100 protein-coding genes, 2 tRNA genes and 2 pseudogenes (2 of these 104 cut by a window edge) are annotated in these 113633 nt (G+C 67.0%); 61 read left to right on the forward strand and 43 right to left on the reverse strand.

Annotation, left to right across the window (positions count from 1 at the left end):
• The 7 genes from ACSJJU_RS08120 to ACSJJU_RS08150 form a co-directional block, all read left to right on the forward strand.
• Window positions 1-519, forward strand: the final stretch of a protein-coding gene (locus tag ACSJJU_RS08120) for an amidohydrolase (RefSeq protein ID WP_435914846.1). It extends 816 nt beyond the left edge of the window; 519 of the gene's 1335 nt are visible here — the last part of the coding sequence; its start codon lies beyond the left edge, outside the window; it ends in the stop codon at window positions 517-519.
• Window positions 520-630: 111 nt separating this feature from the next.
• On the forward strand, window positions 631-1452 hold the full coding sequence (locus ACSJJU_RS08125; RefSeq protein WP_435914847.1) for an arylamine N-acetyltransferase family protein: 822 nt from the start codon (window positions 631-633) through the stop codon (window positions 1450-1452).
• 61 nt (window positions 1453-1513) lie between these two features.
• Window positions 1514-2005, forward strand: coding sequence for a DUF3617 domain-containing protein (locus tag ACSJJU_RS08130; RefSeq protein ID WP_435914848.1), 492 nt, complete (start codon window positions 1514-1516; stop codon window positions 2003-2005).
• Window positions 2006-2500: 495 nt separating this feature from the next.
• Window positions 2501-4369 (forward strand): ribonucleoside-diphosphate reductase subunit alpha, encoded by a 1869-nt coding sequence (locus tag ACSJJU_RS08135; RefSeq protein ID WP_435914849.1) that lies wholly within the window; start codon window positions 2501-2503, stop codon window positions 4367-4369.
• 147 nt (window positions 4370-4516) lie between these two features.
• Window positions 4517-5521 carry a ribonucleotide-diphosphate reductase subunit beta gene (locus tag ACSJJU_RS08140; RefSeq protein WP_435914850.1) on the forward strand — a complete coding sequence of 335 codons (1005 nt, stop codon included), beginning with the start codon at window positions 4517-4519 and terminating at the stop codon, window positions 5519-5521.
• 429 nt (window positions 5522-5950) lie between these two features.
• Window positions 5951-6910 (forward strand): SGNH/GDSL hydrolase family protein, encoded by a 960-nt coding sequence (locus ACSJJU_RS08145; RefSeq protein ID WP_435914851.1) that lies wholly within the window; start codon window positions 5951-5953, stop codon window positions 6908-6910.
• A gap of 217 nt (window positions 6911-7127) precedes the next feature.
• Window positions 7128-8069, forward strand: a complete 942-nt coding sequence (locus ACSJJU_RS08150) for a peptidylprolyl isomerase (protein ID WP_435914852.1) — start codon at window positions 7128-7130, stop codon at window positions 8067-8069.
• Between the two features lie 184 nt (window positions 8070-8253).
• Here ACSJJU_RS08150 and ACSJJU_RS08155 read toward each other — a convergent pair.
• Window positions 8254-8327 (reverse strand) — tRNA-Gln (locus ACSJJU_RS08155).
• Window positions 8328-8515: 188 nt separating this feature from the next.
• Between ACSJJU_RS08155 and ACSJJU_RS08160 the strand changes: the two genes are divergently transcribed.
• The 5 genes from ACSJJU_RS08160 (at window position 8516) to ACSJJU_RS08180 (ending at window position 13895) form a co-directional block, all read left to right on the forward strand.
• A complete protein-coding gene (locus tag ACSJJU_RS08160) occupies window positions 8516-9613 on the forward strand; it encodes a Ppx/GppA phosphatase family protein (RefSeq protein WP_435914853.1) in 1098 nt (365 codons plus the stop codon).
• A gap of 10 nt (window positions 9614-9623) precedes the next feature.
• Window positions 9624-10319: an RlmE family RNA methyltransferase gene (locus tag ACSJJU_RS08165; protein ID WP_435914854.1), complete on the forward strand. Its 696-nt coding sequence runs from the start codon at window positions 9624-9626 to the stop codon at window positions 10317-10319.
• 64 nt (window positions 10320-10383) lie between these two features.
• Window positions 10384-11856, forward strand: a complete 1473-nt coding sequence (gene guaB / locus ACSJJU_RS08170; RefSeq protein ID WP_435914855.1) for an IMP dehydrogenase — start codon at window positions 10384-10386, stop codon at window positions 11854-11856.
• A gap of 221 nt (window positions 11857-12077) precedes the next feature.
• Window positions 12078-13313, forward strand: a complete 1236-nt coding sequence (locus tag ACSJJU_RS08175) for an RsmB/NOP family class I SAM-dependent RNA methyltransferase (protein ID WP_435914857.1) — start codon at window positions 12078-12080, stop codon at window positions 13311-13313.
• A 54-nt stretch (window positions 13314-13367) separates the two neighbouring features.
• Window positions 13368-13895, forward strand: a complete 528-nt coding sequence (locus ACSJJU_RS08180; RefSeq protein WP_435914858.1) for a tetratricopeptide repeat protein — start codon at window positions 13368-13370, stop codon at window positions 13893-13895.
• 153 nt (window positions 13896-14048) lie between these two features.
• On the opposite strand, the gene rsmA is transcribed toward ACSJJU_RS08180, so the two are convergent.
• From rsmA to ACSJJU_RS08200, 4 genes are all read right to left on the reverse strand, one after another.
• Window positions 14049-14927, reverse strand: a complete 879-nt coding sequence (gene rsmA, locus ACSJJU_RS08185) for a 16S rRNA (adenine(1518)-N(6)/adenine(1519)-N(6))-dimethyltransferase RsmA (protein ID WP_435914859.1) — start codon at window positions 14925-14927, stop codon at window positions 14049-14051.
• Window positions 14924-15916 carry a 4-hydroxythreonine-4-phosphate dehydrogenase PdxA gene (pdxA, locus tag ACSJJU_RS08190; protein ID WP_435914860.1) on the reverse strand — a complete coding sequence of 331 codons (993 nt, stop codon included), beginning with the start codon at window positions 15914-15916 and terminating at the stop codon, window positions 14924-14926. Before pdxA ends, rsmA begins: the two co-directional genes overlap by 4 nt.
• A 10-nt stretch (window positions 15917-15926) precedes the next feature.
• Window positions 15927-17240: a foldase protein PrsA gene (locus tag ACSJJU_RS08195; protein ID WP_435914861.1), complete on the reverse strand. Its 1314-nt coding sequence runs from the start codon at window positions 17238-17240 to the stop codon at window positions 15927-15929.
• A 107-nt stretch (window positions 17241-17347) separates the two neighbouring features.
• Window positions 17348-19711, reverse strand: a complete 2364-nt coding sequence (locus tag ACSJJU_RS08200; protein ID WP_435914862.1) for an LPS-assembly protein LptD — start codon at window positions 19709-19711, stop codon at window positions 17348-17350.
• A 164-nt stretch (window positions 19712-19875) separates the two neighbouring features.
• Here ACSJJU_RS08200 and ACSJJU_RS08205 point away from each other — a divergent pair, with 164 nt between their 5' ends.
• The 4 genes and pseudogenes from ACSJJU_RS08205 to ACSJJU_RS08220 form a co-directional block, all read left to right on the forward strand.
• Window positions 19876-21381, forward strand: coding sequence for a leucyl aminopeptidase (locus tag ACSJJU_RS08205; protein ID WP_435914863.1), 1506 nt, complete (start codon window positions 19876-19878; stop codon window positions 21379-21381).
• A 21-nt stretch (window positions 21382-21402) separates the two neighbouring features.
• Window positions 21403-21852, forward strand: coding sequence for a DNA polymerase III subunit chi (locus ACSJJU_RS08210; protein ID WP_435914864.1), 450 nt, complete (start codon window positions 21403-21405; stop codon window positions 21850-21852).
• A gap of 144 nt (window positions 21853-21996) precedes the next feature.
• The gene (gene ndk, locus ACSJJU_RS08215) at window positions 21997-22419 is read left to right on the forward strand and encodes a nucleoside-diphosphate kinase (RefSeq protein WP_435914866.1); all 423 of its coding nucleotides are present in this window, start codon (window positions 21997-21999) and stop codon (window positions 22417-22419) included.
• A 143-nt stretch (window positions 22420-22562) separates the two neighbouring features.
• Window positions 22563-22904, forward strand: a pseudogene (locus ACSJJU_RS08220) (YciI family protein); the annotation flags it as partial.
• Between the two features lie 299 nt (window positions 22905-23203).
• On the opposite strand, the gene purN reads toward ACSJJU_RS08220, so the two are convergent.
• Together purN and purM are read right to left on the reverse strand one after the other, a co-directional pair.
• Window positions 23204-23863 carry a phosphoribosylglycinamide formyltransferase gene (gene purN, locus ACSJJU_RS08225; protein ID WP_435914867.1) on the reverse strand — a complete coding sequence of 220 codons (660 nt, stop codon included), beginning with the start codon at window positions 23861-23863 and terminating at the stop codon, window positions 23204-23206.
• Window positions 23853-24956 (reverse strand): phosphoribosylformylglycinamidine cyclo-ligase, encoded by a 1104-nt coding sequence (gene purM / locus ACSJJU_RS08230; protein WP_435914868.1) that lies wholly within the window; start codon window positions 24954-24956, stop codon window positions 23853-23855. The genes purN and purM overlap by 11 nt, the downstream gene beginning before the upstream one ends.
• Before the next feature lie 128 nt (window positions 24957-25084).
• Between purM and ACSJJU_RS08235 the strand changes: the two genes are divergently transcribed.
• The 6 genes from ACSJJU_RS08235 (at window position 25085) to ACSJJU_RS08260 (ending at window position 34059) form a co-directional block, all read left to right on the forward strand.
• On the forward strand, window positions 25085-26479 hold the full coding sequence (locus tag ACSJJU_RS08235; RefSeq protein WP_435914870.1) for a hypothetical protein: 1395 nt from the start codon (window positions 25085-25087) through the stop codon (window positions 26477-26479).
• A 6-nt stretch (window positions 26480-26485) separates the two neighbouring features.
• Window positions 26486-27556, forward strand: coding sequence for an AI-2E family transporter (locus ACSJJU_RS08240; protein ID WP_435914871.1), 1071 nt, complete (start codon window positions 26486-26488; stop codon window positions 27554-27556).
• Window positions 27553-28218: an HdaA/DnaA family protein gene (locus ACSJJU_RS08245; protein WP_435914872.1), complete on the forward strand. Its 666-nt coding sequence runs from the start codon at window positions 27553-27555 to the stop codon at window positions 28216-28218. Before ACSJJU_RS08240 ends, ACSJJU_RS08245 begins: the two co-directional genes overlap by 4 nt.
• Window positions 28219-28249: 31 nt before the next feature.
• Window positions 28250-30442: an RNA degradosome polyphosphate kinase gene (locus ACSJJU_RS08250; RefSeq protein WP_435914874.1), complete on the forward strand. Its 2193-nt coding sequence runs from the start codon at window positions 28250-28252 to the stop codon at window positions 30440-30442.
• 64 nt (window positions 30443-30506) lie between these two features.
• The gene (locus tag ACSJJU_RS08255) at window positions 30507-32048 is read left to right on the forward strand and encodes a Ppx/GppA phosphatase family protein (RefSeq protein WP_435914875.1); all 1542 of its coding nucleotides are present in this window, start codon (window positions 30507-30509) and stop codon (window positions 32046-32048) included.
• Window positions 32049-32274: 226 nt separating this feature from the next.
• Window positions 32275-34059: a methyl-accepting chemotaxis protein gene (locus ACSJJU_RS08260; protein ID WP_435914876.1), complete on the forward strand. Its 1785-nt coding sequence runs from the start codon at window positions 32275-32277 to the stop codon at window positions 34057-34059.
• Window positions 34060-34244: 185 nt separating this feature from the next.
• Here ACSJJU_RS08260 and rnd read toward each other — a convergent pair whose 3' ends face one another.
• Window positions 34245-35411 (reverse strand): ribonuclease D, encoded by a 1167-nt coding sequence (gene rnd / locus ACSJJU_RS08265; RefSeq protein ID WP_435914877.1) that lies wholly within the window; start codon window positions 35409-35411, stop codon window positions 34245-34247.
• Between the two features lie 100 nt (window positions 35412-35511).
• Between rnd and aspS the strand changes: the two genes are divergently transcribed.
• From aspS to ACSJJU_RS08290, 5 genes are all read left to right on the forward strand, one after another.
• Complete coding sequence (gene aspS / locus ACSJJU_RS08270; protein ID WP_435914878.1) at window positions 35512-37284, forward strand: aspartate--tRNA ligase; 1773 nt, start codon at window positions 35512-35514, stop codon at window positions 37282-37284.
• Window positions 37285-37552: 268 nt separating this feature from the next.
• Window positions 37553-39052, forward strand: coding sequence for a glycerol kinase GlpK (gene glpK / locus ACSJJU_RS08275; protein WP_435914879.1), 1500 nt, complete (start codon window positions 37553-37555; stop codon window positions 39050-39052).
• Between the two features lie 60 nt (window positions 39053-39112).
• The gene (locus ACSJJU_RS08280; protein WP_435914880.1) at window positions 39113-39388 is read left to right on the forward strand and encodes a hypothetical protein; all 276 of its coding nucleotides are present in this window, start codon (window positions 39113-39115) and stop codon (window positions 39386-39388) included.
• Entirely contained in the window at window positions 39385-39522 is a 138-nt protein-coding gene (locus ACSJJU_RS08285; RefSeq protein ID WP_435914881.1) for a hypothetical protein, read from the forward strand. The genes ACSJJU_RS08280 and ACSJJU_RS08285 overlap by 4 nt, the downstream gene beginning before the upstream one ends.
• 252 nt (window positions 39523-39774) lie before the next feature.
• Complete coding sequence (locus ACSJJU_RS08290; RefSeq protein ID WP_435915080.1) at window positions 39775-41340, forward strand: peptide chain release factor 3; 1566 nt, start codon at window positions 39775-39777, stop codon at window positions 41338-41340.
• 84 nt (window positions 41341-41424) lie between these two features.
• Here the strand turns inward: ACSJJU_RS08290 and ACSJJU_RS08295 are convergent, their stop codons facing one another.
• A complete protein-coding gene (locus tag ACSJJU_RS08295) occupies window positions 41425-42027 on the reverse strand; it encodes a GNAT family N-acetyltransferase (RefSeq protein WP_435914882.1) in 603 nt (200 codons plus the stop codon).
• 227 nt (window positions 42028-42254) lie between these two features.
• Between ACSJJU_RS08295 and ACSJJU_RS08300 the strand changes: the two genes are divergently transcribed.
• Together ACSJJU_RS08300 and ACSJJU_RS08305 are read left to right on the forward strand one after the other, a co-directional pair.
• Window positions 42255-43712, forward strand: coding sequence for a DcaP family trimeric outer membrane transporter (locus tag ACSJJU_RS08300; RefSeq protein ID WP_435914883.1), 1458 nt, complete (start codon window positions 42255-42257; stop codon window positions 43710-43712).
• A gap of 124 nt (window positions 43713-43836) precedes the next feature.
• Window positions 43837-44691: a universal stress protein gene (locus ACSJJU_RS08305; protein WP_435914884.1), complete on the forward strand. Its 855-nt coding sequence runs from the start codon at window positions 43837-43839 to the stop codon at window positions 44689-44691.
• Between the two features lie 7 nt (window positions 44692-44698).
• On the opposite strand, the gene ACSJJU_RS08310 is transcribed toward ACSJJU_RS08305, so the two are convergent.
• A complete protein-coding gene (locus tag ACSJJU_RS08310; protein ID WP_435914885.1) occupies window positions 44699-45340 on the reverse strand; it encodes a DUF2076 domain-containing protein in 642 nt (213 codons plus the stop codon).
• 185 nt (window positions 45341-45525) lie between these two features.
• The gene (hmpA, locus tag ACSJJU_RS08315) at window positions 45526-46731 is read right to left on the reverse strand and encodes an NO-inducible flavohemoprotein (RefSeq protein WP_435914886.1); all 1206 of its coding nucleotides are present in this window, start codon (window positions 46729-46731) and stop codon (window positions 45526-45528) included.
• 241 nt (window positions 46732-46972) lie between these two features.
• Between hmpA and ACSJJU_RS08320 the strand changes: the two genes are divergently transcribed.
• Entirely contained in the window at window positions 46973-47428 is a 456-nt protein-coding gene (locus ACSJJU_RS08320) for an Rrf2 family transcriptional regulator (RefSeq protein WP_435914887.1), read from the forward strand.
• An 87-nt stretch (window positions 47429-47515) separates the two neighbouring features.
• Here the strand turns inward: ACSJJU_RS08320 and ACSJJU_RS08325 are convergent, their stop codons facing one another.
• Window positions 47516-47752 carry a hypothetical protein gene (locus tag ACSJJU_RS08325; protein ID WP_435914888.1) on the reverse strand — a complete coding sequence of 79 codons (237 nt, stop codon included), beginning with the start codon at window positions 47750-47752 and terminating at the stop codon, window positions 47516-47518.
• Window positions 47753-47874: 122 nt separating this feature from the next.
• A complete protein-coding gene (locus tag ACSJJU_RS08330; protein ID WP_435914889.1) occupies window positions 47875-48084 on the reverse strand; it encodes a cold-shock protein in 210 nt (69 codons plus the stop codon).
• A gap of 360 nt (window positions 48085-48444) precedes the next feature.
• Between ACSJJU_RS08330 and ACSJJU_RS08335 the strand changes: the two genes are divergently transcribed.
• A complete protein-coding gene (locus ACSJJU_RS08335; protein WP_435914890.1) occupies window positions 48445-49509 on the forward strand; it encodes an acyltransferase family protein in 1065 nt (354 codons plus the stop codon).
• A 104-nt stretch (window positions 49510-49613) separates the two neighbouring features.
• Here the strand turns inward: ACSJJU_RS08335 and ACSJJU_RS08340 are convergent, their stop codons facing one another.
• Window positions 49614-50228, reverse strand: a complete 615-nt coding sequence (locus ACSJJU_RS08340) for a TetR/AcrR family transcriptional regulator (protein ID WP_435914891.1) — start codon at window positions 50226-50228, stop codon at window positions 49614-49616.
• 183 nt (window positions 50229-50411) lie between these two features.
• Here ACSJJU_RS08340 and ACSJJU_RS08345 point away from each other — a divergent pair, with 183 nt between their 5' ends.
• The 5 genes from ACSJJU_RS08345 (at window position 50412) to floR (ending at window position 58788) form a co-directional block, all read left to right on the forward strand.
• Window positions 50412-52520, forward strand: a complete 2109-nt coding sequence (locus ACSJJU_RS08345; protein WP_435914892.1) for a TonB-dependent receptor — start codon at window positions 50412-50414, stop codon at window positions 52518-52520.
• A gap of 16 nt (window positions 52521-52536) precedes the next feature.
• Entirely contained in the window at window positions 52537-54903 is a 2367-nt protein-coding gene (locus ACSJJU_RS08350) for a DPP IV N-terminal domain-containing protein (protein WP_435914893.1), read from the forward strand.
• Window positions 54900-57167, forward strand: a complete 2268-nt coding sequence (locus tag ACSJJU_RS08355; RefSeq protein WP_435914894.1) for a DUF885 family protein — start codon at window positions 54900-54902, stop codon at window positions 57165-57167. The genes ACSJJU_RS08350 and ACSJJU_RS08355 overlap by 4 nt, the downstream gene beginning before the upstream one ends.
• A complete protein-coding gene (locus ACSJJU_RS08360) occupies window positions 57164-57361 on the forward strand; it encodes a hypothetical protein (protein ID WP_435914895.1) in 198 nt (65 codons plus the stop codon). Before ACSJJU_RS08355 ends, ACSJJU_RS08360 begins: the two co-directional genes overlap by 4 nt.
• Window positions 57362-57573: 212 nt before the next feature.
• Window positions 57574-58788, forward strand: coding sequence for a chloramphenicol/florfenicol efflux MFS transporter FloR (floR, locus tag ACSJJU_RS08365; RefSeq protein ID WP_435914896.1), 1215 nt, complete (start codon window positions 57574-57576; stop codon window positions 58786-58788).
• 159 nt (window positions 58789-58947) lie between these two features.
• Here the strand turns inward: floR and ACSJJU_RS08370 are convergent, their stop codons facing one another.
• Together ACSJJU_RS08370 and ACSJJU_RS08375 are read right to left on the reverse strand one after the other, a co-directional pair.
• The gene (locus ACSJJU_RS08370; RefSeq protein WP_435914897.1) at window positions 58948-59511 is read right to left on the reverse strand and encodes an autotransporter outer membrane beta-barrel domain-containing protein; all 564 of its coding nucleotides are present in this window, start codon (window positions 59509-59511) and stop codon (window positions 58948-58950) included.
• A gap of 49 nt (window positions 59512-59560) precedes the next feature.
• Window positions 59561-59650 (reverse strand) — tRNA-Ser (locus ACSJJU_RS08375).
• A 274-nt stretch (window positions 59651-59924) separates the two neighbouring features.
• Between ACSJJU_RS08375 and ACSJJU_RS08380 the strand changes: the two genes are divergently transcribed.
• The 8 genes from ACSJJU_RS08380 (at window position 59925) to ACSJJU_RS08415 (ending at window position 68346) form a co-directional block, all read left to right on the forward strand.
• Entirely contained in the window at window positions 59925-61049 is a 1125-nt protein-coding gene (locus ACSJJU_RS08380) for a lytic murein transglycosylase (RefSeq protein WP_435914898.1), read from the forward strand.
• Window positions 61042-62031, forward strand: a complete 990-nt coding sequence (locus ACSJJU_RS08385; RefSeq protein WP_435914899.1) for a septal ring lytic transglycosylase RlpA family protein — start codon at window positions 61042-61044, stop codon at window positions 62029-62031. Before ACSJJU_RS08380 ends, ACSJJU_RS08385 begins: the two co-directional genes overlap by 8 nt.
• Before the next feature lie 28 nt (window positions 62032-62059).
• Window positions 62060-63253 carry a D-alanyl-D-alanine carboxypeptidase family protein gene (locus tag ACSJJU_RS08390; protein ID WP_435914900.1) on the forward strand — a complete coding sequence of 398 codons (1194 nt, stop codon included), beginning with the start codon at window positions 62060-62062 and terminating at the stop codon, window positions 63251-63253.
• Window positions 63254-63256: 3 nt separating this feature from the next.
• Window positions 63257-63883, forward strand: coding sequence for a dTMP kinase (gene tmk, locus ACSJJU_RS08395; RefSeq protein WP_435914901.1), 627 nt, complete (start codon window positions 63257-63259; stop codon window positions 63881-63883).
• The gene (locus ACSJJU_RS08400) at window positions 63880-64929 is read left to right on the forward strand and encodes a DNA polymerase III subunit delta' (protein WP_435914902.1); all 1050 of its coding nucleotides are present in this window, start codon (window positions 63880-63882) and stop codon (window positions 64927-64929) included. The genes tmk and ACSJJU_RS08400 overlap by 4 nt, the downstream gene beginning before the upstream one ends.
• Window positions 64930-64932: 3 nt before the next feature.
• A complete protein-coding gene (gene metG / locus ACSJJU_RS08405; RefSeq protein WP_435914903.1) occupies window positions 64933-66522 on the forward strand; it encodes a methionine--tRNA ligase in 1590 nt (529 codons plus the stop codon).
• Window positions 66523-66736: 214 nt separating this feature from the next.
• A complete protein-coding gene (locus ACSJJU_RS08410; protein ID WP_435914904.1) occupies window positions 66737-67510 on the forward strand; it encodes a TatD family hydrolase in 774 nt (257 codons plus the stop codon).
• 77 nt (window positions 67511-67587) lie between these two features.
• Window positions 67588-68346: an MBL fold metallo-hydrolase gene (locus ACSJJU_RS08415; protein ID WP_435914905.1), complete on the forward strand. Its 759-nt coding sequence runs from the start codon at window positions 67588-67590 to the stop codon at window positions 68344-68346.
• A gap of 78 nt (window positions 68347-68424) precedes the next feature.
• On the opposite strand, the gene ACSJJU_RS08420 is transcribed toward ACSJJU_RS08415, so the two are convergent.
• Window positions 68425-68913 carry a hemerythrin domain-containing protein gene (locus tag ACSJJU_RS08420; RefSeq protein WP_435914906.1) on the reverse strand — a complete coding sequence of 163 codons (489 nt, stop codon included), beginning with the start codon at window positions 68911-68913 and terminating at the stop codon, window positions 68425-68427.
• 221 nt (window positions 68914-69134) lie between these two features.
• Here ACSJJU_RS08420 and ACSJJU_RS08425 point away from each other — a divergent pair, with 221 nt between their 5' ends.
• Both ACSJJU_RS08425 and ACSJJU_RS08430 read left to right on the forward strand, forming a co-directional pair.
• Complete coding sequence (locus ACSJJU_RS08425; RefSeq protein ID WP_435914907.1) at window positions 69135-69887, forward strand: MipA/OmpV family protein; 753 nt, start codon at window positions 69135-69137, stop codon at window positions 69885-69887.
• 73 nt (window positions 69888-69960) lie between these two features.
• The gene (locus ACSJJU_RS08430; RefSeq protein WP_435914909.1) at window positions 69961-70512 is read left to right on the forward strand and encodes a TIGR00645 family protein; all 552 of its coding nucleotides are present in this window, start codon (window positions 69961-69963) and stop codon (window positions 70510-70512) included.
• 183 nt (window positions 70513-70695) lie between these two features.
• Here the strand turns inward: ACSJJU_RS08430 and ACSJJU_RS08435 are convergent, their stop codons facing one another.
• On the reverse strand, window positions 70696-70953 hold the full coding sequence (locus ACSJJU_RS08435) for a hypothetical protein (RefSeq protein WP_435914910.1): 258 nt from the start codon (window positions 70951-70953) through the stop codon (window positions 70696-70698).
• A 78-nt stretch (window positions 70954-71031) separates the two neighbouring features.
• Here ACSJJU_RS08435 and mazG point away from each other — a divergent pair, with 78 nt between their 5' ends.
• Complete coding sequence (gene mazG / locus ACSJJU_RS08440) at window positions 71032-71877, forward strand: nucleoside triphosphate pyrophosphohydrolase (RefSeq protein ID WP_435914911.1); 846 nt, start codon at window positions 71032-71034, stop codon at window positions 71875-71877.
• A 159-nt stretch (window positions 71878-72036) separates the two neighbouring features.
• Here the strand turns inward: mazG and hflX are convergent, their stop codons facing one another.
• The 7 genes and pseudogenes from hflX to dusB all read right to left on the reverse strand — a co-directional run bounded on the left by hflX (window position 72037) and on the right by dusB (window position 81465).
• The gene (hflX, locus tag ACSJJU_RS08445; RefSeq protein WP_435914912.1) at window positions 72037-73293 is read right to left on the reverse strand and encodes a GTPase HflX; all 1257 of its coding nucleotides are present in this window, start codon (window positions 73291-73293) and stop codon (window positions 72037-72039) included.
• A 92-nt stretch (window positions 73294-73385) separates the two neighbouring features.
• Window positions 73386-73631 (reverse strand): annotated as a pseudogene (gene hfq / locus ACSJJU_RS08450) (RNA chaperone Hfq); the annotation flags it as partial.
• Window positions 73632-73866: 235 nt separating this feature from the next.
• Entirely contained in the window at window positions 73867-75267 is a 1401-nt protein-coding gene (ntrX, locus tag ACSJJU_RS08455; protein ID WP_435914913.1) for a nitrogen assimilation response regulator NtrX, read from the reverse strand.
• Window positions 75257-77575: an ATP-binding protein gene (locus ACSJJU_RS08460; protein WP_435914914.1), complete on the reverse strand. Its 2319-nt coding sequence runs from the start codon at window positions 77573-77575 to the stop codon at window positions 75257-75259. Before ACSJJU_RS08460 ends, ntrX begins: the two co-directional genes overlap by 11 nt.
• A gap of 301 nt (window positions 77576-77876) precedes the next feature.
• A complete protein-coding gene (ntrC, locus tag ACSJJU_RS08465) occupies window positions 77877-79343 on the reverse strand; it encodes a nitrogen regulation protein NR(I) (RefSeq protein WP_435914915.1) in 1467 nt (488 codons plus the stop codon).
• Window positions 79340-80443, reverse strand: a complete 1104-nt coding sequence (locus ACSJJU_RS08470) for a two-component system sensor histidine kinase NtrB (RefSeq protein WP_435914916.1) — start codon at window positions 80441-80443, stop codon at window positions 79340-79342. The genes ntrC and ACSJJU_RS08470 overlap by 4 nt, the downstream gene beginning before the upstream one ends.
• 17 nt (window positions 80444-80460) lie before the next feature.
• Entirely contained in the window at window positions 80461-81465 is a 1005-nt protein-coding gene (gene dusB / locus ACSJJU_RS08475) for a tRNA dihydrouridine synthase DusB (protein ID WP_435914917.1), read from the reverse strand.
• Between the two features lie 147 nt (window positions 81466-81612).
• On the opposite strand from dusB, the gene ACSJJU_RS08480 reads away from it, so the two are divergent.
• Window positions 81613-82812, forward strand: coding sequence for a bifunctional 2-C-methyl-D-erythritol 4-phosphate cytidylyltransferase/2-C-methyl-D-erythritol 2,4-cyclodiphosphate synthase (locus tag ACSJJU_RS08480; RefSeq protein ID WP_435914919.1), 1200 nt, complete (start codon window positions 81613-81615; stop codon window positions 82810-82812).
• Window positions 82813-82965: 153 nt separating this feature from the next.
• Window positions 82966-83484: a CinA family protein gene (locus ACSJJU_RS08485; RefSeq protein WP_435914920.1), complete on the forward strand. Its 519-nt coding sequence runs from the start codon at window positions 82966-82968 to the stop codon at window positions 83482-83484.
• On the opposite strand, the gene ACSJJU_RS08490 is transcribed toward ACSJJU_RS08485, so the two are convergent.
• The gene (locus ACSJJU_RS08490; RefSeq protein WP_435914921.1) at window positions 83424-83906 is read right to left on the reverse strand and encodes a type II toxin-antitoxin system RatA family toxin; all 483 of its coding nucleotides are present in this window, start codon (window positions 83904-83906) and stop codon (window positions 83424-83426) included. The two genes, ACSJJU_RS08485 and ACSJJU_RS08490, sit on opposite strands and share 61 nt — an antisense overlap.
• Window positions 83906-84847 (reverse strand): lipoyl synthase, encoded by a 942-nt coding sequence (gene lipA, locus ACSJJU_RS08495; RefSeq protein ID WP_435914922.1) that lies wholly within the window; start codon window positions 84845-84847, stop codon window positions 83906-83908. The genes ACSJJU_RS08490 and lipA overlap by 1 nt, the downstream gene beginning before the upstream one ends.
• Before the next feature lie 148 nt (window positions 84848-84995).
• On the opposite strand from lipA, the gene ACSJJU_RS08500 reads away from it, so the two are divergent.
• The gene (locus ACSJJU_RS08500) at window positions 84996-85697 is read left to right on the forward strand and encodes a carbonic anhydrase (protein ID WP_435914923.1); all 702 of its coding nucleotides are present in this window, start codon (window positions 84996-84998) and stop codon (window positions 85695-85697) included.
• A gap of 158 nt (window positions 85698-85855) precedes the next feature.
• The gene (locus ACSJJU_RS08505) at window positions 85856-86206 is read left to right on the forward strand and encodes a hypothetical protein (protein ID WP_435914924.1); all 351 of its coding nucleotides are present in this window, start codon (window positions 85856-85858) and stop codon (window positions 86204-86206) included.
• 206 nt (window positions 86207-86412) lie between these two features.
• Here ACSJJU_RS08505 and ACSJJU_RS08510 read toward each other — a convergent pair whose 3' ends face one another.
• Window positions 86413-87936, reverse strand: a complete 1524-nt coding sequence (locus ACSJJU_RS08510; RefSeq protein WP_435914925.1) for an acetyl-CoA hydrolase/transferase family protein — start codon at window positions 87934-87936, stop codon at window positions 86413-86415.
• 296 nt (window positions 87937-88232) lie between these two features.
• Between ACSJJU_RS08510 and ACSJJU_RS08515 the strand changes: the two genes are divergently transcribed.
• The gene (locus tag ACSJJU_RS08515; protein WP_435914926.1) at window positions 88233-88544 is read left to right on the forward strand and encodes a hypothetical protein; all 312 of its coding nucleotides are present in this window, start codon (window positions 88233-88235) and stop codon (window positions 88542-88544) included.
• Between the two features lie 153 nt (window positions 88545-88697).
• On the opposite strand, the gene lpdA is transcribed toward ACSJJU_RS08515, so the two are convergent.
• The 6 genes from lpdA to ACSJJU_RS08545 all read right to left on the reverse strand — a co-directional run bounded on the left by lpdA (window position 88698) and on the right by ACSJJU_RS08545 (window position 95465).
• The gene (gene lpdA, locus ACSJJU_RS08520) at window positions 88698-90110 is read right to left on the reverse strand and encodes a dihydrolipoyl dehydrogenase (RefSeq protein WP_435914927.1); all 1413 of its coding nucleotides are present in this window, start codon (window positions 90108-90110) and stop codon (window positions 88698-88700) included.
• A gap of 74 nt (window positions 90111-90184) precedes the next feature.
• On the reverse strand, window positions 90185-90550 hold the full coding sequence (locus tag ACSJJU_RS08525; RefSeq protein ID WP_435914928.1) for a cupin domain-containing protein: 366 nt from the start codon (window positions 90548-90550) through the stop codon (window positions 90185-90187).
• Between the two features lie 68 nt (window positions 90551-90618).
• Window positions 90619-91917: a pyruvate dehydrogenase complex dihydrolipoamide acetyltransferase gene (locus tag ACSJJU_RS08530; protein ID WP_435914929.1), complete on the reverse strand. Its 1299-nt coding sequence runs from the start codon at window positions 91915-91917 to the stop codon at window positions 90619-90621.
• 16 nt (window positions 91918-91933) lie between these two features.
• A complete protein-coding gene (locus ACSJJU_RS08535) occupies window positions 91934-93328 on the reverse strand; it encodes a pyruvate dehydrogenase complex E1 component subunit beta (protein ID WP_435914930.1) in 1395 nt (464 codons plus the stop codon).
• A complete protein-coding gene (gene pdhA / locus ACSJJU_RS08540; protein WP_435914931.1) occupies window positions 93328-94428 on the reverse strand; it encodes a pyruvate dehydrogenase (acetyl-transferring) E1 component subunit alpha in 1101 nt (366 codons plus the stop codon). The genes ACSJJU_RS08535 and pdhA overlap by 1 nt, the downstream gene beginning before the upstream one ends.
• A gap of 311 nt (window positions 94429-94739) precedes the next feature.
• On the reverse strand, window positions 94740-95465 hold the full coding sequence (locus ACSJJU_RS08545) for an alpha/beta fold hydrolase (RefSeq protein ID WP_435914932.1): 726 nt from the start codon (window positions 95463-95465) through the stop codon (window positions 94740-94742).
• Between the two features lie 113 nt (window positions 95466-95578).
• Here ACSJJU_RS08545 and ACSJJU_RS08550 point away from each other — a divergent pair, with 113 nt between their 5' ends.
• Window positions 95579-96505 (forward strand): LysR family transcriptional regulator, encoded by a 927-nt coding sequence (locus ACSJJU_RS08550; RefSeq protein WP_435914933.1) that lies wholly within the window; start codon window positions 95579-95581, stop codon window positions 96503-96505.
• A gap of 56 nt (window positions 96506-96561) precedes the next feature.
• Here the strand turns inward: ACSJJU_RS08550 and ACSJJU_RS08555 are convergent, their stop codons facing one another.
• The 5 genes from ACSJJU_RS08555 to ACSJJU_RS08575 form a co-directional block, all read right to left on the reverse strand.
• Complete coding sequence (locus ACSJJU_RS08555) at window positions 96562-96819, reverse strand: FtsB family cell division protein (protein ID WP_435914934.1); 258 nt, start codon at window positions 96817-96819, stop codon at window positions 96562-96564.
• 220 nt (window positions 96820-97039) lie between these two features.
• Window positions 97040-98317, reverse strand: coding sequence for a phosphopyruvate hydratase (eno, locus tag ACSJJU_RS08560; RefSeq protein ID WP_435914936.1), 1278 nt, complete (start codon window positions 98315-98317; stop codon window positions 97040-97042).
• 276 nt (window positions 98318-98593) lie between these two features.
• Window positions 98594-99151: a hypothetical protein gene (locus ACSJJU_RS08565; protein ID WP_435914937.1), complete on the reverse strand. Its 558-nt coding sequence runs from the start codon at window positions 99149-99151 to the stop codon at window positions 98594-98596.
• Between the two features lie 242 nt (window positions 99152-99393).
• Window positions 99394-99990: a DUF192 domain-containing protein gene (locus tag ACSJJU_RS08570; RefSeq protein ID WP_435914938.1), complete on the reverse strand. Its 597-nt coding sequence runs from the start codon at window positions 99988-99990 to the stop codon at window positions 99394-99396.
• Window positions 99991-100056: 66 nt separating this feature from the next.
• Complete coding sequence (locus ACSJJU_RS08575; protein WP_435914939.1) at window positions 100057-100626, reverse strand: cold-shock protein; 570 nt, start codon at window positions 100624-100626, stop codon at window positions 100057-100059.
• A gap of 670 nt (window positions 100627-101296) precedes the next feature.
• Between ACSJJU_RS08575 and ACSJJU_RS08580 the strand changes: the two genes are divergently transcribed.
• Both ACSJJU_RS08580 and ACSJJU_RS08585 read left to right on the forward strand, forming a co-directional pair.
• Window positions 101297-102247 (forward strand): XdhC family protein, encoded by a 951-nt coding sequence (locus ACSJJU_RS08580; RefSeq protein ID WP_435914940.1) that lies wholly within the window; start codon window positions 101297-101299, stop codon window positions 102245-102247.
• Window positions 102247-103866, forward strand: coding sequence for an NTP transferase domain-containing protein (locus ACSJJU_RS08585; RefSeq protein ID WP_435914942.1), 1620 nt, complete (start codon window positions 102247-102249; stop codon window positions 103864-103866). The genes ACSJJU_RS08580 and ACSJJU_RS08585 overlap by 1 nt, the downstream gene beginning before the upstream one ends.
• A 24-nt stretch (window positions 103867-103890) precedes the next feature.
• On the opposite strand, the gene ACSJJU_RS08590 is transcribed toward ACSJJU_RS08585, so the two are convergent.
• Window positions 103891-104433, reverse strand: a complete 543-nt coding sequence (locus tag ACSJJU_RS08590; RefSeq protein ID WP_435914944.1) for a regulatory protein RecX — start codon at window positions 104431-104433, stop codon at window positions 103891-103893.
• A 251-nt stretch (window positions 104434-104684) separates the two neighbouring features.
• Here ACSJJU_RS08590 and ACSJJU_RS08595 point away from each other — a divergent pair, with 251 nt between their 5' ends.
• From ACSJJU_RS08595 to spt, 4 genes are all read left to right on the forward strand, one after another.
• Window positions 104685-106466: a fatty acyl-AMP ligase gene (locus ACSJJU_RS08595; protein WP_435915081.1), complete on the forward strand. Its 1782-nt coding sequence runs from the start codon at window positions 104685-104687 to the stop codon at window positions 106464-106466.
• Between the two features lie 23 nt (window positions 106467-106489).
• Window positions 106490-107422, forward strand: coding sequence for an NAD-dependent epimerase/dehydratase family protein (locus tag ACSJJU_RS08600; protein WP_435914945.1), 933 nt, complete (start codon window positions 106490-106492; stop codon window positions 107420-107422).
• 171 nt (window positions 107423-107593) lie between these two features.
• Complete coding sequence (locus ACSJJU_RS08605) at window positions 107594-107851, forward strand: acyl carrier protein (RefSeq protein ID WP_435914946.1); 258 nt, start codon at window positions 107594-107596, stop codon at window positions 107849-107851.
• Window positions 107844-109082: a serine palmitoyltransferase gene (spt, locus tag ACSJJU_RS08610; RefSeq protein WP_435914947.1), complete on the forward strand. Its 1239-nt coding sequence runs from the start codon at window positions 107844-107846 to the stop codon at window positions 109080-109082. The genes ACSJJU_RS08605 and spt overlap by 8 nt, the downstream gene beginning before the upstream one ends.
• Before the next feature lie 274 nt (window positions 109083-109356).
• Here spt and ACSJJU_RS08615 read toward each other — a convergent pair whose 3' ends face one another.
• The 3 genes from ACSJJU_RS08615 to ACSJJU_RS08625 form a co-directional block, all read right to left on the reverse strand.
• The gene (locus tag ACSJJU_RS08615) at window positions 109357-110232 is read right to left on the reverse strand and encodes a hypothetical protein (RefSeq protein ID WP_435914948.1); all 876 of its coding nucleotides are present in this window, start codon (window positions 110230-110232) and stop codon (window positions 109357-109359) included.
• A 261-nt stretch (window positions 110233-110493) separates the two neighbouring features.
• Window positions 110494-111465: a diacylglycerol/lipid kinase family protein gene (locus ACSJJU_RS08620; RefSeq protein ID WP_435914949.1), complete on the reverse strand. Its 972-nt coding sequence runs from the start codon at window positions 111463-111465 to the stop codon at window positions 110494-110496.
• A gap of 3 nt (window positions 111466-111468) precedes the next feature.
• Window positions 111469-112017 (reverse strand): DUF2141 domain-containing protein, encoded by a 549-nt coding sequence (locus ACSJJU_RS08625; RefSeq protein WP_435914951.1) that lies wholly within the window; start codon window positions 112015-112017, stop codon window positions 111469-111471.
• A 97-nt stretch (window positions 112018-112114) separates the two neighbouring features.
• On the opposite strand from ACSJJU_RS08625, the gene ACSJJU_RS08630 reads away from it, so the two are divergent.
• Together ACSJJU_RS08630 and lptG are read left to right on the forward strand one after the other, a co-directional pair.
• Window positions 112115-113320 (forward strand): LptF/LptG family permease, encoded by a 1206-nt coding sequence (locus tag ACSJJU_RS08630; protein ID WP_435914953.1) that lies wholly within the window; start codon window positions 112115-112117, stop codon window positions 113318-113320.
• Between the two features lie 13 nt (window positions 113321-113333).
• On the forward strand, window positions 113334-113633 hold the 5' end (the start) of the coding sequence (gene lptG / locus ACSJJU_RS08635; protein WP_435914954.1) for an LPS export ABC transporter permease LptG. The gene runs 795 nt beyond the window's last position; the window shows 300 of its 1095 coding nt (coding positions 1-300); its start codon is at window positions 113334-113336; its stop codon lies off the right edge, out of view.

Consider the following 113633-nt stretch of genomic DNA (forward strand, 5'->3'; position numbering starts at 1 on the left):
GCGTTCCACTCCGGCCTCAAGCACAACATCATCTCCGACCGGGCCGAGCTTCAGCTGACCGTGCGCTCCGACGACCAGGAGGTGCGCGAGCAGCTGCTGGCGGGCATCAAGCGCATCGCCGAGAACGTGGGCCGCATGGCGGGTCTGCCCGAGGACAAGCTGCCGGAGGTGCGCTACAGCACCCAGTCCACCCCGCCGACCGTCAACGACCCCGAGGCGACGGCGCTGGTGCGCGCCGCCATCCTCGACCAGCTGGGCGCGGAGAACCTGACCACCCGGCCGCGCACCGGCATGGGCGCGGAGGACTTCGCCTACTACAGCCAGCGCGACCCGAAGGTGGCGGGCGTCTACTTCGCGGTGGGCGGCACCCCGCAGGACGTGCTGGACGCGGCGGAGGCGGGCGGCCCGCCGGTTCCGGCTCACCACTCGCCGCTGTTCAAGATCACGCCCGAGCCGGCCGTCAAGGCGGGCGTCGAGGCAACGACGGCGGCCGCTCTGGCGTTGCTCGGCAAGTCGTAAGCGGGTGACGCCGGGCCCGTCTCCTGTGGCCTGCGGGACAGCGGGTTGCGGTGGCGCGCCGGCAGTCTGGTTGCGTGGCATGGAACCCGACACGTGACAGGAAAGGATCCCATGTTCGCAACCGGAGACAGGCTGGACGCCTATCTGAACCGCATTGGCCTCACCCACACGGTGGCATGCAGCGAAGCCGGACTGGCCGAGCTGCATGCCGCCCATGGCTGCGCCATTGCCTTCGAGAATCTCGATATCCTCCTCGGCCGGGGTGTGTCCCTGCATCCGGAGGATGTCTTCGCCAAGCTGGTGACCCGGCGGCGCGGCGGCTATTGCTTCGAGCAGAACGCCCTGTTCGGGGCGGCGCTGGCCGCGCTCGGCTTCGAGGTGCGGCCGCTGCTGGCGCGGGTGTGGTTCGGCGGCGTGACCGAGCCGCGGGAGAAGACCCACCAGCTGCTGCTGGTCACCCTGAACGGCCGCCCGTGGCTGGCGGACGTGGGCTTCGGCACCGCCGGGGCCCTGCTGCCCATGCCGATGGAGGCGGGGTTCATCAGCCGCCAGCCGGGGCGGGACTACCGCCTCAGCCGCGACGCGGTGTTCGGCTTCATGCTGGAGCGCTCGATCGGGCAGGGGCCGTGGGAGAAGCTCTACAGCTTCGATCTGGAGCTGTGCTGGCCGGCGGACTTCGAGATGGGAAGCTTCTACATGGCCCATGCGCCCCAGTCTCCCTTCACCAGCCGCGTGGTCTGCTCCCTCCAGACGCCCGGCGGCTGGCGCGTGCTGGTGGATCATGACCTGATGGAGGTGGAGGACGGCGAGACCCGGACCCAGGTGATCGAGCCAGGCCCCGCCTACATGGAGATGCTGCGGCAGAGATTCGATCTGGACCCGGGCGAGCCCTACGAGGCCTTGCGCGTTCTCTCCGCTGCCGATGCGGCATGAGCCGTCTTCAAACCCTTACGTTTCAATCCCTGGTGTCAGGTTCTCAGAAGGAGTTTCGAGCATGTCGAGGTGGGGTGTAGCCGCGATCGCGGCGGGTCTGGCTGTCGTGGCCATTGGCAGCAAGGCGGCCGCGCCGGCCTTTACGGTGAAGCCGGGGCTGTGGGAGATGCGGGTCACGTCGAAGATGGCGGGGGCAGGGCTCCCGGCCGGACTCGGCGCCAACACCATGAACTTCAAGGTCTGCATCACGCCCGACGACGCCAAGGCGAGCTGGGAGGACATGGTCAAGCACCTGAACGCCATGAAGGACGAGTGCACCGTCTCCGACCTCCAGGAATCGGGCGGCACCTATTCGTTCAGGACGAAGTGCAAGTCGGGCATGGCCGGCACCATGAAGGGCACGATCAAGTACACCACCATGGAACAGAGCGGCGAGATGTCCACCGGCGCGGGCGGCCAGGCCATGGCCTTCACCTACAACAACGCGGCCCGGTGGGTGGCGGACGTGTGCCCGGCAGACTCCCTCGGCGCACCGGGCAGCCGGACGCGCTGAAGCACCGGCGGATTGGCGGCGCACTGGCGGCGCATTGATTCTCTCGCATCGTGTCCCGGGCCGGGGCGGGGGTCCCCGGCCGGGATTTCATACTGAGTTATGATGCTTAGGCTTTGATCCTGCCGGTTGCAGGCCGGTCGTTGCACCCCGGGTGCGCCGGGCGGCCGGGGGCCGTGCCGGGCACCCCCGCCGCCGGCCCTCCGGCACCCCGATGGCGGGGCCTCCCCGCAAGGCCGCAGAATTCCATGGTCAAGCCCAAATTTGTTTCGCGGCTCGTCTAAACCCTCTTGCCTTTCCCAGATCTTGGGGTTCATTCTTGGAACACGCCCCAGTTATGGGGTGTTTAATCAAAACCGACCGAAGGTTTCAGGGTGGCGTAATCTGCGGATTTCTGCGCAATCGAGCGCGTGTGCAGAAGATGTCAGCCCATCCGTTCATGCGGTCAGTTCAGGCGGTCTCAAGGGGCTGCGCGTTGAACGTCAGGAGAAGGGGCAAATGGATTTTGCAAACAGCGATGGCGGGCAGGCCGGCACGCAGGACACTCAGGCGATCTCCAGCACCGCGATCATTCCATGGCGGTTCTCGGTGCAGGTGGACCACAGCCGCGACGCCCTGCTGACCGACTTCGGCAAGGAGACGCTGAAGGACCGCTATCTGCTGCCGGGCGAGAGCTTCCAGGACCTGTTCGCCCGCGTGGCGGCGGCCTATGCGGACAACGCGGACCATGCCCAGCGCCTCTATGACTACATCTCGCGGCTGTGGTTCATGCCGGCAACGCCGGTGCTGTCCAACGGCGGCACGGGCCGGGGACTGCCCATCTCCTGCTACCTGAACTCGGTGGATGACAGCCTGGACGGCATCGTCGCCACCTGGAACGAGAACGTGTGGCTGGCCTCGCGCGGCGGCGGCATCGGCACCTACTGGGGCAATGTGCGCGGAATCGGCGAGCCGGTGGGCCTCAACGGCAAGACCTCCGGCATCATTCCGTTCATCCGCGTGATGGACAGCCTGACGCTGGCGATCTCGCAGGGCTCGCTGCGGCGCGGCTCGGCGGCGGTCTACCTCGACATCTCCCACCCGGAGATCGAGGAGTTCCTCGAGATCCGCAAGGCCTCGGGCGACTTCAACCGCAAGGCGCTGAACCTGCACCACGGCGTGCTGATCACCGACAAGTTCATGGAAGCGGTGCGCGACGGCACCACCTTCGACCTGGTCAGCCCCAAGGACGGCTCCAAGCGCGGCGAGGTGGACGCCCGCGCCCTGTTCCAGAAGCTGGTGGAGGTGCGTCTGGCCACCGGCGAGCCGTACATCGTCTACATCGACACGGTGAACCGGGCGCTTGCCCCGCACCAGCGGGAGCTGGGCCTGAAGGTCTCCACCTCCAACCTGTGCTCCGAGATCACCCTGCCGACGGGCCGCGACCACCTGGGCAACGAGCGCACGGCCGTGTGCTGCCTGTCGTCGCTGAACCTGGAGACCTGGGACCAGTGGTCGAAGGACGAGCGCTTCATCGAGGACGTGATGCGCTTCCTCGACAACGTGCTCCAGGACTTCATCGACCGCGCCCCGGACACCATGGCGCGGGCCAAGTATGCCGCCATGCGCGAGCGCTCGGTGGGCCTCGGCGTCATGGGTCTGCACAGCTTCTTCCAGGCGCGCGGCATCCCGTTCGAGAGCGCCATGGCCAAGTCGTGGAACCTCAAGATGTTCCGCCATATCAAGGAGCGGGTGGACGCTGCCTCCATGGTGCTGGCCATGGAACGCGGGCCGTGCCCGGACGCGGCGGAAGTGGGGGCGATGGAGCGGTTCAGCCACAAGCTGGCGATCGCGCCGACGGCGTCCATCTCCATCATCGCGGGCGGCACCAGCGCCTGCATCGAGCCGGTGCCGGCCAACATCTACACCCACAAGACCCTCTCGGGCTCGTTCGTGGTGAAGAACCCGCACCTCGAGAAGCTGCTGATCGAGAAGGCCAAGAACTCGGAAGCCGTGTGGAACTCGATCCTGGAGCACGGCGGCTCGGTCCAGCACCTCGACTTCCTGACGCCGGACGAGAAGGCCACCTTCCGCACCGCGTTCGAGATCGACCAGCGCTGGCTGCTGGAACTGGCGGCGGACCGCACGCCCTACATCTGCCAGGCGGCGAGCCTCAACCTGTTCCTGCCCGCCGACATCGAGAAGTGGGACCTGCTCATGCTCCACTACCGGGCGTGGGAAATGGGCATCAAGTCCCTCTACTACTGCCGCTCCAAGTCGATCCAGCGCGCGGCCTTCGCCGGCGGCGTCGAGGCGGACAACACGCCCAATCTGCGCCAGATCGAGGTGGAGATGAAGGATTACGACGAGTGCCTCGCCTGCCAGTAGGCCAGGCCTGCCCGTGATCCGCGCCCGGGGGAAGGGGCGGCCGGCGCCGCCCCTGTTCGCCGGGGCAAGGAAGTGATACAAAGAGAGAACAGATCCGGCGGGAGCCTGCGGGGGCCGCCGGAGGAGCCAAGGCTCAGGAGACCAGTCATGCCGTTGCTGCAAGCCTCAAAGACCTACAAGCCGTTCGAATACCCCTGGGCGTTCGAGTTCTGGAAGCGCCAGCAGCAGCTCCACTGGTTGCCGGAGGAGGTGCCCCTCGGCGAGGATTGCCGCGACTGGGCGCAGAAGCTCACCGACCACGAGCGCAACCTGCTCACCCAGATCTTCCGCTTCTTCACCCAGGCGGACGTGGAGGTGCAGGACTGCTACCACGAGAAGTACGGCCGGGTGTTCAAGCCGACCGAGGTGAAGATGATGCTGGCGGCCTTCTCCAACATGGAGACGGTGCACATCGCCGCCTACAGCCACCTGCTCGACACCATCGGCATGCCCGAGACCGAATACGCCGCCTTCCTCCACTATGAGGAGCTGCGGGCCAAGCACGACTACATGGGCCAGTTCGGCGTGGAGACCGACGCGGACATCCTGCGCACGCTCGCCATGTTCGGCGGCTTCACCGAAGGCCTCCAGCTGTTCGCCTCCTTCGCCATGCTGATGAACTTCCCGCGCTTCAACAAGATGAAGGGCATGGGGCAGATCGTCTCCTGGTCGGTGCGCGACGAGAGCCTGCACTGCGACGGCATCGTCCGCCTGTTCCATGCCTTCGCGCAGGAAAGCGGCGCGCTGAACCAGGCGGTGAAGGACGATATCGCCGACTGCTGCCACACCGTGGTGCGGCTGGAGGACGCCTTCATCGACCTCGCCTTCGAGATGGGCCCGGTGCCGGGCATGACCCCGAAGGACATCAAGAAGTACATCCGCTACATCGCCGACTGGCGTCTGAAGCAGCTGGGCATGAAGCCGATCTACATGATCGACGAGCACCCGCTGCCCTGGCTCCAGCCGCTGCTGAACGGCGTGGAGCACGCCAACTTCTTCGAAACCCGCGCCACCGAGTATTCCAAGGCCGCAACCCGCGGCAACTGGAAGGAAGTGTGGGAAGCCTTCGACAAGCGCAAGTCGGCGCAGGCGCAGACCCTGGCCGCCGAATAGGGCCGGGACACGGCGCACACGCGCGACAGGCCTATGCCACAGGCAGAGGGGGAAGGGGCGGCCGGCCGGGCTGCCCCTTTCGCGTTTCCGGGAAGGCGCGTCCCCTGCCCAAGGGGGGGGCGGACCATTACTTGGCCCCAACGGCGGCATGGGGGGCTGAAAGTGTCGAGAAATCTTACAATTAGCTGCGGCCGTTGGGTCCAAGAAATGACAAAAGCCCAATACCTACCGTAGCTTGTATTTATTCAAATTTATTGGAATGGAAGTTGCATGGGCTGCGGTGTTCCAGGCAGTTCAGCGACGCCACTGTCTTTGCGTCCCGTTGTCTCTGTTTCCCGTAGCGTTCTTTCCTCCGGTCCGGGCGCGGTCCGGCCGTGTTGACCGTGGAAGGCGCGCACTGAGCTGCAATTGTTCAGACGGGAGGCTCATGTGAGGAAGACCCTGTTTTCACTCCTGCGGGCCGGCGCCATGGCGCTTGGCCTGATGCTGCCGGCCTTCTCCGCCGGCGCCGCACCCTATTCGGAGATCTATGTCTTTGGCGACAGCCTGGTGGATGCGGGCAACATCAGCATCGCCGTGCCGGGCACGCCGTCGCCGGGCTCCGGCTATTACGAGGGCCGCTTCACCGATGGCCCGGTCTTCACCGACCTGCTGTATCAGGCCCGCTTCGGCCAGTACATGAAGCCCTCGCTGGCGGGCGGCACCAACTACGCCTTCGGCGGCGCGCGGGCGGTGGACAACAGCGGCTTCGCCATCGGCGGCGACACGATCCCGGATCTGGCCGCCCAGGTGGACAGCTACGCCGCGAAATCGGGCGGCACGGCCGACCCGAATGCCCTCTACATCGTCAACATCACGGGCAACGACATGTTTGCCCTCGTCGGCGGCAACATCAACGGGATGGACCCGGCCGACTATTCGGCCCTCGTCGCCCTGACCCTCGCCGGGCAGATCCAGCGCCTCAACGACATGGGCGCGCGCCACATTCTGGTGATGGGCGTGCCCAACGCCAACATCCCCGGCGCCGACGGGTTGCAGATGCTGGTGGATGCGGCGCTGGCCGGTCTGTCGCTGGAGGCCGAGCTGCTGACCTACAGCTATTTCGACCTGTTCGCCCGTATTCTGATGGACCCCACCAGCGTGGGGCTGCCCGCCGATATCGACATGGCAACGCCGTGCCTCGATGGCGAGACGCCGTCGCCCACCATTGACTGCACCGGCTACTTCTTCTTCGATTCCACTCACCCCACGGCCGCGCTGCACGAGATCATCGCCCGCGAGCTGCTGGCCACACTGACGGGCCTCGTGCCGGTGAGCGAACCGGCGGCGATTGCCCTGGTGGGCTTCGGCCTGTTCGGGCTGGTGATGGTCCGCAGGCGCCGCATCTGAGATCCGAGATCCGCGCCCGGCATGCAAGGGGCGCGGTCACTCTGCCGCGGGGGCACGTGCCGCCGCGGCGTTTTTTTTGAGGCGAAGGCGCACGCGGGCCGGGCCCGGGCCTTCTCCGACCCTGGCGCGTTTGACACCCGGAACGGATCGCGGCGATAGTTCGCCAGGCGGGCGACCTCAAGCGGGGGGCAAGAGAAAGGACATGGGGGGCGGGCACATGGCAAGGACAGGTACGAACCACACCCTCCTCAACACCGGCAGCAGGGGCGGCGCGCTGCGCGCCACGCTCGCCGGGCTGCTCCTCCTCGGCGGCCTTGGCGGCTCCGGCGGCGCGGCGGCGCTGGCGGAACCGGCCCGGACGCCGACGACCGCCGAGATCCTCGACGCCTCCCCGGCGGCGGACTGGCGGCCGCTCGACCCCGCCAGCACCCTTTATCTCGATCTGGACGGCGGCCGCGTGATCGTCGAGCTGGCCCCGGCCTTCGCGCCGCGCCACGTGGAGGCGATCCAGTCCATGGTCCGGGCCGGGGCGAGCGATGCCGCCATCAACCGGGTGCAGGACAATTTCGTCGTCCAGTGGAACCTGACGAGCACGCCCCAGCCCACGCTCGCGGGCGAGTTCACCCGGCCGGACGATCCGGCGCTCGGCTTCACCCCGCTGCCGGACGGGGACGTGTACGCGCCGGAGGCGGGCTTCGCCAGCGGGATGCCCGCCGCCCGGGACGGCAAGGGCGCCATCTGGCTGGTGCACTGCTACGGCATGGTCGGCGTGGGGCGGGAGAACGCGGCGGACAGCGGCACCGGCGCCGAGCTGTACGCCATCATCGGCCATGCGCCGCGCCATCTGGACCGCAACATCACGGTCGTCGGCCGGGTGGTCGCGGGGATGGAGCTGCTCTCCAGCCTGCCGCGCGGGAAGGGGGCCATGGGCTTCTACGAGTCGCCAGCCCGGCCGATTCCGTTCAGGGCCGTGCGGCTGGCGGCGGACGTGCCGGCCGCGGAGCGCCAGAGCCTCGAAGTCCTGCGGACGGACTCCCCGACCTTTGCGGCGCTGGTCGAATCGCGGCGCAACCGGCAGGACGACTTCTACCACGTGCCGGCCGGGGCCATCGACGTGTGCAGCGTGCCGATTCCGGTGCGCGAACGCCCGGCCAGGTAAGGCGGCGCACCAGGCCTCCCGTTCGCAAACTTCCGGCGAAAAGGCGTCAGGAGAAAGGGCGTCAGGAGAGAGGGCGTCAGGGGAGAGGGAAGCGGCGCGCGCTGCGCGGTGCGCGCGTGCGGCCCCGGCCTGTGCCCGTTCCCCGCGCAAACCAGACTGTCAGGAGAAAACCGGAAGGGAGAGTTGGTTGCCCCGCAAGGATTCGAACCTCGATTAACGGAGTCAGAGTCCGCTGTCTTGCCGTTAGACGACGGGGCAACGTCGTGTCCGGGGCCGTGCTAATATGTCAGGAGAAATGGGCTGTCAACGGGGTTCATTCCGTTTTTCATTCTTTTCCGTGTCCGGGGCCAGGCAGATGCCTTGTACGGCCGGGATGCGGTTGTTAGGTTAGGGGCAAGTTAACCGCCGGAAGGCGGTCCCGTACCTAAAGTTTGAAGGCGAAGATCATGCCAAAGACCGTGGCGGCCCGGGCCGTTGCGACTGCCCTGGGCGCAACGGCTCCGGTTGCAGCCTGCGATGAGACCGCAGAGCCCGCCGGACTGCATATCAGGGATAACACGCCGGTCCGCACCAACGGCAGCGGCCGAATCTACGCGGCGCTCGACCTTGGAACCAACAACTGCCGACTCCTGGTGGCCCGGCCCGTCCGGGGCGGTTTCCAGGTGATCGATGCCTTCTCCCGCATCGTGCGGCTGGGGGAAGGGCTGGCCACCACGAGCAAGCTCTCCGACGCCGCCCAGCGGCGCGCTATCGCCGCCCTCAAGATCTGCGCGGACAAGGTGAAGCGCCGCAACGTCCACATGATGCGCCATGTGGCGACCGAAGCCTGCCGCAGCGCCACCAACACGCAGGAGTTCGTCGCCCGGGTCTATGCGGAAACCGGGCTGGCGCTGGACGTGATCTCCCCGCAGGAGGAGGCGCGACTCGCCATGCTGGGCTGCCAGGTGCTGCTGCCGCGCAGCGCCACCCATGGCCTTGTGTTCGATATCGGCGGCGGCTCGACGGAACTCATTCTGGTGCGCAACCGCCCGCGCGGCAACGGCGAGATCCTGGCCTGGACCAGCATCCCCTGGGGCGTGGTCTCGCTGGCCGAGGCCTTCGGCGACGCGGGGCCGGCCACCACCGGCTATGCGGAGATGAAGGCGACGCTCGCCCCGCACCTTCAGGCCTTTGAGGAGCGGGGCCGGGTCAGCGCGCGGCTGGGCGAGGGGCGGCTGTGCATGCTGGGCACCTCCGGCACGGTGACGACGCTCGCCAGCCTCCATCTGGGCCTTGCCGCCTACGACCGCCGGCAGGTGGACGGGTGCTGGGTGCCCACCGGGTCGCTGCGCACCCTGTCGCAGGACCTCTCCCGCCTGACAGTCGAGGAGCGGGCCGCACTGCCGTGCATCGGGCCGGAGCGGGCCGACCTGATGCTGGCGGGCTGCGCCATCATCGAGGCGATCCTCGACTTCTGGCCGGTCGATCAGGTGCGGGTGGCCGATCGCGGCATTCGGGAAGGAATCCTGCGCGTTCTCATGCAGCGGGACGGAATTGCGTTGTGAGTATCGAGCCATGAGCATCAAAGGCGGAATCACTGGCCGGTCACAGGGCGGCAAGTCCCGGGTCAAGACGGCGCGCGGCCGGAGCACCTCGTCGGTGCGCTGGCTGGAGCGCCAGCTCAACGACCCCTATGTGAAGGCAGCCAAGGCGGCGGGCTACCGCTCGCGCGCGGCGTTCAAGCTGGCGGAGCTGGATGATCGATTCGGCCTGCTCAAGGGCGCCTCGCGGGTGGTGGATCTGGGCTGCGCCCCGGGCGGCTGGTGCCAGATCGTCAAGGAGCGCCGCCCCAAGGCGCGGGTGGTGGGCGTCGACATTCTGGAAGTGGAGCCGCTGCCCGGCGTCGAGCTGATTCTGGGGGACATCCGCGATCCCGTCACGGCCGAGCGCATCCGCGCGAGCCTCGACGGCAAGGCGGATCTGGTGATTTCGGACATGGCGGCCAACACCGTGGGCCACAAGCAGACCGACCACCTGCGGACCATGGGCCTCATCGAGGCCGGGCTGGAGCTGGCGGAGGAGATTCTGGAGCCGGGCGGCAGTTTCGTCGCCAAGGTGCTGGCGGGCGGGGCCGATTCCCAGCTGCTCGCCCGGCTGAAACAGCGCTTCCGCTCGGTCAAGCACGCCAAGCCGCCGGCCAGCCGCAAGGATTCGTCCGAATGGTACGTCATTGCGCAGGACTTTCGGCCCGAAACGGCGGACTGCCCATAGCATTTTTCAAACGGAGATGGCATATAGCGCCACTTTCCCCGCCCCGAACCAACGAGAGAGTCTCATGGAAATGCGTTTAGGCCTTACTTTCGACGACGTTTTGCTCATCCCGGCCGAATCGGACGTGATGCCGAGCCAGACCAACACCTCGACGCGCCTGACTCGCGAGATCTCTCTCAACATTCCGCTGCTGTCCTCCGCCATGGATACGGTGACCGAAGCCCAGATGGCCATCACCATGGCGCAGGCGGGCGGTATCGGCGTGCTGCACCGGAACCTGACCATCGAGGAGCAGGCGCAAGCCGTGCGGCAGGTGAAGCGGTTCGAGGCGGGCATGGTGGTGAACCCGGTGACGATGCTCGCCAACCAGACGCTGCGGGAAGCGCTGGACCTGATGAAGCGTCACAACATCTCCGGTATTCCGGTGGTGGAGCCGTCGCCGCGCGGCCAGCCGGGCAAGCTGATCGGCATCCTCACCAACCGCGACGTGCGCTTCGCCGAGAACCCGGACCAGCCGGTTGCCGAGCTGATGACCCGGGACAATCTGGCAACCGTCCGGGCGGGCGTGTCGCAGGATGAGGCGCGCCGCCTGCTGCACCAGCGCCGGATCGAGAAGCTGATCGTGGTGGACGACGAGTATCGCTGCATCGGCCTCATCACCGTCAAGGACATGGAAAAGTCGGTGAGCTACCCGAGCGCCACCAAGGACGCCTCCGGCCGCCTGCGCGTCGCCGCCGCCTCGACGGTGGGCGACCTGGGCTTCGAGCGCACCGAGGCGCTGGTGGACGCCGAGTGCGACCTGATCGTGCTCGACACCGCCCACGGCCACTCGGTGAAGGTCTCCGAGGCGGTGCGCCGGGTGAAGTCCCGCTGGAACCACGTGCAGGTGGTGGCGGGCAACGTCGCCACCGCCGAAGCCGCCAAGGCGCTGATCGACGCGGGCGCGGACGCCATCAAGGTGGGCATCGGCCCGGGCTCCATCTGCACCACCCGCATCGTCGCGGGCGTGGGCGTGCCCCAGCTGACCGCCATCATGGATGCGGTGGAAGTCTGCTCCAAGGCGGGCATTCCGGTGATCGCCGACGGCGGCATCCGCACCTCGGGCGACATCGCCAAGGCCATTGCGGCGGGCGCCAGCGCGGTGATGGTGGGCTCGCTGCTCGCCGGTACCGATGAGTCGCCGGGCGAGGTGTTCCTCTACCAGGGCCGCTCCTACAAGGCCTATCGCGGCATGGGCTCGGTGGGCGCCATGGCGCGCGGCTCGGCCGACCGCTACTTCCAGCAGGACATCAAGGACAGCCTCAAGCTGGTGCCGGAAGGCATCGAGGGCCAGGTGCCCTACAAGGGCTCGGCGCGCGAAATCATCCACCAGATGGTCGGCGGCCTGAAGGCGGCCATGGGCTACACCGGCGCCGCCACCATCGAGGAGTTCCAGAAGCGCGCCCGCTTCGTGCGCATCACCAACGCCGGCTTGCGCGAAAGCCATGTGCACGACGTGGTGATCACCCGCGAAGCGCCGAACTACCCGACGCGCTGAGGGGCCGAACGCAAGCGTTCGACAGGTTCCAGACGCAAGGGGGCTTGCCCCCTTTGCATTTCCCATTCGTCCTGGGCCGTGCGCGTGAAGAACGGGCGCGGCCCTTTCTCTTGAAAGGGGGTGGGCCTGTCCTTGAATGACGGGCACGGCCCGATAAAACGAACGGGAGCGCGAGGGTCCGAGACCCTCGCATAATGAATAACTTAACGGAGCATCCTCACATGCAGCCTGCGGCGCGGCTGGCAGCCGCCATCGAGGTTCTGGACGAAGCCATTGCCAGCGCCCGCGCGGGCGGCCCGGCAGCCGATGTGCTGCTTGCCCGCTACTTCCGCAGCCGCCGCTATGCGGGGTCCAAGGACCGGGCGGCGGTGCGGGCGTGGGTCTATGCCGTGCTGCGCCATATGGCGCACGACGCCCCGGACGGCCGGGCAGCGCTGATCGCCTGGGCGCGGGCACAGGAGCCGGAACTGCTCGAACTGTTCGGCGCGGGCGGCCACGCACCGGCCGCACTGGGCAACGAGGAGGCGGCGAGCGCTTGCCCGGCAACGGAAAACCCCTGGCTGCCAGAGTGGCTGGAGGCCGGGTTCCTGCGCCGCTTCGGGGCGGGATGGCCGGAGCAGCGGGCGGCGCTGACGGGCCGCGCACCGCTCGACCTGCGGGTCAACCGGCTGAAGGCGACACGGGAGGAGGCGCGCGCCGCGCTTCAGGCAGAGGGTATAGAGACCGAGGTTTTGCCCTTTGTCGCCAATGGCCTGCGCGCGGAGGCTGGAGCGCCGGTGGAGAAGGGCGGTGCCTTCGCCCGCGGGCTGGTGGAGGTGCAGGATCTGGCCAGCCAGTTGATGCTGGCGATGGCGGATGCCCGACCGGGCGAGACGGTCGTGGACCTGTGCGCCGGGGCCGGGGGCAAGACGCTGGGCCTTGCCGCCGCCATGGAGAACCGGGGCCGGATCATCGCCTGCGACATCGACCCCGCCCGGCTGGAGCGGATGACACCGCGCCTGAGCCGGGCCGGCGTTACCCTTGTGGAGCAACGGGTTTTGCACCCGGGCGCGCTGGATGATCTGGCGGGACGGGCCGACCGTGTGGTCATCGACGCCCCGTGCAGCGGCACCGGCACCTGGCGGCGCAACCCGGAGGCGCGGCTGCGCCTGACGCCGGAGCGGCTGAGCGCCGTCACCGCCGTGCAGGATACGGTGCTGGCGCAGGGCGCGGCGCTCGTGCGGCCGGGCGGGCGGCTGGTCTATGCGGTCTGCTCCCTGCTGCCGGACGAGGCGGAGGACCGGGTGGAGGCGTTCCTCGCGCACACCCCCGGATTCCGGCCGGTCGATTACCGCCGTGCGGGTGGGGGCGAAGACCTACCTGAAAGCGTGGCCTTGCGGCCCGAATGGCTCGCTGTCGCGCCGGCAAGTCATGGATGCGACGGCTTTTTCGTCGCGGTTTTTGAACGGGTCTGCTAAGCCTTAACCGGTGCGGTGTTGACCAAACCCGGCCGAACTTCCTAGGGAAGAAGAATGCGAAAGAGCCACTGGATTTCCGCCCTGGCCATCAGCGCTGCCCTCGCCGTGAGCGGGCCGGTGCTGGCCAAGTCTCCCACGGTCAATGCGACATCGTCGCGGCTGATGCAGCAGGGGAACGACTTGCTGGCGCAGAACCGGGCCGCCGAAGCCGTCGATCTCTACGAGTCCGCGCTGGTGGCCGACCCGGACAACAGCAACGCCTTCATCGGGCTGGGCCGGGCCTACGAGCAGATGGGGCTGACCGGCAAGGCCATCAGCTACTACCGCAAGGCGCTGACCATCAACCCGAACGACACGACCGCGCTGGAAGCCTCCGGCATGGCCTACATCGCCAAGGGCAACCTTACGCTTGCGCAGGAAACGCTCGAGCGCCTGCGCCGCGTCTGCCGCAAGGGGTGCAGCGAGGCGGAGCGTCTGGCCGCCGCCATCAGCACCGCCCAGGCCAAGGGCGCCAGCCGCCGCAGCGCGGTGGCCGAGCAGCGCTCCCCCGCGCCGGGCAAGAAGCCCAGCGTCAAGCAGTAGGGGATTTTCTTTTCGGAACGGATTCTTGCAGAGGGTCTTGGACCCTCTGCACTCCCGTTCGTTTGTCGGGCGAGCCAACGAGCGCCTGAAGCGCCCCGGACTTGAATGAAAGGGGTGCAGGGGGCCGGGAGCCCCGCAAAAAATTCCGTCAGATCAACGCGTTTTCCGGCTTGCCGCCAGTTCGGCGTGAGCGGCGGCGAGGCGGCAGAAGGCGGCAACGTCCAGCACTTCGGCGCGCAGGTCGCCGGGGATGCCCGCTGCTTCCAGGATGGGCGCCGGGTCCATGCCCAACGACTTGAGGGAGGCGCGCAGCATCTTGCGGCGCTGGCCGAAGGCGGCGAGCGTGACGACCTCCAGGCTTTTCAGCGGCACATCCGCAATGGGCACGCACGGCTCGATGTGGACGACAGCGGAGGTGACCTTGGGCGGCGGGGTGAAGGCCTGCCGGGGCACGTCGAAGGCGATGCGGGGGCGGGCCCGCCACTGGGCGAGCACGGCGAGGCGGCCGTAATCGGAGGTGCCCGGCTTCGCCACGATGCGCTCGGCCACTTCCTTCTGGAACATGAGGGTGAGGCTGGACCAGAACGGCGGCCACGCGGGCGTGGTCAGCCAGCGCACCAACAGCGCCGTGCCCACGTTGTAGGGCAGGTTGGCGATGATCCGCACCGGCTTGCCCGAGAGGAGCGCCGCTTCGTCCACCTTCATGGCGTCGCCGGGGATGACCTCAAGGCGTCCGCCCGAGCGCTGGTTGAGGTCTTCCAGAATCGGCCAGGCGCGCTGGTCCATCTCGACCGCCACAAGCCGCTCGGTGCCCGCTGCCAGAATGGCGCGGGTGAGGCCGCCCGGGCCGGGGCCGACCTCGTAGACGGTGTAGCCTTCCAGCGGACCCGCCGTGCGAACAATGCGCCCCAACAGGTTCATATCGAACAGAAAATTCTGCCCGAGCGACTTCTTCGCATTGAGGCCGTGCTCGGCAATGACCTCCCGCAGCGGCGGCAGGCTGGCGAGGAAGTCCTGATCAACAGCGCTCATGGGCGGGCCGCCTTCCGGGAAGCGGCACACCGGGCCGCCATCTGGAGCGCAGCGATCATCGCGTCCGGCCGGGCAATGCCGCGCCCGGCGATGTTGAAGGCGGTGCCGTGGTCGGGCGAGGTGCGGACGATAGGCAGGCCAAGGGTCATGTTGACGCCCTGATCGAAATCCAGCGCCTTGACCGGGATCAGCGCCTGATCGTGGTACATGCACAGCATCGCGTCATAGCGGGTGCGGATGTGGGGCGCGAACAGGGTGTCGGCGGAGAGCGGGCCCTCGGCGGTCCAGCCCCGGCGGCGCAGCTCCGCAACGGCGGGCGCGATCACGTCCCGGTCCTCAAGGCCGATGTGGCCGTCCTCCCCGGCGTGGGGGTTGAGGCCGGTGATGGCGAGGCGCGGCTCGGCGATGCCGAAATCCTGCCGCAGCGCGCGGGCGGTCACCTCGGCGCGCTGGAGAATGAGGTCCGTCGTCAGCACCTCCGGCACGGCCCGCACCGGAATGTGGATGGTCACCGGCACGGTGCGGACGCTGGGCCCGGCGAGCATCATCACCGCATCCTCCGGCGCGACGCCCGACCGCTCGGCAACGAATTCGGTCTGACCCGGCCAGGTGTAGCCCACGGCCTTGAGTTCCGCCTTGCTGACCGGCGCGGTGACGATCGCCGCCGTCTGGCCTTCCAGCGTCAGCGCCACCGCCGCTTCCAGCGCGGCGAAGGCGAGGGCGGCCCCGTCCCGGGTCGGTGCGCCGGGCGTCGCCTCGGCCAGCGCGCCCACGGGGAGGACGGGCAGGGCGCTCTCGAAGCAGTCAGCCGCCTCGGCGACGGACGCGACTGGGGCGACGGGCCCGTCCCAGACGGCGCGCAGCGGTGCTTCCGCCCCCAGGACGACAAAAGGCGAAAGGCCCGCGCTGTGGCGGGCCTCCCATGCCTTGGCGATCACTTCCGGGCCGACGCCCGCCGGATCGCCGATGCTGACGGCAAGCGGCTGCACGACCGTGCCCTTAACGGTAGTCGATGATCGCGTCGCGCCGCAGGTCGCGCAGGTAGCGCCGGGCCATCATCGACATGCGCTCCTCGTTGAGCTGGGCGTAAACCTCGTCGTAGGTGGGCAGCTTGGCCTCCTCGGCGTCGTCGCGGCCGCACAGGATGATGACGCGGGCGTCCTCCTCCGTGCCGAACGGGCGGGTGGCCTCGCCGACCTGAAGCCGCTCGAGGTGGGGAATGAGCCCCTGCGGGAACTCCCGCAGCTTCTGCGGCTCCGGCTCGTCGACCCGGCCGCCCAGGCTCTGGGCCAGCGCATCGGCCCGGCCGCAGCCGCCGCCGCGCGAGGCCTCGGTCGTCATGCGCTCCACCAGACGCTGCAACTCGGCCTCCGGGGCGTTCCGGTTGAGCGGCACGATGACCTGCTTGATGGTGAGCACCGAATCCAGCGGATCGGGCCCGAGAATCTTGCGCTTGTCGGAGACGGCGATGATGCTGAAGCCGCCCGGCACGCGGATGGGGTCGCTGATCTGGCCGACGGGCAGGTTCTTGACCACCTCCTGCAACGGCGCGGGCAGCTGCTCGGGCATCACATAGCCGAGGTCGCCGCCGACGGCCGCGGTCGAGGCTTCCGAGAACTGGCGGGCATAGGCGACGAAGGACGCGCCGCTGCGCACCTGCTTCAGGATCTGCTCCGCCGTGTTGCGGACGGCGGCCTCGTTCTCGGCGGTCGCGGACAGGAAGATCTCGCTGATGCGGTATTCTTCCTGGCCCTTGGAGGCTTCCAGCTTCTGGATGACCGCATCCACTTCCTCGTCGCCGATGGTGACGAACGGGGCGATACGGCGGCGCAGCACGCGCGACCAGGACATTTCCGCCTTGATCTGGGACTTCAACGTGTCCGCCGAAGAGCCGCTGGACTTGAGGAATTTGGCGAACTCCTCCGGCGTCTGATTGAAGTTCTGCGCGACGCGGGCGAAGGCGGCCTCGACCTCGGCCGGATCGACGGAGACATCATGCTGCTCGGCCTCCAGGATCTGGAGGCGCTCGTCGATCAGGTTGCGAAGCACCTGAACGCGCAGGCGATTCTTCTCGTCCTCGCCAATGCGTCCACCCGACGCGGCGATCACCAGCGCCAGCCGGTGCTCCACGTCCAGATCGGTGATGATGCTGCCGTTCACGATGGCCGATGCCTTGCGAACGTTCGGGTCAGGCGGCCCGAACAGGCGGATGTCCACCGGAATCTCGCCGCCACCGGCGGCTCCAAGCGATTGGGCGGCGGCTGGCGTGGCCAGAACAGCCAGACACAGACCGAACAGCGAAAGTTTTCTCATCAGCATAGGCTGCCGGTTTACGTTACCCCGCGCACAGGCGCAACTGCCCTCCCGCCGAGACGTGCGATTCCCATGGCCATGTCGGGCCGGGCCAGGGCGCATCACGATCAGCCGCCGCCCAGATTGCGCAGGGCGAAGCGGAAGAAGATGGTGGAGCCGCGCTGGAAGTCGCGGTCTTCGGTGAAGCGCCGCCGCCAGGTGACGGAGAAGCGGAAGCACTCGTCCTCGTAGGCGACGCCGACGCTGTGGCGGATGGGCTGGAAGCCGTCCGCGTCGCTCCGGGAACTCTGGCTCTTGCTGGTCAGGTCCAGAATGGTGGCGGCGTTGAGCGACCAGTAACGGTTCACCTGCACGCGGCCGCCCACGCGCAGCTCCTCCCGGTCCTCCAGGTCTTCCAGCAGGATGTCGCGGTTGAGGTTGGCGTAGCCGACGGTGAGGTAGGTCTTCTGCGTGCCGATGAAGGCGTCCAGCTCGCTGCGCCGGGGCGTCAGGCTGGCCTTGTCCAGGCGGAAGCGATAGACCACGTCGACGAAATTCCCCCAGCGCACGGAGGTGCGGCCGACGAAATCGGAGAATCGGCCGGACAGGCCCGAGCCCTTCGGGAACAGGTTGTTGCTGTCTTCCTCGCTCAGCCGGTAGCTCTGGCCCGCATCCGCCGTGATGGTGACGTTCCGCCCGGTCCACGACCAGCTGACGCCGTAGGTGGCGCGGGTGCCGCTCTCCCACCGGTCGATGCCGGAGAAGCGGTTGAGGTCGAAGAGGTTGGTGTCCTCCAGGTCGAAGGCGCGGCTGTCCTCGTTCGGCACCACCCGGTTGCGGCCAGGCCCGGCGGCGACCACCTGGACGATGGGCGTCAGGGTCTGGAAGCCGCCGAAGCTGGGGCCCGCCAGCGGCCAGGAGAATTCGGCCGCCGCCAGCGGCAGAACCCGGCCGTGCCAGCCGTTCCGGCCCGCATAGGCGGCGTTGTCCGGGTCGTCGGCGTCGTTGACGTAATAGGCGTCGCCGCGCACCAGACCGATCAGGCGGGTGATCTGGCCGCCCGGCAGCATCCACTGCTTCTGCCAGTCCGCCGTGGTGGAGACGCGGTAGGTGTCCATCGCCTTGGTGCGGACCAGCGACAGGGCATTGGCCCGGATGCCGAACTGGCCGAGGGCCGGGTCGACCGCCGAGGTCCAGCGGTAGTCCACATAGGGGAGGGCGATCGGCATCTCGCCGAAGCGGTCCGTCAGCCGCAGGCCCTGGAAGGCCCAGGTCTCCAGCGTCAGGTAGTCCCGGTCCCCGAAGTATTCGAGGCGGTAGCTGTTGCGCAGCACGTCGTCGTCGGTGATGTCATAGCGGCGCAGGAAGGTGTCGTCCGATGCCACCATGGTGTCGAAGCTGGAGCGCCAGCGCGCCGTGTGCTGCAACCGGCCGTTGGCATAGAAGTAGCCGCGGAAATCGTTGCCGCGGTTGACCTGCGTGACCGCGTCCTTCTCGTCGAAGTCGCGCGAGGCATAGGTGCCGACGCCGCCGACGCGGATGGTGCCCGAGCCCACGTGCTGGCGGTATTCCAGCCCGAGGGTGGGGTTTTCCTCGGTGTAGAGGGTCGGCGTGACGGTCAGGTCCCGGCTGGGCGAGATGCTCCACAGGTAGGGCGTGGCGAGGGACAGGCCGAGCGCCCGGCTCTGGGAGATGTCCGGCATCAGCAGGCCCGAGGCCTTGGTCACGTCCGGCGTCGAGTGGGACATGTAGGGCAGGTAGAGCAGCGGCACGTTCAGGAACTCGAACGTGGCGTGCCGGTAGGTGAGGCGCTTCTTCACCTCATCGTATTCCACCCGCAGCGCCTTGATGCGCCACAGCGGCCGCTCGCGGACCGAGCCCTCGGAGCACAGGTCGCAGGGGCTGTAGACCACGCGGTTGAGATCGGCGCGGCTCTCCTGCCGGGTGCCCCGGCTGGCGGCAAGGCGCGAGCCGTCCGTCAGCACCATCAGGATGTTGTCCACGACGCCCTGGCGCAGCGTGTCGGTCAGCTCCACCCGCTCGCCGGTGACGACATTGCCTTCCGCATCCACCAGCCGCACGTTGCCGCGCGCCTCAACGAAGCCGGTCTTGCGGTTGTAGACGATCTGGTCCGCGCTGACCCGGTCGCCCTCCCGCACCAGCACCACGTTGCCGGTGGCGGTGACCACCTCCGCGTCCACGTCGTAGTCCAGCTGGTCGGCCTCGAACAGGATCTCCCGGGAGGCCTCGGCCTCAGCGTCGTCCCTGGCCGGGGTACCCTTGGCCGGGTCAACCGGCTGGACGGTCCCGGGGGCCACGCGCTGCCCCGGCAGGGCCGGCCAGGCGGGCGTTGCGCCGGGCGCGGTCGGTTCCCGCCGGGGGTCGATCACCTGCGGGCTGCCGGATCCGGCGTTCCCCTGCACCTCCGGCGCGGCCCAGCCGGGCAGGGCAGTGGTCGTCGTCAGCAAAAAGAGCAGAAAGCGGACATGCACGGACGGCAGCCTTCGTCGTTGGAAATCGGGCGTGTGTAAAGCACGGCCCGCACCCGAGTGCAACGGTGGGCGAAACAATCTGACCCCGTTCACCTTTGCTGAACGGCGATTGATCGCTATGTACGCATCAGGTTGTCTTTGGACTTCAATCAGGGATTCTCTCCATGAAGGTCTCTTTCGAAACGGCTGGTGCGCTCAAGAGCGGTGCACACGCCATTCTTGTTACTCAAGGTGCACTGCAAACCGGGACTGTCCAGTCCCTTGATGCGACGACGGGCGGGCAGGTGACGCGCGCGCTCCAGGCGAACCGTTTCAACGGCGAGACCGGGCAGGTGCTGGAGATCCTGGCGCCGTCGGGTCTGGAGGCCAGCCGCCTGCTGCTGGTGGGGCTGGGCGAGGCCGCCAGGGTCGGCGCGACGGACCTGGAGAAGGCGGGCGGCACCCTCTATGCCCGCCTCGCAACCTCCGGCGAGACGGCGCTGACCATCGACGCCTCCAGCCTCGAGGGCGTGGGCGTCGAGGCGGGCGATGCCGCCGCGCGGCTGGCGGGGGGCGCACTGCTGCGCTCCTACCGGTTCGACCGCTATCGCACCAAGGAGCCTGCCTCCAAGAAGCCGACGCTTGAGACCCTGAGCGTCTGGACCGGCGACGCCGCCGGAGCCGAGAGCCGCTACGCCCGCTTCGCGGCGATCGCCGACGGCATCTTCTTCACCCGCGATCTGGTCTCCGAACCGGGCAACGTGATCTACCCCAAGTCCTTTGCCGAGCGGGCCCAGAGTCTGACGGCGCTGGGCGTGAAGGTGGAAGTGCTGGGCGAGGCGCAGCTGCGGGAGCTGGGCTTCGGCGCGCTCCTCGGCGTCGCCCAGGGCTCGGTCAACGAGCCGCAGGTGGTGATCCTCGAATATGACGGCACCGGCGGCGCGGGCGGCGACACCCCGCCGGTGGTGTTCGTCGGCAAGGGCGTGACGTTCGACACCGGCGGCATCTCCATCAAGCCCGCCGCCGGCATGGAGGGCATGAAGTGGGACATGGGCGGCGCCGGCGCCGTGATCGGCGCGGTGCGCGCGCTCGCCGCCCGCAAGGCCAGATGCCGCGTCGTCGGCCTGTGCGGCATGGTGGAGAACATGCCCTCCGGCACCGCCCAGCGCCCCGGCGACGTGGTCAAGAGCTACTCGGGCCAGACCATCGAGGTCATCAACACCGACGCGGAAGGCCGCCTGGTGCTGTGCGACGTGATGGCCTACGCCCAGGACCGCTACAAGCCGAAGGTGCTCGTGGACCTCGCCACGCTCACCGGCGCGATGGTCATCTCCCTCGGCCACGAATACGGCGGCATGTTCAGCAACGACGACACGCTTGCCGCCCAGCTGGACTCGGCGGGCAAGGCCACCGGCGACAAGCTGTGGCGCATGCCGATGGGCGACGCCTACGACAAGCTCATCAACACGCCGATCGCGGACATGAAGAACGTGGGTCCGCGCGAGGCGGGCTCCATCACCGCCGCCCAGTTCCTGAAGCGGTTCGTGAAGGACGGCGTCGCCTGGGCGCACCTGGACATCGCCGGCATGGTGTGGTCCGACAAGGACACGCCGCTGTGGGAGAAGGGCGCAACCGGCTACGGCGTGCGCCTGCTCGACCAGTTCATCGCCGACAACTACGAAGCCCGCTAAGCTCCTGAGGTTGCAAAGACGATGGCCGAGATCAGCTTCTACCACGTGACGCGGCAGGCGCCGTTGCAGGCGCTGGCGCGGCTCATGGAGAAGGTGCACGGCCAGAACCTCAGAACCGTGATCCGGGCAGGAAGCGAGGAGCGGGTGCGGGAGATAGACGCCTATCTCTGGACCTACAACCCGGCCTCCTTCCTGCCCCACGGCACGGACACCAGCCCATACCCCGAGGCCCAGCCGCTGTTCATCACCACGGGCACGGGCAACCCCAACGGCGCGACCGTCCTTGTCCTGATGGACAACGTGCTGCCCGAGACGGTAGAAGGCTTCGAGAGGGTGCTCTACCTGTTCGACGGACAGGACGAGGCCCAGACCCAGACCGCCCGCCAGCACTGGAAGACTCTCAAGGCGCAGGGCCATGGCCTGGCCTACTGGGAGCAGCAGGAAGGCGGCGGCTGGAAGCGCTCCGCCTGAGCGGTGTTGCGTTGAATCGTCATTGAGTGCTGCGGATCGCCGCTGATCGTTGTGGGGCGCAACCGACCCATTGCGTTTTCACCGCCCGGGCGATAGAGACGCGCAACTTCCCATCCTTAACGATTTCTCAACTGGAGTTTCCCCATGGCGCTCGAACGCACCTTTTCGATCATCAAGCCGGACGCAACCCGCCGCAACCTGACGGGCAAGATCAACGCCATGCTGGAAGACGCCGGCCTGCGGATCGTCGCCCAGAAGCGCGTGCGCCTGACCCGTGAACAGGCCGAGGGCTTCTACGCCGTGCACCGCGAGCGTCCGTTCTTCAACGACCTGGTCGAGTTCATGATCTCCGGCCCGGTGGTGCTCCAGGTGCTGGAAGGCGAGAACGCCGTCGCCAAGAACCGCGAGGTGATGGGCGCGACCAACCCGAAGGACGCCGCCGAAGGCACCATCCGCAAGACCTTCGCCGAATCCATCGAGGCGAACTCGATCCACGGCTCGGACAGCCCGGAGAACGCGGCGATCGAAATCGCCTACTTCTTCGCGCAGACGGAAATCGTCGGCTGACCCCGACGTTCCCCGCGCATGAACAGGAAGGGCCGGGCTCCACCGGCCCTTTTCTGTTTGCAGGAAGATTCGCCTGATGCATTGAAGAAACCGAAGTGGCTTCGCGTTCATCTCTTCTGGGCAGCAGAAATGAGGAGGCCCCCATGCGCGTGCTGGTTCTGGTGAAGGCGACGGAGTCGAGTGAACGCGGCGACATGCCGTCCGAGGAGTTGATGCGGGAGATGAGCGCGTTCAACGAGGCGCTGCTCGACGCGGGCATTCTGCTGACGGGCGAGGGGCTGAAGCCCACATCGGCAGGAAAGCGGGTGGTGTTTGACGGCGCGTCCCGGGAAGTGATCGACGGCCCCTTCGCCGGGCCGAACAACCAGGTGGCGGGCTTCTGGATCTGGCAGGTGAAGGACATGGACGAGGCGCTGGAGTGGGTGAAGCGCTGCCCCAACCCGATGCCGGAGCGCTCGGAGATCGAGATCCGGCCGCTTTTCGAACTCAGCGACTTCGGTGACGCAATCCCCGAGGACGTGGCCAGACAGGAACGCCGGCAACACGAACGGCTGGCGGAACGCAAGTAGCGTGCTTCTCGGTAGAGGGGGATAATGCGAGGGTCGCGGACCCTCGCGCTCCCGATCGTTTTGCAGGGCCGCGTTTCCAGCGCCCACCGGGAACACGGCCGCTTGAAAGGAACGGGAGGTGCAGGAGGGGTAAGCCCCTCCTGCAAAATACTTTCATAAAACAAGAAAAAGGGCCGGAAAATCCGGCCCTTGCTGCATCACCTTCAACCAAAACCTCACCCGCGCGGGGCCGGGTTCACCAGCGGCTGGGCGGTGGGTTTGGCGTCGCGGATGCGGGCGATCATGCCCTCGATTTCCACGCGGCCCTCGGCGATGAGGCGCACGGCTTCCGGGTAGATGCGGTGTTCCTGTTCGAGGATGCGGGCGGCGAGGGTGCCTGGGGTGTCGCCTTCCAGCACCGGCACGGCTGCCTGGGCAATGATCGGCCCTTCGTCCAGCTCGGGCCGCACGATGTGGACGGTGCAGCCCGCGATCTTGCAGCCGGCCTCGATGGTCCGCTCGTGGGTGTGAAGGCCCCGGAAGGCGGGCAGGAGCGACGGGTGGATGTTGAGGATGCGGTCCGGCCACCGGTTGATGAACTCGGCGGAGAGCACCCGCATGAACCCGGCAAGGCAGACGATGTCCACCTCATGGCGGCGGAGCTGGTCGTCCACCGTGATGTCGAACGCCTCCCGGCTGGCGAAGCCGGTGTGGGAGATGACGATGGCCGGGATACCGGCGGCGCGGGCGTAATCCAGCCCTGCCGCCTGGCCCTTGTTGGAGATGACGCAGACGATCTCGGCCGGGTAGCCCGGCTGCTGCGTGGCATCGAGCAGCGCCTTGAAGTTGCTGCCCCGGCCGGAGATCAGGACACCGATGCGGAGCTTACGCGTCATGAGAGGCGTCCCACGCGTCGTTGTAGCCCCAGGCCCCGGCGGCGGAGGTAACCCGGCAGCCGCGCACCTCGCCCTCGGCGGCCTCGATGCGGCCGATGCGGTGCACGGTCTCGCCCGCGTCCTCCAGCGCCCGGGTGACGGCGGCCACGTTGTCCTCGGAGACGACGATCGCCATGCCGATGCCGCAGTTGAAGGTGCGGACCAGCTCGGGGCCCTCGATCTTGCCCAGATCGCGCAGCCAGCGGAACAGCGGCGGGAGATCCCAGCTGGCGGTATCGAACACGGCGCGGGTGCCCTTGGGCAGCACGCGCGGCACGTTCTCGGTGATGCCGCCGCCGGTGATGTGGGCCAGCGCCTTGATGCGGCCGGTGCGCACGATCGGCAGCAGCTGCTTCACGTAGATGCGGGTGGGGGCGAGCAGGGCCTCGCCCGCCGTCACCGCCGGATCGAACGGCGCCGGGGCGTTGAGGTCGATGGCGAAGTCCGCGACGAGGCGGCGGACCAGCGAGTAGCCGTTGGAGTGGACGCCGGAGGAGGCAAGGCCGAGGATGATGTCCCCCGCGCTCACCGTCTCGCCGGTGAGCTGCTGGCCGCGCTCCACCGCGCCGACCGTGAAGCCGGCCAGGTCGTAGTCGCCGTCGCCGTAGAGGCCCGGCATCTCGGCGGTCTCGCCGCCGATGAGCGCGCAGCCCGCCTGGCGGCAGCCTTCGGCGATGCCCGCGACCACCCGGGCGGCCACGCCCGTGTCCAGCTTGCCGGTGGCGAAGTAGTCGAGGAAGAACAGCGGCTCCGCGCCCTGGACCACCAGATCGTTCACGCACATGGCGACGAGGTCGATGCCGATGGTGTCGTGACCGTCCGCCTCGATGGCGAGCTTGATCTTGGTGCCGACGCCGTCGGTCGAGGAGACCAGCAGCGGATCATTGAAACCGGCCGCCTTCGGGTCGAAGAATGCACCGAAGCCGCCGAGATCGCTGTCCGCACCGGGCCGGCGGGTCGAGCGCGCCAGCGGCGCAATGGCCCGTACCAGCGCATTTCCGGCGTCGATGGACACGCCAGCCTCGGCGTAGGTGTAGGGGGTGTTTTTGGACATGGCCGGGTCTTTCCACAGCTGAAAGGCGATGTACAGTTGCCGCCCTGTTACCAGATTGAACTTGAGAAGCGAGACCTCAGTTGTAAAAGGAACGCATTCCTGTCTCACAAAGTCACTGATTGGTCGTCGTGCGGCTCGTAGCTCTCCTCCTTATCGGCCTGCTCTCCGGTGCGACCGCGCATGGCGCCGAACCCACCGTTGCCGAGCCGTTTTCGGTGAAGGATATCGCCGTGGACGTGCTCGCCCGCGACGCGACACAGGCCCGGGAAGCGGGGATTCGCGCGGCTCAGCAGCGGGCATGGCGGCGGCTGTGGGCCCGGCTGACGGGTCAGCCGGAATCCTCGGCGCCCAGCGTCGGCGAGGGCGGCCTCAACGCCATGGTCGCCGGAATCAACGTGGAATCGGAGCGATTCTCGTCCCGGCGCTACATCGCGCGGCTGACGGTGGATTTCGACCCCGCGCCGGTGCGCGCCATGATCGGCCAGATGGGAATCGGGCCGGAGGGACGCAAATCCCACCCGATTCTGTTGCTGCCCGCCCTGAAGGATGGGGGGGGCTGGCTGGGCATCGACCCGCGCAACCCGTGGTTCCGCGCCTGGACCGGCTTTGCGGACGTGCGCTCCAGCATCGACTATGTGCAGGTGACCGGCACCCCGAGTGACAGCATCTTCCTCAACGCCAAGCGGGGCGTCGATGCGGACCCGGGGCTGATGCGCCTCGCGCTGCTGCGCTACGGGGCGCAGGACTTCGCCGTGGCCGAGGCCCGGCTTGAGCGCACATACCCCGGCGGCCCGGTGAAGGGCGTGTTCCGCATTCTCCACGGCCTCGACGCCGCGCCGATCGCCACCGTGACGCTGACGGCGGAGTCGCCCGCCCGGGTGCCCGCCATGCTGAGCGAGGCCGTCACCCGGCTCGACGCCGCCATGAACGACGCGCTGAAGGCGGGCAAGCTGAAGGCCAGCCCGGTCGTGAAGGCCGAGGACATGCTGGCCCCGGCGCCCGAGCCCTCGGAGCAGGTGTTCACCGTTCAGAGTCTGCGCGGCATCGACGTGCTGGTGGATACGCCCGATTCCCAGAGCTGGTCCGCGATGGAACAGTTGCTGCGCCGCGCGCCCGCGATCACCGGGCTGACCATCACCGGCCTGTCGCTGGGCGGCGTCTCGCAGGTGCGCCTTGGCTATGGCGCGACCATGGACTGGCTGCACTATGACCTGGACGCCCTCGGCCTCAAGCTGGCGCAACTGAACGACGGGCGTTGGCTGCTGCGCTACAAGCGCCCGGACGACCCGGCCGTGCCGCGCCCGGTCCTTGTGGAGGGCGAAGGGGAGGAGGGTGTGGTCACCCAGTCTCCCGGCGGCCAGTCTCCAGCCAGTCAGACTCCGGCCAATCAGGCGCCAGCCGGTCAGGCCCCGGCGGGTCAGACGAATGGCGGTCAGACGAACGGTGGCCAGACGCCCGGCGCCGGACCGGAATCGCTGCTGCCGCCCGGATTCGGCCAGCAGCCGCGCAACCCGCAGGAGTAGCGCCTGATGACATCCACGCCGCCGCGCTGGGTCTGGTTCGCCCTTGGCATCGTTCTGCTGTTGGCCTTCTTCGTCTCCGTCAGCGGCATTCTGCTGCCGTTCGTGGTGGGCCTGGCGGTCGCCTACCTGCTCGACCCGCTCGCCGACCGGATGGAGGCCTGGCGGCTGCCGCGCTGGCTGGCGACCAGTATCGCCATCGTCCTGTTCTTCGGGCTCCTGATCGGGGTGTTCATCGCCATCGCGCCGATGCTGCGCGATCAGGTGATGGGGTTTGCCCAGGCGCTGCCCGCCTACATCGTCAAGCTGCGCCAGCTCATTGTCGGCCTCATCGACGAGGCGGGCGGCAGCCGGCAGGCGGAAACCCTCGTCCAGCAATCGGGGGGCAAGGTGGTGGAATGGGTCGGCGCGCACGTGGGCCAGTTGCTGGCCAGCGGCATCGCTTTCTTCAACCTGCTCTCGCTCATCCTCATCTCGCCGGTGGTCGCCTTCTACCTGCTGCGGGACTGGGACATCATCGTCGCGCGGATCTACTCCTGGCTGCCGCGCGCCCACCTCGCCACGATCCGGCAGCTGCTGGGGGAGATCGACTACGCCCTGTCGGGCTTTGTGCGCGGCCAGTTCCTGGTGTGCATGGCGCTGGCCGTGCTCTACGCCGCCGGCTGGAGCCTCCTCGGCCTCAACTACGCGCTGGTGCTGGGGCTCATCGCCGGTCTGCTCGCCTTCGTGCCGCTGGCGGGGCCCTTCTTTGCCTCGGCGCTCGCCGTGCTGGTGGCGCTGGGCCAGTTCGGCACGGACTGGCTCAAGGTGGGGCTGGTCTACGGGGTGTTCGTCATCGTGCAGGCCATCGAGGGCAGCATCCTCACCCCGAACCTCATCGGCAACCGCGTCGGCCTGCATCCGGCGTGGGTGATCTTCGCCATCTTCGCGGGCGGCGAACTCATGGGCGTGCTCGGCATCTTCCTCGCCGTGCCGGTCGCCGCGATCGTCGCCGTCTTGTCGCGGTGGCTGCTCCAGCGCTATCTCGCCAGCCGGCTCTATGACGATGGAAGCCAGCCGCGCGAGGAAGAGACGCCATGAAACAGCCGCCGCTGCCGCTGTCCTACCGCAAGGCGACGGGCATCGAGAACTTCGCCGTCTCGCCATCCAACGAACTGGCCGTCGCCTATCTCGACAACTGGCCGGAATGGCCAAGCCATGCCCTGCTGATCGTGGGGCCGGAGAAGTCCGGCAAGAGCCATCTGGGCGCGATCTTTGCCAGCCGCACCGGCGGGCGGGTGCTGGGGCCGGGCCAGCTGCACAGCCGCCTGCGCCTGCCGACACTGGTGATCGACAACCTGGGGCCGGGCGTGGACGAGGAGGGGCTGTTCCACCTCATCAACTGGACGCGGGAGCAACGCATCGGGCTGGTGCTGCTGAGTCGCCTGCCGGTCAAGAGCTGGGGGCTGGAGGTGCCGGACCTGTCCTCGCGGCTCCTCGCGCTGCCCGTGGCCGAGATCGCCCAGCCGGACGACCCGCTGATGGCGGCGCTGCTGGTCAAGCAGTTCCGCGACCGGGGGCTGGACGTGCCGCCGGACGTGATCGATTTCCTGATGCTGCGGCTGGAGCGGGACTACGCCCGCATCCACGCGGTGGTGGAGGCCATCGACCTGACGGCGCTGGAGAAACGGCGCCCGGTCACGGTGCCGCTGGTGCGGCAGGTGCTGGCCGATTTGGCCGCCAGAGCGCCGAGCTTGTCATAATTTTTTACCAGGGGCAGAGTATCAGGCAGCTATGCCGATACATGCCCATCTCGCCGCCACCGCCGCCGAGCCGCGCCACCCGGTCAGCCCGGAACGTTACTTCAACCGCGAACTGTCGTGGCTGGCGTTCAATTTCCGCGTGCTGGAGGAGGCCCGCAACACCAGCTACCCGCTGCTGGAGCGGCTGCGGTTCCTGTCCATCTCGGGCAGCAACCTGGACGAGTTCTACATGGTGCGCGTCGCGGGCCTGCGCGGGCAGCTGGACGCCGCGGTCGAGACGCTCAGCCAGGACGGCCTGACCCCGGCCCAGCAGCTTGCCGCCATCTCCGCCAAGGCGGAGGAGCTGATGCGGGCCCAGCAGGCGGTGTGGGCCGAGCTGCGGGAAGCGCTGGCGGCCGAGGGCCTTGAGGTGCTGGACCGGAGCCAGCTGCGCGCGGCGGAGAAGGACTGGCTGGAAGGGCACTTCCTCGCCAAGATCTTCCCGGTGCTGACGCCGCTTGCCATCGACCCGGCCCATCCGTTCCCGTTCATCCCCAACCGGGGCATCTCGCTGGTGCTGGAGCTGCGCCGGAAGAGCGACAACAGCATCCTGCACGCGCTCCTGCTGCTGCCGACCATGCTGCCGCGCTTCATCCGCCTGCCGGGGGACGGCCTGCGCTTCATCAGCCTCGAGAACACCATCCGCCTGTTCCTGGCCGAGCTGTTCCCGGGCTACGAACTGCTGGGCGACGGTGCCTTCCGCGTGATCCGCGACAGCGACATCGAGGTGGAGGAGGAGGCGGAAGATCTGGTCCGCTACTTCCAGTCGGCGCTCAAGCGGCGCAAGCGCGGGCAGGTGATCCGCCTCAAGATCGAGGCGCAGACCCCGCCCGAGCTGCAACGCATGGTAATCCGCGAGCTGGGCGTCGCCGAACGGGACGCGGTGGAGGTGAGCGGCGTCCTCGGCATCGCCGACACCGCCCAGCTGATCGTGGACGAGCGGGCGGACCTGAAGTTCGAGCCCTACACCCCGCGCTTCCCCGAGCGCATCCGCGAGCACGGGGGCGACTGCTTCGCTGCCATCCGCGCCAAGGACATCCTGGTCCATCACCCCTACGAGAGCTTCGACGTGGTGCTCTCCTTCCTGCGTCAGGCGGCGGCGGACCCGGACGTGGTCGCCATCAAGCAGACGCTCTACCGCGCCGGCAAGAAGAGCCCCATCGTGCGCGCCCTCATCGAGGCGGCGGAGGCGGGCAAGTCGGTGACGGCGGTCGTCGAGCTGAAGGCCCGGTTCGACGAGGAGCAGAACATCCGCTGGGCGGCGGAGCTGGAGCGGGCAGGGGCGCAGGTGGTCTACGGCTTCATCGACCTCAAGACCCACGCCAAGCTCTCCATGGTGGTGCGGCGCGAGGGGCGGGACCTGCGGACCTACTGCCACTTCGGCACCGGCAACTACCACCCGGTGACGGCCCGCATCTACACGGACCTCAGCTTCTTCACCGCCGACCCCCGGCTGGCGCACGACGCGGCGCAGGTGTTCAACTACATCACCGGCTACGTGCCGCCCGAGCATCTGGAGGCCCTTGCCATGTCGCCGGGCGGCATCCGGGCGACGCTGATGAAGCATATCGACCAGGAGATCGCCAACGCCCGCGCCGGGCTTCCCGCCCAGATCTGGGCCAAGCTGAACGCGCTGGTGGACCCCATCATCATCGACAAGCTGTACGAGGCCAGTCAGGCGGGCGTGCAGATCGACCTGGTGGTGCGCGGCATCTGCTGCCTGAAGCCGGGCGTGCCGGGCCTGTCGGAGAACATCCGCGTCAAGTCGATCATCGGCCGCTTCCTCGAACACAGCCGGATCGTCGCCTTCGCCAACGGCGAGGCGCTGCCCTCGCGTCAGGCCAAGGTGTACATCTCCTCGGCGGACTGGATGCAGCGCAACTTCGACCGCCGCGTCGAGGTGCTGGTGCCGATCGAGAACCCCACGGTCCACGCCCAGGTGCTGGACCAGGTGATGGTCGCCAACCTGAAGGACACGGAACAGTCCTCCTGGCTGCAACCGGACGGCTCCTACGTGCGTATGCCGGCGCGGGGGCGCGCCTTCAACGCGCATCGCTACTTCATGACCAACCCGTCCATGTCCGGCCGGGGCGCGGCGCTGAAGGACCCCGGTGCCATCCCGCAACTGGTGCTGGAAGGCGACGATGGTCAAAAAGACCGCGCTGCCCCGTCCGCTGCGGGTTGATCGCCGCGCGTCCCCGGCTAAAGTGCCCGCCAACCCCGTCCGTGGTCATCGTCGAGTAGGTTCCATGAATCGCGCTGCCGTGTCGCTGCCCAATGCCCGCCCGCGCGCTGCCCTCCGTCCGCTCGCCGAGCGCCTGACCGCCATCATCGACATCGGCTCCAACTCGGTGCGCCTTGTGGTCTACCGCGGCGTCGTGCGGGTGCCGCTGACGGTGTTCAACGAGAAGGTGATGTGCGGCCTCGCCAAGGGTCTGGCCGAGACCGGCCGGATGGACGAGGACACCATGGAGCAGGCCATCGACACCCTGCGCCGCTTCGCCCTGCTGTGCGCCGACATGCAGGTGGACCAGCTGACCGTGGTGGCCACCGCCGCCGTGCGGCTGGCCCGCAACGGGCCCGACTTCGTCGCCCGGGTGAAGCGGGAGACCGGGCTCGACATCACCGTCATCACGGGCGAGCAGGAAGGCTACTATGCGGCGCTCGGCGTGCTCTCCGGCATGCCGTGGGCCGACGGCGTGGTGGGCGATCTGGGCGGCGGCAGCCTGGAGTTGATCCGCATCAGCGGCGGGAAGGTGGGCGAGCGGGTGTCGCTGCCCATCGGCGTGCTGACCCTGAGGGCGCAGGCGGAGGCGCACGGCGCGCGCGGCCTTCAGGAGATGGTCGCCCGGGCGCTGGAGACCGTGCCGTGGCTGGAGGATGTGCGCGGCCTGCCATTCTACACCGTGGGCGGCTCGTGGCGGGCGCTGGCGCATCTGGACATGCATCTCAACAACTGCCCGCTGCGGATCATCCAGAGCTACCAGATGGAACCGGCCGCCCTTGGCCGGCTCGGCAAGGCGCTCGCCACGCTGGACCGCAAGGAACTGAAGAAGGTCAAGAGCCTGACCGAGCGGCGACTGCCCAGCCTGCCGGTGGCGGTGACCGTTCTCGAAGCGCTGGTCAAGGCGCTGGATATTCCCCTCATCATCAACTCGGCCTACGGCCTGCGCGAAGGGCTGCTGTTCGATTCCCTGCCGCCCGCCATCAAGCGGGAAGACCCGCTGCTGGCCGCCTGCCGGGTCGAGGCGCGCCACGAGGGCCGCTTCCCCGAGCACGGCGACGCGCTCATGGTGTGGATGGACCCGCTGTTCTCGGAGGGCGAGAGCCACGAGGACCGCCGCCTGCGGCTCGCCGCCTGCCTGCTGGCGGACGTGGCCTGGCGCGGCCACCCGGACTTCCGGGCGGAGCGGGCGCTGGAGGCCTCCTTCTACGGCAACTGGGTCGGCATTGACTTCCGGGGCAGGGCCATGGTCGGCGCCGCCCTTTACGCCTGCTACGGCGCCTCCATCAGCGAACGCTACGGCCCGATCGTCCAGCCGCTCGCCAGCGCGGAGGATCTGAGCCGCGCCCGGGCCTGGGGGCTGGCGCTGCGACTCGGCCAGCGGCTGACGGCGGGCACGGCCAAGCCGCTGGAAGGCTCCCGGCTGTTCCGGCGCGGCGACCAGCTGGTGCTGGCGCTGACCGAGGAGCACACGGGGCTCTACGGCGAGGTGGTGGACCGGCGCCTCGCAAGCCTTGCCAAGCATCTGGGCCTCACGCCCCGCTTCGAGCTGATCCGCAACCACTGAGTGTCCGCCCGCTGGCAGCAGGGCGTCCCGGGGAGTCGCATCCCGGGCGGGGGAGAGCTGCGCGCTCCCGGCCCGCCCCAACGCGCACCGGGGCGGAGTCCGACGGACAGGGGCCAGAGCCGATAGGTGCTGGTGAAAAACATTTCGGCTTCGGTTTACCTCTCAGTCACCATTACGACCTTAATAACTATGCCGAATGTGATCCGCCTGAGTCTGGGAGCAGACGATGTTGTTCAATTACCTCAACAGGATAAAAATCCTCTACAAGATGCTGGCGCCGCTGGCTCTCAGCGGCATCGTCGCTGTTGCGGTGACGGTGTTCTCGATCATCAACATGGGTGAGGTGTCCGACACCTACTCCCGGATGCTCGAGCGCCAGTCGCGGATGCTGACCTCTGCCGCACTGGCCGATTCGCAGCGGGCGGACACGTCGAGTCTCGCCTTCAACCTGATCGCTGACGACAATGCTGAGAACATCCAGAAGCGCACCGACGAGCTGAAGGAAGTCCGCGCCCGGTTCCTCAAGAACGTCGATCAGGCGCTGAACCTCAGCGACCAGAAGGAGTCGATCGAGGCGCTCAAGGACTTCCGCCAGCGCTACGTGACCGCGTTCGACATTCTGGAGGCCGTCTCGGTTTCGGCGCTGAAGCACGACAACGCGACCGCTCTGGCGATCATGTATGAAGAGTTCCAGCCGGAGATGGAGAGCCTGACGAAGGACATGAACGCCTTCATCGCGGCCCACGACAAGGCGCTGAGCGACGAGCGCGCGGTCCTCGCCCAGCGGGATGCGAGCACCCGCGAGGTCATCGTCGTCGTTCTCGGCATCAGCACCCTGCTGTCGCTGGCCGCCGGCTTCGTCCTCACCCGTGGCGGCGTCATCAAGCCGCTGGGCGAACTGACCAAGGCCACCAGCGAGCTGGCCGATGGCCGTCTCGACACGGAAGTGCCGCTCACCAACCGGGGCGACGAGCTGGGCGATGTGGCCCGCGCGCTCCTGGTGCTGCGCGAGAACTCCCGCGCCGCCGAGAAGCTGCGCGCCGAGCAGGAGGAAGCGGAGAAGCGCCAGCGCGAGGCCGAGGAGCGTCACCGCGCCGAGGAAGCGGCCCGTCTCGAGGAAGAGCGCAAGCGCGAGGCCGCCGAAGCGGCTGCCAAGGCCGCCCGGGCCAGCGCCATGGAAGCGGCGATCGCCGAGTTCGAAAGCACGATCAACGCCATCATCGCCTCCTTCAGCGAAGCGGCGGAGAAGGTGCGCGTCAGCTCCGAGGACATGACCCGCACGGCGCAGGACAACACCCGTCAGGCCGGAACCGTCGCGACCGCCGCCGAGCAGGCTGCCGCCAACGTGCAGATGGTCGCCGCCGCCGGCGAGGAGCTGGCCAGCTCGGTTGACGAGATCCGGCGCCAGACCATGCAGGCCAAGGCCGTGGCGGACAAGGCCGTGCAGGAAGCCCGCGACACCGACGCCAAGGTGCAGGGCCTGGTGGACGGCGCCCGCCAGATCGGCCAGGTGGTGGACCTCATCAACCAGATCGCCGAGCAGACCAACCTGCTGGCGCTCAACGCCACCATCGAGGCGGCCCGCGCGGGCGATGCGGGCCGGGGCTTCGCGGTCGTGGCGAGCGAGGTGAAGTCGCTGGCCAACCAGACCACCCAGGCCACCAACGACATCGCGGCCCAGATCGCGCTGATCCAGTCGGCGACCGAGGAGTCGGTGGCGGCCATCCGCTCGATCGCCGGCACCATCGGCGAGATCAACGAGATCTCCGTCGGCATCTCGGTGGCGGTGGAGCAGCAGAGCGCCTCGACGCAGGAGATTGCCCGCAACGTGCAGCAGGTGGCGCACGGCACGCAGGAAGTCTCCCGCAACATCGGCGGCATCAGCGGCGGCATCGAGCAGACCGGCCACAACGCCCAGGAAGTGCTCAATGCGGCCGACGCCCTCAGCCAGCAGGCGGAGGAGCTGCGGGTGCAGGTGAACCGCTTCCTCACCCAGGTCCGCGCCGCGTAAGCCGCGCCCTCGGGAGAGGAAAGTCAAAAGACCCCGGCCGGGCAACCGGCCGGGGTCTTTGCTTGTCCAGGGTGGTTTGATGGCGGGAGGGGCTCGCCCTTCAGGGAAGGGCGCGGCCCGGTCAACGAAAGGGCGCGCGGGGGTCCGGGACCCCGCAGGATCAGACTTCCTGAAAAACCAGCCGGTTACGCCGGTTCAACCTCGTGCAGGTTGAGCTTGCCGTCGCGCACGGAGAAGGCGAGCCGCCCCTCGACCATGGCGAGCGCATCCTTGCCGAAGTGGTTGTATCGCCAGCCGGAGAGGATGGCGAGGCCGTCCCGCTGGCCGGAGGCGAGGGCTTCCAGCTCGTCGGACCGGCAGACCAGCTTGGGGGCGATGCCCCATTCCTCGCAGCGGATCTTGAGCAGCAGCTTGAGCAGGTCGGCGATGAGCGACGCCTGGCGGCCCAGTGCGGTCATGCGCTCGCGGGCGGGGATTTCCTCCTTCGGCATGGGCGGGGCGTTCTCCAGCACCGCCAGCAGGCGCGCACCGATATCGTTGCTGCCCCAGCTTGCGGGCAGGCCGCGCACGCGGGCGAGCGAGGCCTGATCGCGCGGCGGGTGCAGGGCGAGATCGATGAGGGTTTCGTCCTTCACCAGGCGGTTGCGCGGCAGGTTCTTGCCCTGGGCCTCGCGTTCGCGCCAGGCGGCCAGCGCCTTGAGGCGGCCCAGCACGTCCGCATTGCGGTTGGGCAGCTTCATGCGCCGCCACATCTGCTCGGGATCGCAGGTGTAGCTGGCCGGGTCCATGAGCCGGGCCATTTCCTCGTCCAGCCATTCGCCGCGGCCGGTTTCCTTCAGCCGCTCAAGCAGCCTGGGGAAGGCCTCGATCAGATAGGTCACGTCGCCGATGGCGTAGTCGAGCTGGCGCTGTTCGAGGGGGCGGCGGCTCCAGTCGGTGAAGCGCGCGCCCTTGTTGATGTGGACGCCGAGCGTCTGCTCGACCAGCTGCTGGTAGCCCACCTGCTCGCCGAAACCCAGCGCCATGCCCGCGATCTGGGTGTCGAACAGCGGGGAGGGGACCCGGCCGGTGAGGCCGTAGAAGATCTCCAGATCCTGCCCGCCGGCGTGGACCACCTTCAGCACCGCCTCGTTGGCGAGGAGGGCGAACAGCGGCTCCAGCGACAGGCGCGGGGCCTTGGGGTCGATGATGGCGGCCTCCTCGGGACTCGCCACCTGGATGAGGCAGAGATCGGGATAGTAGCTGTTCTCGCGCATGAACTCGGTGTCCAGCGCGACGAAAGGTTGGCGAGCCAGCCGGGCGCACAGTGCCGACAGGTCGTCCGTGGTCGTGATCAGTACATATTCGCTCATGGACACCGCTGTAGCAGCTTGCAGCGCCTTGACAAACGGGGCGTGAAGCTGTGTGTGTCCGCGATCCGAATTTTTTTCCGGTTACAACCGAGTTTTTGCCATGCACGCCTATCGCACCCATACCTGCGGAGAACTCCGCGAAGCCAATGTCGGCGAAACCGTCCGCCTGTCGGGCTGGGTCCACCGCAAGCGCGATCACGGCAACCTGCTGTTCATCGACCTGCGCGACCATTATGGCCTGACGCAGATCGTCGTTGATGTCGACTCGGCCGCGTTCAAGAACGCCGAGCACGTCCGCTCCGAATCGGTGATTCGCGTGGATGGCAAGGTGGTGGCCCGCACGCCCGAGACCATCAACGACAACCTGCCCACCGGCCGCATCGAGGTGAAGGCCGAGGTGGTCGACGTGCTCTCGGCCGCCGCCGAGCTGCCGATGCCGGTGTTCGGTGATGCGGAGTACCCGGAAGACATCCGTCTGCGCTACCGCTTCCTCGACCTGCGCCGCGAGCGGCTGCACAAGAACATCGTGCTGCGCTCCAACGTCATCGCGTCGTTGCGCCGCCGCATGATCGAGCAGGGCTTCCAGGAGTTCCAGACGCCGATCCTCACGGCCTCCAGCCCCGAGGGCGCGCGCGACTTCCTGGTGCCGAGCCGTCTGCACCCGGGCAAGTTCTACGCGCTGCCGCAGGCGCCGCAGATGTTCAAGCAGCTGCTGATGGTGGCGGGCTTCGACCGCTACTTCCAGATCGCGCCCTGCTTCCGCGACGAGGACGCCCGCGCCGACCGCAGCCCGGGCGAGTTCTACCAGCTCGACTTCGAGATGAGCTTCGTCACACAGGAAGACGTGTTCGCGGCCATCGAGCCGGTGCTCTACGGCGTGTTCGAGGAGTTCGCCAACGGCCGCACGGTCAGCCCGTATCCGTTCAAGCGCATTCCCTACAAGGAATCGATGCTGAAGTACGGCACCGACAAGCCGGACCTGCGCAACCCCATCGTCATTCATGACGTGACCGAAATCTTCCGGGGCTCGGGCTTCGGCATCTTCGCCCGCTCGATCGAGACCGGCGCGGTGGTGCGCGCCATCCCGGCACCGGAGGCGGGCCTGCGTCCGCGCTCCTTCTTCGACGGCACCAACGACTGGGCCCGTCAGGAAGGCTATGCGGGCCTTGGCTACATCAACTTCAAGGACGGCGTCGCCGGCGGCCCCATCGCCAAGAACATCGGCGAGGAGCGGGTTGCGCAGCTGGTGGCCCAGCTGGGCCTCGGCCCCAATGACGGCGTGTTCTTCGCCTGCGACAAGGAAGCCGGTGCTGCCAAGCTGGCGGGCCTTGCCCGCACCCGCATCGGCAACGAGCTGGGCCTGATCGACCCGAACCGGTTCGAGTTCTGCTGGATCATCGACTTCCCCATGTTCGAGTACGACGAGCAGGAGAAGAAGATCATCTTCTCGCACAACCCGTTCTCCATGCCGCAGGGCGAGATGGAGGCGCTGGAGACCAAGGACCCTCTGGAGATCTTGGCCTACCAGTACGACATCGTCTGCAACGGCATCGAGCTGTCCTCGGGCGCGATCCGGAACCACAAGCCGGAGATCATGTACAAGGCGTTCGAGATCGCCGGGTACTCGAAGGAGGACGTGGACTCCAAGTTCGGCGGCATGATCAACGCCTTCAAGCTGGGCGCGCCGCCCCACGGCGGCTCGGCGCCGGGCGTTGACCGCATCGTCATGCTGCTGGCGGACGAGCCGAACATCCGCGAGGTCATCGTCTTCCCGATGAACCAGAAGGCGGAAGACCTGATGATGAACGCGCCCTCGGAGGTGTCGCCGAAGCAGCTGCGCGAGCTGTCGATCCGGGTGGTCAAGCCCGAGTAGGACGCAGCCTCCCGCTTGCAGGCAAAATACAAAGCGCCCGGAAAACCAACCTTCCGGGCGCTTTCTTTGTCACGCGAACGCCAGCGCAACGCAACAGGCACTCCGATCGACACCGCTTGCATAGGTGCAGGCGGCTGCCTTCTGCGTGCAGCTTGCCGTGCCCGTACATCCTGCCCGGGAAGTGGTTAATATCGCGTAATCCAGACTTCAGGGCGGGGGGCCGCACGCGCCGTGTTGCTCCGTGCGCCGGTGCCGCTACATTGCCGTCATGACTGATCTGCTGCTCGCCCTCGACGAGGGCACGACGTCCACCCGCGCCATGGTGTTCGACCCGACCGGCAAGCCGGTGGCCAGCGCCGCGCGCCCGCTGACCCAGTTCTACCCGCAGCCGGGCCGGGTGGAGCACGACCCGGAGGAGATCTGGCGGGAAACCCTGGCCGCCGCGACGGAGGCCATCCGCACGGCGGGCGGGGCGGAGCGCATCGCCGCCATTGGCCTCACCAACCAGCGCGAGACCATCGTGTTCTGGGACCGGGCGACCGGCGCGCCGGTGGGCCCGGCCATCGTGTGGCAGGACCGGCGCACGGCGGACGACTGCGCGGCCCTTGAGCGGGAGGGCCACGGCCCGAGTGTGGCGTCGGCGACGGGCCTGCCGATCGATCCCTACTTCTCCGCCACCAAGATGGGCTGGGCGCTGAGGCACCGCCCCGCATTGCGGGACCTGCTGGGGGCAGGGCGGCTGGCGGCAGGGACGGTCGACAGCTACCTGATCTACCGCCTGACCGGCGGCCTCCACATCACCGATGCCACCAATGCCGCGCGCACCCTGCTGATGGACCTGAACACCTGCCAGTGGCGGGATGATCTGTGCGACCTGTTCGGCGTGCCGCGCAGCATTCTGCCGGAGATCACGGACAGCGCGGGGGCGCTCGGCGTCACCCGGGCGGCGCTGTTCGGCCGGGCTATCCCTGTCTGCGGCGTGGCGGGGGACCAGCAGGCCGCCGCCATCGGCCAGGCCTGCGTCGCGCCGGGCGCGGTGAAGGCCACCTACGGCACCGGCGGCTTCGTGCTCGCCCATGTGGGCGAGACGCCGCGCCTCTCCCGCAACCGCCTCTTGGCGACCCTTGCCTGGCGCATCGGCGGCAAGCCCGCCTATGCGCTGGAGGGCAGCATCTTCGTGGCGGGCAGCGCGGTCAAATGGCTGCGCGACCAGGTGGGGCTGGTGCTGGAGGCGGGGGAGACCGAGCGGCTGGCCCGCTCCGTCAGCTCGACCGAGGGCGTCTATCTGGTGCCTGCGTTCGTCGGGCTCGGTGCGCCCCACTGGCGGCCGGACGCGCGGGCGCTGCTGACGGGCCTCACCTTCGGGGCGACCCGCGCCCACATCGTCCGCGCCTGCCTGGAGGCCATGAGCTACCAGACCCATGACCTGATGACCGCCTTCCGTCAGGACGGGGTGGAGCCGCAGGTGGTGCGGATCGACGGCGGCATGGCGGTCAACGACTGGATGGCGCAGGATCTGGCGGACATGCTGGGCGTGACGGTGGAGCGCCCGGTCGTCACCGAGACGACGGCGCTGGGCGCGGCCATTCTGGCGGGCGTCGGCTGCGGGCTCCTCGGCGGCGTGGAGGAGGCGGGGCGGCTGTGGCACCGGGACCGCTGCTTCGCGCCGGGACTTGAAGAAGCTGCGCGCGCCGCTAGGTTGGCGGGCTGGCGCGCCGCCGTCGCCCAGGCGCTGGGCAGCACGCCGGGCTGCACGGGGGCGGCGTGATCCGGGCGCTTGCCGTCCGGCGCGTCAGAGCCGTGTCGCGTGCGTGAACAAGGGAATTGCATGAGCAGCTTCTGGTCCATTGCCCTGTCGGTGGCGGTCATCCTGTCCTTCGTCCTCATCGGCTTCGGCATCCGCCACGCCATGCGGCATCAGGGGCGGGAGCGGCTGCGCGGCATCCTGATGGTGGTGGCGGGGCTGGTCATTCTGGGCAACGTCTATCTCTACACCACCGCACCCGCGTCACCCCCTCCGCCGCCCGGGGCACCGGCGGCAGGCGAGGGCGGCTCCGCGAGCAACGAAGACCCTGTGGGCAACGAAAAGGACAACCGGTCATGAGCGTGCTGCTGAAGGCCTTCTTCGCCGCCATTCTGGCCATGGTGGCCCTGCTCGCCGCGGCCGAGATCTTCATTCCCTCGCTTGATGAGATGGCCGAGCAGCGCCAGGCCGCGCTGGAGGCCCGTCGCAACTGACGGCGCCCGTCCTATCTCCCTGAAAGGCAACGGGCGGTCATTCGGCCTGGATTCGCCCCGACTCGCACAGTCTTGCAAATTTCAGGCTGGCCATGGGCCGGACCGCGTGCTTTGAATGCGCGCAATTTAAATCCAAACCCGGACAACCTCGAACGAGTAGCAACTTCCGTGACCAGTTTCGACGACGATCAGACGGCGCCCCTGACCGCCGAAGCCGATGCAGCGACCCGCGCGTCCCAGCGCCCGCAGAACATCAGCAACCGGCGCACCTTCGCGATCATCGCGCACCCGGACGCCGGCAAGACCACCCTCACCGAAAAGCTGCTGCTGTTCGGTGGCGCGATCCGGCTTGCCGGTCAGGTGAAGGCGCGCGGCGAGCGCCGCCGCGCCCGCTCGGACTGGATGGAGATCGAGAAGAACCGCGGCATCTCCGTCACCTCCTCGGTGATGACCTTCGAGCGCGGCGGGATCACCTTCAACCTGCTCGACACGCCGGGCCACGAGGACTTCTCGGAGGACACCTACCGCACGCTGACGGCGGTCGACAGCGCCGTGATGGTGATCGACGCGGCCAAGGGCATCGAGAGCCAGACCCGCAAGCTGCTGGAGGTCTGCCGCATCCGCAACATCCCGATCATCACCTTCGTCAACAAGATCGACCGCGAGTCCAAGAGCCCGTTCGAGCTGCTGGACGAGATCGAGAACACCCTGGCGCTGGACGTGACGCCCATGAACTGGCCTGTCGGTGCGGGCTCCACCTTCCACGGCGTCTACGACTTCCGGAAGAACGAATTCCTCACCTCCAGCCACGGCCGAGGCGGGGCCTATGACCAGTACCTGCCCATGTCCGGCATCGAGGACGCGGCGCTGGACCGGATGGTGCCCGCCGACGTGCTCGCCGAGTTCCGCGAGACCGCCGAACTGGCCATGTCCGCCTACCCGGAGCCGGACCGCGCGGCCTACCTCAACGGCGATCTGACGCCGGTGTTCTTCGGCTCGGCGCTGAAGGACTTCTCGGTGGAGCAGCTGCTGGACGCCATCGGCGCGCTGGCGCCGCCGCCGCGCAGCCAGCCCGCCGACACCCGCACGGTCGAGGCGAGCGAACCCAAGGTGACCGGCTTTGTCTTCAAGGTTCAGGCCAACATGGACCCGAACCACCGCGACCGCGTCGCCTTCTTCCGCCTGTGCTCGGGCCGGTTCCGGCGCGGCATGAAGCTGAAGCAGATCGGCACCGGCAAGCAGCTGGCGGTCAACAACCCCATCTTCTTCTTCGCGCAGGACCGCGAACTGGTGGAAGAGGCCATGCCGGGCGACATCATCGGCATCCCCAACCACGGCACGCTGCGGGTGGGCGACACGCTCACCGAAGGCGAGACGCTGCGCTTCACCGGCATTCCCAACTTCGCGCCGGACATCCTGCGCCGCGTGCGCCTGGGCGATCCGCTCAAGATCAAGTCCATGCGCCAGGCGCTCCAGGATCTCTCGGAGGAGGGCGTCATCCAGGTGTTCCGCCCGGCCATCGGCTCCAACTGGATCGTGGGCGTCGTCGGCGCGCTCCAGCTGGAGGTGCTCGCCTCCCGCGCGCTCGCCGAATACAAGGTGGAGATCGGCTTCGAGGAAAGCCCCTACGAGGTCGCCCGCTGGGTGACGAGCGACGACCCGCAGGCGCTGAAACGCTTCATGGAAGCCAACCGGTCCGACATGGCGGAAGACCGCGACGGCCACCCCGTGTTCATGGCCCGCAGCCAGTGGCGGCTCGACCGCGCCGCCGAGGAAAACAAGGACATCACCTTCAGCGCGTTCCGCGAACGCTCCTGAGGGTTGTGAAGGGCGTGGGGCCAATCAACGAACGAGGGTTTCCCACGGGGTTCCGCGACCTCCTTGGGGAGCCTTCCCGTCAGGTCATCGCGACAGCCGTTCGTACAGCACCGCCGGCGCGCCGTGGTATTCGGCGCGCGCGTAAGGGGTGAAGCCGGTTTTCTCCGCCACCCGCGCCGAGGCGTGGTTGTCCGGGTGGATCATGCAGACGAACCGCTGCGCGCCCAGATGGCGCTCGCCCCAGGCGAGGGCCGCCCGCACCGCTTCCGTGGCATAGCCCCGCCCGTGACAGGCGGGCGTCAATACCCAGCCCACCTCCGGCGCGGTGGAGAAGCCGAGATCGGCGGGGAGGGTGCGGCGGAAGTCTGACAGCCCGACGTCTCCCAGGAAGCACCCGGTCTCCTTTTCCTCCACCGCCCAGTAGCCGAAGCCCAGCAGGGTCCAGTGGCCCGCATAGCGCAGCAGCCGCTGCCAGCATTCCTCCGGCGTCTGCGGGCGGCCGCCGATGTAGCGGGTGACCGACTCATCCCCCCAGAGCGCCATGGACGCCACCCAGTCCGCCGCCCGGTGCGGGCGCAGGCGCAGGCGTTCGGTTTCGATCACGGCGGTTTCGATCACGGCGGTTTCGATAACCCCGGTTTCGATCAGGCCGGTATTCGTCCCGATACCCTCGCTCGCCTGTTTCATCGTCCTGCTCCCGGTTGCGCGGCTGCCCCGCACCACCATTCCCGACCCGATCGCAGGCGGCAAGGGCTCCTGTCCGTGCCTTGGCCGCAACGACGTCACGGAAAAAAAGGGGGGGCCCACCTCGCTTGGTAGTGAACCCAAGGGCGGCCGCTGCCGTTCAATCCCGCAGCGTAACACCCATGCGGGGCCGCGCCTCAGATCGGCCCTGCCGTCAGGAAGGGCCCGATATGACGAACAGGATCCGTCATCAAACTGTACTACTGGCCAGCGCCGCCTGTGTGGCGTTCTCGGGGCTGCCTGCCCGGGCGCAGCAGACGACGGACCGAACCCAGATGCTTGAGGAGAGGGTGCGTCAGCTGGAGGACGCGCTGCGGGAGGTGCGGCAGGAGCTGGACGCCACCCGGCGCGAGGCGTCGGCTGCGGCCCAGGCTCAGCCCCCGGCCGCGTCCGCCAGCACGGCGGTGGCCGTAGCCCCCGCCGAGCCGGCCGTGCCGCCCGTACCGGCAACCGAATCCGTCGGCGCCCGGCAGTCCGCCCAGGCCCAGCCGCCCGGGGCCGGTTTCCGCATCGGGGACACCACCTTCCGCATCAGCGGCTTCATCAAGGCCGACACCCTGATCTCCAGCTACAGCAACGGCGATACGGCGACCAATTCGCTCGGGCGGGACTTCTACCTGCCGCACTACATCCCGACCAACGGAGCGAAGGGCGAGGGGGCGGACTTCGACGCCCACACCAAGCAGACCCGCATCATCCTCAGCACCGAAACCCCGGTCGGCGACAAGACCCTGACCGCCCACATCGAATCGGACTTCCAGACCTCGCCCGGCACCCAGGGGTCGGAGCGCACCACCAACGGCTACAACCTCGCGCTGCGCCGCGCCTTCATCGGCTACGGCGCGTGGACCATGGGCCAGGACTGGAGCAACTTCCAGAACGCCACCGTGCTCCCCGAGGCGGCCGACTTCGTGGGCGTGACCGAAGGCACGGTCTTCATCCGGCAGATGCAGGTGCGCTATAGCCACAAGCTCTCCGACGTGCTCTCGGTCTCCGTGGCCCTCGAGAACCCGGAGACCTCGAGCGTGACGCCGTTCTCCTCCGCGCTGGTGGAAAACGACGACGACCACCTGCCGGACGCAACGGTCAAGTTCACCTACGCGCCCTCGTTCGGCCAGTTCACCCTCGCCGGGCTGGTGCGCCAGCTGTCCGTCAACACTCCCGATGACAAGGCGCGGGCGTTCAGCTGGGGTATCTCGGGCGCGGGCCGCATTCCCTTCGGCCGGAACGACGCCTTCGACGTGCGCTTCATGCTGACCTACGGCGACGGCATCAGCCGCTATGTGGGCTTCAACTTCGCGCCCGATGTGATCACCGTGATCGGCCCGGATGGCACCACCGACCTCGAGAAGGTGAAGGTGCTGGCCGGCTTCCTTGCCTTCCATGTGAGCTTCACGGACAAGCTGCGCTCGAACCTCATGGGCTCGTTCCAGGACGTGAACTACCCGTCCGGAATCGCACCGGGCACGGCCAACGAACAGGCGCACAGCATCGCGGTCAACCTGTTCTATTCCCCGATCCGGCTGCTCGATCTGGGCATCGAATACCGTTACGCGCAGCTCAAATTGCTGAACGGGGACAAGGGCTCGCTCAACCGCCTGCATCTGGTGGCCAAGCACGCCTTCTGACGGGGGACAAGGGGATACCCCCCAGTCATGCGCCAACCGTAACGTTGGATATATGACCGGCCGGGGCCTATAATGGCCTCCGGCCGGACGGGCTGGACCCTTTTGCCGTGCGGGGACTGACACTATGCAAAAGATCATCGCGTGCATTGACGGGTCAGTTTACGGCCCAAGCGTGTGCGACCACGCCGCCTGGGCAGCGGCCCGGCTCCAGCTTCCGGTCGAGCTTGTCCAGGTGGTCCAGCGGCAGTTCGAGAACATCGCCTACGCCGACTTCTCCAGCGGCATGGGGATGGGCGGTCAGGACCGGCTGCTCCAGGAACTGGCGGTGCTGGACGAACAGCGCAACCAGATGCTGGTGCAGCGGGGAACGGTGGTGTTGCAGGAGGCCGAGGCCCGCCTGAAGGGGCAGGGCATTGCGCAGGTCACCACCCGCTGCCGCCACGGCAGCCTCGTCGAGGCGGTCGCGGCGCTGGAGGAGCAGGCCGATCTGATCGTCATCGGCAAGCGGGGCGAGGCGGCGGACTTCGACAAGATGCATCTCGGAAGCAGCGTGGAGCGCATCGTGCGGGCGATGCACCGGCCCGTGCTCGTCACCTCGCGCGCGTTCCGGCCGATCGAGCGGGTGCTGGTCGCCTACGACGGCGCCGCCAGCACACGCCGCGCTGTCGAGGCGCTGTGCAACAATCCGCTGCTGGCCGGGCTCGACTGGCACGTGGTGATGGTGGCGGGCCCGAGCCCCGCCGCCGAGGGGCATCTGGAGTGGGCGCGGGAGCGCCTCAATGCAACGGGCCGTCCCTATACGCTGGAGCGCCTGCCGGGCGAGGCGGAGACCGTCCTGTGCGATTATGTGCGCACCCGGGAGATCAACCTCCTCGTCATGGGGGCCTACGGCCACTCCCGCATCCGCCAGCTGATCGTCGGCAGCACGACGACCCAGATGATCCGCACCTGCCTGATCCCGGTGCTGCTCTACCGCTGAGCCGGGCTCAGAACTCGTCGAAATCGAAACCGCCGCCGGGGAATTCCTCGCCGCCGAAGTCGCTGTCGCCCACGCAGGGATCCGCGCTGGCCTTGGGGTCAGCGCCGGCGCTCGGGGCAGGGCCGGAGCCCGCCGCCGCGCCCGTCTCCGTCATGGCGTCATTGCCATTGATGCTTGAGCCCATGAAGGCATCGGCAATGAAGCCCGCAACCATCATGCCGCCGGCCACGCCCATGGCCGTCTGCGCCGCGCCCGCCAGAAAGCTGCCGCCCGGCGGATGGGTGCGCACGCCGGTGCCGTAGCCATAGCGGCGGACCCCGCCGGGGGAGACCCAGGCCCCGGCCCGGTAGGTCTGGTGCGGGGAGGAGCGGTGACGGTGCTCCCGCCCGCCGGACAGGCCGGAGAGAAACCCTCCGCCGCCCCGGCTGTACAGCTCCCGCTCCAGCTCGATCATGCGCGACTGCGCCACCTCCAGCGCCTGTTCCTGGGCAATGACAGTCTGGGCGAGATAGTAGGCGGCGGCGGGCCGGGCGCGGAGCCGGTCCGCGATCAGCTGCTCGGCCTCCCGGTCCCGGGGCGGCGACTGCCCCTCCACCTGACGCAACCGGGCAAACAGGCTGTCGATGACCTGACGTTCGTGGTCGTTCATGGCGCACCCCCGCTTGTGGTGGAAGCATCACGCCAAGGAGCGCAGGGCAGGCAGGCCGGTTCCGCCGCACGCCGCAACCGCCGCAGCCGGGCTGGCGCGGGCGCAAAAAGAAGGGCGGCCGGGGGCCGCCCTCAGGATCGGGGATGAGGGAGCTGTCAGCAAGACGACTCCGGACTGTGGACGCCTCAGGCTGCCAGCAGTTCGTCGGCCGGGCCGAAGAACTCGTAGTGGATGCGATCCGCGCCCACGCCCAGCCGTCCAAGCGCCTCTATCATGGCCCGCATGAATGGCTTGGGACCGCAGAGGTAATAGTCTGCCTCCGCAAACGGCGTGTTTTCGGCGAGCCAGGCCCCGGTGATGCGGCCGGTTGCGTCATGGCCGTCATCCTCCGCCCGGGGCGCCTCATAGAAGACGCTGACCCGGCCGCGCGGGAGACGCGACGCCACGGCGCGAGCATGCGCGCCAAAGGCGTGGGTGCTGCCGTCCAGCGTGCCGTGGACGAAGTGGACGTCCGTCTCCCACCCGCCGGCGGCCGCGGCCTCCAGCATGGAGACCATCGGCGTCAGGCCAACGCCGCCCGACAGCAGCACCACCGGGCGGGAGGGCGTGCCCTCGAGCCAGAAGTCGCCCGCGGGCGGGGAGACCTTGAGCACCGTGCCGGGCTTCACCTGATCGTGCATCCAGCGGGAGGCAAGGCCGTGGGGCTCGCGCTTCACCGAGATCCGGTAGGTCGCGTCATTGGGGGCGCAAGAGATGCTGTAATTGCGCTTGGTGGCGGGCTGGCCCGGGATATCGAGCCAGAAGGTGAGGTACTGGCCCGGCTTGTGCGGCACGACCTTGCCGCCATCCTGAGGGCGAAGCAGGAAGGAGGTGATGACCGCGCTCTCGGGGCGCACGTCCTCGACCACGAACGGCCGCCAGCCGGTCCAGCCGCCCTCGGCTTCCGCATTCTGCCGGTAGAGCGCGGCCTCGCGGGTGATGAGGATGTCGGCGAGGAACCAGTAGGCCTCGCCCCAGGCGGCGAGGATCTCGTCGGTCGCCGCGTCGCCCAGCACCTCCTTGATCGCGCCGAGCAGGGCCTCGGCCACGTAAGGATAGTGCTCGGGCAGGATCTGCAAGCCCACATGCTTCTGGGCGATGCGCTCCACCGCCGCCGTCAGCGCGCCCAGATTGTCGATGTTGGCGCCGTAGGCCAGAATCGCCATGGCCAGCGCCCGCTGCTGGGGCGCGTCGCCGCTGTGATGGGACTGGTTGAACAGATCCCGGATGGCCGGGTTGCGGAACATGCGGGCGTACATGGTCCGCACGATTTCGGCCCCGTGCGTCTGCAACGCCGGCACGGTGGCCTTCACCAGCGCAATCGTGTTCGGGGAGAGCGTTTTCGTCGCCATTTCCATCTCCAGTTTTTGGCCCCCTCAGGGCACGCCGCTCGAACGCGGAGGCGAGGGCGGGGCCGTATGTCCCCGGGGCCGTCAGCGCCGCAGCGCTGTCCGGCCGTGGGCTCGCCTCAATCATGTATTTTTCATACATGTATTAAGGCCGGTGGTATCAGGCAACGCAAAATCCTATATGCGTACATTATGTCACGGCTGGTATCGCCAGCCTGTCAGGGCCAGCGTCTCAGGAGGGGCCATGCGGTTCACGCGCTACACCGACTATGCCATGCGGGTGCTGCTCTACCTCGGCGGGCGGCCGGATGCGCTGTGCTCGGTCCCTGAAATCGCAAAGGCTTACGGTGTCTCGCAGAACCACCTGATGAAGGTGGTGCATGACCTCGGCAAGGCCGGGTACGTGACCAGCGTGCGCGGGCGTTTCGGCGGCATCCGGCTGGCGCGTCCGGCGGAGGAGATCAACGTGGGCGCGGTGGTGCGCCAGACGGAAGAGGGGTTCGATCTGGTGGACTGCGGCACGTGCGTGATTGCGCCGGCCTGCGGGTTCACCGGCGTGCTGCACGAGGCGCTGGGCGCGTTCATGGCGGTGCTGGACCGCTATACGCTGGCGGATCTGGTGACCAGCAAGGCGGATCTTGCCCGCCTGTTCCTGGGCAGCGCGTCGAAAGGGGCCACAGAACGGGCCACGGATCGGTAAGGACCGGCCGGGAAGACCGCCGTGTGATGGCGGCGCCTTGGGGGCGCCTTGGGGGAGCCTTGGGGAAGCCTCGGCGGCCTGAACGCGTCAGCGGCTCCGGGCGGGCTTGCGGGCGCGGGATTTGGGGGCGGGTTCGGCCGCAGCCGCCGCCAGTGCGCGGGCTTCCTGTTCCAGCCGGGCTGCGCGCAGCCGTTCGGTCTTGGCGCGGCTGCGCTCCGTTTCCGACTGGATGATTTCGCGGGCCGTCCGGTCCGTAATCTCTGCCCGGGTCTCGCTGCGCGAGGGGGTCGGGCGGAACAGGGTGTCCTTGGTGAGAGCGGTCATGGGATCGGCTCCTTTCGTGTCGTCAAAGGGCAGAAACAAAAAGGCCGGGCAATGACCCGGCCTTCCCGTTTTTCCGTCAATCCGCGCCAGTACATCCGTGGTCGCGGATCGGGAAGGATGGCTTACGCGGCCACCAGGTTCTCGGCGGCGCTTCGGCCCGAGCGATTGTCCCGCACGATCTCGAAGCTGACCTTCTGGCCCTCGGTGAGGGTGTGCAGGCCGGAACGTTCCACTGCGGTGATGTGAACAAACACATCCTGCGCGCCGTTTTCCGGCTGAATGAAGCCGAAACCCTTGGTGGAGTTGAAAAACTTGACGGTACCAATGGTCATGACGATTTTCCTTTCAAATCGTTCAGAGAAAAATGCCTGCCGGGAAAAATACCCAGCAAACTGTGCAGTCGATTTTGAAGGGAAGATTGTCGGGCGGCTTTGCGCCGGACCACTGCCTGAATAATCAAGATCGATAGATCCTATATAAGGACATTTTCGGATTTAGCAAGGACACCTTGAAAAATAATTTCCCAACTGCCTGTTTTTCAATGTCCGGACTCGTCTGGATCCCGTTTTTTTCAGGCATCCGGCGCCTGTTTTTTTAGTGCCCGGTGCCTGTTTTTTTTTCAGGCGTCCGGGCGTCAAACCCTTCTTAATCAAAAGGGATTAGATTCCAGTCCCTATGCTGACGGGGGCCTCATGGCTGACGCAAACCGCATCGAATGGCTGAATCTCGGCAAGGCGATCTCGATCCTGCTGGTCGTCGTCTACCATGCGCGCCATTCGGCCTATCTGATCGACTGGCACCATGCGGACCAGATCGGCCCGGTGTGGGAAGCGGCGGGCGATCTCCTCCGGCCGCTGCGCATGCCGTTCTTCTTCCTGATGTCCGGCCTGCTGGCGGCCCCGTCGCTCGGCCAGCCGTGGGAGAGGGTGCGCCTCAAGCGGGTCTATCGCCCGTTCTACCTCTATGCCCTGTGGGCGGCCATCCTGATGCTGCTCATCCCGGCCTTTCCCCGGCTCGGCCCACTTGACGGCGGCCTCGCGTTCAAGCTCGTGCTCATCCTCTGCGGGAGCACCGTGGCCTGGTATCTGTATGCGCTCGGCCTGTTCTACCTGTTCTGCCGGGCAACGGACAGGCTGGACGCCAGGCTCGTCGCTGCCCTGGCGCTGGGGATTGCGGTTCTTGCCGCCGGTCTTGAGGGCCGGATCAACGACTTCCTGTTCTCGATGATGCGCTGCCTGGTCTTCTTTGCCGTCGGTGCGCGCTTCCGCCAGCCGATCCTCGACTGGGCGGCCCGGGCCAGCTGGCCGCGGCTTTGCGGTCTGGCCGCAGCGGCGGCGGGCCTGTTCGCCGCGTCCGACGCCATCGGGCTCCCCACCAATCCGGTGCTGGACAGTGCCGCTGTCATGCCGGGCATCACCGCCACGGTGCTTGTCGCCCGGGGCCTCGCGTTCGCCCGGACGCTGGGCAACAGCCTGTCGAGCCGCACCCTGCCGATCTACCTGCTGCACTTTCCGCTGGTCGCCGCACTGCCGCCCGTCGCTGACAGCCTGCTGCCGGAGGTGGTGTTGGGGAGCATGCTGGCCGGGCTGCTGTTCCCTCTGGTCCTGTCCGCCATTGCCGTCATGGCGTCACTGGGGCTCTACGCTGCGGCCCTGAAATGCGGCGGCCGGTGGCTGTTCGACCTTCCCGGCCTGGCCCGCGCCGGGTCGGACCGCAACCTGCCGGCCCCGCGCGGCGGCAGGCGCCTCCGTGCCTGAAGGAGAGGAAACGGTTTCAGGCCGGAGGACGCCGCCGCGATGCAGGACCGGCCGGGAAAGGCCCTGCACCGGCGAAGGCCATGGCGCGGGCAGTGGCAGGCAAATCACGGCAACGCTGGTTCGGAGGCCTCGTTATCCGGCTTTGCGGGTTGCGCCACGAGGCCGGCGGTGACGCCCAGTGCGGTTGTCAGGGCGTTGACCACCTTTTCGCGCGGGAGATCCCGGTCGCACGCCACCTGGTAGCCGGCGCCTGCGATGATCTGCATGTGCATTTCGGTCGTGTTTTCCAGCCCAAAGGGCAGGGTGATGAACCCTTTCTCCGCCAGGTGCCGGAGGCAGGAAGCAAGGCGTTCCCGGTAGAGAAGATAGACGGTCGACAAGCCCTCGGGATTGCGCTCCATGACCGAGACCTCGGCCGCGAACTGGAGGGACAACCGGAACCGCTTCTGCTCGCGCTCGGACCATTCATAAGGGATCAGGCCGACAAGGGAGGCGATGTAGTCATCCCAGGTTTCGGGGAGCGGCGCCGACTTGTGCTCGCGGTGGTCCAGCTCACAGGCCGCGACGACAATCTCCTCCTTCGTCGCGAAGTGGGTGTAGATCGCCCCCATGGACACACCTGCGGCTTTGCAGATGTCCCGCAGGGACGTGTCATAGACTCCCTTTTCGAGAAGGACCTGAAGCGCAGCACGGGCGATCATCTCCCGCTGTGCACGCATATAGGCTGCGTCCCGCTTTGGCATGTTTCCCCCGTTTCATCCATGCCCGTCGCATGAGTCCATACAATGATTCTGTATTGGATTCTGTATTGCAAAAAATAAAAAGCGAGCGCAAGCTCTTTTTATGGACTCAGGGAGGGAGTTATGCGCGCAAGAACATTTCAACTGCTATGCACCTGCGCAATGACATTGCCCGGCGCACCTGGCGCTCACGCTGCCGCGACCGACGACGCAACCGGTGACATCTCCATCAGTGAAATCGTCGTGACGGCCCAGAAGCGGGAGCAGAAGCTCATCGACGTGCCCATCGCGGTCACGGCCATCGGGGAAGAAGAGCTGGCCAGTCGTGGCGCGACGGCGATCGAGGACCTGCAATATTCGGTTCCCGGCATGTCGATCACCCAGTTCTCGCCCGGCCAGCAGCGGATCCAGCTTCGCGGCATCTCGGTCTTTGGTGGCCTGCCCACGGTCGGCATCTATCTCGACGAACTGGCGCTCAACACCGAGATGAACCAGTTGGGTCAGGATGTCCGGCTTCTCGACATGCAACGCATCGAAGTGCTGCGGGGTCCGGGCGGCACCCTTTATGGACAGGGCGCCATGGGCGGCACGGTCCGCTACATCACCAATCCTGTGGACCTCAATGCCATCGGCGGTTCGGCGAACGGCGAAGTCGGGTTCGTCGACGGCGGCGCCACGGACTGGAAACTGGAAGGCGCGGCCAACGTCCCGCTCGTTACCGACAAGGTGGGCGTGCGGCTTGCAGGCGCATATCAGAACTTCGGCGGCTGGGTCGATAACCCGGTGCTGGGTGACAAGAACGTCAACGACGGTCATGCGCTGACGCTGCGCGGCAAGGTACGGTTCAACCTGTCGGACGCCTTTGACGTGACGCTGATGGCCCAGCATCAGGAGCTGAAGCTCGGCGCGATGAACCTCGCGGACGACGACGGCAACGTCGGCGACCGGCTGCCGACCCCGAACCGATCCAGGGTAACGCTCCTGAATGCGCTTGCGACGTACGACTTCGGCGAGATCACGCTGCTGAGTTCGACCGGCCACATCAAGCGCAAGGACAGGCAGGTGAGCGACATGTCCAATGTGTTCCTGCCGGTTTTCGAAACGCCGGCGCCGTTCGGCATGGGCTTTCCGCCGGGTACGTTCGAAAGCGTTGGCCTCACCAACGCCTTCGAGAACGAGATTTTCATGCAGGAAGTGCGCCTGACGGGCACGTCAGACCTGTTTGGCTGGACCATCGGCGGATTCTTCCGGGACTCGGACACGAGCGTCGTCACCGACGCCATTGTCACGCCCGATATTCTGCCTCCGTCCTTCGATCTCTATTCCGCTCGGGGAACCTATCCGGAAAACTCCAGATCCTGGGCGATCTTCGGTGAGGCCTACTACAAGGTCACGCCGGAGCTGACCGCAACTGTCGGTGGCCGCTACTTCGAGGACCGGCGTGTCCAGAACATCCAGAGCGCCCTGTTGGGGTCAGTCTCCCGTGATCGCGACCGCGACACGTTCCACTCGTTCAGCCCGCGCTTCAACCTGTCCTGGCAGCCGACGGACCAGGTCAACATCTACACCAACGTGGCGAAGGGCTTCCGGAGCGGCGGCTTCAACCGGACCTCGGCCGGGCTCGGGATTGTCGAGGTGCCGCCGTCATTCAAGCCGGAGACGCTGTGGAGTTACGAAGTCGGTGGCAAGTACCAGTCGATCGATCGCGCCTTCTCCGCCGAGGTCGCGGTATACCGCAACGAGTGGAAGGACGTGCAGTCGCTGGTGTTTGCGCCCGGCAGCCCGGTTCAGTTCACGGTGAACGGCGCCAAGCTGGCGGGCTGGGGTGTGGAAGGCGCTGTGCACTACGCGCCGGTTCCCGCTCTTGTCCTGTCGCTCACGGCCAGCTGGAACGGCATGGAATACCGCTCGACGACGGACGAGCACGTCCGGGGCGATCCGGCGGACTACGTCCCCGAATTCACCGGCTCGGCGTCGGCTGAATACCGGTTCGAGGCGGGCTCCATCCCCGGATACTTCCGGGTCGATTACCAGTACAGCGACTCTTTCCAGGTCTTCGTCCGCACCGCCCAGATCGTGCCGGCCAAGTCCGAGAAGCAGCACGTTCTCAACGCACGGCTCGGCTTCGAGGGCAACCGCTGGAATGCGGCGATTTTCGCCCGCAACATCCTCAACAAGGACAGCGAACTCTATCCGGCGTTCGGATCTCTTTTCTATCCGGCCCGGCTCCAGCCGCGCGTGATCGGCCTGTCGCTCGGCTTCCGTTACTGACGAGGGAGAGACATTCATGACTACGCTGGATTGGGCGAAGCGCCATGACTTCGCCCAAGCGGCCCTGCTCGCCGTAAACAAGACTGCCAACGGTGCCGTCATTCCCTTCTGGGTCGATGAAACCCGCTTCTGGTACGAGCGCCAGGGCGAGGAGGGGGCCGAGCTGTGCGTTGTCGATGCCCCCACGGGCGAGACCCGCAGCGTCGTGAAACGCGTGCGCATCGCCGAGGCACTCGCTGCCCATCTCGGCGCGCCGGTCGATCCCGAAGTGCTGATCCTGCACGACCCGCAGGTCGATCCGGACCGGCGCGTCGTCCGCTTCTCGGCGTTCGGCGCGGCGTATGAATATTGGTACGAGGAGGGCCGGCTCTCTCCCGCACAGAAGCGCAGCGACCCGACCTGGGTGCCATCGCCGGACGGAAAATCGGCCGCCATCCTGCGCAACCACAATCTCTGGCTGCGCGACCTGGAGACGGGGGAGGAGCGCCCCCTCACAACGGATGGCACCGAGACCTATTCCTATGGGGACGTGCCGTACTGCTTCCGCGACCTGCGCGGCCGCATCGGCGACACCGTGCCCGAGGTGATCTGGTCCCCGGACTCGCGCTGGCTGCTGACGCTTCAGACAGACGACCGCCAGGCGCCCGATCTGCCGGTCGTCGCGTTCGCCCCGGCAACCGGCGTGCGCCCGAGCGTCCGCCTGAACAAGACGAGCCTGCCCGGCGACCCGAAGGTCACCGAATTCCGCATGGTGGCCATCGAAGCGGCCACCGGGCGGCAAGTGGAGGCGCGCTATCCGCGCCTGCCCGCCGTGCGCATGAACATGACACCCCTTGGCACCGGCCTCGCATGGTGGGGCGCGGACAGCCGCACGGCCTATTTCGTGGACATCGAACGCGGTGAGCAGGCGGCGCATGTGGTCGCCTTCGACATTGCGACCGGGGCAGCGCGGGTGGTGTTCTCGGAGACGTCGTCCACCTATGTGGAGGTGGCCGTGAACGTCTACGGACCGGCGCTCATCCGGCCGCTTCCGGAGACGAACGAGCTGGTCTGGTACTCGGAGCGCAGCGGGCGGGGCCATTTCTACCTCTACGATCTCGCCACCGGCACCCTGAAGAACGCCGTGACAGCCGGTGACTGGCAGGTGCGGGATCTCTTCCACGTGGACCCCAGGCGCCGTGAGGTGTTCCTGCTGGCCGCCGGCATCGCGCCGAACGAGAACCCGTATGTGTGCAAGCCGTGCCTGGCCTCGCTCGATGGCGGCCCGGTGAAGATCCTGTCCGACAAGGCGGGCGACCACCGCCTGTGGCGGGCGGGCGACATGTCCTTGTTCCTGAAGCGGATGGAAGGGCTCGACCCCAGCCGCGTCTGCGCGCTTTCCCCCGGCGGCGACTATTTCGTCGAAACCGTCGGCAGCGTGGATGGATTGCCGGTCACCTATCTCAGGGATCGCAAGGGGTGCGAGATCGCGCTGCTGGAGAAGGCCACGGCGGATCTGCCAGAAGGCTGGCAGTGGCCGGAGCCGGTGCGCTGCAAGGCCGCGGACGGCGTGACCGACACCTACGGCCTGCTGTTCAAGCCGCTCGGCTATGAGCCGGACGGGCGCTATCCCATCATCGACCTCATCTATGGCGGCCCCCAGATAAGCCATGTGCCCCATGGCAGTTTCGCCGACGGCAACCTGCTGCGCGCCCAGACCTTCCTTGAGGCGATGCATCTCTCGGCGCTCGGCGCTTTTGTCCTGGTCCTCGACGGGCGCGGCACGGCCGAACGCGAGCAGGCCTTCCGGACGGCCTCCTATCGCGCCGCACACACGGCCTCGAACATCGAGGATCACGTTGCCGCCATTCGCCAGCTGGCGAAAACGCGGCCGCAGATCGATGTCGACCGCGCCGGGGTCACCGGATTTTCCGGCGGCGGCTACATGACGGCCCATGCCGCCTTGCGCTTTGGGGATTTCTTCAAGGTGGCCGTGGCGGGCGGCGGCAACTACGACCAGGCCTTGTTCTGGCACACCTGGAGCGAGCGCTACCACGGTGCGTTCGACGCGGACCACTATGCGGTTCAGGCCGCCAAGACCTACGCCGAGGGCATGACCGGCAAACTCATGCTGGTGCATGGCCTGATGGACGAGGGATGCCATCCGGCAGGTCTGTTCCAGCTCGTGCAGGCCCTGATCGACGCCAACAAGGATCCCGACCTCGTCCTGATTCCCCGGGCATACCATGAATGGACGGGGTACGGCATGCGCCGCCGCTGGGATTACTTCATCACCTACCTGATCGGTTCGACGCCGCCGCAGAGCAAGCCGTTCACAACGGTCCTCGACCTGGTCCGCAGGAGGGCGGAAGCGAATGCAATCGCTCCGCAGCCAGTCCAATGAAAGCCATCATCGCAGAAGAGTTCCACCCCGCCATGGCCAGCGACACGCCACGGGTGCGGATCATCACCGACGCCGGCGATCTTGTGGTCGAGCTCTACCCCGAGCGTGCCCCGGCGACCGTCGCCGCGTTCCTCGAACAGGTGGATGCGGGCGCCTACAACGGCGGCAGCTTCCAGCGCACCGTCCGGCATGACAACGACCGCGGCTTTCCCCGCATCGATGTGGTGCAGGCCTATGCCGCCGCGTCCGCCGGGCCGCTGGTGATGGTCGAGCACGAATCCACGGCGGAGACGGGGCTCGCTCATCTCGACGGCACCCTGTCGCTTGCGCGCCAGGATGGCGGGCTGGCCTCTCCCCAGACGTTCTTCATCAGCATCGGGCAGCAACCGGCTCTCGATGCGGGCGGCGGGCGGACAAAGGACGGGCTGGGCTTTGCCGCCTTCGGCCGGGTGATCGAAGGCATGGCGGTGGTGCGGGCCATCTCCATCCGCAAGACGACGGACGAAGCGCCGGTGGCGTATGTGAGAGGCCAGTTGCTGGCAGAGCCGGTCATGATCTACCGGGCGGCGCGGGAACCGGGCACACCCCGGGCCCTGCTGCAGGCACTTGCGGACGACTACTGGGCCTTCCGGCTCCGCGAATTTCCCACCGAGGCGACGGCCACCGGCATCCGGTCCGAGAACCGCCGCCTGGAGGGCGTCCGGGAGGAAGACCATGCGCGGCGCGCCCGCCTGTGCGAGGCCATGCTGGCACGGGCATACGCCATCGAGACGGATGGCCTGTCGATGGACGACCGCGCCACCCTCGGGCTGCTGATCGGCCAGCTGGAGATGATCGTCACGGCCTACCGGCTGGACACCCGCTTCATCCCCCAGCTTTTCCCGTTCGGCTTTTTCGACGTGCCCGACCTGCTGGCACAGCAGAGCCCGCTCGAGACCGCCCAAGACCTTGAGGACTTTGCCGCGCGCATGGTGGCGCTTCCCGCCTATCTCGCCGACAACCTCGCCATGCTGGACGCGGCGTTCGCGCGCGGCTTCCGCATCTCCCGTGTGCTGTTGCCGCGTATCCTGACCATGCTCGATGCCCACCTGTCCGACAGCGGCGTGCGCTCCCGCATCGGCGCGCGGCTCGAGGCGGCCGTGGCCGCTGCGCCGGAGGGATCGCTCGCCGCCCATCGCGACCGGATCCTGAAGATCCTCGATACGCAGATGCTGCCGGCGCTGCGCTCGGTTCGGGAGACGTTTGCGGGCCTTGATCCCGCCCTGCTGACGGACAGCGTCTCCGTCCTCGACCAGCCGAACGGCGAGGCGTTCTACTGCCACAAGGTGCGTGAGCAGACCTCGCTCGACATCGGACCCGATTCCGTCCACGCCATCGGCCTTGAGGAAGTGGCGCGCATCAACGCCGAGCTGGACGCCGTGCTGGAGAAGATGGGGCGGGCAGGGGAGCGCGCCGCCGTCGCCGCCGAGCTGGACAAAAGGCTCGCGGCCGATGCGGATACCTTGCTGGCATACGTCCGCGCCGTCACCAAGCGCATCGACGGGCGTCTGCCGCGCCTGTTCGGACGGCTCCCGCGCACCACCTATGGCGTCGAGCCGTTATCCGTGGAGGCCTCGCACGCGCTGCCGCCAGCCATGGCGCAGCCGGCGCCGGCGGACCGGTCCATGCCGGGCATCTTCTGGCTGACGGCCCTGCCGGAGAAATGCCCGCTGCATCTTGTGGTGCCGCTGGCGCTGCACGAGGCCTGGCCCGGGCATCTGATGCAGATGTCCATCGCCCACGAACTCGACCACCTGCCGGATTTCCGGCGCTACGGCTGGTCCCACTACAACGGCTACATCGAAGGCTGGGCCCTCTACTGCGAGCGGCTGGGGCACGACCTCGGCCTCTATGACGACCCGGCCGACCAGTTCGGCCTGCTCACCTTCGAGCTGTGGCGCGCCGTCCGGCTCGTGGTTGACACCGGCCTGCACTGGAAGCGGTGGAGCCGGGAGGAGGCCATCGCCTACATGGCCGCCAACACCTTCCTTCCCCGCGCCACCATCGAAAGCGAGGTGGATCGGTACATCGGCATGCCCGCGCAGGCGCTCAGCTACAAGCTGGGAGAACGCGCGATCGTCCGGCTCCGGGAGATGGCGGCGGCGAGGCTGAAGGATCGCTTCTCCCTGCGCGAATTTCACGACGTGATCCTCTCGCAGGGGCCTGTCTCCCTGATGGTGCTCGCGGCCTCCGTGCACCGCTGGATCGAAAGCGGATCCGAATGACGGCAACAGCGACAACAGCACGCCCGCACGATCCGGCCACGGAAACCGACGCTGTGGTCAATGGCGGATGGTTCACGCTGTGGGTGGCCATCACGCTGGTGTCCGTTCCCTCCTGGATCGGGGGGGGTGCCCTGTTCGCGCTGGCGGAAACGCCGTTCGTCCGGCTCGTCGGGCAGGTGAGGGCCGCCGCCTGACCCGGCCCGTCTGTCGACTTTTCCGTCCGGATGCTGTAGGGTCCGCCGCTCACTCCGGAAACGTCAGGAGAACCTCATGGGAGCTGGCAAGTCCGCAGACAGGTAAGCCGCAACAGCAGGCATTGTTGTTGCGGCGCTCTGTAAAGCCAATCCCTTCTGATTGCTGACAAGCAGACGCCGTTTGGTTCATTCCGATCGAGCGGTGGTTTGTTATGACCGTTTCACGCCCTTCGTGGGCCTATTCCTTGCCGGCAGCGCTGCTGCTGTTGGCTCCCTTTGATATCCTCGCGTCTCTGGCGATGGATATCTATCTCCCGGTTGTTCCGGCGATGCCGGGCATTCTGAAGACCACGCCGTCCGTCATTCAGCTCACGTTGAGCCTCTACATGGTGATGCTCGGCGTGGGGCAGGTGGTGTTCGGGCCCCTGTCCGATCGCATTGGACGGCGGCCGGTTCTGCTTGCAGGCGGAACGGTGTTTGTCGTTGCGTCTCTCGGCGCAGCCTCGTCGTCCGATGCCACGACCTTTGTCGCGTTCCGGGTTCTGCAAGCGGTCGGTGCGTCGGCCGCGCTGGTCGCGGTGTTTGCGACGGTTCGCGACGTCTATGCGAACCGGTCCGAAGGCTCCGTCATCTATGGCCTCCTCAGTTCGATGCTGGCCTTCGTCCCGGCCCTTGGCCCTGTCGCGGGCGCATTGCTCGCCGATCAATTCGGGTGGCGGCTGATCTTCGTCACCCTGGCGGCGCTGGCGCTGCCGGCTCTCGCGAATGCGGGCATGCGGTGGCATGAAACCCGGCCGTTGAACGCAGCGGCGGTGTGTCGATCCGGACTGCCGGTCCTCTCGAGCCCGGCATTCTGGGTTTACACGCTCGCCTTCAGCGCCGGGATGGGGACGTTCTTTGTCTTCTTCTCCACGTCCCCCCGCGTCCTCATAGGGCAGGCGGGCTATTCGGAATTCGGCTTCAGCCTGGCCTTTTCCACGGTCGCTGTGGTGATGATCCTCACCGCCCGCGGCGCCAAGGCGTTTGTCGCGCGATGGGGCATTGCCGGATGCGTGGCGCGCGGGATGGCGCTGCTGGTCTCTGGCGCTGTCCTGCTGGCCGCTGGCGAACTCTCCGGTTCGCCAGCGTTCCTGACCTTCATCGTGCCGATGTGGGTCATGGCAACCGGCATCGTCTTGACCGTGTCCGTCACCGCCAACGGTGCGCTTGCAGGGTTTGACGATGTGGCAGGATCAGCGGTTGCGTTCTACTTCTGCATCCAGAGCCTGATCGTCAGCATTGCCGGGACTCTGGCGATCACGCTGCTGAACGGTGACTCCGCGTGGCCGATTGTCTGTTACGCCACGACGATGGCCGCGCTGGTCTCGGCGGGGTTGATGCACCTCAGGTCCCGGCGTGTTTGCGGGTCCGGCTCGCCCGGCGCCTGATCCTGACCCGCGCCCGGCAGCCTGACCGGCCGACAGGGGCCAGCCACTGCGCCCCCCATGCGCGGCGGTATCCTGCTTCGGCAGGATACCGCTCGCTGCCGCCTGAGGGCACGGAAACGGCGCCCGAGCCTTCTTCCGTGAGGGGCGGCCGGGTGGTTCTCACCGGGTCTGGAAGCGCCAGGTGAAGTTACCCTTGACGGCATTCGCCTGCGCCCGCGCGCCGAACTGGCCGGAGTAGGACACGCCGAGCGTCATGGTCTCGAGATCATGGTTTCGGCTGTTCCCGACCAGAGCGGCAGCGCCGCCTTCTTCCCGGAATCCATCCATATGCAGGCGCATCACCGATCCGCCAAGGAAAGGCTCCAGAGTCACCGCGTCGCCGGGATTGATCTGATATCCCAGTTCACCAAAGGCCTGGGCAGTCCAGCCGTTGTAAGAGGCCTCGGTATGGTCGGAAAAGTTCGGGAAGACGACCGTGCGGCTGACATCGAACTCCTGCCAGGCATAGAAGCCTCCCACGCGCAGGCTGAGCCCGCCCCACGAGCCGGCGCCATAGACAGCCGCATAGATGCTGTCGTTCGAGCCCGAGGACAGGCGCTCCCGGAAGACCTGGCCGCAGTATGTTGTCGCGATCAGATGGGGTTCGAGATCTGCCAGACCGGCCGTCTGGCGGAAGAACGTCAGAACGTCGTCCTTCTGCGATGCCGCACGCGCCGCGCGCAAGGATCGGCCATTTGCGTCAACAGATTTCGCCAAACACCCGGAAAGGTCGTGGCGGAGAGGGTGGGATTCGAACCCACGGTGAGCTTGTACCCACGGCGGTTTTCAAGACCGCTGCCTTAAACCACTCGGCCACCTCTCCGTGCCCCTGGCGGCGTTACGCTCTCATTCCCCATCTCGGCGCAGGGCGCAAGAGGAAGATTGCGCCGGGGCAGGGGAGCGCCCCCCCAACGCGCCGGAGCGGCCCCGCTTCGCTTGCGCGGGCAGCACCGCCGAAACGGCCGGGCGGGTTCCCCGCAGCGCCCCTCCCGAGGCTCGTCTGGCCGCATTTTTCCTTGGATCGACCAGAGGGGTATGGCACAGAATCGTCTCGATTGGGCGGGACGACGATGAAACGGACATGGCTTGGGCCCCTCGTGGCCATCACTGCCCTGACGGGCTGCATTTCCTCTGACAAGGACGGGACGCCGATCTCGGTGGAAACGCCTGCCGCGCCCCGGCAGGACGTGGCCGCTGCTCCGGCCCCCGCCGAGCCGGCAGTGGCGGCGGTCGAGCCGGCGTCATTCGACGTGCTGCCCGCGCCCAGGCCCGGGCAGAGCTTCACCGACTGGCTGGCGGACGTGCGCGCGGCGGCGCTGGCGGCTGGCATGGCCGAGAGCACGCTCTCGGCCGCGCTGAACGGCATCACCCTCTCGGAGACGGTGATCAAGCTTGACCGGGCGCAGGCACCCAATTCGGTGACGCCCTCCTTCCAGAGCTACCTCTCCAAACGCCTGACGCCCGACAAGATCGCCCGCGGCCTCAACCGCAAGCAGACCGTGGCCGAGGCCGTCTCCTTTGCCGCCCGGAACTACGGCGTGCCGGCGGGCGTGCTCATGGCCATCTGGGGCATGGAGACCAACTACGGCAGCTACACCGGCAACTTCCCGATCCTGCCCGCGCTGGCGACGCTGGCCTACGAGGGCCGCCGGTCGGAGCTGTTCCGGCGGGAGCTGTGGGCCGCGCTTCAGATCATCGACCGGAACATGGCCTCGCCCGAGCAGCTGCGCGGCTCGTGGGCGGGCGCCTTCGGCCACACCCAGTTCATGCCGACCAGCTACCTGCGCTTCGCCGTCGATGCCAACGGCGACGGCCGGCCCGACCTGTGGAGCGACTTTACCGACGTGTTCGCCTCCACCGCCAACTACCTAGTCAGCCATGGCTGGCAGCCGGGCCTTACCTGGGGGTTCGCCGTCACGGTTCCGGCCACGCTCGACCGCGCGGCGCTGCGCCAGGAGCAGGTGCCGGAGGAATGCAGCCGGGTCATCGAGAAGCACAGCCGCTGGCTGACCGCCGCCGAGTGGCAACAGCTCGGGCTGGTCCCTGCCAAGGGGCCCGGAGCCTGGCCGGCGCCGGACACCCCCATGAGCCTCATCGAGCCCGACGGGCCGGGCGGGCCGGCGTTCCTGACGACCCGGAACTACCGCGCCTTCCTCAAATACAACTGCTCGAACTTCTATGCCCTGTCCGTCGCCCAGCTCGCCGATGCCCTCGATGGTTAAGGCCGCGCGTCTTTCGCTGCTGCTGATGACGGCGGCCCTGACCTCGGCCTGTTCGTCGGGGCACAGCGTGCGCGCGACCACCGGGCCGATCTCCACGGCCGGGCAGGGGTCTGCGGTGAAGCCGGGGCCGGGCGGGGTGGTGAAGATCGGCAACCCCTACCGCGTCGGCGACCGCTGGTATTACCCGGCCGACATCAAGGACTACGACGAGACCGGCATCGCCTCCTGGTACGGGCCGAAGTTCCACAAGCAGCGGACCGCCAACGGCGAGATCTTCGACATGAACGAGGTGAGCGCCGCCCACCCGATCCTGCCCATGCCGAGCTACGTGGAGGTGACCAACCTCAACAACGGCCGCCAGCTTCTGGTGCGGATCAACGACCGCGGACCGTTCGTCAAGGGCCGGATCATCGACCTGTCCCGCCGCGCGGCGCAGCTGCTGGGCTTTGACCAGACCGGCACCGCCCCGGTGCGGGTGCGCCGCGTCTACCCGGACGCGCGCGGCCGGATCACGCCTTCGCTTCCGCCGACCGTGGTGGCCCAGGCCCAGCCGCATGCCCCGGCCAGTGCCCCGGCAAGTGCTCCGGTCAGCGCCCCGGCCAGTGCTCCGGTCAGCGCTCCCCAAAGCGCGACCGTGACGCAGACCGACGTTCCGCCGTCCCCTTACCAGCCGCCGGTCTATCAGGCCCCGGTGCAAACGGCAGAGCAAGTGCCCCCGCCCGCACCGGAGCCGCTGCCGCAGACGGGGCAGGGGGGCATCGTCTACATTCAGGTGGCGGCGCTGTCCGACAGCGAGCGCGCCGACACCCTCGCCCTCAACATGCGCCGCTTCGGCGCATCCCTGGTGGAGCCGACCGGGCGCGGGCTTTATCGCGTGCAGATCGGCCCCTTCGACAGTCCAGAGACAGCGGAGATCGTGCTGGCCAAGATTCGCGCGGCAGGCTATGCCGACGCCCACGTCACGCTGCGTCCCATCAGCTAATCAACCGTTGCAGAGTCGAGGACTATCCATGAAGCGTATCGTATTGGGATTTGCCGGTCTGCTCTTCGCCAGCAGCGCACTGGCGCAGGTGCCGACGTTCGAGACGGAGGCGCCGTTCGCCTACCTGATCTCGGCAGATACCGGCACCGTGCTGTTCGAGAAGAACGCCGACGAGCCCATGCCGCCCTCGTCCATGGGCAAGATGATGACCGTCTACGTGGCCTTCGACATGATCAAGAAGGGCACGGTGAAGCTGGATGACAAGATCACCGTCTCTCCCGAGACCTGGCGGGCCTGGAACAACCGGGGCTCCACCATGTTCCTGCCCGTGGGCGCGCAGGTGACGGTGGAAGACCTGCTCCACGGCATCGTCACCGTCTCCGGCAACGACGCCTGCGTGGTGCTGGCGGAGGGCCTGGCCGGGTCCGAGCAGGCGTTTGTGGACCTGATGAACGAGGCGGCGAAGAAGATGGGGCTCACCAACTCCCACTTCGCCAACACCACCGGCTGGCCCGACCCGGAGGAGTACGCCTCCGCCCGCGATCTGGCGATCATCGCCCTGCGGACCATCAACGATTTCCCAGACCTCTACGCCAAGTTCTACGGCGTGCCGTCGTTCACCTTCGGCCAGACCATGAGCGGCAAGCCGATCACCCAGCCGAACCGCAACCCCATTCTGGGCAAGGTGCGCGGCGCGGACGGCGTCAAGACCGGCCATACGGAAGCGGCGGGCTACGGCTTCACCGGCTCGGCCGTGCAGGACGGCCAGCGTCTGGTGATGGTGCTGAACGGCCTGCCGTCCATGGCGGCCCGCACCAATGAATCCGTCAAGCTGATGGAGTGGGGCTTCCGCACCTTCAAGACCTACCGCGTGGCAAAGAAGGGCGCGGTCGTTGACAACGCGCCGGTGTGGCTCGGCAGCGCGGACACCGTCCCGCTCGTGCTGGACACGGACGCCGCCATCACCACCACCCGCGCCTCGCGCGGCAAGCTGGAGGTGAAGGTGAGCTATACCGGCCCGATCCCGGCGCCCATCAAGAAGGGCCAGCAGGTGGCCAACCTCGTCATCACCGCGCCGGGCCAGAAGCCCGTCACCTATCCGCTGCTGGCGGGCGCGGACGTGGAGGAGGCCGGGTTCTTCGCCCGCGCCTGGGCGGGCCTGAAGAACGCCCTGTTCGGCGCGCCGAAACCGGCGGCAACGGCAGCCGTGGCAGGCCAGTAAGCAGTGCGGGGGCGGTTCATCACGCTGGAAGGCGGGGAGGGGGCAGGCAAGTCCACCCACATCCGCCTTCTGGCGGACTGGCTGGGGGCGCAGGGGCGCGAGGTGGTCATCACCCGCGAGCCCGGCGGCACGGACGGGGCGGAGTCCATCCGCCGCCTGATCGTCGAGGGCGCGGTCGACCGCTGGGACGCGGTCACCGAGACCCTGCTGCTCAACGCGGCCCGCCACGATCACGTGACCCGGCTGATCGAGCCGGCGCTGGCGCGCGGCGCCTGGGTGCTGTGCGACCGCTATGTGGACAGCACGCTGGTCTACCAGGGCACGGCCAAGGGCATGGCGCTGGAGACGCTGCTCCAGCTGCACAGCCTTGCCACCGGGCCGCTGTGGCCGGACCTCACCCTGGTGTTGGACCTGCCGCCCGCCATCGGCCTTGCCCGCGCCGCCAGCCGCCACGGCGCGGAGACCCGCTTCGAGGCGCATGACGTGGGCTTCCACGAAGCCCTGCGCCGGGGCTTCCTCGATCTGGCGCAACGCTTTGCCGACCGCTGCGCGGTGGTGGACGCCAGCGCGCCGGTTGAGGCAGTCTCTGCCGCGATCGAGGCGATCGTCCGCGAAAGGTTGAGTCTGTGAGCGCAGAGAGCGAAGACGCCCCCGCAACACCGCTGACCACGCTCCATCTGTTCGGCCATGGCCCCGCCGAGCGCAGCTTTCTGGAGGCCTGGACCGCGGGCCGCCTGCACCATGCCTGGCTGCTGACCGGCCCGCGCGGCGTCGGCAAGGCGACGCTCGCCTACCGCATGGCCCGCTTCGTGCTGGCAGGCGGCGGGACGGAGGAGGGCGCGGGCGGCCTGTTCGGCAGCGTCGCGCCCGCCAATCTGGACGTTGACCCCGAGAATCACGCCGCGCGCCTGATGGCAGCGGGCAGCCACCCGGGCCTCAAGGTGCTGGAGCGCCTCGAGAACGACAAGGGCAAGCTCGCCAAGGAGATCAGCGTCGATCAGGTGCGGGCGCTGATCCCGTTCCTCGGCACGACGCCTGCGGACGGCGGCTGGCGGGTCGTCATCGTGGACGCCGCCGACGACATGAACCGGGCCGCCGCCAACGCCCTTCTCAAGATGCTGGAGGAGCCGCCGGTCAGAACCCTGTTCGTGCTGGTGAGCCACGCGCCGGGGCGGCTGCTGCCCACCATCCGCTCGCGCTGCCGCCGGCTGGTGCTCGCGCCGCTGGAGCCCGCCAGCGTCCACGCCGCGCTGCGCAGCGTGCGGCCCGACCTCGCCACGGCCGAGATCGAGCGGCTGGTGCCCATCGCCCAGGGCTGCCCGGGCCGGGCGCTGCGCTTTGCCGGGCTCGACATCGAGGGGCTGGAGTCCGCGCTCGACATGCTGGCGCGCACCGGCGACCCCGACGGGGCGCTGGCCCTGAACCTGGCGGCGACGCTCTCGGCCGCCGCCGCCCAGCCGCGCTACGAGGCGTTCCTGGAGCTTGTGCCGGAGCGGCTCGCGACCATGGCAGAGGAAGCGGACCCCGCCGATCTTGCGCGTCTCGTGTCGCTGTGGGAGAAGGCACGGGATCTCGCCGGTGCGGCGGTCCCTCTGGCGCTCGATCCCAGGTCCGTGGTGTTCGAGTTGTCGCGGATCGTGGCCTCGGCGTCTGTCCGTACCTCGAACCTAGTGTGAGCCATGGCCGACCGTAACCGTTTCTACATCACCACTGCCATCGCCTATCCCAACGGCGCGCCGCACATCGGACACGCCTACGAGGCGATCGCCTCCGACGCCATTGCCCGGTTCCACCGGCTGATGGGCGAGGACGTGTACTTCCAGACCGGCACGGACGAACATGGCCTGAAGATGGAGCAGACCGGCCGCAAGCACGGCCTGACCGCCCGCGAGATGGCGGACAAGATGGCCCCGGCGTTCAAGGCCATGGATGACCGCTTCAACATCTCCTACGACCGCTTCATCCGCACCAGCGACGCGGACCACTACGTTTCCAGCCAAGCGATCTGGAAGGCCATGGAAGCGGCGGGCGACATCTACCTCGACCGCTACGAGGGCTGGTACTCGGTGCGCGACGAAGCCTTCTACGACGAGAGCGAACTGACCGTCGCCGAAGACGGCACCAAGCTTTCCCCGCAGGGCACGCCGGTGGAGTGGACGGTGGAGGAGAGCTACTTCTTCCGCCTCAGCAAGTATCAGGACCGGCTGCTGGCCCACTACGAGGCCAACCCGGACTTCATCCGCCCCGAAAGCCGCCGCAACGAGGTGCTGAGCTTCGTGAAGGGCGGCCTCAAGGACCTGTCCATCAGCCGCACCAGCTTCAACTGGGGCATCCCGGTGCCGGGCGCCGAGGGCCATGTGATGTACGTGTGGGTGGACGCGCTCACCAACTACATCACCGGTGTCGGCTATCCCGATGTAAAATCGGAGACTTTCAAGAAGTACTGGCCGGCAGACGTCCACATCATCGGCAAGGACATCGTCCGCTTCCACGCGGTCTACTGGCCCGCCTTCCTGATGTCCGCCAACCTGCCGCTGCCGCGCCAGATCTTCTGCCACGGCTTCCTGTTCAACCGCGGCGAGAAGATGTCCAAGTCCGTGGGCAACGTCATCGACCCGCACGGTCTGGCGGATCTCTACGGCGTCGATCCGGTGCGCTACTTCTTCCTGCGCGAGGTGCCGTTCGGGCAGGATGGCAGCTACAGCCACGAAGCCATTGTAGCGCGGTCCAATGCGGAACTGGCCAACAGCTTCGGCAACCTGGCCCAGCGCACGCTCTCCTTCATCGCCAAGAACCTGGAAGGCCTCCTGCCGGAGCCGGGCGAGGGGAGCAACGCCGAGGACGAGGCGCTGCTGGGCGAGGTGAAGTCCGCCACCCGCGAACTCATCCAGCGCTTCGAGAAGTTCGAGCTTTCGCAGGGTCTGGAGGCCTGGATGCGCGGCGTGTTCGCCTGCAACCAGTACATTGACCGTCAGGCCCCGTGGGCGCTGCGCAAGACCGATCCGGCGCGCATGGAGGCGGTGCTGGCCGTGCTGGTGAAGGCCATCCGCGACCTCGCCATCGCCATTCAACCGGTGGTGCCAACGTCCGCCGCCAAGCTGCTGGAAACGCTGGGCATTCCCGAAGGCGAGCGCAGCTTCGCCGCGCTGGACGATGCCACCTGGTATCAGCGCCACAAGGACAGCGGCTTTACGCTCAGCCCTCCGAGCCCCATCTTCCCGAGGCTGGAGCTGCCCGCCGAGGACGGCGCCGCTGAAGCCAAGGCGTAGTTTTCAGGCAGGAGGGTCTCTGACCCTCCGGCAACCTCCCGTTCGTTGCAACGGGCCGCGTCTGGCTTGGCCCGGGGAGTCGACTGGAGAAGCCGGAAGGCGCGCAGCAACGAGGGAAGAACGCACGGCCGTATCAACGAAAGGGAGCGCGAGGGACCAAGGCCCTCGCATTCAAACACGAAACGTCAGGTACGAAGCGGAGTAGGGCGCGTTCATGCTGGTCGATAGCCATTGTCACCTGAACTACAAGGGCTTGCGCGAAGATGTTCCGGGCGTGCTGGCGCGTGCCCGGGCCGCGGGCGTGGGCCGGTTCCTCAACATCTCCACCAAGGAGCACGAGTGGGCCGAGGTGGTGGGCCTCGCCGAGCAGGAGCCTGACGTGTTCGCCACCGTCGGCATCCACCCGCACGAGGCCGAAACCCACCCGGAGGTGGACACGGCCAAGCTTGTAGCAGCGTGCGACCACCCGCGCGTGATCGGCATCGGTGAGACCGGGCTCGACTACTTCTACGACCACAGCCCGCGCGAGCAGCAACAGGCGTCCTTCCGCGCGCACATTGCCGCCTGCCGGGAGACGGGCCTGCCGCTCATCGTTCACACCCGCGACGCGGAGGAAGACACCGCCCGTATCCTGCGGGAAGAAATGGAGAAGGGGCCCTACACCGGCGTCATCCACTGCTTCACCGCCAGTCAGGCCTTTGGCGAGATCGCGCTGGAGCTGGGCTTCTACATCTCCATCTCCGGCATCGTGACCTTCAAGAACGCCAGGGACTTGCAGGAAACGGTGAAAACCATTCCGCAGGACCGCCTGCTGGTCGAAACCGACAGCCCGTTCCTCGCGCCCGTCCCCATGCGCGGCAAGCCCTGCGAACCGGCTTTCGTGACGCACACCGCCGCCTTCGTGGCCAACCTGCGCGGCCAGACGGTGGAAGAACTGGCGGAGACCACCACCGCCAACTTCTTCCGCCTGTTCAGCAAGGCGCGTTAGGGGTTAAAACTGAAGGGATTTTTGCAGGAGGGACGCAGTCCCTCCTGCAAGGAAAAACCCAAAAGGGACAAGCTCTCATGAAGGTTCGTATTCTGGGATGTGGCACGTCGGGCGGTGTGCCGAGGGTGGGCAACCTGTGGGGGCGCTGCGACCCGAAGAACCCGAAGAACCGGCGCCGCCGCGTCTCGATTCTGGTGGAAGAGCAGGGGGCCCAGATCCTGGTCGACACCTCGCCGGACCTGCGCGAGCAGCTGCTGGACGCCGAGGTGACGAAGCTGGACGCGGTGCTCTACACCCATGACCATGCGGACCACACCCACGGCATCGACGACCTGCGCGGCATCTTCCATTCCATGCACCGGCCTGTGGACTGCTACGCGAACGAGGCCACGGCCCGCACGCTGATGCAGCGCTTCGGCTATGTGTTCGAAGGCTTTGAGGGCTATCCCGCCATCGGCAAGCTTCATGTCATTGATGAACAGAGCCCGATCGCCGTCGGCCCTGTCACGGTGCAGCCGTTCCCGCTGGTTCACGGCCACATCACCTCGGTGGGCTACCGCTTCGGCAAGGTGGCCTACACCACGGACCTGAACGCCATTCCGGCCGCCTCGGAGCCGTATCTGCACGGCCTCGACCTGTGGATCGTGGATGCGCTGCGCTACGACCCGCATCCGACCCATCCGCACCTCGACCAGACCCTGGCATGGATCGAAAAGTTCAAGCCCAAGCGGGCCATCCTGACCCACATGAACTGGGATCTGGACTACGATGAGCTGAAGGCGCGGCTGCCGCTCCATGTGGAGCCCGGCTACGACGGCCTGGAGATCGAACTCTGATCCCCTGCGTTCTGTACGCCGGACTTCTGGCACAGGCGAAACAGGCGGCACCGAACGCCACAGGGCAGGGGAGTGACCCTACTTCTCCGGCTCGACTTCGGGCGTGATCTCGGCCTGCGCCTTCTCGACCTTCTTGCGGCGCTCGAACACGACGCGCATGTGCACCTCGTCGGCCTCGGTCAGCACATCCGAGGCATCGGGGAAGAGTTCTTCCTCTTCCTCGTCGATGTGATGGATGTATTCATCGGACAGCTCCGCGAACTTCCGGGACCATTCCTTCGTCGCGATATCAACCGTCGCCAGATGGTTGAGCAGGTCGTCGATTTCCTTGTGCTCGGCAACCGAGTGGCGGGCCTTGTCGGTCATCTCCGGCTTGGCGAGGATCACCGAATAAAGCGCCTGTTCTTCCGCTGCGGCGTGGCCCTTCAGTTCGCGCGTCAGTTCCTCGAACAGCGCCATGCGCTTGTCGGAGGCCGTATTCCCGTTTCCCAGCGTCTTCAGGAGACTGCGGTGCCGATCGTGGTCCGCCGTCAGCGCATCGAAAATGTCCTTCCGCTGTCTCGGCATGATAGTCTCCCCTGTTTTTTTGGCCTCTGATAGGATTGGAAACGTTCAGGAAACGCCGGGGTTGCCCGCTGGCGGGAGCAGGGAAGGGAGCGAAGCGCGGCTCGTTCCGGGATCTGAGCCGTTCATTCAAGGACAGATCGACCAGTTACCCAACCAGTGACCCGATTGGAGTTGTCATGCCGAAGCGTGCCAGACGAGCAACCGCCACCGTTTCTGGTCTGATGGTTGCCGGCATACTGGCCGCAAGCAACATCACCGCGACCCATGCCGCGCCGGACGAGACCGCGGACAGCACCCTCCGGCTGACAGGCTTCGTGGGCGTCGGCGCGGCCCTGGTGCCCGACTACGACGGCGCGAGCGGCGACCGGCTGATCGCCGGGCCGGTATTTGATCTGCGCTACGGGCGGCTCTACGCCAACCTATGGGATGGCGCGGGCGTGGACCTCCTCCGGTCGGACCGGCTGGAGGTCGGGGCGGGGGTCACATACGTGCGCGGGCGCAAGGCGAAGTATTCGCCCGAAGGCGTCAACAGGCTGAAATCGGCCGTCGGCGCACGCGGGATCGTGCGCGTCTTCCTCACGCCCGAGGCGAGCCTGACCGCGGGCGTCACCCGGTCCCTCGGCGGATCGGACGGGACGCTGGCCGATCTCACGTTCAGCTATCGCTTCCGCCCGGGCAAGCAAGTCACGCTGATTCCAACCGTTTCCGCCCAATGGGCCAGCCGGCGCTACATGCAGGGCTACTTCGGTATCGACGCCCTTGAGGCGGACCGCTCGGGCCTGCCGGCGTTCGAGGCGGACAGCGGCTTCAAGGAGGTGTCCGCCTCGCTGACCGCCATCTACTCGTTCACGCGCCACATCCACATCAGCGGCAGCGTCAGCCTCGACCGTCTGCTCGATGACGCGGCCGACAGCCCGCTGGTCGAGCAGCGGTGGCAACCCTCCGTGTTCCTCGGCCTCGCGTACCGGTTCTGAGCCCCCGCGCAAGTTTCTTGATCCGCAGGAGGCACCGCCCGTATAGCCAGCTGGGTTCAAGGAGGTGCATCGCGTGGAAAAACTGATCGAACGCAGCCTGTTTGCCAGCCGCTGGTTCATGGCGCCCATGTACATCGGACTTGCGGCGGCGCTGCTCATTCTCGTCTGGGTGTTCCTGAAGGAGCTTTACGAGTTCGCCCTGACGATCCCGACCATGACCGTCAACGATGCGGTGCTGGGCATTCTGGCGCTCATCGACGTCAGCCTGGCCGCCAATCTGCTGATGATCGTGATCTTCTCGGGCTACGAGAACTTCGTCAGCCGCATGGACCTGGCGGACCACGAGGACCGGCCCGACTGGCAGGGCGAGGTGGATTTCGCGGCGCTCAAGCTCAAGCTGGTGGCCTCGATCGTGGCGATCTCCGGCATTCATCTGCTCAAGGTCTTCATGGACGTGACCAAGTATCCGCCGGAGAAGATCCGCTGGATGATCACCATCCATCTGGTGTTCGTGATCTCCGGCGTGCTGCTGGCGGCCATGGACTGGATCTCCAATCACGGCAAGTCGCTGAAGAAGGGCAAGGCAGCGTCCAAGGCCGTGAAGGGCGCGAACGAAGCGGCCTGATGGTCTGATCGAACCGCAAACGCCGGAAAACGGGTCAAAACGGCTGTCAGGGGACTGGCAGCCGCTTTGCCCTCAACCTTATTTTACATAACATAGATTACACGTTATGCAGCACAGCATAAAAGGGGCACTCTCTGAATGCCCCTTTCAAGCTGCTGATCGCAATTCCGGTGTGATGTGAGATCAAAGGCGAGCGAAGCGCGGCTCGAGACCAAGCCGGACCAGCGTCGGCCGCTCATGCACCAGCCGGGACTTCATATGATCCTGATGGCGATAGCCAGCCGGGATCAACATGCTGTTGTCGGGGTAAGCCGTCATGCTCAGTTCAGCCATTTCCGGCTTGTTCCTGGACAGTTCACGCTGGCCGACGGCAATCACTGACACGATGGAGGCCAGCAACACCGTACCCAGGACGGCCAATCGCGTCGAAGTCCAAGCCATCGCACTCTCCTTGCTGACGCACACATCGGTGCATTAAAGCCTTTTTCGCCTATCCACCCTGAACATGGGATGAACTGCATGTCCGAAGGTTTGAACGCTTCACCGCCGCCGAAACAACCGGCCACGGCGACGGCTGCCTTCGCCCGTCTGGTCGAGATCATGGCCAGACTGCGCGACCCTCAAGGCGGCTGCCCCTGGGATCTGGCCCAGACGTTCGAAACCATCGCGCCATACACCATCGAGGAAGCCTACGAAGTGGCGGAAGCCATCCGCACGGGCGACCGGCCGGCCCTGTGCGAGGAACTGGGCGATCTGCTGCTTCAGGTGGTCTACCACGCGCAAATGGCGGCAGAAGAAGGCTCTTTTGATATAGGAAGCGTGGTCGAGGCGATCAATGCCAAGATGATCCGCCGTCACCCCCATGTGTTCGGCGATGCCAGCGTTCAGAGCGCCGAGGAGCAGACCCGGGCCTGGGAGGAGCTGAAGGCCCGCGAACGGGCCGCCAAGGCCGCGAACGGACACGCCGGCGACACCCCGCCCCCGAGCGCCCTCGACGGGGTGGCGACCGCCCTGCCCGCCCTGCTCCGCGCCCAGAAGATCCAGGCCCGCGCCGCCCGCGTGGGCTTTGACTGGCGCGCGGCGGACGATGTGATCCCCAAGATCGAGGAGGAAATCGCGGAAGTCCGCGACGCCGTCCAGAGCGGCAGCGCCGACGCCATCGAGGACGAGATCGGTGACCTGCTCTTCGCCGCCGTCAACCTCGCCCGCAAACTGAACGTGGACGCCGAAGGCGCCCTGCGCCGCGCCACTCTCAAGTTCGAAACCCGCTTCCGCGCCATGGAGCAATCGGCGGGCGAAGGCTTCCCGACGCTCGACCTGGATGCCATGGAAGAGCTTTGGCATAAGGTGAAGAAACAGAATTAAGATATTGTTTTTATTCAAATATGCAGGAGGGTCTTGGACCCTCCTGCACCTCCCTTTCGTTTCAAACGGCCGCGTTTCCAGTGCGCACAGGAAACGCGGCCCGATAGCGAAAGGGGGATCGCAAGGGGGTCCAAGACCCCCTTGCATGGAAAGCCTCACTCAGAGTTCCTGATACCGCCCGTATTGCTGGGCCGTCAGGCGCACCCGCAGGAAAACGCTCTCGCCTTCGTCCCGGCGCTCCAGCACGTCGCCGTGACGGTAGAGCCAGGCCAGGCGGCGGCCATCGCTGACCGGCAGTTCCATCTCGTAGAGACGGGCGTGGGCGTAGAGGTAGTCGCCAAGCCGGTTCAGGAGGGTTTCCACCCCCTCCCCGTTCAAGGCGCTGACGGCGAGCACGTTCTGGTCCCGCGCCACCAGTCCCTCGACCGCCTCGCGCACTTCCGGCGGCAACTGGTCGATCTTGTTGAGGATCTCGACGATCACCGGGCCGCCTTCGTCGAGGACGCCCATCTCGTCGAGCACGCTCATCACGTCCTGCTTCTGCGCTTCCGTATCCGGGTGGGAGATGTCGCGCACGTGCAGGACGATATCCGCCTCCACCACCTCCTCGAGCGTGGCGCGGAACGCCGCGACCAGCTGGGTCGGCAGGTTGGAGATGAACCCCACCGTGTCGGACAGGATCACCTTGTCCTCACGCCCGACCCGGATCGCCCGCATGGTCGGATCGAGGGTGGCGAACAGCAGGTTCTCCGCCATGACGGAAGCCCCCGCCATGCGGTTGAACAGCGTGGACTTGCCGGCGTTGGTGTAGCCCACCAGCGCCACCACCGGATAAGGCGCCTTCTGGCGGCGCTGACGGTGCAGGGTGCGGGTGCGGCGCACGTCCTCCAGCTCGCGCCGCAGCTTGGCGATGCGGTCGCGGATCAGGCGGCGGTCGGTCTCGATCTGGGTTTCACCCGGGCCGCCGAGGAAGCCGAAGCCGCCGCGCTGGCGCTCCAGGTGGGTCCAGGTGCGAACGAGGCGGCTCTGCTGGTACATGAGGTGGGCCAGTTCCACCTGCAACGTACCCTCGCGGGTGTGCGCCCGCTCGCCGAAGATCTCCAGCACCAGGCCGGTGCGGTCGATGACCTTGCAGCCGAACGCCTTTTCCAGATTGCGCTGCTGGACCGGCGAGACCGCGCCATTGACGACGACCAGGCCGATCCCCTTCTCCTTGATGAGCGCCGTGAGCTGCTCCACCTGCCCCGGCCCGAACAGGGTCGCGGGACGTGCCCGGCGGATCGTCACGCTTTCGGCGGCCACCACGTCGAGGAAAATGGCTTCCGCAAGGCCAACGGCTTCCTCCAGCTCGGCTTCCACCGAGCGGAGGCTCTGGCCCTCACTGCGCTGGTCGGGATGCAGGACAAGCGCCCGCAAAGGGTCGCGGCCCAGTCCGTCCCCGGACTGAGCCGCCCCCGAAAGTTCCGACGAAAGACTGCGTCGTTGCTTGGACAAAGGTGCCGTTACGCTCCCTCGCCTGGCTGACCTTCCTGCTCGAACAGGGAGATCGGAGCCGCCGGCATCACCGTGGAGATCGCGTGCTTGTACACAAGTTGCGAATGGCCGTCCCGCCGAAGCAGAACCGAAAAGTTGTCGAACCAGGTAATCACGCCCTGCAGTTTCACGCCGTTCACCAGAAACATCGTCACCGGTGTCTTGTTCTTGCGAACGTTGTTCAGAAAAATGTCCTGAAGGTTGTTTGGTTTTTCCGCCATTAAGCCCTCGCTTGGCTCCTTTTTCAGTCCATCCGGCCGCTTCCCTGCCGGGAAACTGCGAATGAACCTTACGTATTATTACGAGTGAGAACGCTAGATAGTTGTAATGCTAGAGGTTTCTCGGGCAACTATGGCAGCGTGGCATTTGAAACACAACCCAAAACACCAGCGCCATGGTTGTATGCCACCCGGGCAAACCTCGCCTGATCGGCCTGTTTCCTATCCTACAAACCTTCTATCCATTCGACACTTCTCCCTCCGTCCGCTCGTCGTCGCCGAGGCCCAGGGCCTTCAGCTTCCGGTGCAGGGCGGAGCGTTCCATGCCGATGAACGCCGCGGTCCGGGAGATATTTCCGGAAAACCGCCGGATCTGCACACGCAGGTATTCCCGCTCGAAGGCCTCCCGCGCCTCCCGCAGCGTCGTCGCCATGATGGACTGGGCGGCCTCGCTGGGGAACAGCCGCGCCGGCTCGGCTACAACCTCCGGGGGCAGCATCGACAGGTCGATCTCGCTGATGTCGTCGCCCCCCGCCAGGATCAGCGTGCGCTCGATCATGTTGCGCAACTGCCGCACATTGCCCGGCCAGTCATAGGCCTGGAGCGCCGCCAGCGCGTCGTCGCTGAGCCGGGGAATGCGCCGCCCGCGCTGGGTGCACAGGCGCTTGAGGAACAGGTCGATGAGCGCGGGAATGTCCTCCCGCCGCTCGGTCAGCGGCGGAATGCGGATGGGCACCACGTTGAGCCGGTAGAACAGATCCTCGCGGAACCGCCCGGCGTTGATCTCCTCCCGCAGGTCCTTGGATGAGGCGCTGATCACCCGCACGTCCACCCGCACGTTGCGGGTGCCGTCCACGCGCTGGAACACCTGATCGGTGAGCACCCGCAGCACCTTGGCCTGGGTGTGCAGCGGCATGTCCCCCACCTCGTCGAGCAGCAGGCTGCCACCGTGGGCCTGTTCGAACAGGCCGGTCTTGACGACCACGCCGTCCTTCTCCAGCCCGAACAGCTCCACCTCCACCCGCTCCGGCTCCATGCTGGCCGCGCCGATGACAACGAACGGCGCGTTGGCGCGCGGCGACCAGTGGTGCAGCAGGCGCGCCGCCACCTCCTTGCCCGACCCGGCGGGACCGGTGATGAGCACGCGGCTGCCGGTGGAGGCCACCTTCTTCAGCACGTTGCGGACGTTGTTGATAGCGGGGCTGGAGCCGGTCAGCTCCAGATCGAGCCCGGCACGCTCGCGCAGCTCCTCGTTCTCGCGGCGCAGGCGCTCGGCCTCCGTCGCCCGCTGCACCAGCAGCAGCAGCTGGTCGGACTCGAACGGCTTCTCGATGAAGTCGTAGGCCCCCCGCTTGATGGCCGCGACGGCGGTTTCGATGTTGCCATGCCCCGAGATCATGATGACGGGCAGGCTCGGGTCACGGTCCTTGATCAGGCTGAGCAGTTCCAGGCCATCGAGCCGGCTGCCCTGGAGCCAGATGTCCAGAATGACCAGCGACGGGCGCCGTTCGGACAGGGCGGCCAGGGCGCCGTCGCTATCCGCTGCCGTGCGGGTGCCGAAGCCTTCATCCTCCAGAATGCCCGAGACCAGGTCCCGGATATCGGCTTCATCGTCGATAATCAGAATATCAAGCGCCATGACCCACTCTTGTTATGTCCTCACCCAGGTTCTTGTCCGCGCCGTCACCCGCCTGAGCGAGCAACGCCAATTCGGCGAGATCGAACCGAAGCACCGCGATTGCTCCCCCTTCCGGGCAATCGCGCAGTTCGAGGCTGCCTTCATGGTCTTCTGCAATCTTCTTCACGATGGCGAGGCCGAGGCCGGTGCCCTTGGCCCGCGTGGTGACATAGGGCTCCGTCAGCCGGTTCTTCAGCTCGGCCGGGAATCCGATGCCGTTGTCCTCGATGGCGATGGTCAGCACATCGTTCTCCACCTGCGCCGAGACCGTGATGGTGGGCTGGTAACCGGAGCCCGGCCCCTCCTCTTCCCGGCGGGCCTGCGTGCCCTCCACCGCGTTCTTGATGAGATTGGTCAGCGCCTGCCCGATCTGGCGGCGGTCGCACACCATCACCGGCAGGGAGGGCGGCGCCTCCAGCCGGAAGACCACGTCGGTGTGCGCCACTTCCTGAAGGAACAGCGCCTGACGGATGATGTCGAGCGCCGCCTCCGGCTGGAACACGGGCTTGGGCATCCGGGCGAAGGAGGAGAATTCGTCCACCATGCGCCGCAGGTCGCCCACCTGCCGGATGATCGTGTCGGTGCAGTTGGAGAAGGTCTGCGGATCGCTCGCGATCTCTTTCAGATACTTGCGCCGCAGCCGCTCCGCCGCCAGCTGGATCGGCGTCAGCGGGTTCTTGATCTCGTGAGCGATGCGCCGCGCCACATCCGACCACGCCGCCCGGCGCTGGTCCGCCAGCTGCTGGGTGATGTCGTCGAAGGTGATGACCCAGCCCGCCAGTTCGCCGCCCCGCGTCTCCGGGCTCACCTGCGCCATCAGTGTGCGGTGCACATGGCCGCGCCGCACCACGATCTGGCCGCTGGCTTCGTGGTCCGGTGCCGAACGCGCCTCGTCGAGGAGGGGCGCCAGCTCCGGCGCCACCTGATCCAGCGGCTGTCCCGCCAGCTGGCTTTCCTCCGTCTCCAGCAGGATCGCCGCCGAGCGGTTGGGCAAGGTCACCACGCCCTCCGCCGACACGCCGAGCACGCCCGCCGACACGCCCGACAGCACCGCCTCGGTAAAGCGGCGGCGCTGGTCCAGCTGGGTATTGGCGGAGACGAGCGCGCTGGTCTGCGCTTCAAGCTGGCTTGTCATGCGGTTGAAGGCGCGGGCGAGCACGCCGAACTCGTCCGGGCTGCCGCGCACCGGCACCCGCACGGTGAGATCGCCCCGCCCCACCCGGTCCGCCGCCCGCACGAGGCGGCCGATCGGGGCCACGATCCGGTTGGCCAGCCACAGCGCCGCCCACATGGAGACGAGCAGGATGAGCAGCGAAATCACCACCAGGATGATGTTGAAGCGCAGCTGAAGATCGCTGCGCCGCTGAACCAGCTGGCGGTAGTCCGACAGGGCCGACTGGGTGCGGGCCACCTGGTCGAGCACCTGCGGGCTCGCCTTGCGGCTGACATAGAGGAAGGTGTTCTTGTAGCCGTCCAGCCGGATGACCGCCTGCACCCGGTTGTTGTCCTCGCCCCGCCCCTCGATCACGACGATGTTGCCGTCGGCGGCGCGGTTCACCGCGTCCTCCGGCAACCGGGCGGTGGTGACGTTGGGGTCGAGCGTGACGCGGGTGACCACGTCCATCGCGCGGTCGGGCGCCACCTGGAACACGATGGCCTCGGTGAGGTCGCGCGCCAGCGCCTGCCACAGCACCACGTCGGTGAACGCCTGCACGTCGCGCCCCAGCACCGGCGCCTGGCGGCTGAGATCCCCCGCCATGGCCAGAAGATCACCGCGAATGCGGTCGCGGTTCTCCCGCACATAGGCCTGCGCCACCTGGTCCGCGTTGTCGAGCACGGTGCGCACCCGGTCCGAGAACCAGAACTGGAGGCCCGAATCGAACAGATAGGTGGCGAACCCCACCACCAGCACCGTGGGGATGATCGCCACCATGGCGAACAGGCCGACGAGGCGGATATGCAGCTGCGACCCCGCAAGGCCCCGCCGCCGGTTGGCCAGCAGCACCCGCAGCCGCCGCACCACGAGGAACGCGACGATGCTGAGCGGGATGGCGTTGGCGACAATGATCCAGGTGAGCAGATGGGGTGAATTGATGCGAACGACCGTCGCCTGGCTGGAGAGGATGAAATAGCTCCCGACGCCGATGATCAGCGTCACAGCCGCCAGCCCGACTTCCAGTTTCGGCCAGAGATTGACCTCGGCGGCCCAGCGGCTGAACCGGCGACGCCCAATGCGCCAGCGTCGGAATGGCTCGAAGAGAAAGGTCATGCTCTGCCAGGGTTGGTGAACCTCGCTTCACCTTAACGCGAAAGCGTGGCGGTTCAAATACAGTGTTGCACCCATGCCGCAGAAAACGACGAATTGAGTGACAGGCTGTCAAAACGGGCGGCCAATTCGTCTGTATACGCATTTTTCCCATGACTGCGGCGTCCCCGCCACGCCGGATCATGCGGGCAGGCAACCGCGAACAGGCAATGGCACACCTTGCGCCGCCGACACGCCGGGCGGCGCGGTTTCCGGAAAAAGACTCTTGAGACCGCGCGGGAGAGACCCGCGCCGGACAGTCCGGCTAGCGCACCCGCTTCAGCGTGGCGGCGTCGATGCCCAGCTCACCCAGTTTCTTGCGCAGGGTGTTGCGGTTGAGGCCGAGCAGCTTGGCGGCGCGGATCTGGTTGCCCCGGGTGGCAGCGAGCGCCATCAGCAGCAGCGGCCGCTCCACTTCCTGAATGATGCGGTCATAGAGGCCGTCGGGCGGCAGATCCTGCCCGAAAGTGGCAAAGTAGCGGGCCAGATGCTGCTCCACCGACTCGGCCAGCCCCTGCCCGCCGTGCGGCACCGCCAGAAACGGCTCCGGCTCGGTGAGGCTTTCCTTCAGCTCCAGTTCGATGGCGGCGGCGGTGATCACGTCGTCGCGGGCGAGCGCCGCCAGGCGGCGCATCAGGTTCTCCAGCTCGCGCACGTTGCCGGGCCAGGAATACTGGCGCATCCAGTCGATGGCCGACTTGTCGAGGGTTCGGAGCGGCAGCCCCTCCCGGTGGGCCATGTCGAGGAAATGGCGGGCGAGTTCCGGAATGTCGTCCGCCCGCAGCCGCAGCGGCGGCAGGCGGATGGGAACGACGTTCAGGCGGTAATAGAGGTCTTCCCGGAACCGCCCGGATTCGATGAGCTTGCGCAGATCCTTGTTGGTGGCGGAGATGATCCGCACATCCGCCCGCTTGGTCTTCTGGCCGCCAACGGTGGTGTATTCGCCTTCCTGCAGCACACGCAGCAAGCGGGTCTGGGCGTCGATGGGCATGTCGCCGATCTCGTCCAGAAACAGGGTGCCGCCCTGCGCCTGCTCGAAGCGGCCCACCGAACGGGTGCTGGCGCCGGTGAAGGCGCCGCGCTCGTGGCCGAACAGCTCGGATTCGATCAGCTCCCGCGGAATGGCCGCCATGTTGACCGCCACGAACGGCCCGTTGCGGCGATTGCCCAGATTGTGGAGCGCACGGGCCACCAGCTCCTTGCCGGTGCCGCTTTCGCCCAGGATCATCACGGTGAGGTCGGTCGGGATGACCCGCGCCATGGTGCGGTAGACATCCTGCATCACCTGCGAACGGCCGATCAGCGGCAGCTCGTCCTCCTGCTGCCCCTCCTCCGCCTCGCGGCGGGCGGCGCGGCCCGAGCGGATGCGCTCGATCGCGCTCTGCACCACATCCTTCACTTCGTTGATATCGAAGGGCTTGGGCAGATATTCGAACGCGCCGCGCTCGGTCGCCTTGACGGCGGTGGCCAGCGTGTTCTGGGCGCTCATGACGATGACCGGCAGGTCCGGCCTGCGCGCGTGGATGCGGGGCAGCAGGTCGAGGCCGTTCTCGTCCGGCATCACCACGTCCGTGATCACCACGTCGCCCAGACCATCCTCCACCCACTTCCACAGGCCCGCGGCCGTGTCCGTGGTGCGAACCTCATGCCCCGCGCGCACCAGCGCCTGGCGCAGCACGGTGCGGATCGCCTCGTCGTCGTCGGCTATCAGAATGGTGGCGGTGTCGGTCATTGCGAGTCCGGTGCAAGCGGAAGGAGAATGCGGAAGATGGTGCGCGGCGGCTCGGCCTGGCGGTCATACTCGATGACGCCGCCATGATCCCCGATCACCTTGGCCACAAGCGCAAGGCCCAGACCGGTGCCGTTGGTCTTGGTCGAGACGAACGGCTCGAACATGTGATCGACCATCTCCGGCGGCGCGCCGGGGCCGCTGTCGATGACGCAGATCTCCATAGGCAGGGAGATCCGGCTGCTGGAGCCCCGGAGCGCCACCTTGACGCCATGGCGGTAGGCGGTGGTGATGGTGATTTCCCCGCCCTCGCCCGCGGCTTCCGCCGCGTTCTTGACGAGGTTGAGGAACACCTGCACCAGCCGGTCGCGGTTGGCGAGAACCGGCGGCAGCGAGGGGTCGTAAAGCTCGCGGATGGTGAGCCCCTTGGCAAAGCCGTTCTCGGCGATGCGGCGCACGTGGCCCAGAATCTGGTGGATGTTCTCGGGCCGGCGCTCCATCGGGCGGGTGTCGGTGAAGCTCTCCATTCGGTCGACCAGCGCCCGGATGCGGTCCACCTCGGTGCAGATGAGGCGGGTCAGCTCCTGGCCCATCTCGTCCGCGCCGTCCTCCAGCAGTTGGGCGGCGCCGCGAATGCCGGAGAGCGGGTTCTTGATCTCGTGCGCCAGCATGGCGGCCACCCCCACCACCGACCGCGCCGCCCCCTGATGGGTGAGATGGCGGTCGATAAGCTGGGTGATGGAGCGGGATTGCAGCATGAGCAGCAGCCAGCCCGGATGTTCGGCAAGCGGCGTCACCGAAATGTCCGCCACCACCTGTCCGCCGCCGATGAAGCCCAGCTCCACCGCGTGGCCCGCAAAGGAGGATTGCTGCCGGCGCGCCTCCTCCAGCAGCCCCAGGAGCGGACTGTCGGCGGGCAGCACGTGGGTCAGCCCCCGCTCCTCCAGCAGCCGCGCGGACATGTTGAAGAACGCCTCCGCCGCCGTGTTGGCAAAGCGCACCACGCCCTCGGCGTCGAAGCACAGCACCGGCCCCGGCAGGGCGTTGACGATATCCTGAAGCAGTTCGACGGAAGGAGCCCCCGGCTGGCTCCGTCGCGCCACAGGCGTCACCCTCGCGCTCATGCAGCCCGGCGCTCGCGCTCGAGCAGCGGCAGGTAGAAGTCGTCAATGGCCTGACGGGCTTCTGCCGCGCTCGGGATCACGTTGAAACGGTTGCGGAACTCCGAGGAGCCGTGCAGCCCCTTGGTGTACCAGCCAACATGCTTGCGCGCGATGCCGACGCCGGTGCGCTCGTCATAGTGCTCGATCATCATGTCGTAGTGCTCGCGCACCAGGGCGTACTGCGCCTCGAGCGACGGCTCCGGCAGGCGGATGCCGGTCTCCAGAAAGTACATGGCGTGGGCAATGAACCACGGGCGGCCATAAGTGCCCCGGCCGATCATGATGCCGTCCGCGCCCGACTGCTCCAGCGCCGCCGTGCAGTCGTCGTAGTCGCAGATGTCGCCGTTGGCGATCACCGGCACCTTCACCGCTTCCTTCACGCGGCGGATGAACGCCCAGTCGGCGGTGCCCGCGTACATCTGGTTGCGGGTGCGGCCGTGGACCGTGATCATCTGCACGCCCACCTCCTCCGCCCGGCGGGCGAGCTCTGGCGCGTTCAGGCTGTTGTGGTCCCAGCCCATCCGCATCTTGAGGGTGACCGGCACCTTCACCGCCTTCACCACCGCTTCCACGATCCGCGTCGCGTGGTCGAGGTCGCGCATCAGCGCCGAGCCGGCCCAGCCGTTGACCACCTTCTTCACCGGGCAGCCCATGTTGATGTCGATGATCGCCGCGCCCTGATCCTCGTTGAGCTTGGCGGCCTCGGCCATGATCGCCGGGTCGGTGCCCACCAGCTGCATGGAGACCGGCTCCTCCTCCGGCGCCCAGGCCACCTTCAGCATGCACTGCCGGGTGGCGCGCACCATCGCCTCGGAGGCGACCATCTCGGTGACCGTCAGCCCCGCGCCGTACCGCTTCACCAGACGCCGGAACGGCAGATCGCTCACGCCGGTCATGGGCGCGAGAATCACGGGGCTCGCAATCTCGACAGGGCCAACACGAATGGGCTTGAGCTTCTGCATGGGTTTCCGGGATCCGCCTTGCATAGCAAATGGCCGGATTGTGCCGTAATCGCAGCAACCTTCCGGTCTTTGCACAAAAAACAGGCATTTCCTCTACACGAGAGATGGTTGTTTGCCAAGCGGGGCTTGCCGTAATAAGGGCGCGGCATGACGTATCAAACCCTCGCCCTCGTCGTCGCTGCCGGACGCGGCTCCCGCAGCGGCGCAGACAAGCCCAAGCAGTACTGCGCGCTTGGCGGCAAGCCGCTGGTGCGCTGGTCGCTGGAGCGCCTTGCCTCCCACCCCGCCATCGACGCGGTGCGGGTGGTGATCCACCCGGATGATGCGGACGCCTTCCGCCTGGCCGCCGACGGCCTCGATGTGGGCACGCCCATTCATGGCGGCGCGACCCGGCAGGAGTCGGTGCGGCTGGGGCTGGAGGCCATCGCGGCCGAGGGGGGCGCGGCCCGGGTGCTCATTCACGACGCCGCCCGGCCGTTCGTGACCCATGACCTCATCGACCGTCTGCTGGCGGCGCTCGACGCCGCGCCGGGGGCCACCCCTGCCCTGCCGGTGGTTGACACCCTGTGCCGGGACGCCGGAACGCTGGAGGCGGACGGGGCCGGCGCGCTGCCCGTGCAGGGCGAGGCGGTGGCGCGTGACGGGCTGTGGCGGGTGCAAACGCCGCAAGGCTTCCGCTTCGACCCGCTGCTGGCCGCCCACCGGGCGGCGTTCGCGGCGGGCGATGCCCGGTTCACGGACGATGCGGGGCTTTTGCGGGCGCATGGGCACGCGGTCGTGCTGGTGCCGGGCGCCGAGACCAACATCAAGGTGACGCTGCCGCAGGACTGGCAGCGCGCAGGCGAGATTCTGATGAGCATGTCCAGCATTCGAACCGGCTCCGGCTACGATGTCCATCGCTTCGCCGACGGCGACCACGTCTGGCTGTGCGGCATCAAGGTGCCGCATACGCGCGCCCTGGCCGGCCATTCGGACGCGGACGTGGCGCTCCATGCCCTCACCGACGCGATTCTCGGGGCGATCGCCGCCGGGGACATCGGCCAGCACTTCCCCCCGAGCGACCCGCAGTGGAAGGGTGCTGCTTCCTGGAAGTTCCTCGATCACGCCCGCGCGCTGGTGGAGGCGCGCGGCGGCGTCATCGAGCATGTGGACGTGACGCTGATCTGCGAACGCCCCAAGGTGGGGCCGCACCGGGCCGCGATGACGGCGCGGATCGCCGAGATCCTGCGCCTGCCGGCCGACCGGATCAGCGTCAAGGCCACGACCACGGAGGGGCTGGGTTTCACCGGGCGGCAGGAGGGCATCGCGGCGCAGGCCATGGCCACCGTGCGCCTGCCCGTGGCCTGAGCACCCGCCCCCGCGTTTACAACCCGAGTTGCGTTGCAGGTCATTCCGCTCTAGGAGAGCCGGCTTCCGGCAGCCGCCTTCACGCCCGCGCGTGCAGGCGGCAGAATCGCAGCGCCAACCGGCTTACGCCGTATTCGGACAGAAAGGCATGCCATGCTGTTTCCCGCTGACATCTCCGCCAAGGCCCAGGCCGTCATCGAAGCCTGCCGGGCGCGGGGCCTGCGCGTTGCAACGGCGGAATCCTGCACGGGCGGTCTGGTGGCCGCGGCCCTGACCGAAGTTCCCGGCTCGTCGGACGTGCTGGACCGGGGCTTCGTGGTCTACTCCAACGAGGCCAAGATGGAGACGCTGGGCGTCAGCCTCGATGTGCTGGAAACCTTTGGCGCGGTCTCGGTGGCGGTGGCCTGGGCCATCGCCCATGGCGCGCTCCAGCGCTCCCATGCCGACGTGGCGGTGGGCATCACCGGCATCGCCGGCCCCGGCGGCGGCAGCGACATGAAGCCGGTGGGCATGGTGGTGTTCGCCCTCGCCCGGCGCGGCGACGACCCTGAAAAGGCGGTCGCCGACACCCGGCTGTTCGACCCCGAACTGGGCCGGGAGGGCATTCGCCTTCAGGCGGTGCGCGTGGCGCTCGACCTGTTGATGCCGGAAGAGTCCCCGCCCGCGCCGTAAACCGCAAGGGCGCGCTTCTCGAAGGCCGTGACCATGCGCTTCACGGCCTCGTGAAACACCGCGCCGGCCATGCTCTCGAACAGGCGGTTCTTGAATTCGAAATCGACGAAGAAGTCGATGGCCGTCTGCCCCGGCCCTGCCTCGCTGAACGTCCAGTCGTTATGCAGGTACTTGAGCGGCCCGTTCACGTAGTCCACGTGAATGCGGTTGGGCCGGTCGAGCGTCACCTTGGACGTGAAGGTCTCGCGAAAGACCTTGAAGCCGACCATCAGGTCCGCCACCAGCAGCTCCGGCGTCTTCGAGCGGATGCGGCACCCCACCACCCACGGCAGAAACTGCGGGTAAGCGCCCACATCCGCGACCAGATCGAACAGCTGCTCGCGGGTGTAGGGCAAAACGCGCTTTTCTACATGACGGGGCATCAGACGCCTTTACTGCGTTCCTGCTCCAGCTTTTCGAGCCGCGCCGCCTTCAGCCGGGCGAAGTCCGCCCCCGCATGGTAGCTGGAGCGGGTGAGCGGGCTCGACGAGACCAGAAGGAAGCCCTTCGCCTTGGCCATGCTGGCATAGGCGTTGAACTCCTGCGGCGTCACGAACCGGTCCACCTTGATGTGCTTGGGCGTCGGCTGCAGGTACTGGCCGATGGTGAGGAAGTCGATATCCGCCGAGCGCATGTCGTCCATCACCTGATGGACCTCCAGGCGCTCCTCGCCCAGCCCGACCATGATGCCGGACTTGGTGAAGATGGAGGGGTCCACCTTCTTCACGGTCTCGAGGAGGCGCAGGCTGTGGTAGTAGCGCGCGCCGGGCCGGACCGTCGGATAGAGCCTCGGCACCGTCTCCAGATTGTGGTTGTAGACGTCCGGCCGGGCCGCGACGATGCGCTCGACCGCCGCCTGCATCTTGTTGCGGAAGTCGGGCGTCAGAATCTCGATGGTGGTGTTGGGCGCACGCTTGCGCAGCTCCTCGATCACCCGCACGAACTGGATCGCGCCGCCGTCGGGCAGGTCATCCCGGTCGACCGAGGTGATGACGATGTGCTCCAGCCCCATCTCCACCGCCACTTCCGCCACGTGGGCGGGCTCCAGCGGATCGACGGGACGCGGCATCCCGGTCTTGACGTTGCAGAAGGCGCAGGCCCGGGTGCAGGTGTCACCCAGAATCATGACGGTGGCGTGCTTCTGTTTCCAGCACTCGCCCAGGTTCGGGCAGGCGGCTTCCTCGCACACCGTATGAAGCTTCAGCCGGCGCATGAGCTGGCGGGTCTCCGCAACCTCCTGGGAGGTTGGAGCCTTGACCCTCAGCCACTCGGGCTTGCGGAGGACCGGACGGCCGCCGGCCGAAAGAAGTTCTGGCTTGTTCATGTCCCCCACATAAACCTTTGAGCGGCTCATTCCAAGCCGGACCTCGGCCTGCGGGGCGCGGTTTTGTGTCCGGGCGGACTTGGCAGTTTGGACAGCCCGGCGCACAAAGCCTATTGACGCTCCGCGCGGATTGCCGTCTTTAGCCCCCATGCCAGATGAAACTACAGACGCCACTCCGTCCCGGTGCGAGTTCGAGGCGCTGATCGACGGGTACCGCCGCTTCAGAGGCTCCTTCTACAACCGGCATCGGGAGCGGTATGACGCTCTGGCCAACAAGGGCCAGTCCCCCAAGATCATGGTCATCGCCTGCTGCGACAGCCGGGTCGACCCCACCATCATCTTCGACGCCGAACCCGGCCAGCTTTTCGTGCTGCGCAACGTGGCCAACCTGGTGCCCCCGTTCGAGACCGGCACCAGCGGCAGCCGCCACGGCGCCTCCGCCGCGATCGAATTCGCGGTCACCGGGCTGGAGGTCGAGCACATCGTGGTGATGGGCCACGCCCGCTGCGGCGGCATCTCCTCCGCCCTCGCCGGCAAGCTGGGCAAGTCCAAGCCCGAAGGCGAGCCGATGAGCTTCATCGACCGGTGGATGTCCATCATCAATCCGGTGCGCGACCAGATCCTGATGGCCTACGAGATCGCGCCGGACATGGATCCCCAGCGGGCGCTGGAACTGGCGGCCATTCGCCAGAGCCTGCGGAACCTGCGGACCTTCCCCTTCGTCGCGGAGCGGGAGAAGGCCGGCAAGCTGAAGCTGCACGGCTCCTACTTCGCGGTGGCGGACGGCATCCTCCAGCTGCTCGACCCGGAGACGGACCAGTTCAAGCCGGTCGACCTGCCCTGGTCCTGACCCCAGCTTTAATCCCGCGTGTCCAAAAAGCCGCCGATCCTCCGATCCGGCGGCTTTTTCGTCTTCCCGCGCCCTCGTATTCGACCCTGACGGCCTTGGCGGAGGGGCCATTGTGGAAAGCCACGAGGCTGCTGTGCGCCTTGTGCAGGTGGCCCCGTATGCAGCGCTTCTACGACCATGGCGCGCTTTCGCCCTCTGTTCCGTTTCGCTACCATGATCAAAACAAGAACAGGCTTCGGGACACTGGTCGGCCCATGTGGTTCGAGAACCGGCACAACCAGCGCTATCGGATGGAGCGGACGAACGGGTGGATCGCGCAGATCGCCGGATTGTTCACCGGCATGGCCTCTACCTGTCTGGTCGGATCGATGGTGATCCCGTTGCTTACCGGAGTTTGGCCCTCCAACCCCGCCCTGTGGCTGATAGCGGGCATTCTTCTGTTCGTGGCGGCGCTTCTGGTTGTGAACCACATTTCCATTGAGGAGGACGAATGGACAACTGGCGACTGATCGATTTTGCACCCGTCATCATGGCATTGGTGGTCAGCGGTCTCGGGCTGGGTCTCGCCCGGTTCCTCGTTTTCTGGCAGCGCCGGCAAATGGCCCACCCCGGCACACGGCGGCCACACCGACGACAGGCCGGTGAGCATCACTGAGATGCCGAGGAGATGCCGAGCCGAGCTCCCTCTCCGCCGGTTCCTCTCTCCTTCCAGGCCCTACTCCGGAAGCATGGAGCCGGTCTGGACGAACCGGTGGTGCCAGGACAGGGCCTCGTCCAGCAGCATGGGTGTTTGCAGGCCATAGCTGCCGCTCCGCTGGGCGCGGGCGAAGTAATCCGCCAGCAGCGGCCGGTAGGTCGGGTGGGCGCAGTTCTCGATGATCACCCGGGCGCGCTGCTTGGGGCTGAGGCCCCGCAGATCCGCCAGCCCCTGCTCGGTCACGATCACCTGCACATCCTGGGTGATGTGATCCACGTGGCTGACATGCGGAACGATGGCCGAAATCTTGCCGTCCTTGGCGGTGGACGGCGACATGAAGATGGAGATGAACGCATTGCGGGCGAAATCGCCGGAGCCGCCGATGCCGTTCTGGATGCGCGAGCCCATGATGTGGGTGGAGTTGACGTTGCCGTACATGTCCGCCTCGATCATGCCGTTCATGGCAAGGCAGCCGAGGCGGCGGATCACCTCCGGGTGGTTGCTGATCTCCTGCGGTCGCAGGATGATGCGGTTCTTGTAGACCTCCATGTTGGCATTGAGCCGGGCCGCCGCCTCGGGGCTGAGGGAGAAGGCGGTGCAGCTCGCCACGCGCAGCTTGCCCGTGTCGATGAGGTCGAGCATGCCGTCCTGAAGGACCTCGGTGTAGGCGGTCATGTTCTCGAACGGGGCATCCACCAGCCCGGCCAGCACCGCATTGGCGATGTTGCCGACGCCCGACTGGAGCGGCAGCAGGTTCTCGGGCAGGCGCCCCTTCTTCACTTCATGGCTGAAGAATTCGAGCAGGTGCCCGGCAATCGCCTGCGAGGCTTCATCGGGCGCGCTGAACGGCAGGTTGCGGTCCGGCGTATCGGTCTCGACAATGGCGACGATCCTGGCCGGGTCCACGTGGAAGGTGGTGGAGCCGATGCGGTCGTCGGCGCGCACGATGGGGATGGGCACGCGATTGGGCGGCAGGGCCGTGCCGTAGTAGATGTCGTGCATCCCCTCCAGCGCCTCGCTCTGCCAGCTGTTGACCTCGAGAATGATCTTCTCCGCCCGGTCCAGCCAGGTCTTGTTGTTGCCGACGGAGGACGACGGCACCAGCGTGCCGTCCTCGCGGATGGCGGTGACTTCCACCACCGCCACGTCGAGCGGTCCCAGGAACCCCTGCCAGGCAACGGGCGCGACCTGGCTCAGGTGCATGTCGAGGTATTCCATCTGGCCCGCGTTGATCTTGTCGCGCGCCACGGGATCGCTGTTGTACGGCAGGCGGAACTCGACGCCGTCCGCCTTGGCAAGGGCGCCGTCCAGTTCAGGTCCGGTGGAGGCGCCGGTCCAGATCTTCACGCGGAACGGATTGCCCTTCGCCCGCTCCGCCTCGATGCGGGCGGCGAGCGCCAGCGGAACCTGCTTGGGATAGCCCGAACCGGTAAAGCCGCTCATGCCGATGGCACTGCCGGATGGAATGAGCGCAGCCGCCTCCTCTGCCGTCATGATCTTCGACCGCAGGGCCTCGTTCCTGATTCTGGAGTGTCCGCTCATCGCCTTCTCCGCAACTCCTACACCTCTGGCCAGCGAACCGGGAATCAGCCAGCCGGGGGCCAGTCAACCGGCGCGGAAATCCTGCCGGTTATTTCCCGAACTACCGTTCGGTCTATTTTTATCAGGGAAACACAGCAACCGGGTCAATACCAAAACGCGCGCGGCCGGTCGCGGGTCACGGCTGTCCTCCCGCAGAAACGGCCGGGAACAGGGCGCCGCGCCTGCCGTTGGAGTCCGGGACAGGCTCCGGCCGTCCTCCCTCCATACCACCAAACGACGTATCCGACGAGAAACGAATGACCCGCGACTCCGACCAACGCCAGAACGCCCCGCCCCACCCTCTTGCCGGCCAGGCAGAGCAGAAGCGCCGCAGAACGGAATCCCGCCAGCTGGAAGCCAAGGCGGGCGCCCGCGCCTCCCTCCAGGGGGAGGAAACCGCTGTGCAAAATCAGGTGGGGGAGCACCGCCCGGGCCGTCCCCCGAATGCCGATCAGGCGCCGCGCACGGCAGACAGCGGCACGCTGCGCCCCGCCAGGGGCGAGGTGCGCGCCGCGCCGGACGAGGAGAAGACCCGCTACCAGAGCGCACAGAGCCGCCGCGGCGAGTGACGCGCCCTGCCCGGCCCGTAAACCCGATCCCGCCGCCCCGGCCCCTCAGTCATGCAAAGGCGAAAGGGCCACGCCCTCCGGGGCGCGGCCCTTTCGTCAACAGCGGCCTGCCGGTGGGGATGCCCCACCGGCAAGTCGAACCGGTCGCACCGGTCAGATGTGCAGGGCGCGGCCGTAGGCGGCGAGAACCGCCTCGTGCATCATCTCGGACAGCGTCGGGTGCGCGAAAATGGTCTGCATCAGCTCGGCCTCGGTGGTCTCGAGCTGGCGGGCGACGACGTAGCCCTGGATCAGCTCGGTCACTTCCGCGCCGACCATGTGCGCGCCGAGGAGTTCGCCGGTCTTGGCATCGAACACCGTCTTGATGAAGCCCTCCGGCTCGCCGAGCGCAATGGCCTTGCCGTTGCCGATGAACGGGAACTTGCCGACGCGCACTTCGTAGCCGGCGGCCTTGGCCTTGGCTTCGGTGAGGCCGACGCTTGCCACCTGCGGGCGGCAGTAGGTGCAGCCCGGAATGTTGGCCTTGTTGAGCGGGTGCGGGTGCAGCCCCTCGCCCTTCCCCAGCTCGACGGCGATGGACTCGGCGGCGGTCACGCCCTCGTGGCTGGCCTTGTGGGCGAGCCACGGCGCGCCGGCCACGTCACCGATGGCCCAGATGCCAGGCACGTTGGTGCGGCCGTAGCCGTCGGTCTTGATCTGGCCGCGCTCCACCGCGACGCCCAGCGCCTCCAGCCCCAGGTTCTCCACATTGCCCTGAATGCCGATGGCGAGGATGACGCGGTCGAACTCCTGCGTCTCGGCCTTGCCGTCCGCCTCGATGGTGGCGAGGATGGTCTGCCCCTTCGGCTCCAGCCTGGCGACGCCCGCCTTGGTGCGGACGGTGATGCCCTGCTTGGCAAAGGCCTTCGCGACGAAGGCGGAGACTTCCTCATCCTCCACGGGGAGGATGCGGTCGATCATCTCGACGATGGTGACCTTGGAGCCAAGGTCAGAGAAGAAGCTGGCGAACTCGACGCCGATCGCGCCCGAGCCGACCACCAGCAGGCGGCCCGGCACCGTATCGGGCACCAGCGCGTGCTTGTAGTTCCAGACGAGCTTGCCGTCCGCCTTCAGGTGCGGCAGCTCACGCGGACGCGCGCCGGTCGCAAGGATGACGTGACGGAAAGCGATCTCCTCGACCACTTTCCCGTCCTTCGAGACCGACAGCTTGTTCTTGCCCGTCAGTTTCGCTTCGCCATCAAACACCTGCACCTTGTTCTTCTTGAGCAGGGTCTTGACGCCCGCGCTCAGCTGGCCGGAGACGCCGCGCGAGCGCTTGACGATCGCCTGAAGATCAAAGCTGACGTTGTCCGCCTTGAGGCCGTAGGCGGCAGCGTTCTGCATGGTGTGGTACATCTCGCTGGAGCGCAGCAGCGCCTTGGTCGGGATGCAGCCCCAGTTGAGGCAGATTCCGCCCAGATGCTCGCGCTCCACCACCGCCGTATTCAGGCCCAGCTGGGCCGCGCGAATGGCCGCCACATAGCCGCCCGGGCCGCCGCCCACCACCACAACGTCGAACTGGGACATGCTAACTCTCCTGAAACCTGTGGATCCTGCCGGCACTCGGGCTAGCCGGTTCCGCCTGGCGGGGCTGGAGCGGCTCAGATCCGTTCCAGCTCCCCGCGTGTCAATTCACAGACCACGCCACCGGTGTTCACCGTGCCCTCGCGGTCAAAAAACATGAGGCTGACTTCCGGAGTTTCGGCGCAGGGCCGGTGCTCGACCCCGCGCGGAACAACGATCATCTCACCGGGCGAGAGCACCTCGACATGGTCGCGGAACTCCATACGCAACTGACCATCGATCACCAGAAACAGCTCGTCCGTCTCTTCGTGGCTGTGCCACACGAACTCGCCTGAGGCCTTCACCAGCCGCACATCATTGCCATTGCAGGTGGCAACGATACGGGGGTTCCAGTGATCGGGGATCTGGCCGAGCTTGTCGGCAAGAGTGATCTTGGTCGTCATCAGTTCATCTTTCCGCTGTGTGTATCCGGGTCATGCACACGCAACAGAACGATGAACTGCCTCCCCCCTTACGCCAGCATCAGCAGCGGGTCCTCGATCAGGCGCTTGAAGGCCTGGAGGAATTCCGCACCCACTGCGCCGTCCACCGCGCGGTGGTCGCACGACAGGGTGACGCTCATCACCGTGGCAACGGCCAGCGCGCCGTCCTTGACCACCGGGCGCTGCTCGCCCGCGCCGATGGCGAGGATGCACGCCTGCGGCGGGTTGATGACGGCCTCGAATTGCTTGATGCCATACATGCCGAGGTTGGAGACGGAGAAGGTCCCGCCCTGATACTCCTCGGGGGCGAGCTTGCCGGCGCGGGCCTTCTCGGCGAGCTGGGCCACCTGCTTCGAGATCTCGGCCAGACCGAGCGAGCCGGCGTCCTTCACCACCGGGGTGATGAGGCCGCCCTCGATGGCGACGGCCACCGAGATGTCCTGGCGCTTGAACCAGTACATCTTGTCGCCCGCGAACTGCACGTTGGCGGCGGGCACCTTCTTGAGGGCCAGTGCCACGGCGCGGATCACGAAGTCGTTGACGGAGACCTTCACGCCCTCCTTCTCGAGGCGGCTGTTCAGCTCCTTGCGGACCTTGAGCAGCTGGTCGATCTCGCAATCCACCGTGAGGTAGAAGTGCGGAACGGTCTGCTTGCTCTCCTGGAGGCGGCGCGCAATGGTCTTGCGCATGTTGGTGAGCTTGACCTCCTCGAACGGCACATCGGCCGGCGGCCCGTAGACCGGCGCGACGGGCGCGGCCGCCGGAGCCGGAGCGGCCGCCACAGCCGCCGCAGGCGCGGCAGCGCCGGGCTGGAAGGCTTCCACGTCCGCCTTGATGATGCGGCCATTGGGGCCGGAGCCCTTCACGGTCGAGAGATCGATGCCCTTCTGGCTGGCGATGCGGCGGGCCAGCGGCGAGGCCTTGACGCGGTCGCCCGCGCTGGCAGCAGCGGCAGGCGCAGCAGCAGGTGCCGGAGCAGCAGCGGGAGCCGGGGCAGCGGCAGGCGCGGCTTCGGCCTTCGGAGCGGCTTCCGCCTTGGGCGCCGGAGCAGCGCCGCCGCCCGCCTGGATGGCGTCCGCGCTCTCGCCTTCCTCCAGCAGCACGGCGATCCTGGTGCCCACGGCCACGTCTTCCGCGCCCTCGGCCACCAGAATCTTGCCGACGACGCCTTCGTCGGCCGATTCATACTCCATCGTCGCCTTGTCGGTCTCGATCTCGGCCAGCACCTGACCGGCGCTGACCTTGTCGCCCTCCTTCACCAGCCATTTGGCAAGGGTGCCCTTCTCCATGGTGGGAGACAGGGCCGGCATGAGAATGTCGATCGGCATGGGTATTTCCCCCGACTCAGCGATAGCAGACGCGCTTGGCGGCGGCGACCACATCGGCCGACTTCACGAGCGCGAGCTTCTCAAGGTTGTTGGCATAGGGCAGCGGCACGTCCGCATTGGTGACGCGCAGCACCGGGGCGTCCAGATCGTCGAAGCCTTCCTCCATGCAGATGGCGGCGATTTCCGACGAGATGGAGCACTGCGGCCAGCCTTCCTCGACGCAGACCAGACGGTTGGTCTTGGCGAGGGACTTGAGCACCGTCTCCTTGTCCAGCGGACGCAGGGTGCGCAGGTCGATCACCTCCGCGTCGATGCCCTCCGCAGCCAGCTGTTCGGCGGCTTCGAGCGCCACGCCCACGCCGATGCTGTAGGAGACGAGCGTCACGTCCTTGCCCTCGCGGACCACCTTGGCCTTGCCGATGGGCAGCACATAGTCCTCATCCACCGGCACCTCAAAGGCGCGGCCATAGAGCAGCTCGTTCTCGAGGAACACCACCGGATCGGCGGAGCGGATGGCCGCCTTGAGCAGACCCTTGGCGTCCGCCGCCGAATACGGCGCGATGACGACCAGACCCGGCACGTGGGCGTACCACGGGCCGTAGTTCTGGCTGTGCTGGGCCGCCACGCGGGAGGCCGCGCCGTTAGGGCCGCGGAACACGATGGGGCAGCGCATCTGGCCGCCGGACATATAGTTGGTCTTGGCCGCCGAGTTGATGATCTGGTCGATCGCCTGCATGGCGAAGTTGAAGGTCATGAACTCGACGATCGGCTTCAGGCCGCCCATGGCCGCGCCGGTGCCGATGCCGGCAAAGCCGTGCTCGGTGATCGGCGTGTCGATGACGCGGTTGGGGCCGAACTCGTCGAGCAGGCCCTGGGTCACCTTGTAGGCGCCCTGGTACTCGGCCACTTCCTCGCCCATGACGAAGACCTTGTCGTCACGGCGCATTTCCTCGGCCATGGCGTCGCGCAGGGCCTCGCGCACGGTCTTCTTGACCACCTCCCCGGTGATCTCGGGGTCGCGCACGTCCGCCTTGCGCGGCTGGGCCTCGGCCCGGGACGGCTGCACGGCCGGCGGCGCGGATTCGGCGGCCTGGGGCTTGGCGGCGTCGGCAGCGGGGGCCTGCGGCGTCACCGGCTTCTCGCCGGCGGCGAGCGCGTCCAGGTTCTCGCCTTCCTCGGCGATGAGCGCGATGGGCGTGCCCACCTTCACCCCGTCGGTGCCTGCGGCCACGAGGATGCGGGCCAGAATGCCGTCGTCATCGGCCTCAAGCTCCATGGTGGCCTTGTCGGTCTCGATCTCGGCGATGGTCTGGCCGGCCTTGATCTTGTCGCCCTCGTTCACCAGCCACTTGGCCAGCGTGCCCTCTTCCATGGTGGGCGACATGGCGGGAAGGAAAATCTCGGTGGCCATCAATACGTCTCCACCAATACGTCAGTGTACAGCTCGGAAGGATCGGGCTCGGGCGAAGTCTGGGCGAAATCGGCCGCTTCGGCCACGATCGCCCGCACTTCCTTGTCGATCGCCTTCAGCTCGTCCTCGGTGATCTTGCCCGATTCCAGCAGACGGCGCTTGCAGCCCTCGATGGGGTCGGACTGTTCGCGCACCTGCTCCACTTCCTCCTTGGAGCGGTACTTGGCCGGGTCGGACATGGAGTGGCCGCGATAGCGGTAGGTCTTCATCTCGAGGAGGATCGGACCGTTGCCGCCGCGCACCCACTCGACCGCCGTGTTGGCCGCGCCGCGCACGTCCAGCACGTCCATGCCGTTCACCTGGATGCCGGGGATACGGAAGCTCTCGCCGCGCCGGAACAGCTGATCCTCGGCCGAGGCGCGGTTGACGCTGGTGCCCATGGCGTACTGGTTGTTCTCGATCACGAAGATGACCGGGAGCTTCCACAGCTCCGCCATGTTGAAGGATTCGTAGACCTGGCCCTGGTTGGCCGCGCCGTCACCGAAGTAGGTGACGCACAGGCCGCCATCGCCCTTGTACTTGTGCGCGAAGGCCAGACCCGCGCCGAGCGACACCTGCGCGCCGACAATGCCGTGGCCGCCGTAGAAGCCGTGCTCGACGGAGAACATGTGCATGGAGCCGCCCTTGCCGCGGGAAATGCCGCCGGCGCGCCCCGTGAGTTCCGCCATCACCGCCTTGGAGTCGATGCCGCAGGCCAGCATGTGGCCGTGGTCGCGGTAACCGGTGATGATGCTGTCGCCCTTCCGGAGCGCGGACTGGATGCCGACGACAACCGCTTCCTGGCCGATGTAGAGGTGGCAGAAGCCGCCGATGAGGCCAAGGCCATACATCTGGCCCGCGCGCTCCTCGAACCGGCGGATGAGCAGCATATCGCGGTAATACTGCTTCAGCTCCTCAAAGCTGGCCTTGTAGGGCTCTGGATAGTCCGGGGTCGGAATGCGGCTGGTTCGCAGCGCGTCCGTCTCCTCCCGACGGTTCCGGCCCTTCCCTTTCTGCTTACCACCGGCGTTTGCTGCTCCGGTGTCGGGCGATGGCGACATAATCACCCCTCCACTTGTAACCGAACGTTCGGTTTGTTTCTAAATCGTCTCATCGTTGTTAGCCCAGCAATAGAGCCGCGCCAAGGAATTTTCACAACCAAGCTTTGAAGGATGCCTTGGCTGACAGAGAGAACGCAGGGAATGATGTTGGGTCGCAACAGCGAATTACAAGGGATATTCAAGCCGATAGCAAACAATCGGAACGATGCCCGCGTCCACAAAAAAAGAGGGCGCCCATCGCGAACGATGAACGCCCCACGGTGGGAAGTCAGGGGGGGGGGAAGTCAGGAAGGGAAAGTCTTGCGGCGCGCTCAGGCGGCCATGGCCTGCGCGCCCTCGCCCGCCAGCAGCCAGTCCCGCAGCAGGCGGGCGGTCGCCACGGGCTGCTCAAGCGGCGGCAGATGCCCGCATTCGGGCAGGATATGCAGCGTCGAGTCCTTGATGCCCTCGTGCATGACCCGGGCCTGCGCGACAGGCGTCGTCACATCGTCCGCGCCCACCACCACCATGGTCGGCACCCGGATCGACGCGAGCGTCGGGCGCGAGTCCGGGCGGCCCAGAATGGCGGTCTGCTGGCGCACGAACGCCGCGCCGCCGACGCGCTGCGCCATGTCGCACACCTCGTCGCCCACCGGGCCGTCCACATGGCGGGCGTGGACAAGCTGGGGCAACATGCGCTTGGTCACGCCCATGAACTTGCCGACCCTCAGGGAGTCGATGCTCGCCCGGCGCAGGGCGGCGCGCTTGGGCGAGTCCGGCGCGGCGCTGGTGTCGAACAGGGCCAGACGCGTCACCCGCTCGGGCTGCTGGCGCATGATCTCGAACGCCACGTAGCCGCCCATGGAGAGCCCGGCGAGCGCAAAGCGCGGCGGCGCGGACGCCAGCACCCGTGCCGCCATGCCCGCCACGCTGTCGTCCTGCGTCAGGTCGGCGATGAGAGGGTCGGCAATGTCCTTGAGCGCCTCGGCCTGACGACGCCACAGGCGCTCGTCGCACAGCAGGCCGGGCAGAAACACCAGGGGGAGTGAACGGGTCATCGGAGCACCTCCGAGCGTCAATATCAGTGTCGCCACGCAGGAAAGATGACTCTCCCAACCATATTCGTCCAATATATGATACGGCCGATTGTGATAGGTATTGGAGATACCAGATGGAGCTGCGCCATATCCGCTACTTCCTCGCCGTGGCGGAGGAAGGCAATTTCACCCGGGCCGCCGCACGGGTGGGCATTGGCCAGCCGCCGCTCAGCCAGCAGATCCGCGATCTGGAACAGGAGATTGGCGCGGCCCTGTTTCACCGGGTGCCCCACGGGGCGGAGCTGACCGAGGCCGGCCGCGCCTTCCTTGAGGCGGTGCGCACCATGCCGGACCAGGCCCGCGCCGCCATCCGCAGCGCCCAGCGCGCCGCACGCGGGGAGACCGGCATCCTGCGGGTGGGCTTCACCGGCTCGGCCGTGCTCAACACCGTGGTGCCCGCCTCCATCCGCGCCTTCCGGCGCAGCTTTCCCGACGTGGACCTGACGCTGGACGAGCGCAACAGCAACGGCCTGGTGGCGGGCCTACGCGACGGCAGCCTCGACCTGGCGTTCCTCCGCCCCGGCGCGATCGACGGGGAGGACATTCAGGCCCACCCCTTCCCCGACGAACCGCTGATCGCCGCCCTGCCCCTCGCCCGCGCCGCGGCCCTTGAGGACGACCAGCAGGAAATCCACCTCGCCAGCCTGCACGCAGACCCCTTTATCCTGACGCCCAAGCCCATCGGCCCCACCCTGTTCGACGCGGCGGCCAATGCCTGCCGCGAGGTGGGCTTCGAGCCGATCATCGGCCAGCCCGCGCCGCAGATCGTCTCGGTGCTCTCGCTCGTCGCGGCGGAGCTGGGGGTCTCGCTGGTGCCCGCGTCCATGCGGCAGCTGGCCGTCACCGGCGTTGCCTATCGCAATCTCGCCGATGTCAAACCGGTGGCGCGGCTGGCGCTTGCTCACATGCGCGGCAGCCTGCCCGCCATTGCCCGCAACTTCCTTGATCTGTCACGCCGGCAGGCCAAGGCCGCCACCGGCGAGGCGGCGGACGCGTCCTGAGAGAAGACGGGGAAGCCGGGAGGGGTCAGCCCCTCCTGCGACTGGAAAACCGGAGCCTAGCGGCGCGGCTCCAGCATGATCACGTCCTCGTCCGGGTGGGCGAGGCCGAGATGGCGGCGGACCAGTTCGTCCGCGTAATCCGGGTCAATGTGCTCCGGCGACAGCAGCGCCACCCGATGCTCCAGCGTCTGGCGCTGCTTGCGCACCTGCTCGGCGGTCTTGGTCAGTTCGCGGATCTGGGACTCGTAAACCGTGTAAGCCCGAAGGCCATGCTCGCCCTGAAAGGTATGGTAGGCAAAGTAGCCAATGGCCACAATGCACCCGGCAGGCACAAGTGCCTGACGAATCAATGAAAAGAGGGGCGATTCCGTATCCACGGGGCTAAATCAACATGCCTCTATTGTTCCGTCAAGGGATGGAATTAATCAAAGGCGCAGAATTGGCCAGAAAAAGCGCCGGTCCGTTTTTCCAGACCGGCGCCCTTACAAGATGTGGTGTGTGATCCCGCAAGACCACACAATTCACGAATATTATTTACGCCTTGAGAATCGACCGGCCGGCATAGACCGCCGCCGTGTCCAGCTCCTGCTCGATGCGGATGAGCTGGTTGTACTTGGCGAGACGATCCGAACGGGCCAGCGAGCCGGTCTTGATCTGGCCGCAGTTGGTGGCGACGGCCAGGTCGGCGATGGTCGAATCCTCGGTCTCGCCCGAGCGGTGCGACATGACGGCGGTGTAGCGGGCGCGGTGCGCGGTCTCGACCGCATCCAGCGTCTCCGTCAGCGAGCCGATCTGGTTGACCTTCACCAGGATCGAGTTGGCGACGCCCTTCTTGATGCCTTCGCGCAGACGGACCGAGTTGGTGACGAACAGGTCGTCGCCCACCAGCTGGCACTTGTTGCCGATGGCGTCGGTCAGCGCCTTCCAGCCGGCCCAGTCATCCTCGGCCATGCCGTCCTCGATGGAGATGATCGGGTACTTGGCCACCAGGTCCGCCAGGTAAGCGGCGAACTCGCCGGACTCGAGGGTCTTGCCCTCGCCCGCCAGCACGTACTTGCCGTCCTTGAAGAACTCGGTCGAGGCGCAGTCGAGGGCCAGGTACACGTCCTCGCCCGGCTTGAAGCCCACCTTCTCGATCGACTTCATCACGAAGTCGATGGCGGCGGTGGTGGACGCCAGGTTCGGCGCAAAGCCGCCTTCATCACCCACGGCGGTGTTGAGACCCGCCGCCGACAGCTCCTTCTTCAGGACGTGGAAGATCTCCGCGCCCCAGCGCACGGCGTCGGCCAGCGTGTCCGCGCCGACCGGCATGATCATGAACTCCTGGAAGTCGATCGGATTGTCCGCGTGCGCGCCGCCGTTGATGATGTTCATCATCGGCACCGGCAGGGTGCGGGCCGACACGCCGCCCACATAGCGATACAGCGGCAGGCCCCGGGCCTCCGCCGCCGCCTTGGCAACCGCCAGCGACACGCCGAGGATGGCGTTGGCGCCGAGGCGGCCCTTGTTCGGGGTGCCGTCCAGATCGATCATGATCCGGTCAAGCTGGACCTGATCTTCCGCGTCCAGGCCGGCCAGAGCGTCGAAGATCTCGCCGTTCACGGCCTCGACCGCCTGGGTCACGCCCTTGCCAAGGTAACGGCCCTTGTCGCCGTCGCGCTTCTCGACAGCTTCGTGCGCACCCGTCGACGCGCCGGAGGGCACGGCGGCGCGGCCGAACGAACCGTCTTCCAGCAGAACATCGACCTCGACGGTGGGATTGCCCCGGCTGTCCAGAATCTCCCGCCCGACGATATCCACAATGGCCGTCATTTCCCATGCCCTCCGTTGGCTTCGTAGAAACTCGGGGGCACGTCTAGCGTCCAAGGCCGGTTGCGGCAAGAGATGCCGAACCGGTGATCGCCCTTAACCGCAATTTTGTCAGGTCAGGTTCTCTTTGTCAGGTCAGGTCATGGCGGGGACGCTTCAAGGCAAACCGGGCGCGCCTGAACGAGAATGGGCCTGAACGAGAATGGGCGGGGCCGCGCCGTCCCTGCACGGCGGGCCCTGCCCGGTCAGATCTCATCGCAGGCGCTGATGACTCCCGGGTTACGGCAGCATCCAGCCGTCGTCCGTGCGGCTGAGCGTGCGCTGCACCGTCTCCCGGCCGGACTTCACATACTGCTTCAGGTCCGGATTGTTGGCCCACGGCGCGGTGACCACATGCCGGAGCAGGACCTGAGCATCGAGGAACCGCTTGGCGCCGGTGGCATATTCGCGCGTGGTGAGCACGCGGTCCACCTCGGTCTTGCCGTAGCAGAGCCTGTTGTCGCGCAGGTAGGCGCGCCCTTCCTCGCTCAGGTCAAACGCGGCCATATTCAACGGCGCGGATGCCTCCCCGGATTGGGGCGCGGAGGCTTCTGCGGACTGGGTCACGGCGCCCGGCACCAGCACGCCTTCCTTCACCAGCGCCTGGATCCACCCCGCTTCCGGCGCTTCGCTGAGGTCGGTCTGGTAGGTAACGGTAATCGGAAAACTGTCGGCAAGCTGAAGGCAAAGATCCTTCGCGTACTTGGCCTCGAAGGCCTTTTCCACCTGATCCTTCGCTCCGCAGGCCGCAAGCAAAATACACGCCGTCAGGACGCCATAAATCCCGGAACTTCTCATTCTTTTCCTCCCCACGCTGTCGAATTCGACAACCCCATCGATCAGATTATTATTTTATTCTTTTTTATTTATACACCGGCATCATTCCGGCAACAAGTCAGATCTCCGTCCCGCGCCCCCGTCAGCAAGGCCCGGCACGAGACCGAAATGACGCGCAAACGCCCCCGTCCCCGGCTGATCGGTGCGACAGCCACGCTGCCGCCCGTCACAGCCGGGCCCGGGAGATTGCCTGATCCAGGCCGTCAACTATGAGGTTTCCAGAAAAAGCCCGCGCCGCCCCGCCTTTGGGAGGACGTGCCTTCCTTTGGCAGTTCCGCGTGCAGAACCCGGTCACCGGGGGCAAGGCCGTGGCGCGCCGCCAAACCGCCCCCGATTTCCAGAACCGCAATCACCGGCCCCTTGGACTGGATGGGGTCCATCGTCATCGGCTTGGCGTTGGCCTGAATGCTCTCGATGCGCCCGTCCGTTCCGATGAAGATCAAATCGAGCGGAATATAGGTGTTCAGCATCCAGAACGACGCCCGTTGCGGCCGCCGAAAGAGAAACAACATGCCCGCATCTTCCGCCAATTCGCGGCGATACATGAGGCCGGTGGCGAGTTCCTCCGGCGTGCGGGCCACCTCGACGGAAAAATTGAACTGCTTTCCGGCCGCGGTCCTGATCGACAGGCCGGAGACCGGCAGCCGCTGCGGCTGTCCATCCGGCCGGGCTTCGGCGCGCGCAAAGCCGAGACTGAACCCTGGCGCGGCAACGCCCGCCCGGTCCGCATGACCTCCCGGCACGCTATTTTCGGGCACGCCACCTCCCTGCACGACAAGGGCGAGCGCAGCAATTGCCACGCCCGCCCCCAGGGATATCCCTAACGGGGATGACTTAAACTTCATGCCCCCAACTCACGTACTGGTTCATGCGTCATCCACTTTTTCCACGACAACGGCCAGCGGTCCTTTCTCGCCGGATGCGATCCTGGCCTTCAAGCTCTGACCAGGGACCAGCTCCAGTATGTCCGCCCGCCGCAGCGTTTCCATGTGAACGAAGATATCCTGCGTTCCCACACCACGTGAGAGGAAGCCATACCCCTTCAACCGATTGAACCACTTTACCGTAACGGTTTCAAAATTTCCGGCCAGAGGCAGGAGCGAAAGTGGATCCGTCCTCTCGGCAACACGCTGCAAAACCGTCTCGGGATCAGGGCCGATCGCCGTCGAGAGATCCAGACTGAGGATCTTCGACGCCTGACGGCCGCGATCCCGCCTCACGGCAAGACAGGTTACCGTCGCCCCTTCAGGCAAAGTGCGACGCCCCACCTCCCGCAAAACAGTAAAGTGAACCAAGACATCTCCGCCGCCGTTAGAAGGCACCAGAAAGCCGTAACCTTTTACGGCATCGAACCATTTTACGGTCCCGGTGACTTCTTCCCCAACGACATCGGACTGCCGGTCGAGGTTCTCCCCTCCTTGAACCCTCTCCGCCATTTGGTTCCTTCCAACGCTATGCACCACAGAATTGTGCTACGACGACAATTAGCACATGTTCTCAGCGCGTCCAATTTTCAAAGTCCTGACGCGCCCGCTTTCATGGACGCAATAATTAAACTTATCAAAGTAATCTATTGGTCGAGCGTCTGAAATCCCCCTGCCAAAACGCTTCACCAAGCCAACGGTATTAACAAAAAAACCTTTGCTAACAGTACGTTGGTCCGAAATTGGAATCATATGGTTAAATCAGACTTAATTCAACCACTACCTGCGCCCACGGCGCCGGCGGCCGAACCCTCTACGACCATTTTCAGCACCCCCCTTTTTGTTGCTATTAACCCGATCGGGTAGGTGCCAGCGGTATCATCGAGACCATCCGCCTAGAATCACACTCGACTCGGCGCATTTTTGGACGATCGCCCTGCGCCCCGAACATGCCCGGCACACGTGGTCAAATCCGTGAAATCACTAATGATATTATATTACTACACCGGCCAGTAAAACCACCCTCATCACAGCCGGAAGGTCCGGCGCACGCGTGATGCACCCGGCGCCGCCCGCGAAGGCCCGGGTCTTCGCGGCCAATGTGCCGCCCTTGCGGATCCTGCCCCATGTTCAGTATCAGCAAGGCGGGTCGCGAGGATCGGCTCGGAGGTTGTTTCAAGCCATGACACCGACTGAGGACCATATCGCCAGCCTGTTCCGCCAGGCGCTCGCATGGGGCGGCGAAGGCCACAGGGTGGCCCTGACAACCGTGATCGAAACCTGGGGGTCCGCCCCTCGCCCTGCCGGGTCCCACATGGTGGTACGGGACGATGGCCTGTTTCAGGGATCGGTCAGCGGCGGCTGCGTCGAGGGCGACGTGATCGTGAACGCGCAGCAGGCACTGGCGGAGGGGCGCGCCCTCCGGCTTGATTATGGCGTGAGCAACAGCCAGGCCTGGTCCGTGGGCCTCGCCTGCGGCGGCCGCATTTCCGTGCTTGTTCAGCCCGTGGACGAGCGCCACTTCTCGCCTGAGCTGATGCGCCGTATTCTCGACGCGCGCAGCGCCGGGCGCAGCGTTGCGGTTGCCACCCGCATCTCCACCGGCGTCAGCGCCATCGCCGAGGCGCACACCGCTCCGGCGGACGATTGGCTCTTGGCGGTCTATGAACCGCCGCTGCGTCTCGCCATCGTCGGCGCGGTCCATATCGCGCAATCGCTGGTGCCCATGGCGCGGGCGCTGGGCTATGCGCCGTTCGTCATCGATCCGCGCGCCGCGTTCGCCAGGGGGCGGTTCGAGGATGTGGAGGTCTCCCCGCTCTGGCCCGACGAGGCGCTGCGGGCGTGGAAGCCGGACAGCCGCTCGGCCATCGTCACCCTCACCCACGATCCCAAGCTGGACGACCCCGCGCTGGCGGCGGCTCTCGCCTCGCCTGCCTTCTATATTGCCGCGCTCGGCTCGCGCAAAACCCACGCTGCCCGGCTGGAGCGGCTGAAGGCGCAGGGGTTCGATGACGCGCAACTGGCGCGTATTCAGGGCCCGGCCGGCCTTGCCATCGGCGCGAAATCGCCCGCCGAGATTGCCCTCTCCATTGCCGCGCAGATGACGGCCCATCTGCGGCAAGGAGCGGCCTGATGCGCTTTGGCCCCGTCGCCCCGAAAGACGCCGAAGGTGCCATCCTCGCCCACAGCCTGAGCGTTGGCGGCCGCCGTCTGCGCAAGGGCCTGCGGCTGACGGCAGACGACATCCGGTTTCTTGAGGCCGCCGGCCTTGATCAGGTGGTGGTGGCACAGCCGGATGCGGAGGATCTGCTGGAGGACGACGCGGCACGGCTTCTGGCCGAACGGCTGGCCGCCCCCGGCCTGCGGGTTGGCAAGGCGGCAACGGGGCGCTGCAATCTCTATGCGGACGTGCCGGGCCTGGTGACGCTGGACGTCGAGGCGGTGCACCGCTTCAATCTGGTGGACGAGGCGATCACCCTGGCGACCCTGCCCCGCCATGCCCGGGCGGCGGCGGGCCAGATGGTCGCAACCATCAAGATCATTCCCTATGCCGTGCCCCGCACGCGGGTTGCGGCAGCGCTGGAGGCGGCGGCGGAGATCGGCCTTGGCCTCGCCCCCTTTCAGCGGCAGCGGGTGGCATTGATCCAGACCCGCCTCCCCGGCCAGAGCGATGCCCTGTTCGCCAAGACCGAGCGGGTCACGGCGGCGCGCCTTGCCCCGCTCGGGCTCGGGCTCGACCGGACCCTGATCGTGCCCCACGAGACCGCAGCCGTGGCAGGGGCGCTCCAGGACGCGCCCGAGGATATCCTGCTGGTGATCGGCGCTTCAGCCATTGCCGACCGGCAGGACGTGATCCCGGCCGCCATTGTCCGCGCGGGCGGCCATGTGGAGCGGCTGGGGATGCCGGTCGACCCCGGCAATCTGCTCTGCCTCGCCCGCCTCGGCGACCGCCCGGTGCTGGGCCTGCCGGGCTGCGCCCGCTCGCCCAAGCGCAACGGACTGGACATGGTGCTGGAGCGGCTGGCAGCCGGACTTTCCGTGGACAGCCGCACGATCGCGCACATGGGCGTCGGCGGCCTCATCGATGAGATCCCCGAGCGGCCGACGCCGCGCCGCAGCGCCGATGCAACTTCGGACCAGCCGGGGCCGATCGGGGCGATCGTGCTCGCTGCCGGGCAGTCCCGGCGCATGGGCGAGACGAACAAGCTGCTGATCGAGGTAGACGGCCGCCCGATCCTCGCCCATGTGGTCCGCACCCTCTGCGCGGCCGGTCTGCCGCCGCCGATCGTGGTGACGGGATGCGAGGCCGAACGGGTGCGGGCCGCCCTTGCGGACACGCCCGTGCGCTTCGTTCACAACGCCGACTTTGCGGACGGCCTCAGCACGTCCATCCGCGCCGGCGTCTCCAGCATCCCGGAGACATGGAGCGGGTGCTTCATCTGCCTCGGCGATATGCCGGAGGTGACGCCCGCCACCCTGCGCGCGCTGATGGAAGCGTTCGACCCGGCGGCGGGCCGCTCCATCTGCGTGCCCGTCCACGAGGGCCGGCGCGGCAATCCGGTGCTGTGGGCACGCCAGCATTTCCCGCGCCTGATGGCCCTCAGCGGCGATGTAGGGGCAAGGCACCTGCTGGCCGAGCTTCAGGACGCGGTGGCCGAGGTGGAAACCCCGTCCCCCGGCGTGCTTCAGGATGTGGACACGCCCGCTCAGGCCGAAGCGCTCCTCGCGCGAAAACTTCAAAATATCGTGTAACCGACTGATTGGTTTTCGTTTTGATTAACTGACAGCGCGTTCGGCGCGGAACTGCTCCAGCTCCTCCTCCGACGCGAGCCGCAGCAGTTTGCCCGACAGGTCCGGCGGGTGGCCGGCGCGCATCATGGCCGCAAACGCCTTGCGCCGGGCATCGGGATCATGGGGCGCTCCCTCTCCGAACGGCCCCCAGCGGCGGCGGCGCAAGTAGGCGACGGCGGCCTCCAGCGCATCCACCTCGTGAAGGGCTTCGTCCGTCACCTCCGCTCCGATGCCTGCCCCGCTCAGCGCCTGGCGGATGCGGTGCGCGCCCATGCCCCGGCGGGTGAGCGCCCGCGCCCGCCCCTCGGCAAAGGCCACATCATTCACCGCGCCCAGGCGCTCCACATAACCCACCGCCTCCGCGATCGCCGCTTCGGCCGCGCTGTCCAGCCCCTCGTCCGCCGTTACCGCCTCGACGTTCGACCCGGCATCCCACCCCTTTTCCCGAACCTTGCGGCGCAGGTAAGTGGCAAGCTTGTGGCGCGTGGTGGCGTAACGGGAGACGTAGCGCAGGGCCAGGTCTTTCAAACGCGCAGTATTCAAAGGGGCTTGAGCCATGCGGAAAGACACTTCATAGGAACGTCTCAGGGATCAATCGCCTTGATCCTGCCACAGTCGGGCCGGAATTTGAACGCGACTGACAGGCAAAAGTCCATGCTGGATGACAGTTTTGAGATGCAACCCGCGAGTCACGCGTGGTTGGGTCAGTTATTAGAGACGGGAGCGCAGCGTTGCTGAATTCGACTTCGCAGCAACTCAATGCCGACATCGTGAACGGGGTGGCGGATCAGTTGAACGGAAAGCCGGCCGCGCAAGTGAACGCGGCTGTGCTGACGCCGACGCCGACGGAAGACAGCCTGCCCCGTCGCTATGCGGACTTCGAGACCTTCACCGAGGCTCTGGATTACGCAGCGCAGGGTGTGCGCGGCTTCAACGTCTACACCGCCCGCGGCGAGCTGAAGGAAGTGCTGCCGTTCTCCGCCCTGCGCGAAGGCGCGATTGCCCATGCCCGGCGCCTGATGCATCTGGGCGTGGAGCGCGGTGATCGCATCGCCCTGATCGCCGAGACCTCCTCCGCCTTCATGATCGCGTTCAGCGCCTGCGCCTACGCGACCGGCCTGCCGGTGCCGCTGCCGCTGCCCACCTCCTTCGGTGGCCGCGAAGGCTACATCCAGCAGATCCGCAACCAGCTCTCCAGCAGCGAGCCCAAGGTGGTGCTGGCCCCGTCGGGCCTGATCGACATCATCCGCGAGGCCGCCGACGGCCTGGGCGCGGTCTTCGTCGGCGACTGGGAGGCGTTTGCCGCCCTGCCGCAGGCCGAGGGCGAGCTGCCCAAGGCGCACCCGGACGATGTGGCCTACCTCCAGTACTCCTCCGGCAGCACCCGCTTCCCGCACGGCGTCGAGGTGACCCACCGCGCCATGCTGGCCAACTGCCACGGCCAGGCCTACCACGGCACCCGCGTGCAGCCGACCGACCGCTGCATCTCCTGGCTGCCGTTCTATCACGACATGGGCCTTGTGGGCTGCTTCCTCGCCACGCTGACGAGCCAGGTCTCGACCGACCTTATCCCGACGGACGAGTTCGTGCGCCGCCCGCTGACGTGGCTGAAGCTGATCTCGGAAAACAAAGGCACCACAATCTCTTACAGCCCGACTTTCGGGTATGACATCACCGCCCGTCGCGCCCCGTCCGACGTGGCCGAGAAGTTCGACCTGTCGCGCTGGCGCGTGGCGGGCAACGGCGGCGACATGATCCGCCCGGACGTGATGCAGGCCTTCATCGATGCGTTCGCCCCCGCGGGCTTCAAGCCGGGTGCGTTCATGCCGTCCTACGGCCTCGCCGAGGCGACCGTCGCCATCAGCTTTGTCCCCGTCGGCCAGGGCATCATCACCGATCTGGTGGACGAGCGCATGCTCTCGGGCGACATGGACAGCCCGCGCGACCCGCGCCAGCCGGCGCGCTACCGCGCCATCGTCAACTGCGGCAAGCCGCTGCCGGATCACTTCATCGAGATCCGCGACGAGAACGACAAGGTCCTGCCGGAGCGGGCGATCGGCCGCGTGCTGGTCAAGGGCCCATCCATCATGAAGGGCTACTTCCGCGACCCGGAAGCGACCCGGGCGTGCCTCAGCGAGGACGGCTGGCTCGACACCGGCGACATGGGCTACCTGCTGGACGGCTCGCTCTATATCATCGGCCGCGCCAAGGACATGATCATCATCAACGGCAAAAACCACTGGCCGCAGGACATCGAGTGGGCCGTTGAGCAGCTGCCGGGCTTCAAGAACGGCGACATCGCCGCCTTCGCGGTGACCGAGCCCAATGGCGAGGAGCGTCCCGCCGTGCTGGTGCAGTGCCGCGTCTCCGACCCGGCCGAGCGCATCCGCCTGCGCGAGGAAATCCGCGCCAAGGTGCGCCAGATCACCGGCATGAACTGCATCGTCGAGCTGGTGCCGCCGCGCAGCCTGCCGCGCACCTCCTCGGGCAAGCTGAGCCGCTCCAAGGCGCGCCAGCTGTATCTCTCCGGCCAGATCGTCCCGCTCAGCGTCGCGGCTTGAGCGCGTCCAGCCAGAATCGATCCATGACGAACCGGGTCGTCGCCGTGACCGGCGCGACCGGGTTCGTCGGCACGCACCTGATCCGCCAGCTGGCCCGGCTGGGTTGGGACGTGCGCGCCCTCACCCGCCGCCCGCAAGTGCTGGAATCCGGCATCACCTGGGTGAAGGGCAGCCTTGAGGATGCGCGCTCCCTTGCCGAGCTGGTGCTGGGCGCAAGCCACTGCATCCATGTGGCGGGCGCCATCAAGGGCCGCAACCGCGACGATTTCGCCCGCGCCAACATCGAGGGCACCGAGCGAATCCTGGCCGCCTGCGCCGGCGGCGGCGTCGAGCGGTTTCTCCATGTCTCGTCCCTCGCGGCACGGGAGCCCTCTCTCTCCGACTACGCCTGGAGCAAGCGCGAGGCCGAGGAGCTGGTGCGCGCCAGGGCCGGGGGAACCTGGGCCATTGTGCGCCCGCCCGCCGTCTACGGCCCCGGCGACCGGGAAACCCTCAGCCTGTTCCAGGCCGCGAAGTTCGGCCTTGCGCCCCTGCCCAATGCCCGGGCGCGCGCCTCCCTCATTCATGTGGGCGACCTCGCCGCAGCGCTCGCGGCCGCGCTGGACGCCGATGAGTCCATCCACGGCACCCTCGCCGAAGTGCACGACGGCCAGCCGGGCGGCTACCTGCTGGCGGACCTCTACAAGCGGATCGGCGCGGCCTTCGGCAAGCGGGTGGCCTGCGTGCCGGTGCCGGCCCTGCTCCTGCGCGGCGTGGGCCAGGCCAATGCGGTGCTGGCGCCGTTCCTCGGCCGGGTGCCGATGGTGACCCCCGGCAAGGTGCGCGAGCTGCTCCACCCGGACTGGACCACGGCGGACGACACCCTGCAGCGGCTGACCGGCTGGCAGCCGGCCATCAGCGCCGACGCAGGGCTGCTGGAGACCGCCCGCTGGTATCAGGCCCACGGATGGCTGTGACGGGCGGCTTTGACGGGTAGCGGTGACGAGCGGCCATGACGAGGGATGGTCATAAGCCCCGACCCGGACTAAGAGACTCGCGAACCGGCAGGCTTCTGCCCTCGCCCTGCCCCGCTTTGACCATAATGTCGGAGCATGCGGGACAAAACACATGCAACTAGGTCGTCGTTTATGCTGTCGCACCAACAAATCTACGAAGTTCTCACCCGCCTGATCGCGCCGTTCAACAAGAAGGGCGTTGCGTTGACGCCCGATACGTCGTTCGCCAGCGATCTGGAGTTTGACTCGCTGACCGTAATGGATCTGGTTGCAGCCATTGAAGACGAGTTCGACATCACCCTGCCGCTCAACATGCTGCCGGATCTGGAGACCATTGGCCACGTGGCCTCTGCTGTCGAGAAGATCCTGAAGGATCGGGCCAATGGCTGATCTGCTCGCCAAATTCGACGGACTCATCAACGAACGGGCGGCGCTGAACGCCACCGGCCTGCCGGACCCGTTCCGTGTGGTGATGGAAAAGGTGATCTCGCCGACCGAGGCCATCATCAACGGCCGCCACACCATCCTGGTCGGCACCTACAACTACATGGGCCTCACCTTCCACCCGGAGGTGATCAAGGCGGGCCAGGAAGCGCTGGAGCAGTTCGGCTCGGGCACCACCGGCAGCCGCGTGCTGAACGGCACCTACGCCGGGCACAAGGCGCTGGAGCAGACGCTGGCCGACTTCTACGGCACGAAACATGCCATGGTGTTCTCCACCGGCTACCAGGCGAACCTGGGCATGTGCTCCACGCTGGTCGGCAAGGGCGACTACATCATCATCGACGCCGACAGCCACGCCTCCATCTATGACGGCTGCATGCTCGGCAACGCCGACGTGGTGCGCTTCAAGCACAACTCGCCGGAGGATCTGGACAAGCGCCTGCGCCGCCTGCCGAAGGAAGCGGGCAAGCTGGTGGTGCTGGAAGGCGTCTACTCCATGCTGGGCGATATCGCCCGCCTGAAGGAACTGGTTGAGGTCGCCAAGGCGCACGACGCCACCATCCTCGACGACGAAGCCCACGCCATGGGCTTCTTCGGCGAGAAAGGCCGCGGCGTGGTCGAGGCCGCAGGCGTCGAGGACCAGGTGGACTTCGTCGTCGGCACCTTCTCCAAGTCGGTCGGCACCATCGGCGGCTTCGTGGTCTCCAATCACCCGAAGTTCGACATCCTGCGGGTGGTCTGCCGCCCCTACGTGTTCACCGCCTCGCTGCCGCCGTCGGTGGTTGCCACCGCCCGCAAGGCCATCGAGCTGATCGCCACCCAGTCCGAGCGGCGCCGCCAGCTGATGGAAAACAGCCGCAGCCTGCACAGCGGCCTCAAGGCCGCCGGCTTCCAGCTCGGCACCGAGGAAGCGGAAAGCGCCATCATCGCGGTCATCTGCCCGGATCAGGACACGACCGTGAAGCTGTGGGCCACCCTGCTCGAAAACGGCGTCTACGTGAACATGGCCCGCCCGCCGGCCACGCCGCACGGCCTCTACCTCATCCGCATGTCGCTGTGCGCCGAACACCGGCCGGAACAGGTCAAGACCATCGTCGAGCGCTTCACCGCCGCCGCCCACGCCGTGGGCTACCCGCTGGGCCAGAAGTTCCTCGACGTGCCGCTCACCTCGGCCTGAGGCACAGCCCACACGCACGGGACATGAAGGCGGGGCCGCAAGGCTCCGCCTCTTTTTTCTTTGTGATTTCAGGTCATTGATTGCAGGAGGGGCTTACCCCTCCTGCACCTCCCTTTTTTCTATAGGGACGTGCGTGTGAACAAGGGCGCGGCCCATTCAAATACCCCGTTTCAGATGGCGCACAGATAACGCGGCCCGATAAACGAAATGGGAGGTGCAGGAGGGTCCGAGACCCTCCTGCAAACAAAAAAGTCCTGAAAAACTCCCCCAGACCCTACCGGATCGCGCCCTTGCGCTTGAGGTCCCGGAACAGGACGAGGCCGCCGATGATGGGGTGGCGGCGGTGCCAGGGTTTGATCTCGACGGTAACGCCCGAGTGGCGGGTGATCTTCCAGGCGAGGTAGTCGATGCCGCCGGTGAAGGTGGCGGTTGCCTTGATGAGGCGCAGCGCGGAGAGCAGCTTGCCTTGCAGGCTGCGCAGCGACCATGCGATGCGGCCCCGGAGGCGCCGGGCGCCGGTGACGGCGGGAAGCGCCACCCGATCGCCCTCTACCGTGGCCGGGATGCCGGCGGCTTCCAGCGCGGGCGCGGTGATGGCGAGGTAGTAGTCCGGCGCAAGGTCGAACAGTTCGAGGCCCTTGCCCTTCTTCTCGGCGCGCAGTTCGGAGCCGTAGGTCAGGCCGAAGGCGGCCACCCACAGCGCGCGGACCGTGGCCTCGGCGGGCAGCATCGGCCGGGCCGCGCGCAGCAACGTGGCAGGCGCCTGGGCGACGGCGCTGATGACGGCGCCCCTCGCCTCCGGCCGCGCCCATACCAGCAGCGACGGCTGGGCGAAACGCGCCCACACCGAGACGTTGAAGCAGGCGGGACTGGCGAGATGGCGGAACTGCTCGACCGTGAGAACGGCATATTTGGCGCGGTAGGTAACGCCCTCGATCTCCTCCTCCGCGTAGAAGACGTTGGGCGGAATGAGCCGATTGGCGATGGCGAGGCCCGCGCTGCCGTAGGCGTGCCGGTAGCTGTCCACCAGCACATAGAAGTCGAGCAAGGTGCCGGAGAGGTCGCCGGTCCTGAGGGCGGAGCCGTAGAACAGCACCGCCTGCGCCGCCGCGCCGTAGCGGCTTGCCACCCGCTCGGCGAAGGCCGCCACCACAGGATGCGGCGGCGTGGCGAGCTGGGAGGAAATGAGGTCGATGAGGTTTGAGGCAGGAGGGTTCTGGACCCTCCTGCTCCTCCCATTCGGTTCAACGGCCGTGCCCGTCATTTCACGCGTGCCATCCAGATGATCGGGGCGCACCACGTGCGAGACAGGCGCGGCCCGTTAAAACGCAAGGGGGATCTCCAAGGGGGTCCGAGACCCCCCCTTGGAATACAACGTTGGAATACAACGTTGGAATACAACAGGACTGCCTCAGGCCGCCAGCGAGAGGAACGGCTGCGGGGCGGTCTGGGTCAGCACGATCGGGCGGCCGGGGGCGGCCTTGTAGATCTCGCCATCCAGCAGCACGGCCGGGTCGCGGCCTTCGATGAGGATTTCCGAGCCGCCGTCCAGATGCAGGCCCGGCGTCTCCTCCACCTCCTTCGAGCGCAGGATCAGCATGGAGATGGCCGTGCGCAGAATGCTCATGCGGCGCTGCTCCAGGCAGATCATCTTGAGGGAATCCTTGGCGGCCTGTTCCTTGGGCCGCACGCCCAGCAGCAGCTTCTCAAGCGTCGTCACCAGCAGGATGAAGAACCGTCCCTCGTAGGTGCCGATGCCGCGCACGGTGACGCGCAGCGGCTCGGACCGGATCGGCGACAGGCGCGACTTGCCGCCGATGATCACGCCGACCAGCGTCGCCACCGCCGCGAGGAAGTGGGAGATCTTGTTGGACAGGCCCAGCGGATAGATGCGGTTACGGCAGAACAGCAGCGCGCTGAGCAGGCCCGCCGCGCCCAGGAACATGCCGAGCACCGGGCGGTTGCCCCGCCCGTCCGACAGGGCAATGAGCCGGCGCTCCACCACATGGGCCGACAGGTCGCCGTGGGCGATCTCCACGATCCGGCGCAGTGCCTGGAGCGGATCGCCCGAGGCGCCCAGATCGGCGGCGATCAGGTTGGTCTTGCCGTTGGGCAGCACCGCCACCGGCGGCATGGTGTCACCGAACGGCCGGGCATGGTACAGCTCCGTGAGCGCGGCCTGGACGGTGCCATCTCCGCCGTTGATGACCAGCACCGCCGGCTTGACCGAGGCAATGAGCTTGAGCGCCTCCGGGATCTCGTTGATGTCGCTCAGCTCGACGTGGAACAGATTGGGGCACGTCGCCACCAGCTCCCGGATACGCGGGAGGAGATCCTTGTTCCTGGTCGACAGAGGGTTGGACAGCAGCGCAACCAGTGACATGAATCACTCCGATTTCCGAATCGGCCCAACGTTGAGGCCGGAGACATAGTTGAGAACGATGCGCATCACACCGACAGCCTGCGGCGCGGCAAAGGCCACTTCGCCGGGCTTGGGTTTGGAGAACTTCAGCTTGGGATTGTTGGAGACGCCAAAGCCGTCGCTCCACAGGTCGGTCTTGCCGTCCATATCCCGGTCATGGAGAACGGAAATCGCATAGCGGGCATGGCCGCCGGGCAGCGGGACGCACACGGTCATGTCGCCCGAGGACGAAACCGGCACGTCAAACTTGACCAAGTACTTGCCGGACTTGAGAAAATCGTCTCCCTCGCCGTTGAAGGCCTTGATGCGGAGCTGACCTTCGCGGTCCTTGAAACCGGTGATGGTGAGCTGCACCGCCGGGTCCGTTGCGCCCGGGGCGCACCGTTCCGCATGCGGCCCGAGACTGGCCGCCGCGTGGGCTGAGGCCACCGGCGCAGCCGCAGACACAGCCGCAACCGCCGCCGCAAACACGGCCAGGGCGGAGACAGGCGCTTTCGGGCAGCGATTTTTCATGTGACCTCTTCCCTTCCGCGAGCTATACCGAGCCCACAACTATTCTCTGTGGGGGTCGTTCGCGGCCAAAGTTTGACCAATCGGCGACAATACCGCGATGATCAACCACCTTGACCGTTATATCTCCCGGCTGATTTTCGTTCCGCTGATCGCGACTCTTCTGGTTTCGGCCCTGCTTCTGCTGCTGGACAAGATGCTGCGCCTGTTCACTTTCGTCATTGACGAAGGCGGGCCCGTCACCGTGGTCTGGCAGATGCTGGGAAACCTTATTCCCCAGTATCTTGCCCTCGGCATTCCCATCGGCCTGCTGCTCAGCGTCATCCTGTCCTTCCGGAAACTTGCTGTTGGCAACGAGATGGACGCCATCACCTCCTCGGGCGTGTCGCACCTGCGGCTGCTGGTGGTGCCGTTCCTGCTTGCCGGGCTGCTGGCGTTCGTGACCCTGTGGCTGGTGGGCTTCATCCAGCCCTACAGCCGCTATGCCTACGAGGGGTTGCGTTTCGAGCTGCGCTCGGGCGCGCTGGGAGCCAGCATCAAGGTCGGGGAGTTCGCCCACCTCGGCAAGAAGCTGACCCTGCGGATCGAGGAGTCGCGGGAGGGCGGCCGGGTGCTCTCGGGCATCTTCGTGCATGCGGAGGACAAGGACGGCTCCATTCTGACCGTCACCGCCGACCGGGGCACCTTCCTCGCGACGGACGACCCCAACATCGTGCTGTTCCGCCTGTTCAATGGCGAGCTGGTGCTGCGCGGCAAAGACTCCTCCACCCAGCGGCTGCTCCAGTTCGACCAGCACGACCTCCCGGTGGACCTGCCGGAGTTCGAAGCCTTCCGCGCGCGCGGCAACGAGTATCTGGAGCTGACGCTGCCGGAGCTGCTCATTACCCAGAACGATGAAAACAAGACGCCCAAGGCCAAGCTGGAAGCCAGCGCCAACTTCCATCGCCGCCTCGTTCAGGTGGCGGTGCTGTTCGTCATCCCGTTCCTCGGCATGGGCCTTGCCATACCGCCCAAGCGCAACACCTCGGCGCTGGGCGTGTTCGCCGGCATCGTCATTCTGGTCGTCTACAACGAGATTTCCGAGTTCTGCGAGAAGCTCAGCAGTGACGGGGTGGCGCCCGCCGCCGTGCTGCAATGGGTTCCCTTTGCGGTGTTTGCGCTTTACAGCGTCTGGCTGTTCCGCCAAGTGGCATACCGGGTCGGCGAGCCGCCGATCGGGCGGATCATCCGTACCGGCGAGACACTAACGAAACAGATGAAGCGCCTCATCACCCCATTCCGCCGGCGCCGGAAATTGGCTCATTGACGGGCAAGAGACCATGCGGCTGTTCCCTTCCTCAACGCTTGCACGCTACCTCGGCCAGATGTTCGTCGTTCGGGTGCTGGCGTTCCTCATTGGCCTTGTCATGGTGCTGCAAACGCTGGATCTGCTGTCGGAATCGGACAAGATCCTGGCGGTGGACGGCAATGGCTACGGGGCGCTGGCGCACTACGTGAGCCTGCGCATGCCCCAGCTCATCTCCCAGTTCCTGCCCTTCTCGGTGCTGCTGGGCACGCTCGTCACCCTGGCGACACTCAACCAGAACAGCGAAGTCGTGGTGATGCGCGCGGCGGGCATC

It is taken from the genome of Pedomonas sp. V897, from assembly GCF_051304405.1.
Taxonomy (GTDB): domain Bacteria; phylum Pseudomonadota; class Alphaproteobacteria; order Sphingomonadales; family Sphingomonadaceae; genus Pedomonas.

What these genes read in the sequence shown, in the direction of transcription:
- ACSJJU_RS08330 (WP_435914889.1), bottom strand. Translation starts at nt 48,084, where the DNA reads ATGACCATTGGTACCGTCAAGTTTTTCAACTCCACCAAGGGTTTCGGC.
- ACSJJU_RS08255 (WP_435914875.1), top strand. Translation starts at nt 30,507, where the DNA reads ATGAATCGCGCTGCCGTGTCGCTGCCCAATGCCCGCCCGCGCGCTGCC.
- ACSJJU_RS08390 (WP_435914900.1), top strand. Translation starts at nt 62,060, where the DNA reads ATGAAGCGTATCGTATTGGGATTTGCCGGTCTGCTCTTCGCCAGCAGC.
- ACSJJU_RS08515 (WP_435914926.1), top strand. Translation starts at nt 88,233, where the DNA reads ATGACCCGCGACTCCGACCAACGCCAGAACGCCCCGCCCCACCCTCTT.
- rnd (WP_435914877.1), bottom strand. Translation starts at nt 35,411, where the DNA reads ATGAGCGAATATGTACTGATCACGACCACGGACGACCTGTCGGCACTG.
- ACSJJU_RS08135 (WP_435914849.1), top strand. Translation starts at nt 2,501, where the DNA reads ATGGATTTTGCAAACAGCGATGGCGGGCAGGCCGGCACGCAGGACACT.
- ACSJJU_RS08130 (WP_435914848.1), top strand. Translation starts at nt 1,514, where the DNA reads ATGTCGAGGTGGGGTGTAGCCGCGATCGCGGCGGGTCTGGCTGTCGTG.
- ACSJJU_RS08175 (WP_435914857.1), top strand. Translation starts at nt 12,078, where the DNA reads ATGCAGCCTGCGGCGCGGCTGGCAGCCGCCATCGAGGTTCTGGACGAA.
- ACSJJU_RS08360 (WP_435914895.1), top strand. Translation starts at nt 57,164, where the DNA reads ATGACGGCAACAGCGACAACAGCACGCCCGCACGATCCGGCCACGGAA.
- ACSJJU_RS08420 (WP_435914906.1), bottom strand. Translation starts at nt 68,913, where the DNA reads ATGCCGAGACAGCGGAAGGACATTTTCGATGCGCTGACGGCGGACCAC.
- ntrC (WP_435914915.1), bottom strand. Translation starts at nt 79,343, where the DNA reads ATGACCGACACCGCCACCATTCTGATAGCCGACGACGACGAGGCGATC.
- dusB (WP_435914917.1), bottom strand. Translation starts at nt 81,465, where the DNA reads ATGCAGAAGCTCAAGCCCATTCGTGTTGGCCCTGTCGAGATTGCGAGC.
- ACSJJU_RS08385 (WP_435914899.1), top strand. Translation starts at nt 61,042, where the DNA reads ATGGTTAAGGCCGCGCGTCTTTCGCTGCTGCTGATGACGGCGGCCCTG.
- ndk (WP_435914866.1), top strand. Translation starts at nt 21,997, where the DNA reads ATGGCGCTCGAACGCACCTTTTCGATCATCAAGCCGGACGCAACCCGC.
- ACSJJU_RS08325 (WP_435914888.1), bottom strand. Translation starts at nt 47,752, where the DNA reads ATGACCGCTCTCACCAAGGACACCCTGTTCCGCCCGACCCCCTCGCGC.
- lpdA (WP_435914927.1), bottom strand. Translation starts at nt 90,110, where the DNA reads ATGTCCCAGTTCGACGTTGTGGTGGTGGGCGGCGGCCCGGGCGGCTAT.
- ACSJJU_RS08250 (WP_435914874.1), top strand. Translation starts at nt 28,250, where the DNA reads ATGCCGATACATGCCCATCTCGCCGCCACCGCCGCCGAGCCGCGCCAC.
- ACSJJU_RS08140 (WP_435914850.1), top strand. Translation starts at nt 4,517, where the DNA reads ATGCCGTTGCTGCAAGCCTCAAAGACCTACAAGCCGTTCGAATACCCC.
- ACSJJU_RS08150 (WP_435914852.1), top strand. Translation starts at nt 7,128, where the DNA reads ATGGCAAGGACAGGTACGAACCACACCCTCCTCAACACCGGCAGCAGG.
- ACSJJU_RS08260 (WP_435914876.1), top strand. Translation starts at nt 32,275, where the DNA reads ATGTTGTTCAATTACCTCAACAGGATAAAAATCCTCTACAAGATGCTG.
- ACSJJU_RS08280 (WP_435914880.1), top strand. Translation starts at nt 39,113, where the DNA reads ATGAGCAGCTTCTGGTCCATTGCCCTGTCGGTGGCGGTCATCCTGTCC.
- ACSJJU_RS08195 (WP_435914861.1), bottom strand. Translation starts at nt 17,240, where the DNA reads ATGAGAAAACTTTCGCTGTTCGGTCTGTGTCTGGCTGTTCTGGCCACG.
- ACSJJU_RS08180 (WP_435914858.1), top strand. Translation starts at nt 13,368, where the DNA reads ATGCGAAAGAGCCACTGGATTTCCGCCCTGGCCATCAGCGCTGCCCTC.
- floR (WP_435914896.1), top strand. Translation starts at nt 57,574, where the DNA reads ATGACCGTTTCACGCCCTTCGTGGGCCTATTCCTTGCCGGCAGCGCTG.
- ACSJJU_RS08285 (WP_435914881.1), top strand. Translation starts at nt 39,385, where the DNA reads ATGAGCGTGCTGCTGAAGGCCTTCTTCGCCGCCATTCTGGCCATGGTG.
- ACSJJU_RS08580 (WP_435914940.1), top strand. Translation starts at nt 101,297, where the DNA reads ATGACACCGACTGAGGACCATATCGCCAGCCTGTTCCGCCAGGCGCTC.
- ACSJJU_RS08300 (WP_435914883.1), top strand. Translation starts at nt 42,255, where the DNA reads ATGACGAACAGGATCCGTCATCAAACTGTACTACTGGCCAGCGCCGCC.
- ACSJJU_RS08335 (WP_435914890.1), top strand. Translation starts at nt 48,445, where the DNA reads ATGGCTGACGCAAACCGCATCGAATGGCTGAATCTCGGCAAGGCGATC.
- ACSJJU_RS08505 (WP_435914924.1), top strand. Translation starts at nt 85,856, where the DNA reads ATGCAGCGCTTCTACGACCATGGCGCGCTTTCGCCCTCTGTTCCGTTT.
- purN (WP_435914867.1), bottom strand. Translation starts at nt 23,863, where the DNA reads ATGACGCGTAAGCTCCGCATCGGTGTCCTGATCTCCGGCCGGGGCAGC.
- ACSJJU_RS08565 (WP_435914937.1), bottom strand. Translation starts at nt 99,151, where the DNA reads ATGAGAAGTTCCGGGATTTATGGCGTCCTGACGGCGTGTATTTTGCTT.
- glpK (WP_435914879.1), top strand. Translation starts at nt 37,553, where the DNA reads ATGACTGATCTGCTGCTCGCCCTCGACGAGGGCACGACGTCCACCCGC.
- ACSJJU_RS08410 (WP_435914904.1), top strand. Translation starts at nt 66,737, where the DNA reads ATGCTGGTCGATAGCCATTGTCACCTGAACTACAAGGGCTTGCGCGAA.
- ACSJJU_RS08305 (WP_435914884.1), top strand. Translation starts at nt 43,837, where the DNA reads ATGCAAAAGATCATCGCGTGCATTGACGGGTCAGTTTACGGCCCAAGC.
- ACSJJU_RS08490 (WP_435914921.1), bottom strand. Translation starts at nt 83,906, where the DNA reads ATGCCCCGTCATGTAGAAAAGCGCGTTTTGCCCTACACCCGCGAGCAG.
- spt (WP_435914947.1), top strand. Translation starts at nt 107,844, where the DNA reads ATGGCTGATCTGCTCGCCAAATTCGACGGACTCATCAACGAACGGGCG.
- ACSJJU_RS08460 (WP_435914914.1), bottom strand. Translation starts at nt 77,575, where the DNA reads ATGACCTTTCTCTTCGAGCCATTCCGACGCTGGCGCATTGGGCGTCGC.
- ACSJJU_RS08510 (WP_435914925.1), bottom strand. Translation starts at nt 87,936, where the DNA reads ATGAGCGGACACTCCAGAATCAGGAACGAGGCCCTGCGGTCGAAGATC.
- mazG (WP_435914911.1), top strand. Translation starts at nt 71,032, where the DNA reads ATGTCCGAAGGTTTGAACGCTTCACCGCCGCCGAAACAACCGGCCACG.
- lipA (WP_435914922.1), bottom strand. Translation starts at nt 84,847, where the DNA reads ATGAACAAGCCAGAACTTCTTTCGGCCGGCGGCCGTCCGGTCCTCCGC.
- ACSJJU_RS08525 (WP_435914928.1), bottom strand. Translation starts at nt 90,550, where the DNA reads ATGACGACCAAGATCACTCTTGCCGACAAGCTCGGCCAGATCCCCGAT.
- guaB (WP_435914855.1), top strand. Translation starts at nt 10,384, where the DNA reads ATGGAAATGCGTTTAGGCCTTACTTTCGACGACGTTTTGCTCATCCCG.
- ACSJJU_RS08350 (WP_435914893.1), top strand. Translation starts at nt 52,537, where the DNA reads ATGACTACGCTGGATTGGGCGAAGCGCCATGACTTCGCCCAAGCGGCC.
- ACSJJU_RS08355 (WP_435914894.1), top strand. Translation starts at nt 54,900, where the DNA reads ATGAAAGCCATCATCGCAGAAGAGTTCCACCCCGCCATGGCCAGCGAC.
- ACSJJU_RS08605 (WP_435914946.1), top strand. Translation starts at nt 107,594, where the DNA reads ATGCTGTCGCACCAACAAATCTACGAAGTTCTCACCCGCCTGATCGCG.
- ACSJJU_RS08550 (WP_435914933.1), top strand. Translation starts at nt 95,579, where the DNA reads ATGGAGCTGCGCCATATCCGCTACTTCCTCGCCGTGGCGGAGGAAGGC.
- metG (WP_435914903.1), top strand. Translation starts at nt 64,933, where the DNA reads ATGGCCGACCGTAACCGTTTCTACATCACCACTGCCATCGCCTATCCC.
- ACSJJU_RS08165 (WP_435914854.1), top strand. Translation starts at nt 9,624, where the DNA reads ATGAGCATCAAAGGCGGAATCACTGGCCGGTCACAGGGCGGCAAGTCC.
- ACSJJU_RS08345 (WP_435914892.1), top strand. Translation starts at nt 50,412, where the DNA reads ATGACATTGCCCGGCGCACCTGGCGCTCACGCTGCCGCGACCGACGAC.
- ACSJJU_RS08585 (WP_435914942.1), top strand. Translation starts at nt 102,247, where the DNA reads ATGCGCTTTGGCCCCGTCGCCCCGAAAGACGCCGAAGGTGCCATCCTC.
- ACSJJU_RS08480 (WP_435914919.1), top strand. Translation starts at nt 81,613, where the DNA reads ATGACGTATCAAACCCTCGCCCTCGTCGTCGCTGCCGGACGCGGCTCC.
- ACSJJU_RS08625 (WP_435914951.1), bottom strand. Translation starts at nt 112,017, where the DNA reads ATGAAAAATCGCTGCCCGAAAGCGCCTGTCTCCGCCCTGGCCGTGTTT.
- ACSJJU_RS08620 (WP_435914949.1), bottom strand. Translation starts at nt 111,465, where the DNA reads ATGTCACTGGTTGCGCTGCTGTCCAACCCTCTGTCGACCAGGAACAAG.
- ACSJJU_RS08295 (WP_435914882.1), bottom strand. Translation starts at nt 42,027, where the DNA reads ATGAAACAGGCGAGCGAGGGTATCGGGACGAATACCGGCCTGATCGAA.
- ACSJJU_RS08530 (WP_435914929.1), bottom strand. Translation starts at nt 91,917, where the DNA reads ATGCCGATCGACATTCTCATGCCGGCCCTGTCTCCCACCATGGAGAAG.
- ACSJJU_RS08535 (WP_435914930.1), bottom strand. Translation starts at nt 93,328, where the DNA reads ATGGCCACCGAGATTTTCCTTCCCGCCATGTCGCCCACCATGGAAGAG.
- ACSJJU_RS08160 (WP_435914853.1), top strand. Translation starts at nt 8,516, where the DNA reads ATGCCAAAGACCGTGGCGGCCCGGGCCGTTGCGACTGCCCTGGGCGCA.
- aspS (WP_435914878.1), top strand. Translation starts at nt 35,512, where the DNA reads ATGCACGCCTATCGCACCCATACCTGCGGAGAACTCCGCGAAGCCAAT.
- ACSJJU_RS08415 (WP_435914905.1), top strand. Translation starts at nt 67,588, where the DNA reads ATGAAGGTTCGTATTCTGGGATGTGGCACGTCGGGCGGTGTGCCGAGG.
- ACSJJU_RS08630 (WP_435914953.1), top strand. Translation starts at nt 112,115, where the DNA reads ATGATCAACCACCTTGACCGTTATATCTCCCGGCTGATTTTCGTTCCG.
- hmpA (WP_435914886.1), bottom strand. Translation starts at nt 46,731, where the DNA reads ATGGCGACGAAAACGCTCTCCCCGAACACGATTGCGCTGGTGAAGGCC.
- ACSJJU_RS08545 (WP_435914932.1), bottom strand. Translation starts at nt 95,465, where the DNA reads ATGACCCGTTCACTCCCCCTGGTGTTTCTGCCCGGCCTGCTGTGCGAC.
- ACSJJU_RS08485 (WP_435914920.1), top strand. Translation starts at nt 82,966, where the DNA reads ATGCTGTTTCCCGCTGACATCTCCGCCAAGGCCCAGGCCGTCATCGAA.
- ACSJJU_RS08125 (WP_435914847.1), top strand. Translation starts at nt 631, where the DNA reads ATGTTCGCAACCGGAGACAGGCTGGACGCCTATCTGAACCGCATTGGC.
- purM (WP_435914868.1), bottom strand. Translation starts at nt 24,956, where the DNA reads ATGTCCAAAAACACCCCCTACACCTACGCCGAGGCTGGCGTGTCCATC.
- ACSJJU_RS08575 (WP_435914939.1), bottom strand. Translation starts at nt 100,626, where the DNA reads ATGGCGGAGAGGGTTCAAGGAGGGGAGAACCTCGACCGGCAGTCCGAT.
- ACSJJU_RS08425 (WP_435914907.1), top strand. Translation starts at nt 69,135, where the DNA reads ATGGTTGCCGGCATACTGGCCGCAAGCAACATCACCGCGACCCATGCC.
- ACSJJU_RS08205 (WP_435914863.1), top strand. Translation starts at nt 19,876, where the DNA reads ATGAAGGTCTCTTTCGAAACGGCTGGTGCGCTCAAGAGCGGTGCACAC.
- ACSJJU_RS08435 (WP_435914910.1), bottom strand. Translation starts at nt 70,953, where the DNA reads ATGGCTTGGACTTCGACGCGATTGGCCGTCCTGGGTACGGTGTTGCTG.
- ACSJJU_RS08210 (WP_435914864.1), top strand. Translation starts at nt 21,403, where the DNA reads ATGGCCGAGATCAGCTTCTACCACGTGACGCGGCAGGCGCCGTTGCAG.
- pdhA (WP_435914931.1), bottom strand. Translation starts at nt 94,428, where the DNA reads ATGTCGCCATCGCCCGACACCGGAGCAGCAAACGCCGGTGGTAAGCAG.
- rsmA (WP_435914859.1), bottom strand. Translation starts at nt 14,927, where the DNA reads ATGAGCGCTGTTGATCAGGACTTCCTCGCCAGCCTGCCGCCGCTGCGG.
- ntrX (WP_435914913.1), bottom strand. Translation starts at nt 75,267, where the DNA reads ATGGCGCTTGATATTCTGATTATCGACGATGAAGCCGATATCCGGGAC.
- ACSJJU_RS08340 (WP_435914891.1), bottom strand. Translation starts at nt 50,228, where the DNA reads ATGCGTGCACAGCGGGAGATGATCGCCCGTGCTGCGCTTCAGGTCCTT.
- ACSJJU_RS08240 (WP_435914871.1), top strand. Translation starts at nt 26,486, where the DNA reads ATGACATCCACGCCGCCGCGCTGGGTCTGGTTCGCCCTTGGCATCGTT.
- eno (WP_435914936.1), bottom strand. Translation starts at nt 98,317, where the DNA reads ATGACGGCCATTGTGGATATCGTCGGGCGGGAGATTCTGGACAGCCGG.
- ACSJJU_RS08600 (WP_435914945.1), top strand. Translation starts at nt 106,490, where the DNA reads ATGACGAACCGGGTCGTCGCCGTGACCGGCGCGACCGGGTTCGTCGGC.
- ACSJJU_RS08245 (WP_435914872.1), top strand. Translation starts at nt 27,553, where the DNA reads ATGAAACAGCCGCCGCTGCCGCTGTCCTACCGCAAGGCGACGGGCATC.
- ACSJJU_RS08320 (WP_435914887.1), top strand. Translation starts at nt 46,973, where the DNA reads ATGCGGTTCACGCGCTACACCGACTATGCCATGCGGGTGCTGCTCTAC.
- ACSJJU_RS08500 (WP_435914923.1), top strand. Translation starts at nt 84,996, where the DNA reads ATGCCAGATGAAACTACAGACGCCACTCCGTCCCGGTGCGAGTTCGAG.
- ACSJJU_RS08310 (WP_435914885.1), bottom strand. Translation starts at nt 45,340, where the DNA reads ATGAACGACCACGAACGTCAGGTCATCGACAGCCTGTTTGCCCGGTTG.